Source organism: Methanothermobacter wolfeii (assembly GCF_025397995.1).
GTDB classification, from domain to species: Archaea; Methanobacteriota; Methanobacteria; order Methanobacteriales; family Methanothermobacteraceae; genus Methanothermobacter; species Methanothermobacter wolfei.
The window spans coordinates 1,483,263-1,591,983 of sequence record NZ_CP104550.1 but is presented as its reverse complement, the minus strand read 5'-3'; the positions used below and the strand labels follow the sequence as shown (position 1 = coordinate 1,591,983).

At 48.2% G+C, this 108,721-nt stretch carries 144 protein-coding genes, 10 tRNA genes and 1 other RNA gene (2 of these 155 only partly in view); 123 read left to right on the top strand and 32 right to left on the bottom strand.

Annotated elements, in window-relative coordinates:
- On the bottom strand, positions 1 to 911 hold the 5' portion of the coding sequence (locus N5910_RS08840) for a signal recognition particle protein Srp54 (RefSeq protein ID WP_261599576.1). It extends 418 nt beyond the left edge of the window; the window shows 911 of its 1,329 coding nt (coding positions 1-911); its start codon is at positions 909 to 911; its stop codon lies off the left edge, out of view.
- Between the two features lie 164 nt (positions 912 to 1,075).
- On the opposite strand from N5910_RS08840, the gene hpt reads away from it, so the two are divergent.
- The 16 genes from hpt to N5910_RS08760 all read left to right on the top strand — a co-directional run bounded on the left by hpt (position 1,076) and on the right by N5910_RS08760 (position 10,831).
- The gene (hpt, locus tag N5910_RS08835) at positions 1,076 to 1,642 is read left to right on the top strand and encodes a hypoxanthine/guanine phosphoribosyltransferase (RefSeq protein ID WP_261599575.1); all 567 of its coding nucleotides are present in this window, start codon (positions 1,076 to 1,078) and stop codon (positions 1,640 to 1,642) included.
- A gap of 25 nt (positions 1,643 to 1,667) precedes the next feature.
- Positions 1,668 to 2,657: a diphthamide biosynthesis enzyme Dph2 gene (gene dph2, locus N5910_RS08830; RefSeq protein WP_261599574.1), complete on the top strand. Its 990-nt coding sequence runs from the start codon at positions 1,668 to 1,670 to the stop codon at positions 2,655 to 2,657.
- A gap of 218 nt (positions 2,658 to 2,875) precedes the next feature.
- Entirely contained in the window at positions 2,876 to 3,445 is a 570-nt protein-coding gene (locus N5910_RS08825) for an exosome complex RNA-binding protein Csl4 (protein WP_074359557.1), read from the top strand.
- 12 nt (positions 3,446 to 3,457) lie between these two features.
- A complete protein-coding gene (locus N5910_RS08820) occupies positions 3,458 to 3,715 on the top strand; it encodes a DNA-directed RNA polymerase subunit L (RefSeq protein ID WP_074359556.1) in 258 nt (85 codons plus the stop codon).
- Positions 3,716 to 3,725: 10 nt separating this feature from the next.
- Entirely contained in the window at positions 3,726 to 4,325 is a 600-nt protein-coding gene (locus N5910_RS08815) for an endonuclease dU (RefSeq protein WP_261599573.1), read from the top strand.
- Positions 4,326 to 4,359: 34 nt separating this feature from the next.
- Complete coding sequence (locus N5910_RS08810) at positions 4,360 to 4,779, top strand: NUDIX domain-containing protein (protein ID WP_074359554.1); 420 nt, start codon at positions 4,360 to 4,362, stop codon at positions 4,777 to 4,779.
- Positions 4,780 to 4,905: 126 nt separating this feature from the next.
- A complete protein-coding gene (locus N5910_RS08805) occupies positions 4,906 to 5,220 on the top strand; it encodes a transcription factor S (RefSeq protein WP_074359553.1) in 315 nt (104 codons plus the stop codon).
- 68 nt (positions 5,221 to 5,288) lie between these two features.
- The gene (locus N5910_RS08800) at positions 5,289 to 5,783 is read left to right on the top strand and encodes a hypothetical protein (RefSeq protein ID WP_074359552.1); all 495 of its coding nucleotides are present in this window, start codon (positions 5,289 to 5,291) and stop codon (positions 5,781 to 5,783) included.
- A gap of 55 nt (positions 5,784 to 5,838) precedes the next feature.
- Positions 5,839 to 6,573: a proliferating cell nuclear antigen (pcna) gene (gene pcn / locus N5910_RS08795; RefSeq protein WP_074359551.1), complete on the top strand. Its 735-nt coding sequence runs from the start codon at positions 5,839 to 5,841 to the stop codon at positions 6,571 to 6,573.
- A gap of 20 nt (positions 6,574 to 6,593) precedes the next feature.
- Positions 6,594 to 7,304 carry a DNA replication complex subunit Gins51 gene (locus tag N5910_RS08790; protein ID WP_074359550.1) on the top strand — a complete coding sequence of 237 codons (711 nt, stop codon included), beginning with the start codon at positions 6,594 to 6,596 and terminating at the stop codon, positions 7,302 to 7,304.
- A gap of 118 nt (positions 7,305 to 7,422) precedes the next feature.
- Positions 7,423 to 7,701, top strand: a complete 279-nt coding sequence (locus tag N5910_RS08785) for a 50S ribosomal protein L44e (protein WP_191216238.1) — start codon at positions 7,423 to 7,425, stop codon at positions 7,699 to 7,701.
- A 14-nt stretch (positions 7,702 to 7,715) separates the two neighbouring features.
- Positions 7,716 to 7,895, top strand: a complete 180-nt coding sequence (locus tag N5910_RS08780) for a 30S ribosomal protein S27e (protein ID WP_074359548.1) — start codon at positions 7,716 to 7,718, stop codon at positions 7,893 to 7,895.
- A gap of 16 nt (positions 7,896 to 7,911) precedes the next feature.
- The gene (locus tag N5910_RS08775; RefSeq protein WP_074359547.1) at positions 7,912 to 8,691 is read left to right on the top strand and encodes a translation initiation factor IF-2 subunit alpha; all 780 of its coding nucleotides are present in this window, start codon (positions 7,912 to 7,914) and stop codon (positions 8,689 to 8,691) included.
- Positions 8,688 to 8,861, top strand: coding sequence for an RNA-protein complex protein Nop10 (locus tag N5910_RS08770; protein ID WP_074359546.1), 174 nt, complete (start codon positions 8,688 to 8,690; stop codon positions 8,859 to 8,861). The genes N5910_RS08775 and N5910_RS08770 overlap by 4 nt, the downstream gene beginning before the upstream one ends.
- 1 nt (position 8,862) lies before the next feature.
- A complete protein-coding gene (locus N5910_RS08765; protein ID WP_261599572.1) occupies positions 8,863 to 9,636 on the top strand; it encodes a proteasome assembly chaperone family protein in 774 nt (257 codons plus the stop codon).
- A gap of 31 nt (positions 9,637 to 9,667) precedes the next feature.
- On the top strand, positions 9,668 to 10,831 hold the full coding sequence (locus tag N5910_RS08760; RefSeq protein ID WP_261599571.1) for a TIGR00375 family protein: 1,164 nt from the start codon (positions 9,668 to 9,670) through the stop codon (positions 10,829 to 10,831).
- 315 nt (positions 10,832 to 11,146) lie between these two features.
- Here the strand turns inward: N5910_RS08760 and N5910_RS08755 are convergent.
- The 4 genes from N5910_RS08755 to N5910_RS08740 form a co-directional block, all read right to left on the bottom strand.
- Positions 11,147 to 11,221: transfer RNA gene (locus tag N5910_RS08755), tRNA-Arg, on the bottom strand.
- A gap of 22 nt (positions 11,222 to 11,243) precedes the next feature.
- Positions 11,244 to 11,318 (bottom strand) — tRNA-Arg (locus N5910_RS08750).
- 45 nt (positions 11,319 to 11,363) lie between these two features.
- Positions 11,364 to 12,074: a proteasome assembly chaperone family protein gene (locus tag N5910_RS08745; RefSeq protein WP_261599570.1), complete on the bottom strand. Its 711-nt coding sequence runs from the start codon at positions 12,072 to 12,074 to the stop codon at positions 11,364 to 11,366.
- Positions 12,074 to 12,514 carry a PepSY domain-containing protein gene (locus N5910_RS08740; RefSeq protein WP_074359542.1) on the bottom strand — a complete coding sequence of 147 codons (441 nt, stop codon included), beginning with the start codon at positions 12,512 to 12,514 and terminating at the stop codon, positions 12,074 to 12,076. Before N5910_RS08740 ends, N5910_RS08745 begins: the two co-directional genes overlap by 1 nt.
- Before the next feature lie 249 nt (positions 12,515 to 12,763).
- Between N5910_RS08740 and frhA the strand changes: the two genes are divergently transcribed.
- Genes frhA through frhB form a run of 4 tightly spaced genes read left to right on the top strand, consistent with a single transcriptional unit; the run spans position 12,764 to position 16,149 of the window.
- Positions 12,764 to 13,981, top strand: a complete 1,218-nt coding sequence (frhA, locus tag N5910_RS08735) for a coenzyme F420 hydrogenase subunit alpha (protein WP_074359541.1) — start codon at positions 12,764 to 12,766, stop codon at positions 13,979 to 13,981.
- Positions 13,982 to 13,990: 9 nt separating this feature from the next.
- A complete protein-coding gene (frhD, locus tag N5910_RS08730; protein ID WP_074359540.1) occupies positions 13,991 to 14,467 on the top strand; it encodes a coenzyme F420-reducing hydrogenase, FrhD protein in 477 nt (158 codons plus the stop codon).
- Positions 14,464 to 15,291, top strand: coding sequence for a coenzyme F420 hydrogenase subunit gamma (gene frhG, locus N5910_RS08725; RefSeq protein ID WP_074359539.1), 828 nt, complete (start codon positions 14,464 to 14,466; stop codon positions 15,289 to 15,291). Before frhD ends, frhG begins: the two co-directional genes overlap by 4 nt.
- A 12-nt stretch (positions 15,292 to 15,303) precedes the next feature.
- Positions 15,304 to 16,149, top strand: coding sequence for a coenzyme F420 hydrogenase subunit beta (gene frhB, locus N5910_RS08720; protein WP_191216235.1), 846 nt, complete (start codon positions 15,304 to 15,306; stop codon positions 16,147 to 16,149).
- A gap of 154 nt (positions 16,150 to 16,303) precedes the next feature.
- On the opposite strand, the gene map is transcribed toward frhB, so the two are convergent.
- On the bottom strand, positions 16,304 to 17,194 hold the full coding sequence (gene map, locus N5910_RS08715; protein ID WP_191216234.1) for a type II methionyl aminopeptidase: 891 nt from the start codon (positions 17,192 to 17,194) through the stop codon (positions 16,304 to 16,306).
- An 86-nt stretch (positions 17,195 to 17,280) separates the two neighbouring features.
- Here map and N5910_RS08710 point away from each other — a divergent pair, with 86 nt between their 5' ends.
- The 4 genes from N5910_RS08710 to rnpB all read left to right on the top strand — a co-directional run bounded on the left by N5910_RS08710 (position 17,281) and on the right by rnpB (position 18,621).
- On the top strand, positions 17,281 to 17,694 hold the full coding sequence (locus N5910_RS08710) for a hypothetical protein (RefSeq protein ID WP_191216233.1): 414 nt from the start codon (positions 17,281 to 17,283) through the stop codon (positions 17,692 to 17,694).
- 13 nt (positions 17,695 to 17,707) lie between these two features.
- Positions 17,708 to 18,175: a hypothetical protein gene (locus N5910_RS08705; RefSeq protein ID WP_074359535.1), complete on the top strand. Its 468-nt coding sequence runs from the start codon at positions 17,708 to 17,710 to the stop codon at positions 18,173 to 18,175.
- A 42-nt stretch (positions 18,176 to 18,217) separates the two neighbouring features.
- Positions 18,218 to 18,292, top strand: a tRNA-Met gene (locus N5910_RS08700).
- A gap of 32 nt (positions 18,293 to 18,324) precedes the next feature.
- An RNA gene (gene rnpB, locus N5910_RS08695) (RNase P RNA component) lies at positions 18,325 to 18,621 on the top strand.
- A gap of 144 nt (positions 18,622 to 18,765) precedes the next feature.
- On the opposite strand, the gene dnaJ is transcribed toward rnpB, so the two are convergent.
- The 3 genes from dnaJ to grpE all read right to left on the bottom strand — a co-directional run bounded on the left by dnaJ (position 18,766) and on the right by grpE (position 22,360).
- A complete protein-coding gene (gene dnaJ / locus N5910_RS08690) occupies positions 18,766 to 19,896 on the bottom strand; it encodes a molecular chaperone DnaJ (RefSeq protein WP_074359534.1) in 1,131 nt (376 codons plus the stop codon).
- 78 nt (positions 19,897 to 19,974) lie between these two features.
- The gene (gene dnaK, locus N5910_RS08685; RefSeq protein WP_261599569.1) at positions 19,975 to 21,828 is read right to left on the bottom strand and encodes a molecular chaperone DnaK; all 1,854 of its coding nucleotides are present in this window, start codon (positions 21,826 to 21,828) and stop codon (positions 19,975 to 19,977) included.
- Between the two features lie 13 nt (positions 21,829 to 21,841).
- Positions 21,842 to 22,360 carry a nucleotide exchange factor GrpE gene (gene grpE, locus N5910_RS08680; protein WP_074359532.1) on the bottom strand — a complete coding sequence of 173 codons (519 nt, stop codon included), beginning with the start codon at positions 22,358 to 22,360 and terminating at the stop codon, positions 21,842 to 21,844.
- A 113-nt stretch (positions 22,361 to 22,473) separates the two neighbouring features.
- Between grpE and N5910_RS08675 the strand changes: the two genes are divergently transcribed.
- On the top strand, positions 22,474 to 22,974 hold the full coding sequence (locus tag N5910_RS08675) for an ArsR/SmtB family transcription factor (protein WP_074359531.1): 501 nt from the start codon (positions 22,474 to 22,476) through the stop codon (positions 22,972 to 22,974).
- A gap of 110 nt (positions 22,975 to 23,084) precedes the next feature.
- Here the strand turns inward: N5910_RS08675 and hypF are convergent, their stop codons facing one another.
- Complete coding sequence (gene hypF, locus N5910_RS08670; RefSeq protein ID WP_261599568.1) at positions 23,085 to 25,385, bottom strand: carbamoyltransferase HypF; 2,301 nt, start codon at positions 25,383 to 25,385, stop codon at positions 23,085 to 23,087.
- Between the two features lie 63 nt (positions 25,386 to 25,448).
- Here hypF and larB point away from each other — a divergent pair, with 63 nt between their 5' ends.
- Complete coding sequence (gene larB, locus N5910_RS08665) at positions 25,449 to 26,204, top strand: nickel pincer cofactor biosynthesis protein LarB (protein ID WP_261599567.1); 756 nt, start codon at positions 25,449 to 25,451, stop codon at positions 26,202 to 26,204.
- A gap of 197 nt (positions 26,205 to 26,401) precedes the next feature.
- On the opposite strand, the gene N5910_RS08660 is transcribed toward larB, so the two are convergent.
- Complete coding sequence (locus N5910_RS08660; protein ID WP_074359528.1) at positions 26,402 to 26,734, bottom strand: winged helix-turn-helix transcriptional regulator; 333 nt, start codon at positions 26,732 to 26,734, stop codon at positions 26,402 to 26,404.
- Positions 26,735 to 27,116: 382 nt separating this feature from the next.
- On the opposite strand from N5910_RS08660, the gene N5910_RS08655 reads away from it, so the two are divergent.
- Positions 27,117 to 27,692 carry a GNAT family N-acetyltransferase gene (locus N5910_RS08655; protein ID WP_261599566.1) on the top strand — a complete coding sequence of 192 codons (576 nt, stop codon included), beginning with the start codon at positions 27,117 to 27,119 and terminating at the stop codon, positions 27,690 to 27,692.
- A gap of 120 nt (positions 27,693 to 27,812) precedes the next feature.
- Here the strand turns inward: N5910_RS08655 and hisE are convergent, their stop codons facing one another.
- From hisE to N5910_RS08630, 5 genes are all read right to left on the bottom strand, one after another.
- The gene (gene hisE / locus N5910_RS08650) at positions 27,813 to 28,103 is read right to left on the bottom strand and encodes a phosphoribosyl-ATP diphosphatase (RefSeq protein WP_074359526.1); all 291 of its coding nucleotides are present in this window, start codon (positions 28,101 to 28,103) and stop codon (positions 27,813 to 27,815) included.
- Positions 28,093 to 28,902 carry a CBS domain-containing ParB/RepB/Spo0J family partition protein gene (locus N5910_RS08645; RefSeq protein ID WP_074359525.1) on the bottom strand — a complete coding sequence of 270 codons (810 nt, stop codon included), beginning with the start codon at positions 28,900 to 28,902 and terminating at the stop codon, positions 28,093 to 28,095. The genes hisE and N5910_RS08645 overlap by 11 nt, the downstream gene beginning before the upstream one ends.
- A 1-nt stretch (position 28,903) precedes the next feature.
- Positions 28,904 to 29,143 carry a DUF504 domain-containing protein gene (locus N5910_RS08640; protein WP_074359524.1) on the bottom strand — a complete coding sequence of 80 codons (240 nt, stop codon included), beginning with the start codon at positions 29,141 to 29,143 and terminating at the stop codon, positions 28,904 to 28,906.
- A 5-nt stretch (positions 29,144 to 29,148) separates the two neighbouring features.
- The gene (gatB, locus tag N5910_RS08635; RefSeq protein ID WP_074359828.1) at positions 29,149 to 30,498 is read right to left on the bottom strand and encodes an Asp-tRNA(Asn)/Glu-tRNA(Gln) amidotransferase subunit GatB; all 1,350 of its coding nucleotides are present in this window, start codon (positions 30,496 to 30,498) and stop codon (positions 29,149 to 29,151) included.
- A 66-nt stretch (positions 30,499 to 30,564) separates the two neighbouring features.
- Complete coding sequence (locus N5910_RS08630) at positions 30,565 to 31,566, bottom strand: radical SAM protein (protein ID WP_261599565.1); 1,002 nt, start codon at positions 31,564 to 31,566, stop codon at positions 30,565 to 30,567.
- Between the two features lie 257 nt (positions 31,567 to 31,823).
- On the opposite strand from N5910_RS08630, the gene N5910_RS08625 reads away from it, so the two are divergent.
- From N5910_RS08625 to N5910_RS08575, 11 genes are all read left to right on the top strand, one after another.
- The gene (locus N5910_RS08625) at positions 31,824 to 32,222 is read left to right on the top strand and encodes a zinc ribbon domain-containing protein (protein ID WP_261599564.1); all 399 of its coding nucleotides are present in this window, start codon (positions 31,824 to 31,826) and stop codon (positions 32,220 to 32,222) included.
- 153 nt (positions 32,223 to 32,375) lie between these two features.
- Positions 32,376 to 32,448: transfer RNA gene (locus N5910_RS08620), tRNA-Asn, on the top strand.
- Between the two features lie 4 nt (positions 32,449 to 32,452).
- Positions 32,453 to 32,526: transfer RNA gene (locus tag N5910_RS08615), tRNA-Ile, on the top strand.
- Positions 32,527 to 32,544: 18 nt separating this feature from the next.
- Positions 32,545 to 32,619 (top strand) — tRNA-Glu (locus N5910_RS08610).
- 48 nt (positions 32,620 to 32,667) lie between these two features.
- Positions 32,668 to 32,751, top strand: a tRNA-Leu gene (locus tag N5910_RS08605).
- Positions 32,752 to 32,770: 19 nt separating this feature from the next.
- Positions 32,771 to 32,846, top strand: a tRNA-His gene (locus tag N5910_RS08600).
- Positions 32,847 to 32,994: 148 nt separating this feature from the next.
- Complete coding sequence (locus N5910_RS08595; protein WP_074359521.1) at positions 32,995 to 33,291, top strand: hypothetical protein; 297 nt, start codon at positions 32,995 to 32,997, stop codon at positions 33,289 to 33,291.
- A gap of 64 nt (positions 33,292 to 33,355) precedes the next feature.
- Positions 33,356 to 33,766 (top strand): Holliday junction resolvase Hjc, encoded by a 411-nt coding sequence (hjc, locus tag N5910_RS08590; protein ID WP_074359520.1) that lies wholly within the window; start codon positions 33,356 to 33,358, stop codon positions 33,764 to 33,766.
- A 45-nt stretch (positions 33,767 to 33,811) separates the two neighbouring features.
- Positions 33,812 to 33,883 (top strand) — tRNA-Cys (locus N5910_RS08585).
- Between the two features lie 20 nt (positions 33,884 to 33,903).
- A tRNA-Trp gene (locus tag N5910_RS08580) sits at positions 33,904 to 34,045 on the top strand.
- Between the two features lie 26 nt (positions 34,046 to 34,071).
- On the top strand, positions 34,072 to 34,689 hold the full coding sequence (locus N5910_RS08575) for an MBL fold metallo-hydrolase (protein ID WP_191216227.1): 618 nt from the start codon (positions 34,072 to 34,074) through the stop codon (positions 34,687 to 34,689).
- Positions 34,690 to 34,818: 129 nt separating this feature from the next.
- Here the strand turns inward: N5910_RS08575 and N5910_RS08570 are convergent, their stop codons facing one another.
- The 3 genes from N5910_RS08570 to N5910_RS08560 form a co-directional block, all read right to left on the bottom strand.
- Complete coding sequence (locus N5910_RS08570) at positions 34,819 to 35,469, bottom strand: potassium channel family protein (protein ID WP_191216226.1); 651 nt, start codon at positions 35,467 to 35,469, stop codon at positions 34,819 to 34,821.
- 118 nt (positions 35,470 to 35,587) lie between these two features.
- On the bottom strand, positions 35,588 to 37,018 hold the full coding sequence (locus N5910_RS08565; RefSeq protein WP_191216225.1) for a TrkH family potassium uptake protein: 1,431 nt from the start codon (positions 37,016 to 37,018) through the stop codon (positions 35,588 to 35,590).
- A 195-nt stretch (positions 37,019 to 37,213) separates the two neighbouring features.
- On the bottom strand, positions 37,214 to 37,435 hold the full coding sequence (locus tag N5910_RS08560) for a TRAM domain-containing protein (RefSeq protein WP_013296439.1): 222 nt from the start codon (positions 37,433 to 37,435) through the stop codon (positions 37,214 to 37,216).
- Positions 37,436 to 37,587: 152 nt separating this feature from the next.
- Here N5910_RS08560 and N5910_RS08555 point away from each other — a divergent pair, with 152 nt between their 5' ends.
- From N5910_RS08555 to fhcD, 4 genes are all read left to right on the top strand, one after another.
- On the top strand, positions 37,588 to 38,079 hold the full coding sequence (locus N5910_RS08555; RefSeq protein WP_084531290.1) for a metallophosphoesterase: 492 nt from the start codon (positions 37,588 to 37,590) through the stop codon (positions 38,077 to 38,079).
- Positions 38,080 to 38,199: 120 nt separating this feature from the next.
- Complete coding sequence (locus N5910_RS08550; protein ID WP_191216224.1) at positions 38,200 to 39,216, top strand: UPF0104 family protein; 1,017 nt, start codon at positions 38,200 to 38,202, stop codon at positions 39,214 to 39,216.
- A 169-nt stretch (positions 39,217 to 39,385) separates the two neighbouring features.
- Positions 39,386 to 40,462: a sensor histidine kinase gene (locus N5910_RS08545; RefSeq protein ID WP_191216223.1), complete on the top strand. Its 1,077-nt coding sequence runs from the start codon at positions 39,386 to 39,388 to the stop codon at positions 40,460 to 40,462.
- A 211-nt stretch (positions 40,463 to 40,673) separates the two neighbouring features.
- Complete coding sequence (fhcD, locus tag N5910_RS08540; RefSeq protein WP_191216222.1) at positions 40,674 to 41,567, top strand: formylmethanofuran--tetrahydromethanopterin N-formyltransferase; 894 nt, start codon at positions 40,674 to 40,676, stop codon at positions 41,565 to 41,567.
- Here fhcD and N5910_RS08535 read toward each other — a convergent pair whose 3' ends face one another.
- Both N5910_RS08535 and N5910_RS08530 read right to left on the bottom strand, forming a co-directional pair.
- Positions 41,568 to 43,331 (bottom strand): 3H domain-containing protein, encoded by a 1,764-nt coding sequence (locus N5910_RS08535; protein WP_255477805.1) that lies wholly within the window; start codon positions 43,329 to 43,331, stop codon positions 41,568 to 41,570.
- A 16-nt stretch (positions 43,332 to 43,347) separates the two neighbouring features.
- Complete coding sequence (locus N5910_RS08530; RefSeq protein ID WP_255477803.1) at positions 43,348 to 43,563, bottom strand: ion channel; 216 nt, start codon at positions 43,561 to 43,563, stop codon at positions 43,348 to 43,350.
- 105 nt (positions 43,564 to 43,668) lie between these two features.
- On the opposite strand from N5910_RS08530, the gene N5910_RS08525 reads away from it, so the two are divergent.
- Positions 43,669 to 45,171, top strand: a complete 1,503-nt coding sequence (locus N5910_RS08525; RefSeq protein ID WP_191216221.1) for an NAD(P)H-hydrate dehydratase — start codon at positions 43,669 to 43,671, stop codon at positions 45,169 to 45,171.
- Positions 45,172 to 45,347: 176 nt separating this feature from the next.
- Here the strand turns inward: N5910_RS08525 and N5910_RS08520 are convergent, their stop codons facing one another.
- The gene (locus N5910_RS08520) at positions 45,348 to 45,617 is read right to left on the bottom strand and encodes a pro-sigmaK processing inhibitor BofA family protein (protein ID WP_191216220.1); all 270 of its coding nucleotides are present in this window, start codon (positions 45,615 to 45,617) and stop codon (positions 45,348 to 45,350) included.
- Positions 45,618 to 46,802, bottom strand: a complete 1,185-nt coding sequence (locus N5910_RS08515; protein WP_074359512.1) for an argininosuccinate synthase — start codon at positions 46,800 to 46,802, stop codon at positions 45,618 to 45,620.
- A 119-nt stretch (positions 46,803 to 46,921) separates the two neighbouring features.
- Here N5910_RS08515 and N5910_RS08510 point away from each other — a divergent pair, with 119 nt between their 5' ends.
- The 19 genes from N5910_RS08510 to N5910_RS08420 all read left to right on the top strand — a co-directional run bounded on the left by N5910_RS08510 (position 46,922) and on the right by N5910_RS08420 (position 58,362).
- Positions 46,922 to 47,638: a succinylglutamate desuccinylase/aspartoacylase family protein gene (locus tag N5910_RS08510; protein WP_261599563.1), complete on the top strand. Its 717-nt coding sequence runs from the start codon at positions 46,922 to 46,924 to the stop codon at positions 47,636 to 47,638.
- Positions 47,639 to 47,642: 4 nt separating this feature from the next.
- On the top strand, positions 47,643 to 48,305 hold the full coding sequence (locus N5910_RS08505) for a metal-dependent hydrolase (RefSeq protein WP_074359510.1): 663 nt from the start codon (positions 47,643 to 47,645) through the stop codon (positions 48,303 to 48,305).
- A gap of 161 nt (positions 48,306 to 48,466) precedes the next feature.
- Entirely contained in the window at positions 48,467 to 48,778 is a 312-nt protein-coding gene (locus tag N5910_RS08500) for a monovalent cation/H+ antiporter subunit E (protein WP_074359509.1), read from the top strand.
- A 10-nt stretch (positions 48,779 to 48,788) separates the two neighbouring features.
- Positions 48,789 to 49,046, top strand: a complete 258-nt coding sequence (locus N5910_RS08495; protein ID WP_074359508.1) for a monovalent cation/H+ antiporter complex subunit F — start codon at positions 48,789 to 48,791, stop codon at positions 49,044 to 49,046.
- Between the two features lie 4 nt (positions 49,047 to 49,050).
- Positions 49,051 to 49,317, top strand: a complete 267-nt coding sequence (locus N5910_RS08490; RefSeq protein ID WP_191216218.1) for a cation:proton antiporter — start codon at positions 49,051 to 49,053, stop codon at positions 49,315 to 49,317.
- Complete coding sequence (locus tag N5910_RS08485) at positions 49,318 to 49,554, top strand: DUF4040 domain-containing protein (protein WP_084531284.1); 237 nt, start codon at positions 49,318 to 49,320, stop codon at positions 49,552 to 49,554.
- Complete coding sequence (locus tag N5910_RS08480) at positions 49,555 to 49,917, top strand: cation:proton antiporter subunit C (RefSeq protein ID WP_074359507.1); 363 nt, start codon at positions 49,555 to 49,557, stop codon at positions 49,915 to 49,917.
- Between the two features lie 60 nt (positions 49,918 to 49,977).
- Positions 49,978 to 51,474 (top strand): energy conserving hydrogenase EhbF, encoded by a 1,497-nt coding sequence (gene ehbF, locus N5910_RS08475; protein ID WP_074359506.1) that lies wholly within the window; start codon positions 49,978 to 49,980, stop codon positions 51,472 to 51,474.
- Positions 51,475 to 51,485: 11 nt separating this feature from the next.
- A complete protein-coding gene (locus tag N5910_RS08470; RefSeq protein WP_074359505.1) occupies positions 51,486 to 51,812 on the top strand; it encodes an energy-converting hydrogenase B subunit G, EhbG in 327 nt (108 codons plus the stop codon).
- Entirely contained in the window at positions 51,805 to 52,083 is a 279-nt protein-coding gene (locus N5910_RS08465; protein WP_074359504.1) for an EhbH, read from the top strand. Before N5910_RS08470 ends, N5910_RS08465 begins: the two co-directional genes overlap by 8 nt.
- A gap of 25 nt (positions 52,084 to 52,108) precedes the next feature.
- Positions 52,109 to 52,570 (top strand): MnhB domain-containing protein, encoded by a 462-nt coding sequence (locus N5910_RS08460; protein ID WP_074359503.1) that lies wholly within the window; start codon positions 52,109 to 52,111, stop codon positions 52,568 to 52,570.
- Between the two features lie 114 nt (positions 52,571 to 52,684).
- Entirely contained in the window at positions 52,685 to 52,912 is a 228-nt protein-coding gene (locus N5910_RS08455) for an energy-converting hydrogenase B subunit J (RefSeq protein WP_074359502.1), read from the top strand.
- A gap of 21 nt (positions 52,913 to 52,933) precedes the next feature.
- Positions 52,934 to 54,286, top strand: coding sequence for a 4Fe-4S binding protein (locus N5910_RS08450; protein WP_074359501.1), 1,353 nt, complete (start codon positions 52,934 to 52,936; stop codon positions 54,284 to 54,286).
- Positions 54,287 to 54,799, top strand: coding sequence for a 4Fe-4S dicluster domain-containing protein (locus tag N5910_RS08445; protein WP_074359500.1), 513 nt, complete (start codon positions 54,287 to 54,289; stop codon positions 54,797 to 54,799). It begins immediately after the preceding gene.
- Positions 54,800 to 54,804: 5 nt separating this feature from the next.
- The gene (locus N5910_RS08440) at positions 54,805 to 55,251 is read left to right on the top strand and encodes an NADH-quinone oxidoreductase subunit B family protein (RefSeq protein ID WP_261599562.1); all 447 of its coding nucleotides are present in this window, start codon (positions 54,805 to 54,807) and stop codon (positions 55,249 to 55,251) included.
- A gap of 64 nt (positions 55,252 to 55,315) precedes the next feature.
- Positions 55,316 to 56,434 (top strand): hydrogenase large subunit, encoded by a 1,119-nt coding sequence (locus N5910_RS08435; protein ID WP_074359498.1) that lies wholly within the window; start codon positions 55,316 to 55,318, stop codon positions 56,432 to 56,434.
- Between the two features lie 8 nt (positions 56,435 to 56,442).
- Positions 56,443 to 57,432 (top strand): respiratory chain complex I subunit 1 family protein, encoded by a 990-nt coding sequence (locus N5910_RS08430; RefSeq protein WP_261599561.1) that lies wholly within the window; start codon positions 56,443 to 56,445, stop codon positions 57,430 to 57,432.
- 13 nt (positions 57,433 to 57,445) lie between these two features.
- Positions 57,446 to 57,700 carry an energy-converting hydrogenase B subunit P gene (locus N5910_RS08425; RefSeq protein ID WP_074359496.1) on the top strand — a complete coding sequence of 85 codons (255 nt, stop codon included), beginning with the start codon at positions 57,446 to 57,448 and terminating at the stop codon, positions 57,698 to 57,700.
- Positions 57,701 to 57,705: 5 nt separating this feature from the next.
- Positions 57,706 to 58,362 carry a DUF5612 domain-containing protein gene (locus N5910_RS08420; RefSeq protein WP_191216613.1) on the top strand — a complete coding sequence of 219 codons (657 nt, stop codon included), beginning with the start codon at positions 57,706 to 57,708 and terminating at the stop codon, positions 58,360 to 58,362.
- 50 nt (positions 58,363 to 58,412) lie between these two features.
- Here N5910_RS08420 and N5910_RS08415 read toward each other — a convergent pair whose 3' ends face one another.
- The 4 genes from N5910_RS08415 to N5910_RS08400 all read right to left on the bottom strand — a co-directional run bounded on the left by N5910_RS08415 (position 58,413) and on the right by N5910_RS08400 (position 61,995).
- Positions 58,413 to 58,682 carry a hypothetical protein gene (locus N5910_RS08415; protein ID WP_074359495.1) on the bottom strand — a complete coding sequence of 90 codons (270 nt, stop codon included), beginning with the start codon at positions 58,680 to 58,682 and terminating at the stop codon, positions 58,413 to 58,415.
- Between the two features lie 159 nt (positions 58,683 to 58,841).
- Entirely contained in the window at positions 58,842 to 59,609 is a 768-nt protein-coding gene (locus tag N5910_RS08410; RefSeq protein WP_074359494.1) for a CRISPR-associated protein Cas4, read from the bottom strand.
- 48 nt (positions 59,610 to 59,657) lie between these two features.
- Positions 59,658 to 60,929 carry a homoserine dehydrogenase gene (locus N5910_RS08405; RefSeq protein ID WP_191216215.1) on the bottom strand — a complete coding sequence of 424 codons (1,272 nt, stop codon included), beginning with the start codon at positions 60,927 to 60,929 and terminating at the stop codon, positions 59,658 to 59,660.
- A 46-nt stretch (positions 60,930 to 60,975) separates the two neighbouring features.
- On the bottom strand, positions 60,976 to 61,995 hold the full coding sequence (locus N5910_RS08400) for a DNA polymerase subunit beta (protein ID WP_074359492.1): 1,020 nt from the start codon (positions 61,993 to 61,995) through the stop codon (positions 60,976 to 60,978).
- Between the two features lie 48 nt (positions 61,996 to 62,043).
- Between N5910_RS08400 and N5910_RS08395 the strand changes: the two genes are divergently transcribed.
- From N5910_RS08395 to N5910_RS08320, 16 genes are all read left to right on the top strand, one after another.
- The gene (locus N5910_RS08395; RefSeq protein ID WP_238337897.1) at positions 62,044 to 62,400 is read left to right on the top strand and encodes a PPC domain-containing DNA-binding protein; all 357 of its coding nucleotides are present in this window, start codon (positions 62,044 to 62,046) and stop codon (positions 62,398 to 62,400) included.
- 50 nt (positions 62,401 to 62,450) lie between these two features.
- The gene (locus N5910_RS08390) at positions 62,451 to 63,017 is read left to right on the top strand and encodes a DUF366 family protein (protein ID WP_191216214.1); all 567 of its coding nucleotides are present in this window, start codon (positions 62,451 to 62,453) and stop codon (positions 63,015 to 63,017) included.
- 53 nt (positions 63,018 to 63,070) lie between these two features.
- Positions 63,071 to 63,547 carry a 6-carboxytetrahydropterin synthase gene (locus N5910_RS08385; protein ID WP_074359824.1) on the top strand — a complete coding sequence of 159 codons (477 nt, stop codon included), beginning with the start codon at positions 63,071 to 63,073 and terminating at the stop codon, positions 63,545 to 63,547.
- Between the two features lie 8 nt (positions 63,548 to 63,555).
- Positions 63,556 to 64,290 (top strand): 7-carboxy-7-deazaguanine synthase QueE, encoded by a 735-nt coding sequence (locus N5910_RS08380; RefSeq protein WP_074359489.1) that lies wholly within the window; start codon positions 63,556 to 63,558, stop codon positions 64,288 to 64,290.
- Between the two features lie 12 nt (positions 64,291 to 64,302).
- Positions 64,303 to 64,866 carry a CBS domain-containing protein gene (locus tag N5910_RS08375; RefSeq protein WP_074359488.1) on the top strand — a complete coding sequence of 188 codons (564 nt, stop codon included), beginning with the start codon at positions 64,303 to 64,305 and terminating at the stop codon, positions 64,864 to 64,866.
- Entirely contained in the window at positions 64,859 to 65,677 is an 819-nt protein-coding gene (locus N5910_RS08370) for a CBS domain-containing protein (RefSeq protein WP_074359487.1), read from the top strand. Before N5910_RS08375 ends, N5910_RS08370 begins: the two co-directional genes overlap by 8 nt.
- 120 nt (positions 65,678 to 65,797) lie before the next feature.
- Positions 65,798 to 66,739 (top strand): CBS domain-containing protein, encoded by a 942-nt coding sequence (locus tag N5910_RS08365; protein ID WP_074359486.1) that lies wholly within the window; start codon positions 65,798 to 65,800, stop codon positions 66,737 to 66,739.
- A 13-nt stretch (positions 66,740 to 66,752) separates the two neighbouring features.
- The gene (locus N5910_RS08360; protein ID WP_074359485.1) at positions 66,753 to 67,589 is read left to right on the top strand and encodes a CBS domain-containing protein; all 837 of its coding nucleotides are present in this window, start codon (positions 66,753 to 66,755) and stop codon (positions 67,587 to 67,589) included.
- A gap of 10 nt (positions 67,590 to 67,599) precedes the next feature.
- The gene (locus N5910_RS08355; protein WP_074359484.1) at positions 67,600 to 68,421 is read left to right on the top strand and encodes a CBS domain-containing protein; all 822 of its coding nucleotides are present in this window, start codon (positions 67,600 to 67,602) and stop codon (positions 68,419 to 68,421) included.
- A gap of 36 nt (positions 68,422 to 68,457) precedes the next feature.
- Positions 68,458 to 69,588, top strand: a complete 1,131-nt coding sequence (locus N5910_RS08350; protein ID WP_261599560.1) for an RNA ligase — start codon at positions 68,458 to 68,460, stop codon at positions 69,586 to 69,588.
- On the top strand, positions 69,588 to 70,403 hold the full coding sequence (gene pheA / locus N5910_RS08345; RefSeq protein WP_074359482.1) for a prephenate dehydratase: 816 nt from the start codon (positions 69,588 to 69,590) through the stop codon (positions 70,401 to 70,403). The genes N5910_RS08350 and pheA overlap by 1 nt, the downstream gene beginning before the upstream one ends.
- A 136-nt stretch (positions 70,404 to 70,539) precedes the next feature.
- Entirely contained in the window at positions 70,540 to 71,124 is a 585-nt protein-coding gene (locus N5910_RS08340; protein WP_074359481.1) for a hypothetical protein, read from the top strand.
- 20 nt (positions 71,125 to 71,144) lie between these two features.
- Positions 71,145 to 71,672: a PsbP-related protein gene (locus tag N5910_RS08335; RefSeq protein WP_074359480.1), complete on the top strand. Its 528-nt coding sequence runs from the start codon at positions 71,145 to 71,147 to the stop codon at positions 71,670 to 71,672.
- 321 nt (positions 71,673 to 71,993) lie between these two features.
- A complete protein-coding gene (locus N5910_RS08330) occupies positions 71,994 to 72,491 on the top strand; it encodes a transcription elongation factor NusA (protein ID WP_074359479.1) in 498 nt (165 codons plus the stop codon).
- A gap of 11 nt (positions 72,492 to 72,502) precedes the next feature.
- Positions 72,503 to 73,651, top strand: a complete 1,149-nt coding sequence (gene coaBC, locus N5910_RS08325; protein WP_074359478.1) for a bifunctional phosphopantothenoylcysteine decarboxylase/phosphopantothenate--cysteine ligase CoaBC — start codon at positions 72,503 to 72,505, stop codon at positions 73,649 to 73,651.
- A gap of 312 nt (positions 73,652 to 73,963) precedes the next feature.
- Positions 73,964 to 75,172: a tyrosine-type recombinase/integrase gene (locus tag N5910_RS08320; RefSeq protein WP_015971171.1), complete on the top strand. Its 1,209-nt coding sequence runs from the start codon at positions 73,964 to 73,966 to the stop codon at positions 75,170 to 75,172.
- Positions 75,173 to 75,416: 244 nt separating this feature from the next.
- Here the strand turns inward: N5910_RS08320 and N5910_RS08315 are convergent, their stop codons facing one another.
- Positions 75,417 to 75,593 (bottom strand): hypothetical protein, encoded by a 177-nt coding sequence (locus N5910_RS08315; protein ID WP_191216210.1) that lies wholly within the window; start codon positions 75,591 to 75,593, stop codon positions 75,417 to 75,419.
- 131 nt (positions 75,594 to 75,724) lie between these two features.
- On the opposite strand from N5910_RS08315, the gene N5910_RS08310 reads away from it, so the two are divergent.
- From N5910_RS08310 to N5910_RS08160, 31 genes are all read left to right on the top strand, one after another.
- Entirely contained in the window at positions 75,725 to 76,177 is a 453-nt protein-coding gene (locus tag N5910_RS08310; RefSeq protein WP_015971173.1) for a hypothetical protein, read from the top strand.
- Positions 76,178 to 76,318 (top strand): hypothetical protein, encoded by a 141-nt coding sequence (locus tag N5910_RS08305; RefSeq protein ID WP_261599559.1) that lies wholly within the window; start codon positions 76,178 to 76,180, stop codon positions 76,316 to 76,318.
- Positions 76,312 to 76,434 carry a hypothetical protein gene (locus N5910_RS08300; protein WP_261599558.1) on the top strand — a complete coding sequence of 41 codons (123 nt, stop codon included), beginning with the start codon at positions 76,312 to 76,314 and terminating at the stop codon, positions 76,432 to 76,434. Before N5910_RS08305 ends, N5910_RS08300 begins: the two co-directional genes overlap by 7 nt.
- 42 nt (positions 76,435 to 76,476) lie before the next feature.
- Positions 76,477 to 77,001 carry a hypothetical protein gene (locus tag N5910_RS08295; RefSeq protein ID WP_015971174.1) on the top strand — a complete coding sequence of 175 codons (525 nt, stop codon included), beginning with the start codon at positions 76,477 to 76,479 and terminating at the stop codon, positions 76,999 to 77,001.
- Entirely contained in the window at positions 77,001 to 77,186 is a 186-nt protein-coding gene (locus tag N5910_RS08290; protein WP_261599557.1) for a hypothetical protein, read from the top strand. Before N5910_RS08295 ends, N5910_RS08290 begins: the two co-directional genes overlap by 1 nt.
- Positions 77,186 to 77,653 (top strand): SWIM zinc finger family protein, encoded by a 468-nt coding sequence (locus N5910_RS08285; protein WP_015971175.1) that lies wholly within the window; start codon positions 77,186 to 77,188, stop codon positions 77,651 to 77,653. The genes N5910_RS08290 and N5910_RS08285 overlap by 1 nt, the downstream gene beginning before the upstream one ends.
- Positions 77,654 to 77,741: 88 nt before the next feature.
- Positions 77,742 to 77,984, top strand: a complete 243-nt coding sequence (locus N5910_RS08280; RefSeq protein WP_261599556.1) for a hypothetical protein — start codon at positions 77,742 to 77,744, stop codon at positions 77,982 to 77,984.
- 2 nt (positions 77,985 to 77,986) lie between these two features.
- Positions 77,987 to 78,220 (top strand): hypothetical protein, encoded by a 234-nt coding sequence (locus tag N5910_RS08275; RefSeq protein WP_261599555.1) that lies wholly within the window; start codon positions 77,987 to 77,989, stop codon positions 78,218 to 78,220.
- Positions 78,221 to 78,222: 2 nt separating this feature from the next.
- Positions 78,223 to 78,507: a hypothetical protein gene (locus tag N5910_RS08270; RefSeq protein ID WP_015971177.1), complete on the top strand. Its 285-nt coding sequence runs from the start codon at positions 78,223 to 78,225 to the stop codon at positions 78,505 to 78,507.
- A complete protein-coding gene (locus N5910_RS08265; protein WP_015971178.1) occupies positions 78,504 to 78,968 on the top strand; it encodes a hypothetical protein in 465 nt (154 codons plus the stop codon). The genes N5910_RS08270 and N5910_RS08265 overlap by 4 nt, the downstream gene beginning before the upstream one ends.
- Positions 78,969 to 79,478: 510 nt before the next feature.
- Positions 79,479 to 80,234 carry an ATP-binding protein gene (locus N5910_RS08260; RefSeq protein ID WP_261599554.1) on the top strand — a complete coding sequence of 252 codons (756 nt, stop codon included), beginning with the start codon at positions 79,479 to 79,481 and terminating at the stop codon, positions 80,232 to 80,234.
- A gap of 49 nt (positions 80,235 to 80,283) precedes the next feature.
- Entirely contained in the window at positions 80,284 to 80,607 is a 324-nt protein-coding gene (locus N5910_RS08255) for an STAS-like domain-containing protein (RefSeq protein ID WP_015971180.1), read from the top strand.
- Between the two features lie 11 nt (positions 80,608 to 80,618).
- Entirely contained in the window at positions 80,619 to 82,097 is a 1,479-nt protein-coding gene (locus tag N5910_RS08250) for a PIN domain-containing protein (protein ID WP_015971181.1), read from the top strand.
- Entirely contained in the window at positions 82,075 to 82,464 is a 390-nt protein-coding gene (locus tag N5910_RS08245; protein WP_015971182.1) for an ASCH domain-containing protein, read from the top strand. Before N5910_RS08250 ends, N5910_RS08245 begins: the two co-directional genes overlap by 23 nt.
- 99 nt (positions 82,465 to 82,563) lie before the next feature.
- Positions 82,564 to 82,899, top strand: a complete 336-nt coding sequence (locus N5910_RS08240; RefSeq protein WP_015971183.1) for a hypothetical protein — start codon at positions 82,564 to 82,566, stop codon at positions 82,897 to 82,899.
- Positions 82,900 to 82,901: 2 nt separating this feature from the next.
- Entirely contained in the window at positions 82,902 to 83,114 is a 213-nt protein-coding gene (locus N5910_RS08235) for a hypothetical protein (RefSeq protein WP_261599553.1), read from the top strand.
- A gap of 87 nt (positions 83,115 to 83,201) precedes the next feature.
- Positions 83,202 to 83,339 (top strand): hypothetical protein, encoded by a 138-nt coding sequence (locus N5910_RS08230; protein WP_191216622.1) that lies wholly within the window; start codon positions 83,202 to 83,204, stop codon positions 83,337 to 83,339.
- A complete protein-coding gene (locus tag N5910_RS08225; RefSeq protein ID WP_261599552.1) occupies positions 83,336 to 83,560 on the top strand; it encodes a hypothetical protein in 225 nt (74 codons plus the stop codon). The genes N5910_RS08230 and N5910_RS08225 overlap by 4 nt, the downstream gene beginning before the upstream one ends.
- A gap of 40 nt (positions 83,561 to 83,600) precedes the next feature.
- Positions 83,601 to 84,122, top strand: coding sequence for a putative small terminase subunit (locus N5910_RS08220; protein WP_015971185.1), 522 nt, complete (start codon positions 83,601 to 83,603; stop codon positions 84,120 to 84,122).
- Positions 84,094 to 85,470 (top strand): phage terminase large subunit, encoded by a 1,377-nt coding sequence (terL, locus tag N5910_RS08215; RefSeq protein ID WP_261599551.1) that lies wholly within the window; start codon positions 84,094 to 84,096, stop codon positions 85,468 to 85,470. Before N5910_RS08220 ends, terL begins: the two co-directional genes overlap by 29 nt.
- Positions 85,463 to 87,085, top strand: coding sequence for a phage portal protein (locus N5910_RS08210; RefSeq protein WP_015971187.1), 1,623 nt, complete (start codon positions 85,463 to 85,465; stop codon positions 87,083 to 87,085). Before terL ends, N5910_RS08210 begins: the two co-directional genes overlap by 8 nt.
- A gap of 140 nt (positions 87,086 to 87,225) precedes the next feature.
- Complete coding sequence (locus N5910_RS08205; RefSeq protein WP_015971188.1) at positions 87,226 to 87,831, top strand: hypothetical protein; 606 nt, start codon at positions 87,226 to 87,228, stop codon at positions 87,829 to 87,831.
- 133 nt (positions 87,832 to 87,964) lie between these two features.
- Positions 87,965 to 89,122, top strand: a complete 1,158-nt coding sequence (locus N5910_RS08200; RefSeq protein WP_261599550.1) for an XkdF-like putative serine protease domain-containing protein — start codon at positions 87,965 to 87,967, stop codon at positions 89,120 to 89,122.
- A 14-nt stretch (positions 89,123 to 89,136) separates the two neighbouring features.
- Positions 89,137 to 90,081, top strand: coding sequence for a phage major capsid protein (locus N5910_RS08195; protein ID WP_015971190.1), 945 nt, complete (start codon positions 89,137 to 89,139; stop codon positions 90,079 to 90,081).
- Between the two features lie 71 nt (positions 90,082 to 90,152).
- Positions 90,153 to 90,473 carry a hypothetical protein gene (locus tag N5910_RS08190; protein ID WP_015971191.1) on the top strand — a complete coding sequence of 107 codons (321 nt, stop codon included), beginning with the start codon at positions 90,153 to 90,155 and terminating at the stop codon, positions 90,471 to 90,473.
- A gap of 16 nt (positions 90,474 to 90,489) precedes the next feature.
- On the top strand, positions 90,490 to 90,801 hold the full coding sequence (locus N5910_RS08185) for a phage head closure protein (protein ID WP_261599549.1): 312 nt from the start codon (positions 90,490 to 90,492) through the stop codon (positions 90,799 to 90,801).
- Positions 90,802 to 90,806: 5 nt separating this feature from the next.
- Positions 90,807 to 91,208: an HK97 gp10 family phage protein gene (locus N5910_RS08180; RefSeq protein ID WP_015971193.1), complete on the top strand. Its 402-nt coding sequence runs from the start codon at positions 90,807 to 90,809 to the stop codon at positions 91,206 to 91,208.
- Positions 91,193 to 91,609: a hypothetical protein gene (locus N5910_RS08175; protein WP_015971194.1), complete on the top strand. Its 417-nt coding sequence runs from the start codon at positions 91,193 to 91,195 to the stop codon at positions 91,607 to 91,609. The genes N5910_RS08180 and N5910_RS08175 overlap by 16 nt, the downstream gene beginning before the upstream one ends.
- A gap of 5 nt (positions 91,610 to 91,614) precedes the next feature.
- Positions 91,615 to 92,322: a hypothetical protein gene (locus N5910_RS08170; protein WP_261599548.1), complete on the top strand. Its 708-nt coding sequence runs from the start codon at positions 91,615 to 91,617 to the stop codon at positions 92,320 to 92,322.
- 77 nt (positions 92,323 to 92,399) lie between these two features.
- The gene (locus N5910_RS08165; RefSeq protein WP_202879469.1) at positions 92,400 to 92,885 is read left to right on the top strand and encodes a hypothetical protein; all 486 of its coding nucleotides are present in this window, start codon (positions 92,400 to 92,402) and stop codon (positions 92,883 to 92,885) included.
- Positions 92,886 to 92,914: 29 nt separating this feature from the next.
- The gene (locus tag N5910_RS08160; protein ID WP_261599547.1) at positions 92,915 to 93,070 is read left to right on the top strand and encodes a hypothetical protein; all 156 of its coding nucleotides are present in this window, start codon (positions 92,915 to 92,917) and stop codon (positions 93,068 to 93,070) included.
- A gap of 13 nt (positions 93,071 to 93,083) precedes the next feature.
- On the opposite strand, the gene N5910_RS08155 is transcribed toward N5910_RS08160, so the two are convergent.
- Positions 93,084 to 93,512, bottom strand: a complete 429-nt coding sequence (locus tag N5910_RS08155; RefSeq protein WP_015971197.1) for a hypothetical protein — start codon at positions 93,510 to 93,512, stop codon at positions 93,084 to 93,086.
- Positions 93,513 to 93,577: 65 nt separating this feature from the next.
- Between N5910_RS08155 and N5910_RS08150 the strand changes: the two genes are divergently transcribed.
- The 10 genes from N5910_RS08150 to N5910_RS08105 all read left to right on the top strand — a co-directional run bounded on the left by N5910_RS08150 (position 93,578) and on the right by N5910_RS08105 (position 102,532).
- Positions 93,578 to 93,832 carry a hypothetical protein gene (locus tag N5910_RS08150; RefSeq protein WP_261599546.1) on the top strand — a complete coding sequence of 85 codons (255 nt, stop codon included), beginning with the start codon at positions 93,578 to 93,580 and terminating at the stop codon, positions 93,830 to 93,832.
- Between the two features lie 149 nt (positions 93,833 to 93,981).
- Positions 93,982 to 97,050 (top strand): phage tail tape measure protein, encoded by a 3,069-nt coding sequence (locus N5910_RS08145; protein WP_261599545.1) that lies wholly within the window; start codon positions 93,982 to 93,984, stop codon positions 97,048 to 97,050.
- Positions 97,047 to 97,481 (top strand): hypothetical protein, encoded by a 435-nt coding sequence (locus N5910_RS08140; RefSeq protein WP_015971199.1) that lies wholly within the window; start codon positions 97,047 to 97,049, stop codon positions 97,479 to 97,481. The genes N5910_RS08145 and N5910_RS08140 overlap by 4 nt, the downstream gene beginning before the upstream one ends.
- A gap of 4 nt (positions 97,482 to 97,485) precedes the next feature.
- Entirely contained in the window at positions 97,486 to 98,271 is a 786-nt protein-coding gene (locus N5910_RS08135; protein WP_015971200.1) for a hypothetical protein, read from the top strand.
- Complete coding sequence (locus N5910_RS08130) at positions 98,172 to 98,966, top strand: hypothetical protein (protein WP_261599544.1); 795 nt, start codon at positions 98,172 to 98,174, stop codon at positions 98,964 to 98,966. The genes N5910_RS08135 and N5910_RS08130 overlap by 100 nt, the downstream gene beginning before the upstream one ends.
- A gap of 1 nt (position 98,967) precedes the next feature.
- Positions 98,968 to 99,999, top strand: a complete 1,032-nt coding sequence (locus tag N5910_RS08125) for a hypothetical protein (RefSeq protein ID WP_015971202.1) — start codon at positions 98,968 to 98,970, stop codon at positions 99,997 to 99,999.
- A gap of 39 nt (positions 100,000 to 100,038) precedes the next feature.
- Positions 100,039 to 100,191: a hypothetical protein gene (locus tag N5910_RS08120; RefSeq protein WP_191216189.1), complete on the top strand. Its 153-nt coding sequence runs from the start codon at positions 100,039 to 100,041 to the stop codon at positions 100,189 to 100,191.
- A 1-nt stretch (position 100,192) separates the two neighbouring features.
- Entirely contained in the window at positions 100,193 to 100,810 is a 618-nt protein-coding gene (locus N5910_RS08115; protein ID WP_261599543.1) for a hypothetical protein, read from the top strand.
- Positions 100,807 to 101,529, top strand: a complete 723-nt coding sequence (locus N5910_RS08110) for a hypothetical protein (protein ID WP_015971204.1) — start codon at positions 100,807 to 100,809, stop codon at positions 101,527 to 101,529. The genes N5910_RS08115 and N5910_RS08110 overlap by 4 nt, the downstream gene beginning before the upstream one ends.
- Positions 101,530 to 101,677: 148 nt before the next feature.
- Positions 101,678 to 102,532 carry a pseudomurein-binding repeat-containing protein gene (locus tag N5910_RS08105; protein WP_015971205.1) on the top strand — a complete coding sequence of 285 codons (855 nt, stop codon included), beginning with the start codon at positions 101,678 to 101,680 and terminating at the stop codon, positions 102,530 to 102,532.
- Between the two features lie 185 nt (positions 102,533 to 102,717).
- Here the strand turns inward: N5910_RS08105 and N5910_RS08100 are convergent, their stop codons facing one another.
- Positions 102,718 to 103,383: a fibrillarin-like rRNA/tRNA 2'-O-methyltransferase gene (locus tag N5910_RS08100; RefSeq protein WP_074359823.1), complete on the bottom strand. Its 666-nt coding sequence runs from the start codon at positions 103,381 to 103,383 to the stop codon at positions 102,718 to 102,720.
- A 35-nt stretch (positions 103,384 to 103,418) separates the two neighbouring features.
- Positions 103,419 to 104,543 carry an NOP5/NOP56 family protein gene (locus tag N5910_RS08095; protein ID WP_074359477.1) on the bottom strand — a complete coding sequence of 375 codons (1,125 nt, stop codon included), beginning with the start codon at positions 104,541 to 104,543 and terminating at the stop codon, positions 103,419 to 103,421.
- 55 nt (positions 104,544 to 104,598) lie between these two features.
- On the opposite strand from N5910_RS08095, the gene N5910_RS08090 reads away from it, so the two are divergent.
- The 3 genes from N5910_RS08090 to N5910_RS08080 all read left to right on the top strand — a co-directional run bounded on the left by N5910_RS08090 (position 104,599) and on the right by N5910_RS08080 (position 107,390).
- The gene (locus tag N5910_RS08090) at positions 104,599 to 105,501 is read left to right on the top strand and encodes a dihydroorotate dehydrogenase (protein ID WP_261599542.1); all 903 of its coding nucleotides are present in this window, start codon (positions 104,599 to 104,601) and stop codon (positions 105,499 to 105,501) included.
- 3 nt (positions 105,502 to 105,504) lie between these two features.
- Complete coding sequence (locus N5910_RS08085) at positions 105,505 to 106,305, top strand: dihydroorotate dehydrogenase electron transfer subunit (RefSeq protein WP_084531282.1); 801 nt, start codon at positions 105,505 to 105,507, stop codon at positions 106,303 to 106,305.
- 74 nt (positions 106,306 to 106,379) lie between these two features.
- Positions 106,380 to 107,390 (top strand): AI-2E family transporter, encoded by a 1,011-nt coding sequence (locus tag N5910_RS08080; protein WP_074359474.1) that lies wholly within the window; start codon positions 106,380 to 106,382, stop codon positions 107,388 to 107,390.
- Positions 107,391 to 107,676: 286 nt separating this feature from the next.
- Here the strand turns inward: N5910_RS08080 and N5910_RS08075 are convergent, their stop codons facing one another.
- A complete protein-coding gene (locus N5910_RS08075; RefSeq protein WP_191216185.1) occupies positions 107,677 to 107,883 on the bottom strand; it encodes a hypothetical protein in 207 nt (68 codons plus the stop codon).
- Between the two features lie 107 nt (positions 107,884 to 107,990).
- On the opposite strand from N5910_RS08075, the gene polB1 reads away from it, so the two are divergent.
- On the top strand, positions 107,991 to 108,721 hold the start of the coding sequence (polB1, locus tag N5910_RS08070; RefSeq protein WP_261599541.1) for a DNA polymerase PolB subunit 1. It continues 1,039 nt past the right edge of the window; 731 of the gene's 1,770 nt are visible here — the first part of the coding sequence; its start codon is at positions 107,991 to 107,993; the stop codon falls past the right edge of the window.

The window sequence follows — 108,721 nt, the reverse complement described above, 5'->3', positions numbered from 1 at the left end:
TCCACCTTTTCAAGGAGGCTCCTGAGGTCACCCATACCCAGCAGCCTTGATATGAACCTTTCAGGGTCAAAGACTTCAAGGTCCTCTATCCTTTCACCGGTACCTATGAATTTAATGGGGGCCCCGATCTCTGCAACAGCTGAGAGCGCACCACCACCCTTGGCGGAACCATCAAGCTTTGTCACTATTATTGAACCGATGTCGGTGGCCTCCCTGAATGCAAGGGCCTGTTCACGGGCCTGCTGGCCTATGGTACCGTCAATTACAAGGATGGCCTCATGGGGCCTGACAACGTCTGAGAGTTCCTCCATCTCATTGAGAAGGTCCTTCTCCTCCTTATGCCTCCCTGCAGTGTCGAATATGATAACATCCTTTTTCTGGAATTCTTCAAGCCCCTTCCTTGCAAGGTCCACGGCGTCCCTGTTCTGGGGGTCACCGTAGACGTCGATATCCTGGCCCTCGGTGTACTGTCTGAGCTGCTCAAAGGCGGCGGGCCTCCATGTGTCGGTACAGACAACACCCACCGTGAAGCCCCTCCTGCGCAGGTGCCTTGCAAGCTTACCGATGGTGGTTGTTTTACCGCTCCCCTGAAGTCCAAGGAACAGTATCCTGTAGGGTTTCTCATCTATGCTGAGTTCCTGGGCCTTCTCACCAACCAGCTTCACCATTTCCTCGTACACTATCCTTATGATATGTTCCTTTGGTGTTATCCCCCTGGGTGGCTCCTCATTAAGGGCCCTGTTCTCTATCGACTTTGATAATTTGAATACAAGTTTAACGTTAACATCGGACTGGATCAGGGCTCTCTGGATGTCCTTTATAACTTCCCGGACCACTTCCTCGTCAACTATGGTCATCCCTGCCAGTTTTTTCATTGTTTTACTGAGGCTTCTGCCCAGATTGCCAAGCATGATTTCACCCTCATTCTTCAACAGTCATTAACCATCTGGAGACGGCCACGTCCTTACCATAAACGGCTCTTCAACAATCATTAACTATTGTTGGAGTCAACTTATATATTAAGGAATTGAAAGATTCCCTAGTGAAGGATAAAACAGGGTGCTGTGTGATTGAAATGCTTGATAGACTTAAGGAGAGCCTCAGAAATTCACCTGTAATTAAAAAGGGCGATTACGATTACTTTGTAAATCCAGTAACCGATGGAATACCACTTACAGAGCCTGAGCTACTTGAAGAGGTGGCTGAGGAGATCATAAGAAGGTTCAGGCCTGATGCAGATAAGATCCTCTGCATAGAGGCCATGGGGATACACCATGCAACGGCCCTTTCACTTAAAACAGGGATATCCTTCGTGGTTGTCAGGAAAAGAAGGTACGGACTCCCCGGTGAGGTGGCGGTCCATCAGATGACTGGCTACAGTGAAGGTGAACTCTACATCAACGGTATCAGGGAGGGCGACAGGATACTTGTAATCGATGACGTTGTAAGTACCGGGGGCACGCTCCTGGCGGTCCTGGAGGCACTGAAGGGGATGAATGTTGAAATAGTGGATGTTATAACCGTCATAGACAAGGGCCGCGGATCTGAAGTCGTGAGGGAAAGGACAGGATTCAGTGTCAGAAGCCTTGTAAGGGTCGATGTCGTGGACGGCAAGGTAATCGTGGAGGAAATCCCTCCATAAAATATGAATTGGGGTATCTGAAGGAATGTCGCTTTACAGTTTGGAAACAGAAAGGGTCATCCAGGAGATAAAGAAGCTGGGGGCAGAGGTTGTGGGCCTCCAGTTTCCTGATGGACTCAGGATCAGGGCAACTGAAGTTGCAGAGAGGATAGAGAAGGAGACAGGGTCACTGGTTCTTGTATCTGGGGATCCATGCTTCGGGGCCTGTGATGTTTCAGACAGGAAGATGAGGGGCCTTGTTGATGTCATAGTACACTATGGACACACACCCTTCCCCCTGGACTATGAGGTTCCTGTTATCTTTGTTGAGGCCTACTCTGCCGCAGATGTCTCAGGGGTTCTCAGGAGGGCTGCTGAGATGCTCTCAGGTTACAGGAGGATAGGCCTCGCCACCACCACACAGCACCTCCATCTCCTGGATGATGCCAGGAGGTTCCTGGAGGAAAGGGGCTTCGAGGTTCTCATGAAACCAGGGAGGAACACGGAACCGGGCCAGGTGCTTGGATGCAATTTTTCAGGTATCAGGGGCCTTGATGCCGATGCATACCTCTTCATTGGGAGCGGAGACTTCCACCCCCTGGGCATAAAACTCTTCACAGGAAGGGATGTTCTAGTGGCAGACCCCTACCATGGGGAGGTAAGGAACATCGATGAATTTGCAGACAGGGTTCTCAGGGTGAGGTTTGCAAGGATAACACGGGCCATGGATGCAGAAAGGTGGGGTATAATCCTGTCATCAAAGGAGGGCCAGAGGAGGTTCCAGCTTGCAGAGAACCTCAAGGGGAAACTGGAGGAGGCAGGTAAGAGGGCCATCCTCATTATCATGGACAATATCTCCCCTGACCTCCTCCTCCCCTTCAGGGAACTTGAAGCCTTCGTGGTAACGGCATGCCCCCGTGTGGCCATAGATGACTCCCCAATGTATGATAGACCACTCCTCAACCCATCTGAACTTGAAATAGTCCTTGGTGAGAGGGACTGGGAGGACTACACCCTTGATGAGATCATAATCTGATGGGTGTCTGAATTCAGGTGTTTTTCTTTCCTTGTTTAAACCAATAGTCTGATAAGCATCAGATACCCTGAGTGCCGGGACGGCACAGCACACTGGAATCATCAGAAGCCAGCATATGAAACCACACACCTCTCCACAAAAAACATTATATACTCCATGAGAAATAACCATTATTCAGTATAAGTCAGGTATTGTTTTTATCCTGAAGAGGTGAATGGATGAAAGTTAAATCTGGGGACATGGTTTTTCCCGGAGATTTTTTAGCTGTAAGTGAAGAACTTCTACCATCAGAGGGAACCTATGATGATAACGGGAAGATAAAATCCCTTGTTGTTGGAGAGGTTGAAAGAGACGATAAGAACAAGAGTATAAAGGTGATATCCAGGTTCAGCACCCCCCCGGTCCTCAAGACAGGGACAAGGGTCGTAGGGGAGGTCATTGATGTGAGGGGCCAGCGCGCCCTTGTGAGGATACATGGCATAAAGGGCAGCAGGAGGGCCCTTGCAACCTACTTTGTGGGCGGTGTTCATGTATCACAGGCAAAGAAGGGCTACCTTTCAAAGCTAACAGAGGCCTTCCGCATAGGGGACATTGTGGAGGCGAAGGTCACAAGGGTCATGGGCCTCGATGGCATAGACCTCCAGACATCTGGCCGTGAATTGGGTGTTATAAAGGCCATGTGCACAAGGTGCAGACACTTCATGGAGTTAAACAGCAGGGACGAGGTAAAGTGTCCCAACTGTGAAAATAGAGAGAAAAGAAAGCTTTCAATAAACTATGAAGGTTAAGGAGTAATTATCATGGAAGTTATCCTCAACAAAAGATATGAAATGGAAATCGTATTTGAGGGTGAGACACACACCCTCTGCAATCTACTGAGAAGCATATTGATGGAAGATGATACCGTGAGGGCAGCCGCCTACTCAATCGACCACCCCATAGTGGGCGAACCCGAGCTCTACATAAGGGCAAGAAGCCCTAAGAAGTCACTCCTGGCTGCAGCGGAGACCCTAAGGGAAAGATGTGATGAATTCAGGGCTCTGGCAGAGTCAATTTAATTCTTTTATCATGGAGAACAATAATTTCAGCCAGATAAAATCTGAAATAAGGATTTTAGGTATAGACGACGCACCTTTCACCCCCCGAAGCAGCGAGGATGTTCTTCTGGTTGGAACGGTGTTTCGAGGAGGGCAGTGGCTCGACGGGGTCCTGACAACAAGGATTAAGGTCGATGGACTGGATGCAACAGAGAAGATAATTGAAATGGTTAACCGTTCAAGGCATATGGACCAGTTAAGGGTCATAATGCTTGACGGTCTGACCTTCGGGGGATTCAACGTTGCAGATATAACTGAGATATTCAGGGAAACGGGTCTGCCTGTAATAGTGGTTGTGAGGAGACACCCTGACCTTGAGAGGATAAAAAGGGCCCTTATGCACAGGTTCCCTGACTGGAGGTTGAGGTGGGCGATGATTAAAAGGGCTGGCCGGATCCACCCTGTTGAGGTGAGGGACACCCTTTACATTCAGACGGCAGGGGTGGACCTTGAGGATGCTGCAGAGATTGTCAGGATATCCACGACCAGAAGTTCATTACCTGAACCCCTCCGGGCTGCTCATCTGATTGCATCGGGTGTTGTCTTTGGAGAGTCAAGGGGCGGTGCATAGCTGTGCCCCTCAAAATCCTTCTGGAGGTTCATGATTGAAGACACCACTCCTGACCGTGGACATAATCATAAGGTTTCCTGAAGACAGGGTTGTCCTTATAAGGAGGGCCAACCCACCCTACAGGGGAGCGTGGGCAATTCCTGGAGGGTTCGTTGAGTACGGGGAGACTGTGGAGGAAGCTGCAAGGAGGGAGGCCCTTGAGGAGACCGGACTTGAAGTGGAACTTGAAGGAATCCTCGGAGTCTACTCTGACCCCTCCAGGGATCCCAGGGGACACACCGTCAGCATATGCTTCACTGCACGGCCGATTTCAGGCGAAGCAGCAGCCGACTCTGATGCGGAGGATCTGAAAATATTCAAACTGGATGAGGTCTCTGGCCTTGAACTTGCATTTGACCATGGAAAAATTCTCAGGGACTTCAGGAGGGCCCTGGAGGAGGGGCAGGGGATTTAGGGGGACTCCAATATCCCTGCACAAGGTTTCTCTCAGGGTCCATGAAATCAAAATAAATATAAATGGTCTTGAATAAAAATCTTAGAAATCAGAGAAATTTCAGTTTCTTTAGCCAGGAGGAAGAAAATGGAGTTCTGTCCTAAATGCGGAGCTGTAATGTTTCCATCCAATAGGAGATTCAAGTGCCAGTGCGGCTATGAAATGGAGATAACAGATAAACTTAAAGACAAATACAACGTTTCAGAGGAAGTTGAATCAAAGGATACCGTGATATTCACAGGCGATGATGTAGGGACACTCCCCACAACAAGGGCCGAGTGTCCTAAATGTGGCAACATGGAGGCCTTCTGGTGGCTTCAGCAGACCAGAAGGGCCGATGAATCCGAGACAAGGTTCTTCAGGTGCACCCGCTGCAAATACACCTGGAGGGAGTATGATTAGAGGCAGGGTTCTTCAGGTGCACCCGCTGCAACCCGGCTCATGATTGATATTCTGGGAATGGTGTGCTGATGGTGGATGAAGGCACTGATAATGGTAAAAAAAAGGAAACAAAATTTGATGAATTCAGGCTCCTTTTAAGCAGGTTCAGGGATGAAATAACCGACGCGGAGTCCGAGGAACACTTCCCGGTCAACCTCATAATCAGGTACCGTAAGGATATTATCAGATACTCATCCATGGTTCTGGGCGCCCTCCTCATCATGGCAGGGGTCATTTCAATCATCGGATCCTCTGATAGGGTTGTGGATAACGTTGTCTCAGGGGAGAACACGGTAATAGCAGCCTTTCTTATACTCACTGGTCTTCTACTTCTGGGCCTGTCCCTTGTCCACAGCCTCCTTAATGGGACATTCATCGACAGGTTCTATAGAGAGGTGAGGGATGCTGAAGCAGGGGATAATGATGATGGAAAAGAGGCGAGAAGTGATGATTCTGGAGACGGGACCGTACCCGGAGATGCAGGACAGGCAGGGAATGGTGAAGCAGGGGATAAGGATAAGTAAGAGTATATAAAAGATGTTCTATAATATCTAGCTATACAGAATAAGGAGGACAAAAATGTTCAAGGCAGAGTTGAATGACCCTAACATTTTAAGGACAAGTTTTGATGCCATATCATCCATTGTGGATGAAGTCCAGATACAGACCAGTGCAGAAGGCATGCGTCTTGACGCCCTTGACAGATCACACATCACATACGTTCATCTTGAACTGAAGGCGGACCTCTTTGATGAATACGTATGCGATGAACCCGAAAAGATCAATGTTGACACAGAGGAACTCATGAAGGTCCTTAAAAGGGCCAAGGCGAATGACAGGCTTCTCCTGTCACTTGATGAGGGGAACCTCATAGTTCAGTTCGAGGGTGAAGCCGTGAGGACCTTCAAGATAAGGCTGATAGACATTGAATACGAGACTCCAAGTCCTCCTGAAATTGAATATGAAAATGAATTTGAGGTCCCATTCCAGCTCCTGAAGGACTCAATAGCTGATATAGATATCTTCTCTGATAAGATAACCTTCCGGGTTGACGAGGACAGATTCATAGCATCTGCCGAGGGAGAGTTCGGGGATGCCCAGATAGAGTACCTCCACGGGGAAAAGATAAATAACCCTGCAAGAAGCGTTTACTCCCTGGACAAGATAAAGGAGATGTTAAAGGCGGATAAGTTCAGTGAGACGGCAATCATAAACCTCGGAAATGACATGCCCCTTAAATTAACCCTTAAGATGCCAAGCAATGAGGGAGAACTTAGTTTCCTCCTCGCTCCTCGAATAGAGGCAGAGGAATAACTGACTGGTGAGGAATGGGGTTGGACGAATTCTTTCAGAAGCTGAGGAGGATTCAGAAGAAGGAAAGATCTGAGAGCGGCCTTGCAAGGGTTGGAGACGACTTCTATCAGAGGGTCCACAGCTACATCGAGGACCTTCTTGAATCGGTGGGCAACGACCCCTTTGCAAAGGAACACTACCTTATAAGGGACACCCAGAGGATAGCAACCGAGATATGCGAGAGGCGTGAGCACAAGATAACAGACAGTGCAGTCATGAACGTTCAGAGATCCTACCAGCTTTTCAATGGCAGACCACAGTTTGACCTGCAGGATACCACACCCCTTAACATGACCCCCGAGGAAGAGGAACTCTATTTTTCCCTTATCGACACCCTGAAGGCTTTCAGGGAGAGGATAATCCCATCCATTGACATTGATACAGGTGAGAGTTCCGGGAGGGTGGATGAAAAAGCCATGAATCCGTCCCCGGGGGAGAAGGAACCTGAACCCTTAGATAAAATAGCTCAGTCACGGGAGGATAGGGGATCTGGACCCCTGGATAGGGACTGCAACGCGGGGCTTGATGATATTGAGACAGTCCTGATATTTGACGAGATACCCTCAAGGATCATCGGGGTGGATGAGAAGGTTTACGGTCCATTCAGGCCACAGGATATTGTCACCCTCCCATCTTTAAATGCAGAGGTCTTTATAAATGCAAAGAAGGGGCGTAGAATGAGGTACTCATGACATCATGACACCTTTTATTATACCATACAAAGGTATAAATAGAGATTTAAGAAATAGTAACCCAATATAAAAAAAGTTTATCTCAGGCTTACTTTTTCATTAGAAGAGGTGATTAGATATGAAGATTCCTAAAGAAAGAAGAACTTACTGTCCAAACTGCAGGAAACACACGGTTCACGAGGTACTTGAATCAAAGAGAAGAAAGGCAAGTGAGCTTAAGTGGGGACAGAGGCAGTTCAGAAGGGTCACCGCAGGTTACAGGGGTTACCCACGTCCGCTGCCATCAGGCAACAAACCGGTCAAGAAACTGGACCTCAGACTTAAATGCAAGGAATGCGGAAAGTCCCACATTAAAAAGAAATCATTCAGGGCCGGAAGAGTTGAATTTGTAGCCTAGGGGTGATTTTAGTGATGTTTTACAATACAAGAAGCAATTTTCTCCGTGTTAAATGCATGGACTGTGGCAATCAGCAGGTTGTCTTTGACAGGGCAGCGTCACAGGTACAGTGCATAATCTGTGGTAAAACACTGGTTGAACCAACAGGAGGAAAATCAAAGATTAAAGCCCAGATTCTAGAGGTCCTGGATTAAACCTAGGTGTTTTAAAATGGTAAGAAGAAAAAATGAATGGCCTGAGGAGGGCGAACTCGTAGTGGGAACCGTCCACAAGGTCCTTAACTACGGCGCCTTCGCAACCCTGGAGGAATACCCGGGGAAAGAGGCTTTCATTCATATCTCAGAGGTCTCCTCTGGATGGGTTAAAAACATAAGGGACTTTGTAAGGGAAAACCAGAAAATAGTTGCAAGGGTCCTGCGCGTCAATCCAAGGAAGGGACATGTTGATGTCTCAATGAAAAGGATACGTGAGGATCAGAGGACAAAGAAGATCCAGGCCTGGAAAATTGAGCAGAAGGCTGAAAAATTCCTTGAACTGGCAGCAAAGGATCTTGGAGTGGACCTTGACACGGCCTATGAAAAGGTTGGATATGAACTCATGGACATATTCGGCGACCTCTACGGCGCCTTCGAAACCGCTGCAGAGGAGGGTGAACAGGCCCTTATAGATGAGGGAATCCCTGAAGACTGGGCATCAGCGATAACAGAGATCGCCAGACGCAACATAACACCCCCTGAGGTTCAGATAACTGGTTACGTCGATATCAAGTCATACGCACCCAACGGTGTCGAGATCATCAGGAAGGCCCTTAAATCAGCCCAGGATGAGGGCATAATCGTCCAGGCTGTTGGGGCTCCAAGGTACAGGCTAATCGTGAAATCCACGGATTATCTTGATGCAGAGAAACAGCTCAAGGAAGCTGCCCAGAAGTGCATAGAGATAGTGGAGAAGGAGGGTGGAGAGGGAGAATTCCACCGTGAGCTGACATGAAGATGAAGAGATGCAGTTCATGCGGGGAATACACCCTCAGGGATGTCTGCCCTCACTGCGGGGGAGCCACGGGAGTAGTATACCCTCCGAAATTTTCCCCTGAGGACAGGTACGGTAAGTACAGGAGAAAGCTGAAAAGAGAGCTTCTCATGAAGAATAACGGTGAATAAAATGAGGGAAACAACCATAAATGTCCTGGAAGATGTTGAGCTTTCCAGCCCTGTTTTTATCGAGGCCCTCCCTGGAATCGGTCATGTTGGAAAACTCGCAGCCGACCATATAATAGATGAGCTTGATGCTGTGAAGTTCGCGGAGCTTTACTCCCCATCATTCCCGCCACAGGTCTTGGTCGATGAGGATGGAATAATCGAGCCAATGAAAAATGAGTTCTATTACCTCAAGGATGCAGGTGAAGATGGCAGGGATTACATAGTACTTGTCGGGAACACCCAGGGACTTTCACCTGAGGGTCAGTATGAGATATGCGGCCTCATACTTGACTTTGTTGAAGGGTACGGTGTTAAGGAGATATTCACCCTCGGGGGCCTTGCAACAGGACAGCCCGTTGAGAAGGCAGGGGTTTATGGTGCAGCCACCAGCATGGAGCTTGCAGAGAAGCTCAGGGAGCATGATGTTATACTGAGATCCGCAGATGGGGGCATCATAGGTGCTTCAGGCCTGCTTCTGGGCATGGGATCACTTAGGGGCATGAATGGTGTATGTCTCATGGGTGAAACACCCGGCTACTTCATCGATGCGGAGGCTGCAAGGGCACTCCTCAAGGTCCTTCTTGAAATGACCAAACTTGATGTAAGCCTTGAAAAGCTGGAGGAGAGGGCTGAAGAGACCAGAAAGATGATAATGAAGGCCCAGCAGATGGAGCAGGAGATGATTGACAGGATGAACCTTAAACCCGGTGAAGAAGACCTCCGGTACATAGGTTAATTCTTTTTTTTAAGCTTTCATGGATGATCTGATGATTGTCAATGCCGACCTCCATATTCACAGCTGTTTTTCAAGGGCAACGTCCCGTAATATGGTTGTAGAGAACATAGCCCCCCAGGCACGGTTCAAGGGTCTTCAGGTGGTGGGGACGGGTGACGCCCTTCACCCTGGATGGAGGAAGATGATAGCTGAGGGCACCCGTTACCTTGGGGATGGTGTTTACCAGAGGGGGGACTGCAGTTTCATAATAACAGCTGAGGTTGAGGATTCAAGGAGGGTCCATCACATGCTTATCCTCCCATCCCTTGAGGCTGCAGAGGAAATCGCTGAGAGGATGATCCAGGGAACCCCCTCGGATGGGAGGCCAAGGGTAAGGCTGGACGGCGCCGGTATAATTGACCTTGTACATGAATATGATGGCCTTGCAGGACCTTCACATGCCTTCACACCATGGACGAGCATGTACAAGTCCTATGATAGCTATATGGACTGTTACGGTGTGAAGCCGGACTTCCTTGAACTTGGACTTTCTGCTGATACAGATATGGCTGATAAGATAGCAGAACTTGAGGATATACCCTTCCTTACAAATTCAGATGCACATTCACCGTGGCCTCACCGCCTTGGAAGGGAGTTCAATCAGCTTGAAATGGATGATGTGTCATTCACTTCACTCAAAAGGTGCATACTGAAGAAGAGGATCACAGCAAATTATGGCCTGGACCCGCGCCTCGGCAAGTATCATATGACTGCCTGCACAAGGTGCCACAGGATCTATGAGCCAGAAGAGGCACTTGGTATGAACATGAAGTGTCCCTGCGGCGGTAAAATCAAGAAGGGTGTTGATTACCGCATCTATGAACTTTCCTCATGGGATGAACCCCGCCATCCTCCCCACAGACCACCCTATGTGCATCTCATGCCCCTTGCTGAGATAATAGCCATGAAACATGGTAAGGGGGTTAAAACAAAATTTGTCCAGGGCATATGGCAGGGGCTGGTGGATGAGTTCGGCACGGAGATAGACGTACTCCTTAATGCCCCCCTTGATGGCATCGCCTCTATTGATGGGGAGGTTGCTGCTGCAGTGAGGGCCTTCCGTGATGGATCCCTTATTGTGATCCCTGGCGGCGGCGGAAGGTATGGTGAGATAAGGTTCCCTGCTGAAACCCTCGATGCCTACTTCAGCAGGTAGTTAATTCATTTCAGAAGTTCAAGCCATTCCTGAAAGCTTCTGATTATCTGGTTTTTTGTCCTTAAAGATATTTACTGGTGGTTATTAGACCTAACCTTAATATTGGTATCAGGGGATCCGGGGACCCCCATGAAATATGGACCCTACTATAATCTAATAGAAGAAGTATGTCAAATTTTATTTATTCTGCTCAGTGATACTTGAATAGTTTATGGTGTGCATCCTTTTCGATCCCTGCTACTTGAATGATTTTTTTCTGATTAAGTGTGCATCATCAGTAGAGATTCTTGAAAGGATCTATAAAAATAGTTGAAGCGGACCCGCCGGGATTTGAACCCGGGACCTTCAGATTAGGAGTCTGATGCCCTATCCTGGCTAGGCTACGGGCCCCTTCTCACTCACCTATTTTTAGCGGACCCGCCGGGATTTGAACCCGGGACCTTCGGATTAGAAGTCCGACGCCCTATCCTGGCTAGGCTACGGGCCCTTACAAAAGAGTAAAAGAATATTGAATTTTTTCATATATAAACTTTTACATGTATATGGGTGTTTCCACCTCTCCCTGGACGGTCTCTGCAAGCTTTTTAAGTCTGGATTCTATTGCCTGGGCCTCCTGAAGGAGTGGTTCAGGGTCAATACTGGTACCGAGCATGCTGTTGAGGACATCAACAACAGCTGCAGCTGCCCTTGGATCAGGGTAGGGGTTGAGTATTTCTGCAAAGAGACAGGATGCAGGTATATCCCTGACCGCACACCTTGTAAGGAGCGTGCCTGAGATTCCGTTAAGGTTGCCGAAGGGCACTATTGGAATGCCAAGATCAGCGAGCCTCTGAATGACATCCTGGCTGTTACCTGCACCTGCAACAGGCTGGGACTTTTCCCTGACAACCATGCTGTTGAATGTTATCAGTTCGTGGCTCCTGTTCCTCTCCATCCACTCCACGATGGCATTTGTCATATCATAGACCACTGTAGGGGGGAGTATGAAGTCTGAAAGGAATAGAACTATCCCCTCACCCTCATATATCCTGAAGGGGTGTATTGCAACCCCCCTGTAGAGAACGGCCAGCGGCGGGAAGTACTTTGAATCAATGTAGCCTATTTCCCTCATTTTAAGATCCTCAACAAGGAGCCAGCCCACTATGTTGCCTATAAGGCCGACGCCAGGGGAACCTTCAAGTACAACGGCATCCTCCACATCCTCTGAATAGATTGTACAACACTCTGTTTTTGTTTCAATCATCATGGAGCACCACCAGCCCCTCCAAGGTTCTTACCTGTTATAGGGTCGATGTAGATTTCACCTACAGTTTTACCATTCATTTCGATGGGGACAAGATAAACTGTTTTTCCATTCATCTTAACAAGTCTGGGGGCCCCTGCCACCGCACCCTCCTGTTTGATGTAACTCTGAGCAATTTTCTTTGCTTCAGAGGAGGACACCTTCACATTCATACCTGAATCACCACCTGCATCACCTGAACCTTCTCCGGTCATCTCTGATGAAGTGGAGGGTGATTCGCTGTGAACACTGGACTCTTCTGATGGGTTCGGGTTTGAGCTACCCTGGGGGTTCGTGAATTTCCAGAGCGACTCGGAATTCTGACTCACCTGATAACCTGCAGCAACGGCTCCAATTATCAGGACTATTGCCACTGATGCTAGAATTTTTGAGTTTATCATCAACTCACCTTCTTGGATTATGTGTTCCACAAACCTAGAGGTTTGTGGTTTCAGATATAAATAAATATCCGGCATCAGTATTACAAACTAAAAAATTCATATTAAACATTAGTGTTTCTACCAATTATAATTACTCTCCATCATTCTATAAATACTTTTCACCTTTTTCATAATTGAAAAACTTATAACATTTAAAAACAGCTATAATATTGAAGGTTTTTCGAACTTTAAAAACAAGAGGTGATACATTTGAGCGAAAGGATTGTTATATCGCCGACATCACGACAAGAAGGACATGCAGAACTTGTCATGGAAGTCGATGATGAGGGAATAGTGACAAAGGGGCGATACTTCAGTATTACTCCTGTCAGGGGCCTGGAGAAGATAGTAACAGGAAAAGCACCTGAAACAGCACCTGTTATTGTCCAGAGGATATGTGGAGTATGCCCGATACCACACACACTTGCTTCAGTTGAGGCAATCGACGACTCCCTTGACATTGAAGTTCCAAAGGCAGGAAGACTTCTGAGGGAACTTACACTGGCAGCACACCATGTAAACAGCCATGCCATACATCAATTCCTTATAGCACCAGACTTCGTACCTGAAAACCTCATGGCAGATGCAATAAATTCAGTTTCAGAAATAAGGAAGAACGCCCAGTACGTAGTTGACATGGTTGCAGGTGAAGGTATACACCCCTCTGATGTCAGGATAGGGGGAATGGCCGATAACATAACCGAACTTGCAAGGAAAAGACTCTACGCAAGGCTCAAGCAGCTCAAACCAAAACTTGACGAGCACGTTGAACTCATGATAGGACTCATAGAGGATAAGGGCCTTCCAAAGGGTCTTGGAGTCCACAACCAGCCAACCCTTGCAAGCCATCAGATATACGGTGACAGGACAAAATTCGACCTGGACAGATTCACAGAGGTAATGCCTGAAAGCTGGTACGATGACCCTGAAATAGCCAAAAGGGCATGCTCAACAATACCACTATATGATGGAAGGAACGTTGAGGTAGGTCCAAGGGCAAGGATGGTGGAATTCCAGGGGTTCAAGGAAAGAGGTGTTGTTGCACAGCACGTTGCAAGGGCACTTGAAATGAAAACAGCACTTGCAAGGGCCATCGAGATACTTGATGAACTTGACACATCAGCCCCGGTCAGGGCAGAGTTTGATGAGAGGGGAACAGGAAAACTTGGTGTGGGTGCAATTGAAGGTCCAAGGGGACTTGACGTCCACATGGCAAAGGTTGAAAACGGTAAGATCCAGTTCTACAGTGCACTTGTCCCAACAACCTGGAACATACCAACCATGGGACCAGCAACAGAGGGCTTCCACCATGAATATGGACCACACGTTATCCGCGCATACGACCCCTGTCTATCATGCGCCACCCACGTGATGGTTGTTGATGATGAGGACAGATCAGTAATCAAGGATGAAATGGTCAGACTCTAAGGGAATAACATGCCATACGACGCTGAGATTCTAGTGGTGGGCTGTGGAAACATCCTTTTCAAGGACGATGGATTCGGCCCGGAAGTTATCAAAGGCCTTGAAGAATACTTCAAGGATAGGGAAAAACCAGATAATGTAATGTTCATTGATGCTGGGACTGGCGGTCCGCACTTCGTCTTCTCACTTCCACATGAGCAGTGGAAGAAGATGATAGTGGTGGATGTTGTTGAATTCAATGCGGAACCAGGGACCCTCAGAAAATTCGATGTAACCGAGATTCCGAAGGGATCCTATGAAAACATGCATACATGGCCAGTGAGCCAGCCCCTCCATGAACTCAGTGAAAGGATTGATGTTGTGGTAATAGGATGTAAACCAGGGGAAGTATCAGCACCCAATGTTGAGATGGGCCTCACACCCCCGGTTAAAGAGGCTGTTCCCAGGGCCATTCAGATGATTTTAAAGGAGATCGGGGTTTCTAAATGAGTTTAATCGCCCGAATCAAAAGATTTTTAGGATTGGAGGCTGAAGCTAAAGGGGAAAAACCTGAAAAGGAAGAATCTGAACCTGTTGGAGCTTCAAAAGAGGAGGTTGAGAAAGTGGCTGAAGAAAATGCAAAACCAAGAATAGGATACATCCACCTGAGCGGATGTACCGGAGATGCTATGTCGTTAACTGAAAACTACGACATTCTCGCGGAATTACTCACCAATATGGTAGATATCGTTTATGGACAGACCCTCGTGGATCTCTGGGAGATGCCAGAGATGGACCTTGCACTGGTTGAGGGTTCTGTCTGTCTGCAGGACGAGCACAGCCTGCACGAACTCAAGGAACTCAGGGAGAAGGCTAAACTTGTCTGTGCCTTCGGGTCATGTGCAGCTACAGGCTGTTTCACAAGGTACTCAAGGGGTGGACAGCAGGCACAGCCATCACACGAGTCCTTTGTGCCAATAGCTGATCTCATAGACGTGGACCTTGCACTGCCAGGCTGCCCGCCATCACCTGAGATCATAGCAAAGACGGTTGTGGCACTGCTTAACAATGATATGGACTACCTGCAGCCAATGCTGGACCTTGCAGGATACACAGAGGCATGCGGATGCGACCTGCAGACAAAGGTTGTTAACCAGGGCCTCTGTATCGGGTGTGGAACATGTGCAATGGCCTGCCAGACAAGGGCCCTTGACATGACCAACGGAAGGCCGGAACTTAACAGTGACCGCTGCATAAAATGTGGAATCTGCTATGTGCAGTGCCCAAGGAGCTGGTGGCCTGAAGAACAGATTAAAAAGGAGTTAGGGCTATAGGAGGCTGTGAAGATGGTTTTAGGTACTTACAAGGAGATAGTTTCCGCCAGGTCAACAGATAGGGAGATTCAGAAACTTGCCCAGGACGGAGGGATAGTTACAGGTCTTCTTGCATACGCTCTGGATGAAAGGATAATTGAAGGAGCAGTCGTTGCAGGGCCAGGTGAAGAGTTCTGGAAACCACAGCCAATGGTTGCAATGACATCAGATGAACTCAAGGCCGCTGCAGGCACCAAGTACACATTCTCACCAAACGTGATGATGCTCAAGAAGGCCGTGAGACAGTACGGTATAGAGAAGCTTGGTACAGTAGCCATACCATGCCAGACAATGGGTATAAGGAAAACCCAGACCTACCCATTCGGTGTAAGGTTCCTTGCAGATAAGATAAAACTCCTGGTTGGTATCTACTGTATGGAGAACTTCCCCTACACATCACTCCAGACCTTTATCTGTGAAAAACTTGGAATCAGCATGGAACTGGTTGAGAAGATGGACATAGGTAAAGGAAAGTTCTGGGTCTACACCCAGGATGATGTCCTGACCCTCCCTCTCAAGGAGACCCATGGATACGAACAGGCCGGGTGTAAGATCTGTAAGGACTACGTCGCTGAACTGGCAGATGTATCAACAGGTTCCGTTGGATCACCGGATGGATGGTCCACAGTGATAACAAGGACCGATGCAGGGGATTCAATATTCAAACAGGCAGTTGAGGCAGGACTCTTTGAAACAAAACCAATAGAGGAAGTTAAACCAGGGCTTGGACTTCTTGAGAAACTCGCTGCCCAGAAGAAGGAGAAAGCAGAAAAGAACATCGCCGCAAGAAAGGAGATGGGATTACCAACACCCTTCTGATCCCATCAATTACTTTTTATTTTTAAAGATTCTTCAGAACTTCTGATCTTCGGGATTTTTAGTTAAGGTTGCTTATTGGTAATTGATGAGCATCCCTGGATTTAGTTTATGCTTATCTTGATTGGTAATTGATGTATGCACATCTTTTGATGGTTTATTCTGTGATCACGGTACAGCCATCCTTTTCAACGATAACGGTGTGCTCCCACTGGGCGACCAGGGCACCGCTTTTCTCCCTCAGGACATGGTAGGGGTAGATTGCCCTTGACTGAATTAACATCCTCATGGATGCATTGAGCCTTTTTGGTTCAAAGTATTCCTCAAGCCACCTCTGGGCAAAGGGAAGGGCATGATACTCCTCCTTGATCCTGCCAAGCACCCTCCTTGCATGGACAAGCCTCAGCGGACGGTCCCTCAGGAAACGGAAGATATGTGTCTCGGGCATGTCCGTTACAAGACCAACACCATCCGTTGCAAAGGGTTCGATTGCAAGGACATCACCCTCCTCAAGGAGATGCGGATTTCTTTCCGTTATATTCGGAATTGAAAGGCCTGAATGAAGTATCCACCGGTCCATGCTGTGCCCTGTGAGGTTTGCAACGGGTTTCATTCCATGGGAGTGTATTTTCTCCTCAATAACCCTCCCTATTTCACCAACCTCAACCCCAGCCCTTATAGTGGCCAAGGCATCCTCGAGGGCCTCCCTGGCAGCATCCATCATGACGTAGCACCTTTCATCTGCATCACCAACAGCAACCGTGATTGCAGTATCGGCTATGAATCCATCAACATGGGCACCAAGGTCCAGCTTAACAAGGTCACCTTCCTTTATCAGGGTTTTATCTCCCGGTGGTGATGTATAGTGGGCGGTCACATCGTTAATTGAGACGTTACAGGGGAATGCCGGTTCGGAACCCTCACTTCTTATAGAACCCTCAACATGGTTCACCAGCTCCAGTACCGGCATACCATCCTTTATGAGCTTTGAGGCATCGTCACGGACCTTTGAAACTATTTTACCTGCCTTCAGATATGAACTGATCATATTCATCACTAAAATTCACTGATTAAAATTACTTAAGGGTGGAAGTATATATTCTTACCATTAAATAATATATTATGGTGAGGTATATGGTGTCGGGCACGGTGATTTCACAGCAGAATATTATATGGCTTATAATAGCCATCCTGGGTTTTATAACGGTTATAATAGTCTCTATACAGTGGAGGAGGGTCAGGGAATCCCAGAATGATATAGTCATTCTTGAGAAGCAGATTGAACTTAAAAAGATATCACTGGTGGAGAACGACCTTAAGGCCAAACGTTTAATGGAGACAACGATACCGCTTCCCAAGGAAAAACAGGAAAGGCTTTCTGCAATAAGGAAGGATACAATGAGTCTCATGCATGAGCTGGGATACCTCCAGAGTGAGATAAGTGAGCGCCTGGCACTCCTTGAAGCCCAGACAGAATTCAAAAAACTCAAGAAAATGCTCAGGGATATTGAGAAGAAGGAAGCGGAACTGGGCATTAAACTGAAATGATAGGGGTGATCCTATGGGTCCTGTGGAGCTACTTGCAATCCTGATACTTGCAGGTGCGGTTATTGTCCTGATATACTATTATCTGATGGAGTCAGGTAACGGTAGAGGCGTCAGGACACAGATATATGGTATAGGTGAAAGGATAGGTGCTGAGGAGGGAGAAGGCTACATGAGTGGTGTTGGAGAGAAGGTCTCTGGAATGGGTGACAGGATTATGGGAAAGGTCAGGGATGTTCCCATAAGTACCGATGTGATTTCAAACAAGATTGATGCATTCCTCAACGAAAAGAGTGATGAGCTAATTGAGGACTGGGAACTCGCAACAAAGAATGATATCAATGACCTTCAGAAGAGGCTGAACCTCATATCAAGGAACATCGATGAGCTTGAGCGGAGGTTCAATGAGTACAGGGGCTACACCAATAAGAAACTTGAATCCCTGGATGAACGCCTGAAGAGGCTGGAAGAGGAGAGGGAATAAACACCGCAACCTTTATATACTGAAATAACAAATCTAATGTTTAGCGGGGTGGGGTAGTCTGGTGATCCCGCGGGGCTCATAACCCCGAGATCCCTAGTTCAAATCTAGGCCCCGCTATCAGTTCTTATTTCTCATGTTTACTTACCGGGGCAAGCCGGAGGGCAGCTGACGGTCCTTAAAGGGCTGAGGAAACTCCACCCATCATACAGAACCGTGGTGCTGTGAGGCATCAGCTGAGAGGCTGGACCCTGGAACAGAAACGACACGTCTCCTGGTGGATGATAATGATGCTTCAGCTGAAGAAGCAGACTGACATCAGGAGGATCGGTGAAACGGCCATTCCACGGGATGCAAGGACAAATACTGCCTGTGACTACTGTAGGAGGCAGAGGTAGTCCGCCAAGATGAATGCTGCCAAAACAGAAGGTGGGTTACTCCCGGCATGCCCCACTCAATTATAAACTTCAGAGAAGGAGCGTTTCTCAATTTTAAGTAAAAAATAAGTGGCTTCAATGGATTCAGATTCAGTTAAAAAATTGATTTTGATGGTATCATCCTTCATTCCGGTGGCTGTCCGCTGTGGTGCAATGTTAGTGGATTATGGCGTCCTTCACCTTATCAAAGAAGCCCTTATCGTCATGGATCTCATCACCGCTTATACTTGCAAATTCCTTCAGCAGCTCCTTCTGTCTGGAGCTTAGTTTTCTTGGGGTCACAACCTTCACCTTCACATACAGGTTGCCGTAGCCGTTCCATTTAAGGTGTGGCATCCCGTGCCCCTTAACACGGAAGGTTGTGCCGCTCTGGGTGCCTGCAGGTATCCTGAGCTTCACGGGCCTGTCAAGGGTCGGAACCTTAACGGTGTCCCCGAGGGCCGCCTGCACGAAGCTTATAGGCTTTTCAGTGTAGAGGTTCGCACCATCCCTTTCAAATATCCTGTGGGGTTTGACCTTTATCACAACGTACAGGTCTCCTGGCTGGCCTCCGCGAAGACCCATCTCACCCTCACAGGGTATCCTGAGCCTTGAACCTGTTTCAACACCAGGGGGGATCTTCACGTGTATCGTACTGGTCTTCTTCACGATCCCCCTGCCGTTGCAGTTACTGCAGGGTTTTTCAACGACTGTTCCCTCACCCTGACAGTCCGGGCAGGTGCTTATGTTCATCATCTGACCCAGTATTGTGTTCCTTACCTGCCTTACCTGCCCGCTACCGCCACATGTTGAGCAGGTCCTTGTACCTGTACCCGGTTCTGCACGTGTACCTTTACAGACAGGGCACTTCTTTGTATGGGGCACCCTTATGTCTGTTTCAAGTCCCCTGTATGCGTCTTCAAGGCTTATTTCAAGGGTGTACTCCAGATCAGCGCCTCTCTGGGGTCCACGTCTTCTTCCCCGTCCAAATCCGAACATATCGAAGATGTTACCCACGTCAAATCCAAGGCCGCTGAATATGTCCTCAAAGTTGATGTTGCTGAATATATCCTCCTGGCTGAAGCCATCCATACCGGCATGGCCGAACTGGTCATATCTTCTTCTTTTCTCATCATCGGATAACACTGCGTAGGCTTCACTTATCTCCTTGAACTTTTCAGCTGCAGCGGGGTCATCACTGACATCAGGGTGGTACTTTTTTGCAAGCCTACGGTAGGCCCTTTTTATTTCCTTCTTATCAGCACCCCGATCAACACCGAGGACCTCATAGTAGTCACGCTTCGCCATCGAATTTCACCTGTACTCTAAAAGTAGTCCTGAAAATCAGTATGAGTTCATGGTATAAAAAAAGTTTGGGATGGGAGGTTAATTTTTAACCTCAAAGTCGGCGTCTATTGTGTCATCACCCCCGGCCTGGCCCCGGGATGCCTGGTCTTCGGAGGTGTTAGCTGCCTGCTGCTGGGCTGCCTGCTGGTATATGACCGCACCTATTTCCTGAACGGTCTTTGTGAGCTCCTCTGTCTTTGCCTTTATGGCCTGGATGTCATCACCGGCGATGAGTTCACGGAGTTCGCTGACCTGTTTTTCAACCGCCTCCTTCCTGTCTGATGGCACCTTATCACCGAGTTCCTGGAGGGTCTTTTCAGCCGTGTAGATCATTGAGTCAGCGTTGTTCCTTATTTCGATTTCCTCCTGCTTCCGCTTGTCTTCTTCGGCGTGTTTCTTGGCCTCCTCGATCTTCTGTTTTATTTCTTCCTCTGATAACTTGTTTGGTGCTGTTATGGTTATAGCTTGCTCCTTTCCGGTTCCAAGGTCCTTTGCTGAGACGTTCAGTATACCGTTGGCGTCAATGTCAAAGGTGACCTCTATCTGGGGCACTCCACGGGGTGCGGGGGGTATCCCGACAAGCTGGAACCTTCCAAGGCTTGTGTTGTCCGCTGCCATGGGCCTTTCGCCCTGAAGCACATGTATGTCAACGGATGTCTGGTTGTCTGCCGCGGTTGAGAATATCTGACTCTTCTTTGTGGGGATCGTTGTGTTCCTCTCGATCAGTTTGGTGAAGACCCCTCCAAGGGTCTCTATACCCAGGGATAATGGGGTTACATCAAGGAGCACAAGGTCCTTTATTTCACCTGCAAGGACCCCTCCCTGTATGGCCGCACCCATCGCAACACATTCCATGGGGTCTATTCCCCTTTCAACGGGTTTTCCTATGAAGTCCTCAACGAATTTCTGGACTATGGGCATCCTTGTAGGTCCACCCACAAGGATTATCTTATCAACGTCCTCCCTGCTCATGCTGGCATCCTTGAGGGCCTGTTCCATTGGACCTGCACATCTCTGGACGATGGGGTCAACAAGTTCTTCCAGTTTGGCCCTTGTGATGGTCTTTATGAGGTGTTTTGGACCGTCCTGTGCAACGGTTATGTATGGGAGGTTTACCTCGGTTGTGAGGGTTGTTGAGAGCTCTATCTTTGCCTTTTCGGCAGCTTCCCTCAGCCTCTGAACCGCCTGGTCATCCTCCATGAGGTCTATTCCTGTCTCTTTCCTGAATTCCTCGGCAAGATAATTCATTATGGCGTTGTCCATGTCCGTACCGCCGAGCTGGGTGTCACCGCTTGTGGATCTTACCTCAAAGACTCCTCCACCGAATTCCATTATTGTAACGTCCAGTGTTCCACCACCAAGGTCAAAGACCATTATGACAAGGTCCTCGTCTTCCTTGTCAAGGCCGTAGGCGAGGCTTGCTGCTGTTGGCTCGTTGACCAGTCTGACAACTTCCAGTCCTGCGATGGTACCGGCATCCTTTGTTGCTGTCCTCTGGTTGTCGTCAAAGTATGCGGGTACCGTTATAACTGCCTTCTTTAGCTCCTCGCCAAGGAAGGCTTCGGCGTCCTTTTTAATCTTCTGGAGTATGAATGCAGAGATCTCCTGTGGTGTGTACTCCTTCCCCTGGACCTTGACCTTGCGATCGGTACCCATACTCCTCTTTATGGCCGTGATGGTGTTTTCAGGATTGGTGACCGCCTGTCTTCTTGCCGGTTCACCCACCAGCATCTGGCCGTCCTCTGTAAATGCCACGCAGCTAGGGAATGACTTACCATACTGGGAGGCACCCTCTGCACTGGGTATGATGGTTGGCTTACCACCTATAAGGACTGCGGCTGCAGAGTTACTTGTTCCAAGGTCAATACCGATGATTTTTTCTTTCTTCGCCATATGATCACCTCAATCAGCTTTTCTTACATACCTTAACAATTGAATGCTTTATTATTCGATCATTGAGCCTGTAACCCTTTGATAACTCCTCTATGATCATACCATCCTCGTATTCATCATGGTTTTCAACCATAACGGCTTCATGCTGGAATGGATCGAATTTCTCACCCTCTGCAGGGATTTCACTGAGGCCCTCCTTTCTGAGGGTGTCCCTGAACTTTTTATAGATCATCTCAAGGCCGTCATCCTCGGCCCGGTTTTCAAGGGCCCTTTCAAGGTCCTCGTACACATCAAGGAGTTTAAGTATCAGCCTTTCATTTGCGTTTTTTATGAGTTCTCTTTCCTGTTTCTGCACCTGTTTCTTGTAGTTCTCAAAGTCTGCCTGGAGTCTCTGGAGGTGTGAGGTGTACTCCTCTATTTTCTCATCCTTTTCACTCACTTCATCTTCAAGTTCACTTAAGCGTCTTTTAAGTTCGTTTAATTTTTCTTCACAGTCACTGTCTGGTTTAGAATCAGTTTTTTCCTTGCACATCACTTCACCTTTTTCTTCTTTTAAAAATTATTAAAGTTACCGTAGGTTACATATAGTCTATAGCTATTATACTAACAAAACGTTATATAAACCTTTCGACATAACATTATCCGATGACCGGAAATTCTACTGACGACGGAAACATGGAAGCAATCCTTGATGTTATGGGATGTAAAACAAGGAGGGAAATAATAAACCTCCTCCGTGAGGAGCCCAGGTTTGTCAGTCAGATATCAAGGGAACTAGATATCGGACAGAAGGCCATAATAGAACACCTCAGGGCCATGGAGGAGGCAGGGATTTTAAGTTCATTCTTCAGGAAGATAGAGAGGGGAAGGCCAAGGAAATACTATGACATCTCAAGGGACATACATGTCAGCATAACAATAAACAGGAACACATTCAGGGTCGATGTTGCCGACGAGGTCCTCAGGAGGAAACAGTTACCCCCCGGTGACGACTGGGCCAGGCTCATCAATATTGAGAGAAGAATAAAGAAGGGTGAATGGGAAGCCCTTGAGGAGCTTAAGAACCTCATAAGACTCTACGACCACCTTAAAAGAAAGGCCGAGGACATTTTATCAGAGGCAGAGGGCCTCAGAAGGACCGAGTAGGCGGCATCTTCTGAGGGTTCAGGATCACCATCTTTAGAAGGACTAAATAGTGGACTTATGTTGAGTATTCTGCATACCCTCGGCATGTCTGGAAGCACTGAAGGGTGAACTCAACCGTATTTGAGGGATGCAAGCACCGCCTGGCCAAGGGACACGGAACCGTCCCCGGCACATGAGTTCCTGTGCTGGATGAAACCGTAGCCCTCCCTGTTTATGTAGTCCCTCACGGCAAGGCTTATGGCTTCATTATAGAACACCCCACCTGTTCCACCTATACACTCAACACCCGTATCTACTGCTGCAAGGACAGCCATCTCTGCAAGACCCTCTGCAACAGCCCTCTGGCCTGCATATGCTATTTCATTCACATCTTCACCCCTCTCCAGGAGGTCCATCACCTGGAGGAGTATCCCTGACGTATTGAGGATGTACCTGCCCTTACTCCTTTTAACCTCAAAGGGGATTTTGAGGTGTCCCCTGGCAGCGAATGCTGCTGATTCAAGTTTCATTGTGCATTCCCCCTCATAGGTCCTCCTTCCGCAGATGTTAAGTGCGGCAGATATTGCATCAAGCACACGACCCGTACTGGTGCTTAAACTCACATTAAGACCTGATTCAAGCTGCTTTATCACTGTATCGATTTCCCTTTCACCATGGGGGAAGTAGTGGATGTAACGCCTGGTGAAGATTTCCCTCAGTTCTTCAGCGTCATGGTACTCTCCAAGTATTGAAAGGAGCATCCTTGCAGGATACCTTGTTGCAAGGTCTCCGCCAGGCATCTTCTGGGGCATGAGGCTTCCAAGTCTCCTGTACTCGGGGCCAGTGCAGTGGAGGATTTCACCACCCCATGAGGTCCCGTCATCCCCGTACCCAACACCATCTGCAGCTATACATATGCACTCGTCCACCATGTTGTCGAACATGAGGGCAAGGGAGTGGGCGTGGTGGTGCTGGACCCTGAGGATTTCTGCAGATAATTCCTCAGCCACCTCCTCGGCGTACCCTGTGGTAAGGAAGCGGGGGTGGAGGTCGCATGCCACAACGTCCAGTTCATCTGTCCCTGTTATGTTCATGAGGTGCTCCACGGCTTCCTTCAGGAACAGAAAGGTGTCGTATCTGGACGTGTTCCCTATGTGCTGGGACACATAGCACTGCCCCTTCCTCAGCACCGAGAAGGTAACATCAAGTTCGGGTCCAAGGCAGAGTGCAGATACGTCCCCCGATATACCTGTAAGGTCATAGGGTTCAGGCGCGTAACCCCTGGACCTCCTTATGAACGCCATCTCACCACCCCTGAAACGGACAACAGAGTCATCGCAGCGGTTCACTATCCTCCTGTTGTGGAGGAGGAAGTAGTCTGCAATACCATCCAGGCCTTCAATTATGTCCCTGTTCCTTACGAGCATGGGATCCCCTGGCCTGTTTGCTGATGTCATGACATATGCAGGTGCATCAGTGTACCTGAAGAGGACGTGGTGGAGGCCGGAGTAGGGCAGCATGACCCCTATGTTGTGGAGTCCCGGTGCAACAGAGGGGGCGAGGCAGTAGTCACTGCTTTTATTGAGGACAACGATGGGCCTTCTCCTTGATTTAAGGACCTTCTCCTCCCTTTCTGATACCACAGCGTATCTGCGTATGGATTCAAGGTCCGGGGACATGCAGGCAAAGGGCTGGCCGGGTCTTCCAAGTCTTGATCGAAGCTCCATGACAGCATCATCATCATCGGCCCTGCATACAAGGTGAGTCCCCCCTATACCCTTGAATGCAATTATTTTACCCATATCAAGAAGTTCAGCAGCCCTCATGATGGGGTCATCAGTTTCCATAACCTTTTTCCTGTAGAGGAAGAGCTCAGGTCCGCATTCAGGGCAGCATGTTGCCTCTGCATGGTACCTCCTGTCCAGGGGGTTGAGGTATTCCTCCATGCAGGATTCGCAGAGGGGGAATTCACGCATACTCGTCCTTTCACGGTCATAGGGCACCGATTCAATGACGGTGAATCTGGGACCGCAGTCTGTACAGGCCGTGAAGGGGTAGAGGTGGCGCCTGTTATCTTCATCCATTATCTCCCCAAGGCAGAGGTCACAGGTTGCAACATCTGCGGGTATGACGGATGTGCCTGAAAATTCAGATGAACTCTCCTTTATACTGAAATCATGGAAGCTAAGCTTTCCAATCCTTTCAAAATCCACTTTAACATTGCTGATTCTTGATATTGGGGGTTTTTCGGTTTTTAACCGAGCTATGAATTCATCCAGCCGGGAACGTTCACCTTCAACGACTATTTCAACGGCGTTTCCAATGTTTCTAACGTATCCTGTGAGTCTGGTTTCATCTGCAAGTCTGTAAACGGAGGGTCTGAAACCAACACCTTGCACTATTCCCTCAACTATGATATGGGCCCGGTACATTTTATGCTCCTTAAGGGTTTTTATGCTAAGATTATATTCATGGACTTATAAAATTAGGTAGTGATGTCGGTCAGATCAATTCTGAGGAAACTTATTGAGGGAGAGATTTCACTGGAAGAGGCTGAAAGGGCAATTGAATCAGGCTCCATGGTCATCGGTGACGGTATAAGGTTTGATGTGTCACGCAAGATGAGGACGGGATTTCCTGAGGCGGTTCTGGCGTCTGGGAAGAGTGATGATGATCTTGTTGACATCATACTGGATGTCAGGGATGTTATTGTAACAAGACTGCCCGGGGAGAGGTTTGAGGCCATAAGGGACAGGGTGGAGCATCTCAGGGAGGATGGATACCGGGTGGATTATCATGAAAGGGCCCGTGTACTGGTTGTTAAATCAGGAAAGCCAGCAACAATTGGGAGGGTGGGTGTACTCGCTGCAGGAACATCTGACATACCCGTTGCCGAGGAGGCCAGGGTGGTTGCCGAGGAGGCAGGATGCGAGGTCATGACTGCCTATGATGTGGGGGTTGCAGGTATACACCGCCTCATCGAGCCCCTCAGGGAGATGCTTGAAGCTGATGTGAGGGTCCTCATTGTGGTGGCGGGCATGGAGGGGGCGCTTCCATCGGTTGTTGCGGGACTAGTCCATGTCCCTGTTATAGGGGTCCCGACATCGGTCGGTTATGGTGTGGGGGAGGGCGGCTTCACAGCCCTGAACTCCATGCTACAGTCATGTTCACCTGGCATAGGTGTTGTTAACATAGATAATGGCTTTGGAGCTGCTGTGCTGGCCGTTAAAATCCTCAGGGCCATGGAGTAATCTGTTAGGGGGTTTTTTGAAGGTCTGCACCTCCACCTTCCATAGAATCTTTTTCAGGGGTTAATCTGGAATTATGGACTCCTGTAGGGCCTAAACCGCCTCTTCATGGTCATCAGGGTCCGGATCGGTTAATCTGGAATTATGAATTCCTGTAGGGCCCCGGGTCACAGCGGTTGCAGGTGAGATGACCATAGTCTTTAATCTGAGTCCGAATTCCTGTAGGACCCGTAACGTTTGCCCCATTCACAAAGCTCGTCGAGTATGGGTATAACCGATTTTCCCTTCTCTGTGAGGCTGTACTCGACCCTTGGAGGCACCTCAGGGTAAACGGTCCTGCTGATGAGGCCGTGAGCTTCAAGCTCCCTCAGGGTCTTGGTGAGCATCCTCTGGGTTATCTTGGGTATTTTACGGTTTATTTCACTGAAACGCAGCTTACCGTCCTTGAGAGCGCACAGGACAAGGGATTTCCATTTTCCACCTATCTCATTCACCGCAACCTCAACTGAGCATATGTAGTCATCCTCATCCATAACAGACACCAGTTACTTCTATGTGTGTAAGTATACTTTATGTATGTATATAGTTTCGCTGTAAGTACTAACTTTAAATACTTTAAGTTACTTTATTATATTAAAAAGGGTTGAGAGGTGAAAAATATGATGGTAAGCTTTGACTTACAGCACTTCTGCTGCGGTCCAAAGGGCTGTCAGATAGAAATAGAGTACGGCGAAATGCTTGATGCCGAGCAGTAACATTCCTATTTTTATTTTCTCATAGGAAACTATTTTTATTTTATCCGCTGATCTGCACTATGATGTTTTTTAAGATGGCTATGCCAGGTACTCATGTCCATGTTCCACTGCTGGATGTAGCATGGAGCTGACTTGACACTGGAGCCATTGATGTGATAGTATGGATATAGTAAAGTTTGAACCATCTTACCACAGCCCAAGGAGGGTAAGCGAACTCATATACCTGACAGACAGGGAACTATTTGACAGGTTCCTCAGGGACCCGGTTGATGTCATTGAAAAACTTCTCATTGCAGGCGATAACCCCTACGGACATGAAGGAGTGATGGTAGCATCTGAGGAACAGGAAGTCCTTGGCGCCATGCTTCATGGAACTGCAGATGCCACCGGCAGCATTCACAGGGTTTGCAGGAATCTGGGGTTCTCTGACTTCATAAGGTTCACCATAATGGAACTTGTGGACTCGACCGTCACATTCCCCCTTGAGGAGGATGACCTCTACATCGCTGCACTGGCAGTTTCTCCTGAATCAAGGGGCAGGGGTATTGCAACAGCCCTCCTGGAAACTGCGGTTGAAATGGGTGTTGAAGGTGGATTCAGAAGGCTTGCACTTGATGTAGACCCTGGAAATGAAGCTGCAATCAACCTCTACATAAAATTCGGCTTCAGATTCAGGGGTAAAAGGGAGATGAAACTATTCAGAAGGGGATTCCATCAGATGGAACTCCTTCTTTAACCATGGCCTGATGATTCTTTTGGGCCAGTAATAACGGGCCTCATAGGTAGGACCATGATTATTATCCCTTGCTTGAATGCATTCCTGGTATCTGGTAGCTGTACCCGGTCCAGTTCCTGATTATTTTCTCCTTGATGAGAACTCATCAAGAAGTCTTTCAAGGGGGACCCTCTTGTAAACCAGTAGAAGCAGTGTGTGGAATATGAGGTCAGCGGCCTCCTCAACAAGGTTCTCATCGTTCTTTGAGGCTATTATAACTTCAGCTGCCTCTTCACCGATCTTCTCAAGTATCTTATCCTCGGCCCTCTTTTCATCGTCGGTCATGAGCCCTGAAGTATATGAGTCTACAGGATTGTCCCTCCGGTCCTCAAGGACCCTGTAAACCTCCCTTATTATACCCTCATCTGTCATGTTTTCTACCTGCCATAGCCTTCCGCATACTTGTTGTTATTGCTATCAGGGGGTGCTGGGCATCATCAATGACCTCAATGTCATCAAGGGTATGGATGCCATGGAGGTCTGCTGTTTTCTCCATGCCCAGCTTCATATCCTTTTTTATATCAATCACATAGGAGTCGATCTCATCATAGCCAAGCCTATATGATGCAAGGGTCCTGTGGTGTCCGTCCACAAGGACGTACCGGTCCCCGGTCTTGACAACGATTGTTGGTTCTGCAAGGCCCCTCTTGATCTCGTAGGTCCTGCCCTGGAGCTCATCGGCATAGACCTTGCTCTGGGTCGGCCTCAACTTTTCAATGGGGACCTTCATCCTTTTAACCTCAGGTTTAACACCGTATAACTGTTCAAGGGTTTTCTTGAAATAGTTCACCTTCATTGGAGTGGATCTCTCAATGTGGGACCTCACTATATCTGTATTTGTTATTATACCGACCAGTTTTCCCTCCTTGTTTATCACAGGGAGCCTGGATATCCCCATCCTGAACATAACCCTCGCAGCATCGTTGAGGGACATATCCTGGTCCGCCACCACAACGTCCCTTGACATTATCTCGGAGACCGATTTGACCCATGGTTTTATAAGGAGGTCAAAGGCGGTCACCATACCGATGACGGTACCGTTGTCCTTAACAGGAAAACCATCATGGCCTGTTTCCTTCATGAGCTGGATTATCTCTGCTGTTGATGTATCCGAGGATACAGTAATAACGTCCCGGGTCATATAGTCCTTCACAAGCGCCTTGTTACTCATCCTATCCCTTCTCCTGTTTTTTCCAGATGAAACTGTCGCCGCAGACAATCTTCACCACCCTGTGGTAGGGTATTGACCGCCCATCCTTAAGTATTATAAAACCCCTCTCAAGCCTGCTGATCTCTGAACCATTTATAGTTTTAAGGTTCCTCTGAGCTCCACGGTGAACATAGCTTATCACGCATTCTTCAATATCCCATTTCGGGTGCCACATCAGCAGATCCAGGACGTTCTTGGCCATGCACCTCAGATCCTTTCCTTGATAAGCTCAACTGTACGTTCTGGCTCGGCCTTTCCACGGGTTATGCGCATAACCTGCCCTACAAGGAAGTTTATGGCAGCCTCCTTACCATCATGATAATCCTTAACGGCCTGGGGGTTTTCCTTTATGGCCTGCTCAACGGCACTTACAACCTCTGATTCATCAACGATCCCTATAAGGCCCAGGTCCTCAGCTATTTCCCTGGGGCTCCTATCGCTTACAGGCATCTCCTCCATGATCTTCTTCCCGGCCTTGCTGGTTATCTCCTTATTCTTCATCATGTTCAGGAGTTCAAGAATGTCTGATGCAGTTATACCGCTCTCTGCAAAGGTCATCCTGTTGTAGTAAAGGACCCTCTTGAGTTCATCCCTCATCCAGAGGGCTGCAGCTTCAGGGTCAAAGGACTCAGCCACCTCCTCAAAGGCATCTGCAAGTTCAAGTTCTGATGTGATGACCCGGGCATCCTCCTCCCTGAGGCCGTACTCCTCCATGAAACGTTTAACCTTGAGGTGAGGAGCTTCAGGTATGTTCTCCTTTATTTCATCAACCATTTCACCTTCAAACTTCATGGGGGGAAGGTCAGGGTCCGGTATGTACCTGTAATCCTCTGCCTCCTCCTTCATCCTCATGGACACGGTTATCATCTGTGACTCAAGGAAGGCCCTTGTCTCCTGTTTGACCTCAACACCCCTCTTCAGGAGGTTCTTCTGCCTCACCATCTCAAATTTCAGGGCCCTGTACGCCCCCTTTATGGAGTTTATGTTCTTTATTTCAACCCTGCGCCCTCCCTCGAGGGATATGTTAACATCAGCCCTCATGGTACCCTCTCCACGGGCACAGCCACTGTACTCAAGCACCCTTATAAGTTCACGGAGGAAGCTCCTTGCCTCCTCAGGGGATCTCATATCAGGTTCTGTTACGATTTCAATGAGGGGTATGCCTGAACGGTTGAAATCAACGGTTCCATGGTCCGGCCTGTACTGTCCAGGGTCCTCCTCTATGTGGACCTCCCTTATCCTCACACCGTTCAGTTCACCGTCAAGACCGAGGGGTATTGATGTCCTCTGGTAACCTGAGGGGAGGTCAGGGTAGTTGTAGTGTTTACGCATGAAGTAGCTGATCTCAGGGTTTATACTGCAGTCAAGCATAAGGGCTATCCTCAGGGCACCTTCAAGGGCCCTTCTGTTTGGGGGGTGGGGCTTTGCCCCTGGCTGGTTGAGGCAGACTGGGCAGATGTTGGTGTTGGGCGGTGCGTCCTGGTAGTTGGTTGGACAGTTGCAGAAGAGCTTTGACTTGGTATCAAGCTGCACATGAATTTCAAGGCCACACTTCATCCTAATGGTCATTCCTCCTTATGGTATGATGATTTAATGCACATTAAATTGGTCAGGTATCAGATTTTAAACTACTTTAATATTTTTCAGACACCCCTTAACATATCTTTCTATGAAGGGGTCGAGTTCAGGGTAGGACCTTCCAGTCATGAGCCTTTCTGTGTCGGTGAAGGTGCCCCTGAGCTTCCTACCTGCCCAGCGGACCTCCTCCTCAACCCTTTTACCGTAGCGGGTTCCGAACATGCGGAAAAGGGGGAACTTGGTTATCCCGTTTGCTCCGCTAAGGATCAGGGGTCCGATATTTGCAAGGTTGTCTATCCAGGTGCCTGTTATGATTTCAAGGTGAGGGAATTCTATCCGCGTCGCAGCCACCGTGCCTGCATAGTAAAGGGATGCTGGCTGGGGCTGGTCATCAAATACGGTCCCCTCATGGGGGTTAAGTGAGTAAAAGGTCACCCTGTCTATCCTGAGGTCCCTTATGAATTCAAAGAGGTATTCAAGGTCTTCAGGGGTTTCCCCGAGGCCAAGGATTAATGTTATCCCCTTTTTGAATCCGAGGTCCCCTGCGGTTTCAAGCATATCTATGATATCCTTTCGGGGTTTGCTGGGGCAGAGCTTCCTCTGAAGATCAGGGTTTGCAACCTCAAGGGCTCCTGTTATGCCGGCGACTTCAGGGCCGTAAATATCCAGTTCTGAGGTTATACCTGTGTTGAGCCATACAGGGGCCCCTGTTATATCCTTTATCCTCTCTGCTATCTTCTTTATTTCCTCTCCTGAAAATGAGCCGTAACCACCTGATAGGAACTCTATGTTCCAGCCTATCCGCCGGCATATTTCAGCCTCTGCAAGTATGGCGTTTATGTTCCTCCTGGCCTTTGAAGGTTCCTTTATCCTTGGTTTCTGGGTGCTCATGTAACAGAAGGCACAGTCACCCCTTTCACACCACCAGGAAAGAAAAACAGCCCTCTCGAGGGTTATGGTGTCACCGTGATTTTTAAGGGTGATCTTGCCGGCCCTTTCAATCATTTTCAGTACGTCCCTGTTTTTCAGTGATTCTATGACATCCATATCTAAACACTCTTTGAATGGTTGAGTATTTCCAGCAAGCCAGATCTAACTTTAATATTCGGCACTCTTTGAGAATGCCCTTATAAATTCTGTATATTTATCATCCTGCACTCTTTGAGAATACCTTTATAAAGTTTCAGATGATACCGGTACAGGTGAATGCAACAGCACCATCACTCTTTGAGAATACCTTTATAAAGTTCCAGTGAAATAAACCTTGATGTTAATATCTTCTTTATATAAGAGGACTGGTACTCATGGTTTTCTGTCCGGAATGTGGTGAGCGCAATCGTGAGGGCTCAAAGTTCTGCAGGAACTGCGGAGCGCTCATTGAGGAAAAACCACTCAAATCACGGTTCATATCAGGGGATAAATTTTCAGATACCCGCGGGGCTCTGGAGAAGAAGGAATATCATCGTGCACCTCATGAGGGAAAGGAAGGCTTTGACTGGGGGACAGTGGTCTCCGGCGCCCTTTTACTTGTTATTCTCATGCTGATCCTTGGGAGGATAATGGGTTTTACGGGTGTCCTTATAGCCACAAGCATATCAATAATTTATGTTATTTCCTCAGCCAGGAGGAAGGCCTCGGTACCTGCACTAATCATCATGACCCTCATGAGCGCTGCAGCCATATCAGCCTACTTCAGCGTATGATTTCATATCCTTGTTCATCATACCCTGTGCAATGTCAGCAGGGAGAAGGACCGAAAACTTTATATACTATGGGTGTAAATCTAATTGTACGCCTTGGGATGTGCACCGCAAACCACTGGTTTGTTATCCCTTAAGGACTTGTACTTGGCAGGTGCCGCCGTAGCTCAGTAGGTAGAGCGTTCGGCTGTTAACCGATTGGTCACAGGTTCGAGCCCTGTCGGCGGCGTCATGGGCCCATAGCTTAGCCAGGTAGAGCGCCCGGCTCATAACCGGGCGGCCATGGGTTCGAATCCCATTGGGCCCACTTAATCGGTAATCAGAGGCTCCGGTAGTGTAGTCCGGCCAATCATTTCGGCCTTTCGAGCCGAAGACTCGGGTTCAAATCCCGGCCGGAGCATTCTTACCTTTTATGATTTTACTTCATTCATCTTACATGATCATCGCTGCGGGGGTGCCCGAGCTGGCCAAAGGGGACAGGCTTAGGACCTGTTGGCGTAGGCCTACCAGGGTTCGAATCCCTGCCCCCGCACTGTGATAGAAATTCAATTGCCGGGGTGGGGTAGGTGGTTATCCTTCGGGACTGTGGATCCCGCGACTCGGGTTCAAATCTCGGCCCCGGCCCCATTCTCATCTTATCAGCCATAAAGTGGGAGCGGGGGATTCAACCCCTGATAACCCTTCTTTCTGTTGATTTTAACCTTGAGAAATGTAGGGAAAATTATTTATTCTAAACATGACCTAAGAGTATGTTAATAGTTCCTGGTTGATCATAATGATACGTATTGAAAGGACATGCGCCTGCCTGAAGGCGTCTGTGCTTCTGAACGGTGAAGAGATAGGGGTCATGGAGGGCATCTACCTTACCCAGTGGTTCCTGAAAAACAGGTACCACTTCACAGGGACCTTCATACGATTCACACCCCTTGATGAAGAGTTCAATCGCTCGGGTATAAAGGTTGACATATATCTCCCGGATCAGAACATCATCCTTAAGGAGGCCCTCATAGACTGGCTGAGTGATACAGGGAGGGGCACATTCCGGGCCCGGAGGATTGAAAGCAGTATCTAGTGCCTGGGATCATATAGGTTCAAAATAGCGTTGCCTGATGATTGAAGGCATTCAGGGTGTAATGATGGTTAAGAAGGGATCAAGGGAGGAGAGGGATCTGGTTAAACTCCTCTGGGACAATGGCTTCGCTGCAATGAGGGCGCCCGCCTCTGGGGGCGCAACAAAGAAACCACTCCCTGATGTAATTGCAGGTAATGGGAGGATATACCTTGCAATTGAGGTTAAAACCACATCAAGGGACAGGATATATATTGATTCCCGGAAGATGAATGGTTTAAAGGAGTTTTCAGACACCTTCGGGGCCAGGCCCTACATAGGAATAAAGTTCAAGTACAGGGACTGGATATTCCTCTCACCCGAGGACCTTGAAGTCACACGGGCAGAGAACTACCGCCTTGACCTGGACATAGCACTTGAGAGGGGCAGGGATATACATGAGATACTGGGGAGGGAGAGGCAGACCCGCCTCGGATGACTGACCGCAAACTTTAAATACTAATTCTAATATTAGTTACTTTATGCCAAGGTAGCTTAGTGGCGAAGCGGTGGACTGCAGATCCATTACACGTGAGTTCAAATCTCACCCTTGGCTTCAAAATATTTCCTTTGTATGGGGTCATGGTGTAACCAGGCTATCATCTGGGACTCCAGTTGTCTTTGAAGAAAATGCGCGCTCTGACTACAGTATGATGACCAATTGGAGTACTGAGACAAGAGAAATCCTAGGATCTGGGTTCAAATCCCAGTGACCCCATCACCCCCTTTTTCTGAGGCATAATAATGATCCAGAGATTAGGAGATATCACAGCGATAGAAGGAGCACTTTTTGATTCTAACGTCTACATAATCGCTGATACAGCAGTTGATACAGGTACAGGGATGGATCCACGGAGCCTTCTGGGGAGGATGAAGGAGGCGGGGATAGAACCCTCCAGCATAAAGCATATCGTGAACACCCACTGCCACTTTGATCATACCGGAGGCAACCACCTCTTCGATGCAGACATTGCAGTGCACCGCCTGGATGCAGAGGCCCTGCGGACGGGTGATGATAAAAGGACGGTGGCCTACATGTTCTCAGCGTCAAGTGAACCCATGGAGGTGGCGGTTGAACTGGATGACGGCGACTTTATCGGCGACTTTGAAGTCATACACACGCCAGGCCACACCCCTGGAAGCATCTGCCTCTACGATGGAAAATCGCTCATCTCAGGGGACACGGTGTTTGCCAACGGGGGCTTTGGACGTGTTGATGTTGGAGGAGACATCAACGACCTTTCAGAGTCCATTAAAAAACTCAGAAGACTCGATGTTGATAACCTCCTTCCCGGCCATGGGCCCTGGGTTGATAATGGTTCATGGCACATAGAACTCGCAGCGAGATTTCTGGGCCTTTAGAACGGGTTTTTATTTAACCGGAGTTTGCAGGGGACAGTGCTAAACTGGATGTTACATTGAGGAGGATGAAACTCCCTGCTCCCATGACATGCTCCCCTATGAAAAATTAATAATGCTTTGTGAAAGGTATTAACCCGTGAACCTTTTTGTGGCTTCATTCACGGCATCAGATTTAACCAGGACAGATATCTTGGCCCCCCTCTCAAGGACCATGTCTGGCTGGGGTATCATGAGGTCACCGTTACTGTAGATGGCAACGATTATATAGTTCTCTGTTGGTGAAACATCCTTAACCTTCTTGCCAACGATTTTGCTGTTCTTGATTTCCATGTCAAGGATCTCAGCATCACCATGCCCCAGAACTATGAGGTCGGCCACCTTGGGCCGTGTTATCAGTTTTTCAAGGTACCCTGCGGCTGTACGCTCAGGGCTTATAACATAATCAATACCTACCTTGTGGAAGGCATCCTCATGGTCAGGGTTGCTTACCCTAGCGATTATCTTCGGGATATTATACTCCCTGACAAGTATGCAGCTTAAAAGGTTCGCCTCATCATTCCCGGTTGCAGCGACAAAGACATCGGCGTTTTTAATGTTTGCCTCCTCAAGGGTCTTTATGTCGGTCCCATTGCCGCAGATCACAAGGGCGTCCAGTTCAACCGCTGCATTGGCACAGAGGGTCTCATCATTCTCTATGAGGGTAACATCGTTTCCATCTGATATAAGGAGGTTTGCCAGTGTTAATCCAACTCTTCCTCCACCCATTATAACAACATACATATCCACACCTTTAAAATTTCAGGAAGAAACAAGATAAAATTCACTAGTTCTTCTGTCTCAATCATCCTTAATAAGCTTTTCACAGGCACACTTTTATATGTAGGGGTGTATATGGGATTCACTGGAATTTGAAGATCTCAAGGAAGCTGCGTATAAGGACAAGAACAGGGATTATTTCAAGTCTTCCAAGCCACATGCTGGTTATAAGTGCCATTTTAGGTACAGGGGGGAGTTTGAAGCTTGTTATACCCATACTGAGGCCGACGTTTCCCTGTGCGGATGCGGCCTCAAAGAGGGAGTTAAGGGGATCATAACCATAGATGATGAGGACTGACCATGTGAAGATTAAAAGAACAAGATAGAGGCTTATATATGAACCAGCCTCCTTTATCTCAGTGTCACTCACACTCCTACCCGATATCTTTTTCGGTATAACCGAGCCCTCAGGGGTGATTATACGTATTATGTCCCAGTAGACCCCCCTGAGTACCGTGATAACCCTTATGATCTTCACTGCCCCGGTGGTTGAACCGGCAGCCATCCCTATGATCATACAGGTTATAAGGATTACCTTGAAATAGGCAGGCCAGGCAATAATCCGTGCAGCTGAATCTATACTTGAACCCGTGCAGCTCAGGGCGGATACAACGTGATAAATTGACTCCAGGGGTGCGATGCCCCCAACGTACACCGCGAGGATGGTGAAGAGGCCTATGAACACGAAGGTGGTCTGTAACTGTATATCATGCAGGACATCCATGAAACGCCCCTTAATGGCCTGGTAGTGGACCAGGAAGCTTGTACCACCGATTAGCATGAGAAGGATTGTTATCATGTACACAGCAGGGTTCTGATAGTATCCGATGTTCTGGTTCTTAATGGACATCCCGCCGGTGGATAGATTGGTGAGGGTGTTGTTCACGGCGTCAAAGAGGGGCATGCCCGTCAGGCCGTAGAGTACTATGCCAAGGAGGGTGTATGTGAGGTATATCCACCATATAGTTTTAACGGTGTTTGCTATGCTGGGCTTTATCCTCTCTTCACGGGCTTCTGATTTGTATAAACGTGAAGCAGCGGTCCCGGGCCTTATCAGTATACCTATAACCACGATTACAACACCAAGACCACCTATCCACTGCTCCAGACTTCTCAGAAACAGTATTGATGCAGGGAGGGATTCCACATCACTGAAGATTGTAAGGCCGCTACCCGTCCAGGCAGACATGTTCTCGAAGAATGCGTTGAGGAAGTCTATCTCCAGTACAAGGATCATTATAAGGCTCCCTATGAGGGCCGCCCATAACCATGCCAGGCATGCAACCATCATACCATGCTTCAGTCTTATGTTGCATGCTTCAGGTGAGTACCTTTTCAGGAGGGTCCCGAGGGATAACGATATAAAGGAGGGTATAAGGAAACCCGTGAAGTTACCCTCACCGTAAATAAGGGCGACTATCATCGGCAGCGCAACAACAAATCCCACGCCCTGCATTATTGTCCCAAGATACTTGCCAACAGTGAACAGATCCCTCTTCCCAAAGTACCTCATGTTACCATATAAGAAATGGGGCTATCGGAATATAAATTTTTGGAAGGGATAATCGACTATTAAAAACAGGATTCAGTATCAGGTGCATGTATAATCAGTAGAGGGATTCCATAGCTCAATGTATGGGTCCAGTTAAAAAATAAATTTCGGTCAGTAGAATGGATTCTACTGCAATTCAGAACTTAATAATTTAATTTATTCCACAACTTCAGCGAAAGCGAATTTACGCCTGGTTGCACTTATCCTTATTTTAACTTCGTCCCCGACGCCTGCACCGGGCACAAAAACAACGAAACCTTCAACACGGGCTATTCCATCGCCATCTCTGCCGAGGTCTTCAATTTTAACTTCGTACTCCTCACCAACATTTACGGGTGTGGAGTATGTTTCCTTCCTGTAGTAACTATCTCCAAACAATTCATCACATCCTTATGCAGGGACCGCATAAAAACCATAAATTAATTCAAACCAGAAACAGTAAGAAATAATAAATGACCTCAATGCAATCCCATACATTAACCTTAAACCTCATGCTATATAAAGGTATGTGAACTCATCTCATATCACAGGTGATTTCTTTGCTGGGCATAATATCAGATTCACATGACAACCTTGAAGCAATAAGGAAGGCGGTTGAATTCCTTAACACAGAATCTGTGGATCTTGTTATCCATGCAGGGGACCTTATATCTCCCTTCACAGCCCCTGAGTTCCGGAAGCTTGAGATGAAGTTTGAGGCCATATTCGGAAACAATGATGGTGAGAGGGATGGCCTCAGGGAGGCCTACAGCGACATCACAGACCTATCTGACTTCAAATCCCTGCAATTCGATGGCCTCAGGATAGCTGTTATCCATGGCCACAGCAGGGACGTCCTTGAATGTGTGGTGGACTGCGGGAGATACGACCTTGTTGTGTGCGGCCACACCCACCGGCCGGAAATATCAGACTCAGGGGCCTTAACCGTGAACCCGGGTGAACTCTGCGGCTACCTCTCCGGGAAGCGGACACTGGCCCTCCTTGACACTGACAGGCTTTCATGTGAAATCATTGAGCTCTAAGGGGTGCTGATTTCTGATGGTGGATGGGAGATGGTAGGCTGAAGTTTAAGATTTCATTTGCTGATCCGTGATACGGGTGGGGATATTTTAATTGAACTTTAAGATCTGGTTGTTGATCCGATGAAACATAAAGGAATAATCCTCATAATAATAGGTGTAGCTGCCCTTGCAGGGATGATAATCTTCATAGGGCCCGGTGAAATTGAGGGAGCCCTGCAGAGGGCCGATCTCCTCTATGTAATCATGGCAGTTATCCTTGAATTCCTGATACTCTGGCTTCTTACGTTGAGGTGGTCCATAACCACCAGGGCTGTTTCCATAGACGTAAGAAAGAGGCACCTTTTTCCGATGTTACTTGTTGGAATGGCCATTAACAATCTGACACCGAGTGCAAGGGGTGGTGGCGAGCCTGTAAGGGCATACATGCTTGGTAAGTATTCAAGGGCATCCATGGAGTCATCCTTTGCAACCGTGATAGCGGACAGGGGCCTTGACACCTTCCCCTTCATCTTCCTGGCAATACTCACAATCGTGGGCATAGTACTCTACTTCAACCTGGCCCTGTGGATGGTGGCATTACTGATAGTATCGGTTGTTATAGTTGTGGCAGCATTCTTTCTGGCCCTCTATGTGTCGGTTGACAGGGAGTCAGGGGAGAGGATTGTGAACTGGGCCCTGGGTATTGTGAAGAGGTTCTACAGGAGGAACTATGCGAAGATTGAGGCGAGGGTGAGGGGTGCGCTCAGGGAGTTCCAGAGCACCATGAGGATCATGCTGGCCGACAGGAACGTCCTGATTTATGGCATTCCCCTCTCATTCATCCTATGGTTCCTTGAGATTCTGAGGGTTTACCTTATCTTCGCCGCCTTCGGGGCCCCTGTCTCAATTCTTGTAATAGCAGAGGTATTCATACTGGCAACCCTCATAGGGATGATACCCCTGCTTCCAGGGGGGGTGGGTGCTGTTGATGGGATAATGATAGTCTTCTATTCAGCTGCAGGTGTTTCACCATCGGTAAGCGCGGCGGTAACGGTTGTTGAAAGACTGATCTCATTCTGGATGGTCTCTGCAATGGGAATCGCCGTCCTCCCGTACTTCGGATCATCTGTTGCAGAAAAACTCATGGATAAACTCTAACCCGGCGTAGATTTATAGGAATGCCTGTATAAACGGTGAGAACCTGCCATTAAATGCACTTTGTGCCCAGATTCACACAAATACAAAAGGATTTATCTGGTGAGGACATAAGTACATACAGATAGGGGACACCGAGAAAGGAATATGATTCCATGGTTAGGGGGATACCATGATTGAAAAAATTTTCTTAACTGAGAAACTGCAGGATGAAAACCCGTATGAAAAACTGGTGAATGAAATACGTTCATCACCAGATTACCTTAATCTGATCCTTGAAGCATCTGATCCCTGGATCCTACAGGATATGAATGGGTTCATACTGGACCTGAGCGCTTCATTTGCAGATAAAATTGGCTATGATCCCGATAAACTCAGGGGCAGGTATCTGCAGGCCCTCAGGGCGGTTCCACTCATACAGAGGTCAAGGCTGAGGATAGTCCTGGACAGGATAGGGGAGGGAGTACTCCCTGAACCCACTGTTTTTGAATTCATGGATCCTGAAGGCCAGCCAGTTCCCCTGGAACTCAATTTCAGACCCCTCGAGATTTCAGGACAGATTTTTGTACTTGTGACTGCGAGGGATGCTTCGGGAAGGCTGGATGAGGCTGAAAAACTTGGAAGAAAGGTTGAGGAACTTGAGAACATCATAGGCAACCTTTACAGACAGATCGACAGGAACCTGCAGATCATAACGAGTATTGTGAACCTCCAGTTCCCCTACATAAAGGATGATGCCGACTTCGAACTTCTCAGGGATACCCAGAACCGGCTTAAATCCATAAGAAAGGCATATGAGAAACTCATCCAGGAGAATTCCTTTGACAGTATAAACTTCTCAGGATACGCAAGGAGTATTGTATCGGGGATTTTAAGCACCTACTCCCCTGAACCCGGTAACATAAAGCTTGAACTTTACTTTGAGGATGCTGACATGCCCCTGGATCTGGCGGTGCCAATGGGGATGATACTCTCAGAACTCCTTTCAAACAGTTTCAGGCACGCCTTCACAGATGGACGTGATGGAAGGATAAGGGCGGTTTTCAGGAATAAGGAAGACCATTACATGCTTGAAGTCAGGGATAACGGGATGGGGTTCCCGGATGGTGTTGGCTTTGAAAACTCGGATACCCTGGGACTCCAGCTCGTTAGGAACCTCATCAATCAGATTGAGGCAAAGCTGGATTACACGCTCTCACCAGGCACATGTTTCAGGATAAAGGTTCTAAAGCCGGGGATCAATGATTGATTTTCTCCTGAGGATTATCTAAAGGAGGGAGCTGTTCCTGATTTCACAGTAAGGTTAACGGTATTCTGAGTTCGTGCTGATGAAACCGTACTATTTTTCCCTATAGGATCCTGTATTCTGGATGGGCCGGGCACTTCATTCTATTTTTGGCGGGGATTAAAGTAGAAAGATATATTAGACATTCCTTTATTAATTCAATCTGGTGATAATCATGGAGATAAACGGTGTTGAAATAGAAGACACATTTGCAGAGGCCTTTGGGATTAAGGTTTCAAGGGTCCTTGTAACTGCTGCAACAAAAAAACTTGCCAGAATAGCTGCAACAGAGGCAACGGGTTACGGAACATCTGTCATAGGCTGCCCTGCAGAGGCTGGCATAGACAGCTACATCCCACCGGAGGAAACACCCGATGGAAGACCAGGATACACCATAATGATCTGCAACCCATCCAAGAAGAACCTTGACCATGAACTCCTTGAAAGGGTGGGTATGGGTATACTCACAGCACCCACCACAGCAGTCTTCGATGCCCTTGAAGATGAGGATGAGAAGCTGAACATAGGTTTCAAGCTCAAGTTCTTCGGAGACGGGTATGAGAAGGAACTTGAAATCGAAGGCAGGAAGATCCACTCAATACCAATAATGTCAGGCGACTTCCTCATCGAGAGCGAACTCGGAATAAAGGATGGAGTTGCCGGTGGAAACTTCTTCATAATGGGTGACAGTCAGGCATCAGCCCTCCTGGCGGCACAGGCAGCAGTGGATGCAATAGAAGCTGTTGAAGGCACAATCACACCCTTCCCGGGTGGTGTGGTGGCTTCAGGTTCCAAGGTGGGTTCAAACAAGTACAAATTCCTGAATGCATCCACCAATGAGAAGATGTGCGTCACCCTCAAGGACGAGGTTGAGGGCAGTGAAATCCCTGAGAACGTCAACGGTGTCTATGAGATAGTCATCGACGGTGTAAATGAGGAAGCAGTCAGGGAGGCCATGAAGGAGGGTATAAAGGCTGCCTGCACGGTTCCGGGCATAATCAAGATAAGCGCCGGGAACTATGGAGGTAACCTTGGAGCGTACAAGATAAAACTCCACGAACTCTTCTGATCATTCTATACAGAATTTTTCCATCATTTCATTTTCAACGATCTCCCATATCTCCTCCTCGGTGAGGTTCACACCAAGAAGGATGTTCCTCTTTCTGAGTTCGGCTTCAATCTTCTTTATAGCCCGGACACTATCCGCTGCAACGGTATGGGAGTGGATGTTCCTTGATATGCTGTAGAGGGCTGTGAGGGATCTCCTGGCATCGGGTTTCTTCAGTTCCTCCTGACACCTCTCAAGGTCCTCCCTGTTCCTGATGTTAAGGTTCCTGGTGACGACCTGGCGGACCCCCGGGAGGTAGTGCTTGGCATCAAGTATGCGGCCCCCATGTCTGATTATGATCTCCTTGTCATCGGTCTCCTCCACACCATGCTTTATCAGCATCTCAGCAACCCTCCCGGATTTCTGGATCAGGGACTTGATCTCCTGGAGGTTAAGGTTAACGCCCAGGAGGAAACCGGCATCCCTGAGTTCCTTCTCAACCCTTTCAAGACTCTTTGTGTCAGGGCCTGAGATCCTGTGGCTGTGTATACCCCCACCTGAGAGGGTGTAGAGGCGGTCAAGGGATTCAAGCTTACGTGAATCGCTCCTCAGTGTTTGGATGAAGCGGTCAACATCCTCCATTGAATCCACACCGACATTACGCCTCAGGGGCTCTGAAAAGCCAGGGAGATAGTACTCTATGTCCTCTATGGTGCATCCATGGTTTATTATGATCTCAGCCTCCCTCCGGATATCCTCCACCCCATGGTTTTCAACGACACTCATCTCGGGCCTGATTATTATCTCAACGATACGCCCGTATTTCCTTGCAACCTCCTTTATCTCATCCTCATCCAGGTTCACACCCAGGAGGATGCCTTCCCTTTTCAGTTCATCAAGCGCCCTGTTCAGGCTTTCCCTGTCAGGCCCGGATATCCAGTGGGAGTGTATCCCGCTTACAGATTCATATATTCTGGTAAGGGAGGCCTTCCTGTTCCTGTCCTCTTCAAGACTCCTGAGGAACCTTTCAACCTCCTCCCTGCTGGAAACGCCTATCTTCCTGATGAGGGGTTCCCTGAACTCTGGAAGATGATACTCTATGTCCTCCAGGGTGCAGCCATACTTAACTATTATCTCGGCCTCCCTCCCGATATCATCAACATCATGCTTCACGGTGATCCTGACCATTGTGGGTTCCATGGCCGCGAAGTATATGTCCTCACCGCCGCTGATCTCTGGTGAAACCACACGGTCAGCTCCTGCACGGTAGAGCCTCCTTACGTTCTCCTTTTTACTGGCCCTCGTAACTATCCATATATCCGGGTTCAGCTCCCTGCAGGTGAGGGTTATGAAGAGGTTGTCGACGTCGTCGCCGGTGGCTATTATCACGCCCCTGGCCCTTTTTATACCGGCCGACATCAGGGTTTCCTCATCGGTGGCGCTTTCTGGTATGGCCAGGACCTCTGGATCATCCCAGAGTTCCTTTTCAACTATTTCACGATCCTTTTCAATTATTATAGCCTTCTGATTCCTCTTCTTGAGTTCATTAAAAACCGAAGATCCCACACGGCCAAAACCACATAGAATAAAATGGTTGTTCATCGATCTCATTAACCTGCGTATCCTTGCACCTGAAATGGTTTCCTGGAGGGTCATTGCCACCACCGAGACGGTTAAACTGAAGACGTATGCAATTAGCCCCACACCACCAAGGGCAAGGGTGACCGAGAATATCTTCTGGGTCACGGTAAGGGGGGTTATATCACCGTAACTTTCTTCCTTCATCAGGGGTGATGCTGTGTCAGGGGGTCACGGTAAGGGGGGTTATATCACCGTAACCCACCGTTGCAATGGTTATAACCGTGAAGTAGATTGCATTGTAGAAGTCAAGGCCCATTATATAGATTGATCCAATAACACCGTAGATCATGAGTGCCAGGAGTGCTGCCAGGGCATAGTAGATTACCGAGAGAGGAACATAGTATGCGTTCTCCATGAAGCTCTTCTGTGGTGGCATGGGACACCTCAGTTTTTATCAATGTTAAATAATCTGTTGAACAATAATATAAATTAGGACCATCTGGTTCGCAGCGAATCTTGAATTACTGGACTGGGGATAGTCATGAAGCCGGTTGATATGAATGCAGCTGATAGGAATGCGGAGTACCTGGGGATACCCGGACTCTCCCTCATGGAAAATGCAGGAAGGGTCATTGCAGAGGAGGTCAGGGGGGTAACCTCCGGGGGCAGGGTCGCGGTGTTCTGCGGTCCGGGGGGTAACGGCGGAGATGGCTTTGTTGCCGCACGCCACCTTCTTAACATGGGCTTTGATGTTGATGTCTATCTCCTTGCACACCCATCACGGATAAGGTCAGGGGACGCCCTTCAGAACCTGAGGGTTCTTGAGGCCATGCAGCCGCACCCCGGTGGCTTTAACATCATCATGATAAATGACTCCTCTGATATCCCTGAGGTTGATGCGGATGTCATTGTGGATGCCATCCTCGGGACAGGGGTCCATGGAAGGATAAGGGAGCCATACAGGTCAGCTATTAAGGTTATAAACCGTGCAGATTCATTCAGGGTTTCGGTTGATGTTCCAAGCGGACTCAACCCTGCTGATGGAACCGTTGAGGACGTGGCTGTCAGCGCCGACCTTACCGTGACCTTCCACAGGATGAAGGACGGTCTAAGGGAGGCGGACCCGGCGGTTACCGGTGAGGTGGTGGTGGCCGATATAGGGATACCGGGGGCCGCCGAGGTATTCCTTGGACCGGGAGACCTCCTCAGGCTGCCCTCAAGGGATCCCGGCAGCCATAAGGGAGAAAACGGCAGGGTCCTTGTGGTGGGTGGCAGCAGGTACTATTCAGGGGCACCCGCCCTTGCAGGGCTGTCGGCCCTCAGGGTCGGCGCGGATCTTGTAACGGTGGCCTGCCCCACCAGGGCCGCTGCAGCCCTCAGGTCCACCTCACCCGACCTGATAGTCAGGGAACTTGAGGGGGACCATATATCATTGGGGGCGGTTGATGAGATAATGGAACTTGCAGAGGCCTCAGATTCGGTGCTCATGGGCTGCGGTGCAGGCACCGACCCTGAAACCGGTGAAGCCTTCCTCAGGATTATAGGGGAGCTGGAGGGAACCGGAAAGCCCCTTGTACTTGATGCGGACGCCCTTAAACTGGTCCATGCATCTGATGTTGCCGGTTACAGGGAACTTGTGGTAACACCCCACATGGGTGAGTTCAGGAAGTTCTTCTCATTAAAATCAGAGATTTACGGGGACATGAATGAAAGGATAACAGCATTCCAGTCAGTATCCTCCAGGATAAGGGGCACGGTGCTCCTTAAGGGGAGAACCGACATCATACTCCAGGAGGGGAGGGTCCGTCTTAACAGGACAGGGTGCCCTGCAATGACGGTTGGAGGCACAGGGGACTGCCTTGCAGGTGTCACCGTGGGGCTCATGGCCATGGGATTATCCCCCTTTGACTCGGCGGCCCTGGCATCATTCATAAACGGATCCGCGGGTGAAATGGCTGCTGATCGTTACGGGGATGGCTTGAAGGCGTCAGATATACTTGAATTCATACCCAGGGCCATGAAGATGGAGAGTTACGGTTTATAATCAGATTGGAGCTTAGGTTTTTCCTTTGCTGACCTTTAGGGACTGGGGTGGAGAATGGTGTAAGCTGGAGGTCCAGTTTATCCCAGGCTCTAAAAAATCTTCCATGGTATATCTGCAGGGGCACCGACCTCCCTGGATCCAGTTTATCCCATCCTCTAAAAAAATAAAATCATGGTTTAAATGAAACCCGCAATATTTCCTATTATCAGTATCCCCACCCCTGCGATTCCTCCAAAACCGGCCACGAGGATGGTGAGGAGGTTAAGGGGTAGGTTGATGAAGGGCAGCATGTTAACACAGATGAGGATAAGGAGGCCCGTTAACATGTTAGCTGCAACCGTGATGAGGGTCCTTCCCACGCTGAGGAGGACCCTGAGGAGGGCCAGGCCCCCTGCTATGAGGAAGGTCCCGAGGACCACAAGGATAAGGAGCGACATGGTCTCCATTCAGTTTTCCTTCCTGCAGACTTTTCTGTATATGGCTGCCTGGAGCGCGTAATTTTTAACCATTCCAGCCATTTCACGCTGGTCAAGGGTCTTATCTTCAAAGGAAACTATTTCTTCACTGTAGAGGCTGTAGGGTGATGATCTTCCTGTGATGCGCATGTTGCCCCTGTGGAGTTTAACCTTCACCGTCCCGGTCACACGCCTCTGCATGTGGTTTATTGCCATGTCAAGGTCCTCACGCAGGGGGTCGTGCCACAGTCCATTGTAGACGAGTTCAGCGTAGGTGCTGCTGATGATCTCTGCGAACCTGAGTTCGCTCCTTGTCAGTGTGAGCTGTTCAAGTCCGCGGTGGGCTTCAATCAGCAGGCAGGCTCCGGGTGTCTCGTAGACCTCACGGCTCTTCATACCGATTATACGGTCCTCCATGATATCAACCCTTCCGATACCATGAGTGCCTGCAATCTCATTTGCCCTTTCAACAATCTCAACCGGTTTGAGCTCCTCCCTGTTTATGGCCACCGGAACCCCGCCACTGAACTGGATCTCCACGGTCTCGGGTTCTTCAGGGGTTTCATCCACAGGTTTTGTCCATTCAAAGGCATCCTCAGGTGGTTCAACAGCAGGGTCCTCGAGGACGTCCCCCTCTATTGCGCGTCCCCAGAGGTTTTCATCTATACTGTAGAGTTTGTCTGATGGGAGGGGTATGCCGCAGGACCTTGCATACTCCATCTCCTCGGTCCTTGTGAGGTTCAGATCCCTTATTGGGGCTATCACATCAAGGTCGGTTGTGGACCTTATAACAGCCTCGAATCGGAACTGGTCGTTACCCTTACCTGTGCAGCCATGGGCTATTGCAGAGGCACCCTCCTTCTCAGCCACTTCAACTATCTTCTTTGCAATGAGTGGCCTTGCAAGGGCGGTGCTCAGGGGGTAACCCTCGTAGACGGCATTTGCCTTTATGGCGGGGAATATGTAGTCTGATGCAAACTCTTCCCTGGCGTCTATTGTGTGATGTCTGTAATTACCCAGTTCCCTGGCCACCCTGGCCGGTCTTTCAATCTCATGTCGCGGCTGACCCACATCAACGCATGCAGTTATCACTTCCATATCATACTTTTCCTCGAGGAGCTTTATGCACACGGATGTGTCCAGGCCTCCGCTAAAGGCAAGAACCACTTTATCCATAATCAATCACCTTCATTCAGCAAAGCTTATGATCATCTTATTTATTAACAGCATTATAGATTATAGTGAGTATGAGTTATAAGTCTATGGTGGCCCCCATGTTTGCTCGGGAAGGTTCATTGAGGATCTCGTTGATATATGATGGATCGGGCGGTGATGTTGCCTGCAACCCGGCTTTAAGACCCTATATAGTGGGTGCTGATTGCAGGTTGATAGCGGAGCAGTCCCTCAGGGGAACCGTGATGCTTGAATTCGGGGGTTCAGGCCCCTCTGTCATGGTCACGGCAGGGGTTCATGGTAACGAGATACCACCCCAGGCCGCGGCCCTGAGGCTTGTGGAGTTTCTTGGATCTTCCAGGGTCAGGGGAAAGGTCTATCTGGTGCCCTTCGCTGCGCCATGGTCAACAATGAGGAACAGCCGTTGGTTCCATGGGATGGACCTTAACAGGTCTGCAGATGTTGATGGGTCAGTTACAAACATGCTGTTCCGGATCGCCAGGAAGCTGGGGGTTGATGCCGTAGGGGACTTCCATTCAACGGCACCAGGCAGCAGGCCGGGAGTGGAGGGAGTGTTCTGTTCAGATGAACCGGAACCACGGAGCCGGGACATTGCAGAGTATATAACATCCAGGACATCATCAAGGCTCCTGTGTTATGAAAGGGCATCATCACATTACAGGGGGGCCCTTGAGGATGAATGCAACCTTGCAGGAATCCCCGCGGTGACATGTGAGGTTCTATCTGAGAACGGAGCCATAAGGGAGGGTAGCGTGGAGAGGTCACTGCTCCAGATGAAGCTCTTCCTGGAGTGCATGGGTATCGGGATCATGAGGTGAGCTAATGTCTTCCTACAGGCAGCACGGACTTCTATCTATACTGATGGCCATACCCTTCTTTCAGGCTGTTTTTCCCCTGGCCCTTGCACTCATAGGGGCCATGGTGCCTGATATGGATCATGAGGTTAAATCAGGTAATGTTTCAACGGCATTCCTCATCGGCCTTGTGATTTTCATGGTGTTTTACATTCTGGGGCTTCCCTATATTGCAGGAATAGCCCTCATGGACCTTGCACTCATATTCTATCTCTCAAGGCACAGGGGCTTCACCCATTCCATCCTGGGTGCATTCATACTTTCAGCATGCCTCACCGTATTTGTCTTATCCATTTTCTTCCTTCTCAGATCCTTCGGTGTTGATGAGAGGGGTTCAGTTGCGGTTATATTGATTTCTCTGGGCTTCATAATTCTTAACAGGGCTCTGATTCTTCCCTTCATCCTTTTAACGGTAATCGGTGTCTTCCTAACACCATTCCCTGTCATGAACCTTTACACCATTATGGGGCCCTTTCTTCTGGGGTTTCTGAGTCATGCTGTACTTGATTCCTTCACACCATCTGGGGTCAGGTTCATGAGGCCCTTTTCAGGGAGGACCTTCAGGAAGGGGTTCGGTGTTTCGGTCCTTTTACTCTGGGGGGCTGCGGCCGTTTATTACATTATCTTCTAGTCCATTTCCCTGGGCACTGGCAGCCCCCATCACATGAATGGACCCGGATATCCCGTAGTCATGATTTTAAACTTTTTATTACGATTTATATAGAAAACTTTATATTATCATAAATAATCATGTTAATTGTTGGTAATTAAAAGGGAAGGGAGCTAATATAAATGTTTATCACAAGGATTCTGTATGGTATCGCCTACTTCATCGTCCTGATATTTGAAATACTCAAAGCAACCATCGACGTGGCGGCAAGGACACTCACAGGGAACGTGAAGCCGGTTATCGTTGAAATAGAGACGGTACTGGAAAGACCGGTCTCTCAGACAGTACTTGCAAACAGCATAACCCTCACACCAGGAACACTGTCCGTTGACCTTGACTCTGAAGGCAGGGTGCTGAGGGTTGCAGCAATCTATCCACGGGAGAAGGAGGATATAATACCATTCGAACCTTACATTAAGGGCATGCTTGAATAGGGGGTTTTTAATGGGTTTACTGATAGTCTCAGAGTATGTTCTCATGGCATCGCTTGCAGTATTCAGCATAGCAGCCGTCAGGATAGCCACAAGGAAAAGTATAGGCATGGGTCTCGTGGGTATCTCAGGACTCAGCATCGCCATTGCAACACTCCTTATACTCATAAACAGGGTCTACGGAATCGGGTTCTGTCGTGATATTGCATATGCACTGGTCCTTCTCGGACCCGTGGGTACAATAGCCTTTGCAAGGGTTCTCAGGGGTTGATATTATGGATTTAATCATTATTATACGGCCGGTGATTCTCCTAGCATCCTCAATACTGATCATACTGGCTGCCGTGGGGATACTCAGATTTAAGGATGATATTGAAAGGGTGCTCTATGCAAGGATACACATACTCGGCATCGCGGATGTTGCATGCATACTGGCTCTCCTTGTCCTGGGGGAACCACTACTTGCACTGACATACTTTGTCCTTGTCCCCTTTGTTTCACATGCCATAGCAAATGCCCATTACCATGGAGAGGGTGATTGAATGATTGAGTACGTAATAATGATCATAGCGGTACTGGGAGCGGTCCTTGCCCTGCTTCAGAGGGACCTGCTCAAGGCAGCCATACTCACAGGTGTACCGGGGGCTGCAATAGCGGCCCTCTACCAGATCCTCCTGGCACCTGATGTTGCCCTTACACAGGCAATTGTGGGATCAGCCATCATACCGGTATTCTTTGCCCTGGCGGTTTACAGAACAATGAGAATGGAGGAAGAATAAATGTTGCTCTCTCTACAGCTTGCATCATTTTTCACTGCAGCCAGCCTCATGGTCCTCGGCGCGGTTGCGGTGATATTCATAGACAACCTCATAAAGAAGGTCATAGCCCTTTCCTTCATAGCCGACGGTGTTAACCTCTTCCTGGTCACCCTGGGCTACAGGGAGGGGGGAATAGTCTACATTTATCTACCTGGAATGTCATCTGCATGGTTTGCCCAGCATGCATCATATCCCCTGCCCTTCGCACTTGTACTCACAAGCATAGTCATCGGGGCAAGCACGCTGGCGGTCATGCTCGGCATAATAATAATACTCTACCAGAAGCATGGCACCATAAGCGCATCAAGGGTGCTTGAAGACTGATAATCATGAAGAAGGTGCTTGAGGAATGTTTAAAATCATAAAGATAAAGGGTGAGGAGTTATGAATCCACTTATACCTGTCATGGTAGTTTTACCGATTCTATGCGCGCTTCTCCTGAACCTGCTCCACGGGAAGGATAGAAGCGTTAAGGCACTTGCAATCATAACAGCACTTCTCCTGCCGATCATACCATTAATTGCAGGTTACGGCGTCCATTATTTCGGAGGCTACGCCCCCCTGTCCGAGAACCCATCGATAGCTTCGGGCCTCCCATCATCACTGGCATCATCATACCTTTATTCATTCCACCCTGCAATAACATACGTCTTTGGAAGCCCCCAGAAGATATTCCTCCTTGTATTATCCATAGTGGCCTTCCTGGCGGTCCTGACATCAATGAACGAGGTTAAACGACCATCAGGAGTCTACGCCTTCCTCATGTTCATGGGGACGGCGGCCGTAACAGCAGTTGTCCTCACTGACGACATATTCAACCTCTACGTCTTCTTTGAGATAGCTGCCCTTGCACAGGTGGGGGTGATACTCTGCTCCGGTGTGGAGAGGAACTATGAAACAGCCCTCAAATACATGCTAATAGGGGGGGTTGCGGCCCCAATGCTTCTACTGGGCGTAGCCATACTCCTGGGTATAACAGGAAATGTTAACATATCAGACATAGTTTTCTCACTGAGGAACGGAATCGTGGACCCTGCAAATCCACTATTCCTCCTGGCATCGTCACTCCTAATCTTCGGATGGCTCTACGGTACAGGTCTACCACCGTTTCACACCATCAAATCAGCGGTGTACAGCAGGGCCCTCCCCCATGGAGCCTCACTCCTCCAGGCCTTCTCGGTGTTCACATTCACGGCCCTTGCCATCGTGATACTCAGGATGTTCTACTACCTCCCCATCGTAAGGTGGGCCATGGTCTTCTTCTCCCTGGCAGGCATGGTCCTTGGGATAACCATGGCCCTCATGCAGACAGACCTCAAGAGGATGATAGGTTTCCTTGCCGTCGGTGAACTAGGATACATAGGCATAGGCATCGGCCTCGGTACGGCAATGAGTATAACCGCTGGACTCTTCCAGGCCATCAACGAGGCCCTTATAACAGCATGCATCTTCCTGGGCTTCGGCACCATACTCTACATGACCGGAAAATCAGATACAGAGGAGCTGGGTGGACTGATGAAATACAGGCCGGGACTCGCTGGCCTTGTGATGCTATCAGGGTTCATAATGGCCGGTGTGCCGCCCTTCAACGTATTCCAGAGCAAACTCCTCCTGATACAGTCCGCCATAAAGGCTGGAGTCCCTGAACTTGGAGTTATAATGATACTCCTCAGCATAGTCACTTTCATGACCTTCATGAGGGCCTTTTATTCGGTCTACCTCAAGCCGGAACCGCGGGGGATGAAGGTCGAGTCAGATTCGGTGCCATGGACAACGGTCCTTTCAATCACCGTGCTTATTATCATATGCACGGTCCTGGGGCTACTGCCATGGATAGCAACCTCACAGTTCACTGGAATTGCACAGGGTCTTATAATATGAGAGGGGATTCTATGAGCTTCTACAACGAGATTATTGAAAGGATAAGGAAGGTTACAGAGAAGGATAGGGTGACCAACATTTCAGCTTCAACAGCACTGACTGCTGAGATAACGGTCATAGCCAGCGTCCTGATTGCGGTGATAATGCTGAGAAAGATAAACTTCATCCTGATGGTGGTGGCGGTCCTGATACTCGCCCCGGTCCTCCTGACATCGGTTCCATTATCAGCAAGGCTCAGGGAGGAACAGGGGGACGGTTTCAGCAGGATGATATTCTACGTCCTCATGACCCTCGGGATAATGGTCTCAATATTCTACTGGGGTGGTTCAGGTGTCTGATTCCCTGAGGAACCTAATGGCCACGGTGGCCCTTGGACTCTTTGGAGTGACGCTCTTTGACGCCATCATAGACTTCAGCAGGATAATAAACCCTGGGATCAGCCAGATATACAATTACCTGGGCACCAGCATAGCCCCGAACATGGTCACGGTGGTTGTGTTTGACTGGAGAGCCTACGATACACTTGGAGAAGCACTTATACTCGTAACCGCAGTGCTTGTAACCCTGCTGGTCTTCGGGAGAGGCAGGGTTCAGCTGGGGGAAAAATAATGGTATGCGCATGGAGGGAAAATGAATGAGCACAATACTTAAGATATTCGCATTCCCGGCAGCAATGCTTATAATGTGCCTCGGGATTCTCACAATACTCGGAGGTCATATAACACCTGGAGGAGGCTTCCAGGGAGGTGCAATGATAGCAGCAGGATTCATATTCTGCGCGGTTGTATACGGGATTGAGAAGAGCCCCTTCCAGTTCTCCCATGAGTTCATGTCTGCAATGGAGAGCATAGGAGCACTGGGATACGTTGGCCTCGGACTCTGCGGGCTGCTCTTCTCAGGTTTCTTCCTGTATAACCTTGGAGTTGACCTCTACGGCATCACACCCGCTGTCAGCAGATTCTTCAACTATCCAGATCCTGTAAATGCCGGAATAATACCCTACCTGAACATAGTTGTTGGACTCAAGGTCCTGGTGGGGCTCAGTGCAATAGTGATCACATTCATGGAGTTCAGGGGTGAAGGGTCCGGTGAATAGGGGAGTTCAGGCCTCTCCCGGAATAGGATTTAATGGTTTTGATGAGGGATTATAATGTTCAGGGATATTTATAAACACAGTACACGTAAAGGGGAGCAGGGAGGGATGATTTAAATGTTTCCAGGTCCGGTGATCTTCGGATTCCTACTCGGCCTGATACTTGGAAGCAGAATAAGGGAAGACATGTTCCCTGCATCATCATACCTGGTGGTGCTGGTGGTCCTTGTCCTTGTGGCATGGAATCTGGGGCCCTTCCCATACTACACGGATCTGCCCATCGCCACGGGATTCGTAGCTGCAGTACTGGGTATAATGACTGGTAAAATCTTATTCAGACGCTAATCAGGTTATGAGGTCATCATCATGTTTATATCAACGGGAAAATGCGAGGGACTCGGGGAATGTGTTAAGGCATGCCCGACAAAGGCCATAAGGATGATTGATGGGAAGGCCTTCAGCTGCATAACCTGCGGTGCATGCATGGAGGCATGTCCCAACAAGGCCATACGGAGGAACAGGTACGGAGGATACTTTGTAGACAGGGCAAAATGCAATGCCTGCGGTATATGTGAAAGGACATGCCCAGTGAACAGCATAAAAATAGAGGATGGAGTAGTATGGGGGATATGCGCCAGGTGCGGGCTATGCGTTGACTCATGCCCCCTGGGGGCACGCGTGGACGCATTCGATCTTATAGAGGACAGGCAGCTCCAGTTCCTGGAATCACTCAACCTTGCAGTCAGGCCACCGGTTAAGAGAAGGCCGGTGAAGCATGAAGCATCAAGGGTGAACGTGGTCACAGACACCGACAGGTGCACCCTCTGCAGGAGATGCCAGTACTACTGCCCAACAGGCGCCATAATCGTGGAAACCGATACTGAGAGTGTATGTACAGAGTGCCGTGTCTGCCAGGACGTCTGCCCTGTCGGCGCAATAGAGGACCTTGAAATAGACCCTGAAAAATGCACACTCTGCCTCAAATGTCTCAGGGAATGTCCTAGCAGGGCAATCTACCTTGATGACTTCGCGGTTAAGATCAGGAAGTCCCCTGAAGGGGCAGCTGGCAGCATAGTCTCCTGCCTGAACTGCGGCCTCTGCGCAGAGAGGTGTGAGAGGGGAGCCCTCAGGATGGTTGATGGTAAACTCCGCCATGACCCAACACTCTGCAGGGACTGTGAGGATGAACCATGCCTGGACGTCTGCCCTGTAGGAACACTCCGGATGGTTGATGGTGAGCTCAGGGGTTACTGTGTCTCATGCGGGCGCTGTGTGCAGGCCTGTGACGTCAGTGAAGCCCGAAGCTTCAGAACGGTTAAATGGGATGGTTCGGTGTCAGAAGACTGCATATCCTGCGGTATATGTGCCGAGATATGCCCTGAGGATGCCATAACCCTCAGGAGGGGTTCAATAGAGGTTGACACTGACCACTGCATACTCTGTGAGAAATGCGGAATCCACTGCCCTGCGGATGCCATACCACGAACAACCATGAGGAAGAGGAGGATTAAGGAAGGATTCACCCTTATAGATCCAGGGCTCTGCATAGGATGCGGGCTCTGCATGGAGCTATGCCCCGAGGATGCCATATCCCGGGATGAGGATGGAAGGATGATTGTTGATGATGATAAATGCATATACTGCGGTGCATGTTCAAATATATGCCCTGCAAGGGCCGTGATCTTTGAAAGGGAGTTCGATGAGAGAAAGGTGAGCTAGATGAAGAATATTCTAAGGATAATGCTGGAGGGTTCATACACGAACCTCAAGAGGATCCTCTTCGCCGCCGACAGGGTAACCGACATGGAGTTGAGGAGGAGAATCCTTGAGGGGAAGGTGCAACCGGAACCAAAGGTTGCGGAGGTTCCATGTATAGGATGCGCAGGATGCTCCAACGCATGCCCGACAGGTGCTGTTGAAATGAAGGACCTTGATGAACCCGTTGAGATAGCCGAGGGACTGGTGAAGACACAGATACCCGTAATCAACAGTGAAAAATGTGTCCACTGCTACTACTGCCACGACTTCTGCCCCCTCTACGCCCTCTTCGGCCAACCAGGGACCATACACCCCAATGATGTAGGTGAGGTGGAATTCGATGCAGGGGAAGTCATCCAGAAACCCGTTAAGATATCCGAGGATAAAATCAAATTCATAGCACAGTTCCTGGCTGATAGGAGCATCATAGAGAGGAAAAACTCACTCCTGGAGGCAGGTAAAGGATTCAGGTGATTCTTATGGGTCTCAAATCATATTCAAGGGCAAGGGCGGTACATGCAATGCTGGTATACACCGGGGGCTGCAATGGCTGCGACATAGAAATTGTGAACGCGGTCCTATCCCCCAAATATGATGCTGAACAGTACAAGATATTCCTCACCTGGAACCCCAGAGAGGCCGATGTCCTGATAGTCACGGGTCCGGTGACAAAACAGAACGAGGAACCACTCAAGGAGATATACAATGCAATACCAGAACCGAAGGCCGTTATAGCAGCAGGAGCCTGCGCCCTTATGGGCGGAGTATACAGGAACATCCACGGGGACATACTATCAGAGGAGATAGCAGGACCCGTTGACAGGGTCATCCCTGTGGATGCCAGGGTGCCGGGCTGTGCTGTCAGACCCGAGGACGTCCTTGCAGGGGCGGTGGCGGCACTCCCAAAACTTCTGGAAGCAAAATAAGATTCTGTAGATTTCCGGGATAAAAACAGGGAGATGATCTGATAAAGCTTATCAAGGTGCTTTTATGGATAGAAAACAGGAGATAATAGAAACCGAAATAACGATGGGGACGGTGCACTCAGCTGCAATAGAACCCTACCGTGTGAGGCTCTTCGTCGAGGATGAAATCGTCAGGGACGCGGAGATCACGGTTGGAGTCAACCACAGGGGCATCGAACGGATAATGGAAGGACTGCCGGTTGAGAAGGCCAACAGCCTCACGGAGAAGGTCTGCGGCATCTGTTCAGGGGTGCACCTCTGGAATTCAGTCCTCGTGGCTGAGAAGGGACTTGAAATAGACATACCTGAAAGGGCATCCTACATAAGGATCATCGTGGGGGAACTTGAGAGGATCCACAGCCACCTCCTCTACCTGGCCCATGGAAACGAGGTCCTAGGCCATGAAACATTCTCAATGAGACTCTTCTATATAAGGGAGACCGTAATGGAGCTTTTAAGGCTCATAGGGGGCAACAGGGTCCAGTACGGCGTCCCGATAATCGGTGGTGTGAGGCCAAGGGCGGACCTCACCGAGATGAAGATAAAGGGGATACTTGAGGGCCTTGATGAGATCGAGGAGAATCTAGCTGCATTCGCAGAGAGGTTCACAGCCGACCCCATGATAATGTCCCGTATAACAGGGGTCTGCCCCATAAGCAGGAAGGACGCCCTGAGGTTACATGTAACAGGCCCGACCCTGAGGGCAACAGGGGTTGAATTTGATCTCAGACGTGAAATGGAGTGCTACGACCCCTTCGAATTCGATATCATAACACAGGATGATGGTGATGTTAAGGCGAACCTCCTGATGCGCGTCCTTGAAATCTTCGAGTCAATAAAGATCCTGAGGCAGGCTGTAAGGGACCTGCCAGATGGAAGGGTTGCTGACAGGAGCTGGGAGATGCAGGATACAGGTGTTGTGAAGAGCTATGTGGAGGCTCCCAGGGGAAAACTCTACCACTCCTATGCAATTGAGGATGGCCGCGTCAGGAGTTCCATAATCAGAACACCCTCAATGTCAAATATAGGGGCCATGCAGTACGCCTGCATAGGACACCACATCACAGATGCCCAGCTGGGAATAGTGCAGTGCGACCCCTGCTTCACATGCACTGACAGGGCAATTGAGATAATAAGGCTTTAGGTGATGGAATGGAACCGTTATACTCTCTTTCAGCTGTTTTAGGCACGATCATCCTGGGCCTCATAGTCAGTCTATGGTTCCCGGGTATTGAAAGGAAATTCGTACATGCAAGGATACAGCAGAGGATAGGGCCGCCGGTCTCAAGCCCGGGACTGATGGCAGCCCTTAAATTCTTCTACAAGAAGACCATAGAACCATGCTCACCACTCCCAAGGCTCTACAACTCCCTCCCCCTCATAGGATTCATATCAGCCCTCCTGATACTCCTGTTCCTCATACCCCCAATGTACAGCCTGGCGGGACTTGCAAGCCTCGTTGCATTTGTGGGTTTCCTCAAGATAGAGGAGGTCATATACGTCTTCATGGGGTCACTGTCAAGGTCCGTCATGTCACTGAGGATGCCCTTCCCTGACCTTGCAAGGGGGGCCAAGCACCCGGATGTCCAGAGGTACTTCCTTGAGGACCTGAGTTCCATGAGGGCATTCCGTCTGATAGCCTTCGGATCATTCCCCATCTACATAGCAATCTTCGTACCCGCAGTCATGGCAGGGAGCATATACCTCAGGGACATTGTGGCCTACCAGGCAACCCACGGACCGGTTCTTTTCTCAGTGGCGGGCGTCATCGGTGCGGTGGTGTTCTTCATAGGTTACATGATACTCCTCAACGAGTACCCCTTCGCAATCCTCAAGACCAAGGCGGATGTTATAGAGGGACCCTACATGGAGTACGCGGCAAAGTACAGGGCCTTTGTCTATATAACCAGGGGTTTCCTCATGTTCACCCTGGGGTGCCTCTTCTCAGCACTCTTCCTTGGAGTGCCACCCAACATAATGGACTGGGATATACTAATCAACATAGCGGTCGCGGTACTTTTCCCGGTGTTGATGGCCATATTCAGCGCCTTTGCACCAGTATTCACATATAAACAGTTCTATCCGGTGACAGCCGCAGCATCGGTTCTGGGTGTACTGGCACTGCTCGTAGCGTTTGTCTAGGAAGGTGATACTGATGAAAATAGTTATAAGACCCCACCACATGATAAGCCTTGGAGGATACATAGTTGAACTTGAATTCCCCTACCGGAACCTTATAGTCGTAAACCCCACCGATGAACATATAAAGATAGAGGTGCCTGTCTTTAATGAGGAATGGATAGAGGAGCACAGGAGCCTTGGACTTAAAATAGTCCCTGTGGGTGAAGATGATAACTACCTGCGCCTCTGGAGGAGGGAGAAGGCCCTCCTGGAGTCCGGTAACAAGTGATCATGATGAGTTCGGTCGCCATAAGCATAAGGACCCTTGAACGGCCAGGCGTCCTCAGTGAAATAACGGGTATGCTGGCAGCCAGGGGGATAAACATCACATACGCCCACCTTTACGTTGAGAGGGATGGTTACGGGTCCATATACATGGAACTTGAGGATATAGATGATGTTGATGGGCTGGTTGAGGAGATAAGGTCCTCCAGGACCGTTGTTGATGTGAGGATTCACAGGTCCCTTGAAAAGATATACGGTAAGAGGATAATCATAATAGGGGGAGGGGCGCAGGTATCCCAGGTTGCCATGGGAGCCATCAGTGAGGCGGACCGCCATAACATAAGGGGTGAGAGGATAAGCATCGACACCATCCCCCTCGTGGGTGAGAAGGAGCTTGCAGAGGCCGTAAGTGCGGTGGGGAGGCTCCCCAGGGTGGCTGCACTGGTCCTTGCAGGTTCACTCATGGGTGGCGCCATCACGGAAGCCGTTGAAAGGGTTAAGAGGGAGCATGACATCATCGTCATAAGCCTCAACATGCCAGGAAGCGTCACCGGCGCCGCCGACATTGTTGTAACCGACCCTATACAGGCAGGGGTTATGAGTGTTATGGCGGTGGCCGATACCGCTGTCTTTGACATTGAGAAGGTGAGGGGTAAAAGGTTTTAATGAAAAAGGCATCCCGGCCTTAGGGGATAATAAAAATTAAAAATAGGGTTCTAGCTCATCTCAATGGCCCTTATAAGTTTACTTGCAGCGTTTTTGAGTTCGGTGTCCTTTATATCCCCGCTTTCCCTTATCTTGAGGGCAAGCTCAAGGACCTTTGAGACGTCTGATGGCTTGAGGTTCTCTGCCATTTCAAGGTATGTCTGATCCTCCTTATCGAGCTCCTCCTTCTTCTGGGCGGCCAGTTCAAGGAGAACACGGCAGCTGCTCATAACATCCGGGCTGTCAAGGTTCTCACATTTTTTAAGAAGTTCCTCCTTCATCATATCACCATTCTAATTTATGTTCCAATCATTATTTATATTTATATTTTCATTTTTTCATCAGATGATGATGTTTTTATTCCTTCATTGGCCTTAAGGCACGTGATTGTGTTCTTCCATGATTTTTCCCGGAGGAGGTGCAGTGCTTCACTATCCCATTCAGGACTGATCCTCCCCGAGGCATTCATCTGAGAGACCGCATTTTTCACACCTGGACGGCTTTACATCCACGGAGGGAACCTCACCATCCTCGATTATCTTCCTTATCTCATCAAGGACATCGAAGAGGCACTCCCTTCTCCGGTAATCCGTTACAACCGTGCGTCTTTCTGCCAGGGGTATGTAGTCTATGAAGGATACCAGGCTCTCGGTTTCGAATTCCCTTTCAACCAGGAGGGCCTGGGCCGTGAGCTCGAGGCTGTCAGATGGCCAGGCACCACCTGCAGGGGGCAGCACACCCTTAATCTTCACAGGGTAATGGTGGCCGTCGATTATCTCCATGTTCACACGACCATAGAGCTCCAGGGAGGGATCATGGATGGTGTAGTCCCTTATGAATGGCGGGAATATCCTCCTGGCAACCCTCTCCCCAGGGGCCCCCATCAACTCCATGGCACCTGTTATCCTGAGGGCCGCTGATCTCACCTGAAACTTCATGGTATCCATCACCTTCTCCCTGACCCCTCCCTCAAGGCCATTAAGTATCCTTTCAAGGTCCCCCATAAGGAGGCCCTCAACCTCCCCTGGATCCGTCCCTGGCTGGAGCTTCCTTGCACGGGACTCTGCAGCCAGTCTGAAGTCAAGGTAGGCGTCCCTTATGGCCATGGCTTCATGGTTGAAGGGGCTCCTTATGCCAAGGAACTCGGTGAGGTACAGCTTCATCGGACAGAACATGAATTCAGAGATGCATGAGACGGATACAGCCATCTTTTCACCACAATAATTATTAATTTATTACACACGCCTAAAAAAAAATTAGAGTATCCTGAGGCTCAGAGGTTCACCCATCACCCATTCCATCTCCATGATTTCGGAGAGGGCCCTCTGGAGGTCCCCCTCCATGGTACTGTGGGTTACAATGTATATGGGGACCGTTTCACCCTCAACGGCACCCCTCTGGGTCACCGATTCAATGCTTATACCATGCCTGCTGAAGGCACCTGCCATTTCATGGAGGACCCCTGGCCTGTCAACCGCTTCAAGCCGGATGTAGTATCTTGAAGTGGTTCTTGAGAACTCCCTCACTGATTTAACGGCTTCAAACCCAGGACCCATGGGTATCCTCTTCTCAGGGTTTATCACTATGTCCATGCAGTCAGCAACAACGGCACTTGCAGTGGCCCTCCTCCCGGCGCCCTTACCATAGAACATCACGGGTCCTGTGAAGTCCCCCTCAATGTATATTCCATTATAAACTCCTGTAACGGATGAGAGGAGGTGGTCTGCAGGTACAAGGGCGGGCATAACCCAGAGTTCCAGTTCCCCATCCTCAAGCCGGGCGGCTGCAAGCAGCCTGACGGTATGGTTGAGTTCTTCAAGGGCGTATTCAATGTCATGCCTCTTTATATTGCTTATACCCATGACATGGAGTTTCTCTTCAGGTACGTAGACTCCAAAGCCCAGGAGGGTCAGTATTATCAGTTTCTGTGCCGTGTCATGACCCTCAATATCAAATGTGGGGTCCCTTTCAGCGTACCCCAGCCGCTGGGCTTCCCTCAGAACCTCCTCAAATTCACATCCCTCAGAGGCCATCCCTGTGAGGATGTAGTTGGCTGTACCGTTGATTATCCCGTAAATCGACTGTATCCTGTTGGCTGCAAGGGATTCGTTGAGTGCCTTGAGGACGGGTATGCCTCCACCCACACTGGCCTCAAATGCAACCCTCACCCCCTTCTCACTGGCCGCTGACATTATCTCATCCCAGTGCCTGGCAAGGAGGGCCTTGTTGGCGGTTACCACATGCTTACCATTCTCGATGGCCCTCAGGATGAAGCTGCGGGCAGGCTCGTATCCGCCTATGAGTTCTATGACGATGTCTATATCAGGATCCTCGAGTATATCATCAGCATCGGTTGAGAGTTTTTCAGGGTCTATCTCCACCCCCCGGGGTGTTTCAATGTCAAGGTCAACTACCCTTTTGAGTTCAACCTTTCTCCCGGTCTTCCTGTTGATGAGTTCCTGGTTCCTGTTAAATATCTCCACCACACCGGCGCCTATGGTTCCAAATCCTATAAGTCCCACCTTCACACTAAAACCTCCATATTACATAATCACATCATAAGTATTAATATTTTTATATTTTGAGTTCCTTCAGTTTTATGAACTCATCCTCAGCCTCACGGCTGGTGCCGACAACCACCCGGTAGCCATCATTCCTTCCTGTGAACCTTTCAAGTTTGCCCCTGGCCAGGATCCTCTCACCCTCCCTTGCCTGGCCAGCGTAGGTGTGTGTGAATGAGACAACCTCAGTGATTTCAACTCCGGGTCCCTCAAGGACCCTCACGTCTTCCACAAGGTACCTTGCAGGGTTATCAAAGGCTTCAAGGGCGTCACTGACCGTGCATTCAACCGTGATCCTACCGCAGGGTTCATATTTTGTATCTGCCCATGAACCACCTATCTCATCCCACTCCCTTGCTGCAAGTATGTCAAAGAGGGTGCCGTCAACGGTCCCCCTGTTGTTCTTCCGCATCTCATACCAGCAGAATTCCCTGAAGCTGAGGGTTTCATCAACTATCCGCTTCCTGTAGACCCTCATCCAGAATGATTCATCAAGGCCCTTCAATGGCCCCTCCTGACTCTCCCTGAGTTCTCCGAAGGCATCAAGGGCCCGTCTGTGGTTCTTAAGCCCGTAAACCACAAAGTCGATGTCAGAGTTTTCAGGGTCGTGGAGTCCGGGGAGGATGGACCCTGAAACACCCATACTCCTGTAGGGGATCCCTGCATGGTCATGGAGGGCGTCTGCGATCTTAATGACCTTTAAAAGCAGAGGATCGGAGGCATCTTCCATTATCTCACGTAGCCGGGCGTCCGGTCGGAGTATCCTTTCCACAAGGTCCCGGGGCACGCCCATCATGAGAACACCGAGTTCATGGTAGTGGTGCAGGTACCCTGGGTGGTGCTCCCCAAGGAACCTGTAGGCTCCCTCAGAGTTCACCTTTGAGTATCTTGATGAGTCCAGTGATCTTTCACCCTCTTCATCGGGTATGTACCGTAAAAATGAGATGATCCTGTCATCTGGATGGAGGTAGGATGTCACCGCAAAGAAAAGATCATCCATGGTATGTATGAAGTCACGGATTCGGGATCTCATAGATAAATAAATGTTGGGTGGAATTATAAATCTTTTCATATGATTCTGATGAGAATTGAACCAGGAAAGGATCTGATGGAGGAACTGGTGGCGCTCCCCCATGAGGGCGCCATCGTATCAGGCATTGGAAGCCTCCATGGAGCCAGGATAAGGACGGCGGATGAGAGTAAAGTGATGGTCAGGGGCCCCCTTGAGATGGTCTCACTCCAGGGGACGGTAACAGGCTACGGCGTCCACCTACACATCGCAGTTGCAGACTCCCGGGGGAGGATGACAGGAGGCCACCTCATGGGGGACTGCAGGGTGAGGACAACAGCTGAGGTGGCCATGATACCATATCAGGGTAAGATGCTCAGGGTAAGGGACCGGAGGACAGGATACAGGGAGCTTATGGTACTTGACTGAAATGGTAGATCTATATATGATCATAATCAGAGATAGGAAATGGTGATTTGATGATATATGAACACCTTGAGGAGCCACTCCTCTATGATGGGAGTCAGATAGAGCCTGTCTGGGCACTGAGTGAACTGGGTATAAAGGGCTCGAGTATAATAACATGGATCGGTCCGATGGATGTGAGGGATATAGTTGACTATGAGGACCTTGACCTTGAAATAAAGGCCGGGGAGGCCCTGCACTTCATCGTCGAGCACTTCGATGAGCAGCCATCAAGCCTGAGGCTTGCATACCACAGGCAGAGGATACTCGTGATGCTCCTGAAGGAGGAACTCTCAAGGGAGGGCTTTGATACAAGGAGGGATGGCGACGACCTCTACATAGGATCATCAAAGCTCACGGTCTCAATTGCCACGGCATCCATATCCAGCATGAAGATACACCTTGGCGTTAACCTCCACCGTGAGGGGACGCCCGATGATGTTGAAACCGTGGGACTCCTTGATGAGAAACCTGAGCTTGGAATGGACGGCGTTGTAAGGATAGCTGAGAACGTTGCAATGGCATACATCCATGAGCTTGATTCCATTGAGGAGGACATCTGCAAGACAAGGGTTTTCTGATTAGGGTGAACTGATCTCATGAGGATCGTTATGGATTAATCTGATGTGATATGATGAAGATCGTTATAAACGGTATACACGCCAATTTAAGGTTTTCGGCAGCCCACATGATACCCGAACATGAGTCATGTGGCTGCATACACGGCCATTCCTACATAGTTGATGTGAAGGTTGAGGGAAAGAGGTCAGGGAAGCACGGCTTCGTGGCTGACTTCAAGGATGTTAAGGGTATAGTGAGGGAGATGTGTAAGAAACTCGACCATAAATTACTGATACCCCTTAAAAGTCCACTTATAAACTTTGCATCAACCGACAGGGACGTTAAATTTGAAATTGCAGGTAAGAGGTACAGCATACCCTCCGAGGACTGCTGCCTCCTTGAACTTGAATCCACATCTGCAGAGGAGCTCTCAAGGTACTTTGCATCAGCCCTCTTCAGGAGGCTCAGTGAAAAATATGAAATATCCTCCGTGGAGGTCTGTGTGAATGAGGGTATAGGCCAGGGAGCCCTTTACACTATTTCAAGGTGAGGGTATAGATGAAGGCACCCATCATGGAGGTATTCAGCAGCATACAGGGTGAGGGCCTGCTCATGGGAAGGAGGCAGATATTCGTAAGGTTCGCCGGCTGCAACCTCAGCTGCAACTACTGCGACACGCCCGAGAGCAGGGACGCCTCCAGCGGAGAAAGGGTTTCAGTTGAAGAACTCCACGAGACCGTGAAAGGCCTTATAACTCCTGACTTTCACTCATTAAGCATCACCGGAGGCGAACCACTGCTTTACCCGGAATTTATAGAGGAATTTCTTGACGGATCCCCCTACAGTGCTCTGCTTGAGACGAACGGTTCTCTGCCAGAGAATGCCCGGAGGATAGCACACCTCTTTGACCACGCCTCGGTGGATATAAAAACACCTGAACATTTTTCAGAAGATACCCGTGGAGATAGTACTAAATCCGATATATCCTGGTCCCGTGACATCATTGACCGGGAGATTCAAGTCGTAAACATATTAATATCAAAAGGTGCAAATACATACTGTAAGGTGGTTGTGATGCCCACCACCAGGGCGGATTACATAGGGAATCTGGCTAAAAGGCTCCGTGAAGACGTTGATGAACCAGAAAAACTTTCAATGGTCATACAGCCATGCAGTTCCCCTGGAGGATGGGCAGGAAACACTCCTCGCCTGCTGGAAATGTCTCAGGAAGCCGGAAAGTATATGGATGTGTATGTGATACCCCAGATGCACAGGGCCCTGGGCCTTAGATAGGAGGTTTTACATATGGAGATGGAAACAAAGGTTACAGTCCATGATGCCATGACATCGAATGTCATAACAGCCGACCCTGGCATCAGCGTTGCAGAAGCAGCAGCAATAATGACAGAGAGAAAGGTCGGGAGCATCATCGTGAAGAGCAACTCAGAACCTGAAGGACTCATAACAGAGAGCGACATCATAAGGAAGGTGGTTTCCAAGGATTTAAGGGCCAGTGAAGTTAAAATCGGCGAGGTAATGAGCAGGAACCTGATAAGCATAGAACCTGAAAGGGAACTCAGCGAAGCAGCAAGGCTGATGGCCAAGAACAGCATAAGGAGACTCCCTGTTGTGAAGGACGGTGCCCTTGTAGGTATACTGACATCCTCTGATGTGATGATAGTGGCGCCGGAACTCACGGATATCCTTGTGGAAAACGCGAGGATGGAGGAGAACAGGGCTCAGATATCTGAGGACGGCCCTTCGGTTCCTGGTGTGTGTGAGGTCTGCGGCAACTATGAGGAGTACCTTGAGGAGTATGATGGTAAATACGTATGTGAGGAGTGTAAAGAGGACTTAGAGGGTGAATAATTTGTTTGTAAAAGACGTGATGACGTTAAATCCCGTCTCAGTCTCACTTGAAACTGCTGCCACCAGAGTAAGATCTATTTTAAGGGACGAAGACTTCAGATGCGTCCCTGTAGTTGAGGGAGATAAACTCAGGGGTCTTATAACAAGGGGTGATGTCCTGAACATCACCGCAACCAAGTCCAATATTGAGGCACGGGGGATAATGGAGAAACCAAGGGTTATCCTGACGCCTGAAATGGATATAATGAAGGCTGGAGAGGATATCCTCAGGGCGGGTGAGATACAGGCACCTGTGGTTGAGTCCACCGATAACATGAAACTTGTGGGGATAGTGAGTGTCATAGACATAATCTCAGGGTTCCTTGATAATGGCTATGAACCAAAGAGGAACCCTGTTGAGAATATAATGACCACCAGAACCGTAACCTGCGAACACAGCGATCCACTATCAGCGGTCTGGGACAGGATGGATGAATCCGGATTCTCAGGGCTTCCTGTAATGAAGGATGGTAAACTGATAGGCATCATAACAAGGAAGGACCTCATAAGGTATGGTCATGCAAGGATAGGCAGGGAATCCGGTGATGTGAAGTCTGTGGCCGTTGAGAAGATAATGAAGACACCCACGGTTGCCATAACACCCGACGAGTCCACTGAAAGGGCTGCTTTTCTAATGGTGGAGAGGGACATAGGCAGGATTCCGGTTGTGGAGGACCCTGTTTTTGTCAAGTCCGACCCTGACATGGTTAAGGAAGGCCGCCTTGCAGGGATAGTTTCCAGGGAGGACGTCCTGCAGGCATACATCAAGTGAACCGGTGCCTTCATGAGACCTGAAAGCCCCATCATCCAGAAATTAATTTTTATGATGAATAGAATGATATGTAATAACGATACTTACTCATGTAAGTATATCTCCCAGAGAGGTGTGTGAATGAGAAAAAAAGACACCATAAACCTGGTAAAGTCTAGGGACCGTGGTCCCGTTGAATTCGAAAGCAGAAACTTCGACCACGAAGGCGATGTCATGGCAATCGCCAGAAAGGAAGTGGTCTCAGTACCCCAGACAGCCACCATTAAGGAAGCAGCAGAGATAATGGTTAAGAACAAATTCAGGAGGCTTCCCATAACCAACCCAGGGACAGGGAAGCTCCAGGGAATCGTAACGGCCATGGATATCCTGGACTTTTTAGGTGGGGGAGATAAGTTCAGAATCCTTGAGGACAAGTATGATGATAACTTCCTGGCGGCGGTCAACGAACCCGTTAAGAGCATCATGACAAGGGAAGTCCTCTACGTAACCAGCAAGGACTCAATATCAGATGCGGTGAGCCTCATGCTTGAAAACAGCGTAGGGGCCCTGCCTGTTGTTGACCATGATGAGAAAATCACAGGTATAGTATCTGAGAGGGACTTCGTACTCCTCATGGCAGGAGTTTTCAACGACGAACTCACAGAGGACCACATGACATCAAGGGTTATCAAAACAACCCCAGGAACACCAATAGAGGGCGCCTCAAAGATAATGGTGAGGAACAGGCTCAGGAGGATCCCGGTTATAGGTGAGGAAAGGAAAACACCACACCCAGAGGAGGATAAACTTGTGGGCATGGTGACATCAACTGACATCCTGGAATTCCTGGGTGAAAACAGGGCCTTCAACAGCATGAAGACCAACAGTGCAAATGAGGTCCTCGCAACACCCGTAAATGAAATAATGGAGACAGAGGTCTGCACGGTCACATCCACCACACCCCTGGGAAGGGTCTGCGAGATCATGGAGAAGCATGGCATCGGGGGACTCCCCGTCGTTGACTACGGAAACCTGACAGGAATGATAACAGAAAGCGATTTACTGAGGGCAATAGCAGGATGATGGAGGTGGAAACATGGACATCAGGAGTATAATGAGCGAGGACCCGGTGGTCATGGAGGACACACAGCAGGTTGCATATGCAAGGAACCTGATGCTCAGGAACGGGATAAGCAGGGTTGTGGTGGTGGACCCTGACGGGAAACCCGTGGGCATCGTGACGGAAACAGACATAACAAGGAAACTGAAGGTCAGGGGACCGGCATGGAGGAGAAGGCCGATAGATAAAATATCAATAAGGAGGGTCATGAACGAGAACCCCATCAGCATTGATGTAAATGACACGCCCCGTGACGCCGCAGACCTCATGCTGAAAAACAGGGTGGGTTCACTCCTGGTAATGGACGGGGATGAACTTGCAGGCATAATAACCAAGAAGGACCTTCTAAGGTTCTTCAAGGACAGATGCGCCGGCAGATGGAAGGTCAGGGACCTCATGACAGGTGATGTTAAAACGGTAACAGAGAACCACACCATCTCCCATGTCATAGGCATCATGGAGGAAAACGACATCTCAAGGGTTGTTGTAACCAGGGATGGTGGTGTTGCAGGGATAATAACCTCTGAGAACCTTTCATTTGCAACATTCGAGGATCCTGAGAAGGGAATACCCGTTGAGAAGGTTTACTTCATAAGAAAAACCTCAGAGGATAAAAGGAAGGTCAGAACGATATCCATGCTGACCGCAGGTGACATAATGACAGAGGATGTTATAACGGTGGACCCCTCTGCCGACGCCTCAGAGGCGGCCTCAATCATGCTTGAGAACAATATAAGCGGGCTGCCTGTGGTTGAGGACGATGAACTGGTGGGGATAATCACCAAGACGGATATAATAAGCGGAATCCAGTAGGGGTGGTAGAATGATAATTAAAAACCTCATGTCCACGGATCCTGTCTGCATCGACAAGGACCAGAACGTATGCGACGCCCTTCGCCTCATGGGTAAAAGGGATGTTTCAAGGCTCATAGTCATAAACACCAACAGTGACCATGAAAAGGAAATGGTGGGCATAGTTACAGAGAAGGACATAGCAATGAAACTCGGCTCATCAAGGTACGGTAACATGGCACCCTCCCACTTCCATGTCTCAACGGTCATGACCCCCGATCTTTTAACTGCAGATCCAGACATGGACGCGGGAAGCGCGGCAAGCATCATGCTTGAAAATAACATTGGAAGCCTCCCGGTTGTGGATGATGATGAACTCCTGGGAATCGTCACCAAGTCAGACCTCCTCGATGTATGCCGGGGGAAGGCCTACGATAAATACACTGCAGGGGATGTTATGAGCACGGAGATGATCACGGTAACCCCTGATGAGAGGCTCGTCCATGCAAGGAGGATGATGATCGACGCGGGCATTGGAAGACTGCCGGTGATGGATAACCAGGAACTTGCAGGTATACTGACAGCCAGTGACATGACCCGGGCGGTGATAAACTTCAGGAAGCTTGTCCCGGACAGACACAAACCCTCAAGGATAAGGAACCTCCTTGTTGGGGATGTGATGAAGCAGAACGTGGAGACGGTAGACGCCGAAACCCCTGTCACAGACATAGCCTCAATGATCCTGGAAAAGGGGTACGGGGGATTCCCTGTAACAGCTGAAGGTGAACTGGCAGGCATAATAACAAAGACGGACCTCCTGGATCTCATAGTTGAGATAGAGGGCGTCTTCTAACCCCCATTCTATTTTTTAATAACTTGAGTGAAGCTAATGAAGGACATACCATTCGAGAGGATCTCAGAGAAGACAGGGGTCCCGGCCGAAAGACTTGAAACATCATTTAAGAAGGGCAGCAGCCGGCTCCTTGAATCAGGGGGCTTAAGGGCCCTCTTCTTTAAGAAGCAAGTAATGGACCTTGAAGCGGGAACCGTAGCCTACCTCACGGGGGAACCAGAGGTTATACGGGGCTTTCCAAAGATAAGGAGGACGCTGCTCCTTTCACCGGCCATCGAGAAACACTTCACTGAAAGCGTTGCCGTGGAGGAGAAGATGAACGGCTACAATGTGCGGATAGCCTCTGTTTCAGGGAGGATCCTTGCACTTACAAGGGGAGGCCATGTGTGCCCATTCACCACAGAGAAGGCCAAGGAGCTCATGGACCTCCAGGAATTCTTCAGGGATCATGGGGACCTTGTAATATGCGGGGAGATGATCGGCAGGGACAACCCCTACGTCTCACATGACTACCCTGAGGTGGGCCCCCTGGGATTCAGGGTCTTTGACATCCGGGAGAAAAACACCAACACACCCCTACCGGTAATGGATAAGAGAAGGATCCTTGAATCCTATGAACTCCCGGCGGTCAGACTCTTCGGCATTTTCCCGGTGGAGGAGGCCCCAGGGAGGGTGGCGGAGATAATAAGGATGCTGGGTGCCGATGGAAGGGAGGGGGTTGTCATGAAGGACCCTGAAATGAAGCTACCCCCACTGAAGTACACATCATCCCAGGCCCATGCACGGGAGATAGCATACGCCTTCAACTACCCCTTCGACTTTGGAAGGCCATTCTTCTTCAGCAGGGTTATACGTGAAGGGTTCCAGGCATATGAACTGGACGAATCCGACGAGGAGACCCTTGAAAGGGCCCACCGCCTCGGAGAGGCCATAATATACCCCATGCTGAAGAGGATAAAGAGCATAGCTGAGGGCGAACCAGCCTGTGAGGACACGGTTATAGACGTTGAGGACAGGGAAAGGGCCGAGGAATTCCTCAGGCACCTATCACGCCTTGGTGTCTCAGCAACCATTGCAGACTACAGGGACGGTAAGGCAACCATAAGGAGGTTCTACCAGTCAACAACCGACAGGATAACCAATTACCTTGAGGGGGGCCTGTACTGATGCCGGGGGAAACCATAGCCTACCTCGGACCCAGGGGGACATTCACCGAGGAGGCCGCCCTGGAGGTCGGGGACAGGCTCGTGGCCTGCGACTCCATCCTGGAGGTCCTGAGGGCTGTTGACTCCGGCAGGGTGGATATGGGAGTGGTCCCCATTGAAAACTCAATCGAAGGCCCTGTTGGGGTTACACTCGATCTCCTTGCAGGTGAATACGACCTCTGCATAAAGGGGGAGATCATAATAAGGGTCAGGCACAACCTCCTGGTTAACAGGGGCGCCAGGATGGAGGATATCAGGGAGGTCTACTCACACCCCCAGTCCCTGGCACAGTGCCGGAGATTCATTGAGGAGGCAGGGCTCATCACCCACTCAACACCCAGCACCGCCGCTGCCGCCATGATGATCAGGGGCAGGCAGGAACTTGCAGCCATAGGAACCAGGAGGGCCGCGGAACTCTATGGCCTCGAGGTCCTTGCAGTGAACATACAGGACCATGACCCAAACTTCACAAGGTTCATAGTACTTGCAGCTGAGGACCATGAACCCACGGGACAGGATAAGACATCAATAGTATTCTCCCTTGCAGAGGACAGGCCGGGGGGCCTCTACGAGGTCCTTGGGTTCTTTGCAGAGGCCGGAATCAACCTCACAAAGATAGAGTCAAGGCCATCCAAGCTGGGCCTTGGAAGGTACATATTCTTCATAGACTTTGAGGGTCACAGGAAGGATGAAACAGTGGCAGGGATACTCTCAAAGATAAGCCAGAAGACCCCTTTCATGAAAATACTCGGCTCTTATCCTGAATACAAAATCTGAGCCCTGATAAACTGATTTTTCACTCCATAAAGACTGCCGGGGTTCAGGGGGATCGCAGGTTAAAAGATATATATACCTCCACGGCGAATATTAGAACACCGATTAATTGTTCATCAAACATGTTCAGGAGATGGTAATGATTAACCCAGATAAGAGGATGCTCCTGAGACAACTTAAAAGGATTGAAAGGGACCTTGAAGAGGGCAGAATTTCAAGGGAGGAATACAGTTCCCTCAAGGAGAGGTACACGGAGGAACTTGAAACCCTGGAGGCGGTGGAGAATATAAGGAAACTTCAGGGCCAGAAATCCCCTGAAAAACCACTCGACCACTGGGTGGAGGAGTCCAGAAGAAAGAAGGACGAGACCGAGAAGAGGGAGCTCATGAAAAAGTATATCAGCTCAGGGGAGACCCGAAAAAAGCCAGGGATAAACCTCTCACTCATAGGCACCATAATACTTGTCCTGGCCTTCTTCTTCGGCACAGGCTTCGGCCTTTACTTCATGAATCCTAAAACAGAAACCCCTGCAACAGGGACGGTAACCGTGAATGAAAGCGCATTCCCATCCTTTAACAATACACTGAAGAACACCACAAGGATCGTGAACCAGACATCTGCACCCACCATCAACGAGACCCCATCAACGCCGGCACAGCCATCAAGGCCACCGGAAAACCAGCAGGGACCAGGGGATCAGAACACGCCGGGTAATTCAACATAATGGTCATGTGAGGCTTTAACATGAAGAAGTACATCACAGTTCTTTTCATGGTACTTGCTGTTGCTGTATCCGGATGCACATCAACAACCACCGATACCGGGAACAGTACAAAAACCTTTTCACAGAATAACATATCATTTGAATACCCCTTAAACTGGGTAGCTGCCAATTCACTGGCCAATGACACAGTAGCAGCCGTTGCAGATCCCTCCTCGGTTGATGACAGGGGCCTTGCACAGGTATCGGTTGTCATACAGGTCAGGGAACTTAAGGGGAACCTCTATGATATGTACAGGGAGAACTATGATACCCTCTTCAGCAACTCAAGCTACCGGAGGGTGTCGGAGAGCAACACAACCATCAACGGATACGGGGCAGTTGAAAACATCTACCTGGAAACCGGGAACGGCACCTATAAGAAGAGAAGGGCCATATGGATACAGAGGGACAGGAACGTCTATGTCATACTCTGCACGGCACCTGCAGATAGGTTTGACTCTGAAAAGAAGAACTTTGACCTCATCATCAGCACTTTAAGGTTCCTCTGATCAGACAACTCCATTATTTTTTATATTGAAGACAGGGCCCCGACAAAAGGGTGTAATATCCACATCCCATCCCAGTAACATTCGCGGTATCCTGCTAGCCCCATGGGATGGTACCTGGATCCGCACCGTTAAAGCAAAACTATAAATTTATATCTGTCAAAGATATTATTAAATTATAGGGGTCACTGTACTGATAACTGAACAGGCTCTTTTTATTTTATCTCCAGAGGTTTAGAGGCTTTTCTGGGTTTTAAACCTGGTAGAATGTGACCTTATTCATGATAATTAGGGTTAACCAGTAAAGAAAAGGAGGAATAAATAATGGTACTGCCAATATGCGATGTCTGTCTTAAAAGCGGAATTTTATGTCAGGGCTGTGAAAATAAACTTAAAACAGGGGAGGTAACCCAGACCGAAGTGGACATTGCAAAGGTTCTATACAGGATCGGAGAGGGAAAGCTCGGATTCAAGAAGGCCATAGACCTTGACGGAATTGTTATAATCATCACAGAACCCGGAGAGGTTGGTAAACTCATAGGAAAAGGCGGTAAGATAGTTAGGGCAATATCAAGGGAGATAGGAAAGAAGGTGAGGGTGGTCGGTGAAAACGCTGACCTCAAATCAGTGGCAGAGGACGTCCTTGCACCCGCCAGGATCTCAGGCATAAACATAGTTTTCGGCAAGGACGGTGTGGAGCGCTTCAAGATAAGGGTCATGAAGGAGGACGCCCGCCGCGTGCCAGGAAACCTTGAAACCCTCAATGAGATAATTGAAATGCTCACCGGCGAGAAGACCGTGGTTGTTATTGATGATAGATAGGGAATGGTAAAATGCGTGTTGTGCTCTGCGTTACCGGCAGCGTGGCTGCAGTTGAAGCCGTTAAACTCGCCCGTGAACTCAGGAGGAAGGGGGCTGAGGTCAAATGCTTCATGAGCGAGGACGCCTGCAGGATAATACACCCATATGCCATGGAATTTGCAACAGGAAGCCCCCCGGTACTGGAACTCACAGGGGAAATAGAGCACGTTAAATACTCCGATGCGGACCTGATCCTGGTGGCGCCTGCAACAGCAAACATAATAGGTAAACTGGCATATAAACTTGCAGACAACCCCATATCATCACTCCTTCTAACAGCAGCCGGCAGGGGCACAGCCATTCTCATGGTGCCCTCAATGCATGAGGCCATGTACGAGGCCGCCGCTGAGAACATAAGGAAACTTAAGGAGGAGGGAGTCGCCTTCCTCGAGCCCCGAATGGATGAGGGGAAGGCTAAATTCCCTGATATTGACACCATAACCCTTGAGGCACTGAGACAGGCCTCTGAAGGTAAAATGCGGGGTTTAAGGGTCCTTGTAAGCCTTGGCGGCACCTTGGAACCCATAGACCCTGTGAGGGTCATAACAAACAGGAGCTCCGGGAGGATGGGCCTTGCGGTTGCAAGGGAGGCCTACATACAGGGTGCTGACGTCACCCTGGTGGCAGGCACGGTCTCGGTTGATATACCGTCACAGCTCCGCACCGTCAGGGCTGAAACAGCCCATGAAATGGCCGAGGCAGTGGCTGAACTCATAGGAGAACATGATGTATTCGTCTCAGCAGCAGCGGTCTCTGACTTCAGACCGGTTTACAGTGAAGAGAAGATCTCATCGGACTCGGAGATTACACTGAGGCTCAAACCAAACCCCAAGATAATCAGGATGGCCCGTGAAACCAATCCTGAAGCGTTTATAGTTGGCTTCAAGGCAGAACACGGCGTTTCTGAGGAGGAACTTATAGCGGCTGCAAGGAAGCAGATTGAGGATTCTGTTGCTGACATGGTTGTTGCAAATGATGTCTCGGTGGAGGGCTTTGGCTCCGAGAACAACAGGGCAATCATAGTCTCTGAAGGGGTAACTGAACTCCCCACCATGAAGAAGGAGGAGCTTGCAGGGTTAATCATCGGGGAGATAATGAAGAGACTCGGCCTGGAGGTTTAGGCGGTTCTGGCACAGATGGTATGGGCTTTATTCATTTTCCCTGAGTCCAGGGTCGCTGCTGGAGAATTACTTTTTTTTACTTAATGAATAATAGGGCTGCTCTATGCAGAAGGAGACTCACTTTTTTTAAATCATAAATGAAAAATAGGTTTTCATCCAGGTTATCGCCCATTTATAAGCAATAACCTGGAGGTGAAATTATGGCCTTCAGCTGGGGTTATAATTATGTAACTAATCCAATATATACCTTTATTATTAAAAATTTTCTATTATTGTATATTTTTATTTGCAATGCGAGTATACATACCATCCATGCCCACCAAGAAAACACACCCAACAAAAGAAGAACTTCTCCAAGACCCTCTCCTACAAGAATTCATATTTTCCAGGAACATAAAAGAAAAAACTATAGAGACATACATTGCAGCAATACAACACTACTCACAAGTCACAGGAAAAACAATCACAGAATTAATAGAAGAAGCGGAAAAAGAGGAAGATTCAGGGGTTAAAAGAAGAAAACGCAAGATCAGACAATATTTCCTAAAATACATTCAACACCTACAAGACCAGGGGGTCAAAGGATCAACTATCAGATTATACATCTCCAAAATCAAAGCACTATACAATGAATATGAGATTGACCCCCCAAAGATCACATACAAAATTCGACCTGAAAATAAATCCATGGATGATCTTATAAATCTCCATGAGATCAAAAATGTCCTGGACAACACCCATCCACGGGAAAAAGCCATGATCCTCCTGCACCTCACCAGTGGGATGGGATCCGCGGAACTTCGAAGACTCAATGTTGTTGATTATAATAAGGCCATAGGTTTCAATGTCCTCGGAGAGGATTATGAGGATGCCAGAAAACGCATACAAGATGAAGAGATTGTTGGAGTTTGGAAGGTAAATAGAGTAAAGACAGGAATGCCATATGTTACTTTCAGCACTCCTGAGGCTAATATAAAAATCCTTGACTATCTAAGGTACCGTCGATTAAATGGAGGACCTTTAAAAGAGACTCAGCCTCTATTTTCAACTCAAAATGGAGATAGACTCAAACCGATCACTTATGCTAACATTTTCAATCGTCTTAATGACAGATTCTATCTTGGAAGGGATGCAGCGGGTAATCGTCGTTTAACTTCCCACAAACTTAGGAAGCTTTTCACGACCATCCTTTATAAGGAGGGAATGGATAAGCTGGCAATTGATTGGCTGCTTGGTCATAAAGTGAATCCAGTCACAGAGGCGTATTTCAAAGTGAATATAGATCACCTTGAAAGAGAATACAGAAAAAGGATGCGATCTTTGACTTTTGAGAAGACTGTTACAAGACGAGTAATGGCCCCTGAGGTTCGTGAGATTGTGAAAGAACTGGAAGAGAAGGAGAATGAGATTAAAGAATTGCGTGAGTCTCAGGAGAAGTTAAGAGAGTGGGTGAGGAAGACTGAGAAGTTGTATAATCTTATATCGTCTCATCCGGAGATACTGGAAAAACTTGAAAGATAATGCTTTAGTTTTCTGATGCTCTCCTTCACTATTCTTATTAATTTTATATTTATTATCATTAGTTAAGCCTCAGGATGGGGGGTATATTCTTGACGCCCACCAAGAAAATACAAGACCCCCTCCTGAGGCGGTGCATCCCAGGGGGATACAATGTATAGTAGAATTCATGCTGTATATATAGGTGCCCCCCTAACTGTTTTGGAGTTGATCAGACATTGAGTTGTGGGGGGCTTTTGATCATGGATTACATTTCAAGGTGTTCTAAGTATTCTTTGTTGTGTTTTATGAAAAGATCGATGGCTTCCTCCCAGGCGGAGGTCATTGGGCTTTTCTCATATTTGAGCATCGCTATTACTTTGAAGAGTTTGAACTTTCTTGAGTTTATGTATATGCTTGTATGTATTTTTTCATTTTCTTTCATGTTTTATTCTCGGTGTGCATATCTTATATATTTATCCTCTCAAATAACAACATACCAAAATAACAATATACCAAAAAAAATATATACTAAGAGATAGAATATACTACTAAAGGAAAAGGAGTTGATCAGACATGAAACCAATCCTCTCAAAAAAAGAGAAAGCCTGGAGAAAATACCAGGCACTAAAAAAAGAAGGACGAGAAGAAGAAGCAAGAAAGGCCTGGGAAGAATACGATGAACTCAACAGAGTCATCGTGAAAATCATGAACAGAAAACCCCCACTCGAGGAGATGGTCCACGACCAGATCCTCGGCATCCGCAACAAGAGAAACGCGAGAATCACTCCCGAGGCCATCCGCGCCCTCGAAAGATACCTCTCCAGTCTGGCCTGGAACATCCTTGAAAGCGCCGGGCAGACAGCACACATACAAGACTTCACAAGGGACCTCGGGGAAACACAGAATGACATCACCATAGACGAAGAACACATTTACCTCGGCTATCTTGACATTCTCTCATACACGGATGAGGAATCAGTGGAAGAGTACAACAGAATCCGGGAAATACTCATGGAGGGGGAGTAAATGATGCCATTAACCAAAAAGGAACTTTACAACAGACTCCTTCTAGCAAGAGACATTGACGATATACACAAGTACCGGAAGACTGTGGATGATGTGCTGAAATGGCTAAAACTAGACCTTGAGAAGGGGGATGAATGGTGATGTCCGATCTGAACATGAGGGCTGTGATCCTCATCCTCCTAATACTCCTCTTTTTTATTTTCATGGGACTTATGAAGACACTTGAAGTTGCACCATACCACACACTTGGATGTTAGGGGTTGATGATATGGAAAAAACTCTTAAAGGGGGTGTGAATATTGAATGACCTGCTACTGGAATTAGAGAATGATAAAGGATGGGAAGACCTGAACGAATCAGCAATGTTCTGGAACCCCATGGAGGGAGAAAGTATACGTGGCATCTGCAAAGGCATCAAGGAGATACACACAAAACTCGGCAGCCTAAAAGTCATGACCCTCCAAACAGCAGACGGGGAATACTACGTGAAAGGCCACAAGGCCCTGGAGAAATACTTTGACAGGATACAGGAAGGATGGGGTGTCTGGATCACATACAATGGAAAGGCAAAGTCACAGAATGGTACGGAATACCACAGTTACACAGTGAAGGTGAAAAGACTCAATCAAACCACACAGTTAGGAGTTCTCCATGAGAATGACTTCCAGGACAAAAGCATCCAGGCACTTATCATGTTAACCCGCGCCGACAAAGGGACGACAACACTAAAGAATGTGCTGGAAAAGCTTGATGAAGTCTATGGTGAGGGTGGTGTCACAGAATCAGAGTACCTCAAAATCAAGGAAGAACTAGGGGTGAACTAATGGATAGAGTCAGGACCAGCATAATGCTCCCTGAAGGAGTGTACACTTACCTGAAAGACATTGTGATAACAGCACAGAACGAAGGAGTGAAACTATCCATGAATGAAATCATCAATGACGCCATCCTCTATTACTTGGACTATGTGAACATCGAGAGAGAATACCTTGAGAGGAGGATGCGCTGATGGCAGGAGAACACCTACGGAGGCTGCGGAAGGCGCAGAACATCCAAGTCGAACCTCTACCTGGGGATGATGCATTACTACCATTCATCACCCGGTCAGAGAATGGGGAATACCTTGTCACAGTACTGGATAACATGATACGATGCGAATGCCCTGATTACCAGTACCGTCATGGCGATGAGGGTTCATATATCTGCAAACATTGCTGGGCAGTCCTGCAGCACATACTCAACGAATCATATGAAGAATACGGTGACCATGAATGCATGCGCACATTCAAAGTGCCTGCTTGGCTTGCTGAAGAAAAAGGACTCAGCAGAGAAAGAGTGACAGGAACAATAGAACATGAAACACCCAAGGCCATACTGCTAAGAACACCCAAAGGGGAGTCTTACTGGCTCCCCAAAAGCCAGATCCATGAAGAAAGGATCCCCGCTGATCAAACCACCCTGGGGGTGAAAGGATGAGAGGAAACGTTGATGAGGAAGAACTCCAGAGTGCTATGGAAGCATGGAGTAAACTCATCAGATGGGCCCATAGATGGGGGGAAGAAGGATGCAGAGGAGGATCTGCGGAAGGCGAGATCTCCAGAAGGCCATAAAAGAATTACTCAGAGAATATGGGGAGTTGAGTGTGGAGGAGTTGCACAGGCTACTCCTTCACAACTATGAATTCGGAAGGAATTATGATGTAACCCGGCAGGCTGTCACAATCTACACGCGTAGGGTGGCGGCAACTACGGGTATAACAGTGAATAAGTATGGGAAACCAGTTAGGGTGTACACATTGGAGGCGTAGTAATGGATGACAAGTTTATATTGACCGAGGAAGCCTTTGAGGAAAGTAAAGAATTAGCTCTTAAGACTGTGAGGTTATTCCGTGATGAGGGGGCGCATCCATTAATTGGGTTGGAAGCGCTTCTAATCGCCTTAGAGGCCACAATTAAAGGTACAAGTATAAGGGAGTCAGAGACATTGGTGGCTGTTACAATAATGTCACTAAAGAAATTATTAGATGACGAGGGGGGCCAATAGTCTTGGAGGTTAAAGTGACTTTAAGAGTAGACGATGAACTATACAAGTTCTTCATGGAGAATGATGTTGACTTGGATAGGGTCATGCAGTTATTCATGAACCAGATGAACTACTACTTCAGGGAGACAATGAGCATCTATTCACTGATGCGACAGATTCCTGTGGGAGAAGTCCTCAGAAGGATGGCGTCAGAGTACGATGAGGATGAAAGGAAGAGTAAGGAGAAATTAAGGGAATATCATGAGAAAAATAGGCTAAAAGGGGTCTTAAACAGTGAAGCACCATGAAAACCGCGCGAATAAATGTCAGGGTTTCAAGGGTTGATAAGGAGACTATTAAGAAAAGCAGGTACACCTATGCTGATGCCATCGAATATTTTGCAAGGTTACTCAGGAAGAATAAGGGTATAATCCCAGAGTTATATCTGAAAGCACTCAGGGAAGAGTTAGATGAGATATCTGAGAGGAAGATTGAATTAGAGAAAGAATTGGAAAGATTGAATATGGAAGAGGATCGATTGAAAAGAGAGTTAGAGAGGTTTTCTGAGCCTGTTGATGAACCCATGAGGGAGGTGAGGGAAGCTGCAAGGTTTGTTATGGAGAGACTTGAGGAGAGAGAGGGTATGGTTTCCCCCAGTGAGGTTGTTAATGATCGTGGTGAGGATCTGATAGAGGTTGCTAGTAGGATCTATGGGGCTCCTGAAGAGGAGATTTTAAGGTTACTTTTAGATATGGGAGTCTCCTTATAAATTTATCTATTTGTACATACATCTTTTTCTCTTTGTACATACATTGACGAGAGTACCCCCAGCACATCATGTACATACAGCTGTACAGGGCATGTACAGTCGACTGTACAAAGCTCCCCAGGGATACCTTCGCCGATGTACATACATCTTTTTCTCTTTGTACATACATTGACGAGAGTACCCCCAGCACATCATGTACATACAGCTGTACAGGGCATGTACAGTCGACTGTACAAAGCTCCCCAGGGATACCTTCGCCGATGTACATACATCTTTTTCTCTTTGTACATACATTGACGAGAGTACCCCCAGCACATCATGTACATACAGCTGTACAGGGCATGTACAGTCGACTGTACAAAGCTCCCCAGGGATACCTTCGCCGATGTACATACATCTTTTTTTCTTTGTATATGCAATAAAAGGAGTTAGTGTGTTAAACATCAATATTAAAAGTGATGTAGTAATAGATAAAAATTAGTATATGTAATCTTCATAATATACACTATGATGAGAGACCCTACCTTAGTTGAAAATTATGTTAAATATTGTGAAATAGCTTCCCAAACTTTTAAAAACGGGGAACTAAATTTAATGCAGTTGTCATGGGTTTATCCAACAACCCTTCTCCCGGTTTTCCATTTAAAACAAGAATTCTCATTTAAATGTAGAGCGAGTCCTGAAATAAGTAAGTATTTAAAAATTATGGAGAAAGGGAAAGTTATCAAAGGAAGTACTTATCTCCCCTTTGTCCAATTAACAAATGATAAGTCTGAAGAGATTTTAGATTATTTGCATGATATGTTAGATGAAGATTATGGGGGGAAAAATGCTCTGTCATACTTACTTTGTGAATTAACTGATAACATTTATCAGCACTCTAAGTTCAATTCAAGTTATATACTAGCTCAAAAGTATCCTAAAAAAGGTTTTATGGAAATATGTTTCCTTGATGATGGTATAAGTATCCCTGGGAATTTTGAGAAACATGACTACCCATTTGAGGATGATTCAGATGCTATAACTAAAGCTATGAATGGAGTATCTACTAAAGATATTCATGAGAGAGGTTATGGTCTTAATAGTATACTTCACATTTTTAAAGATAATGGTGGGGAAATGTTAGTGGTATCCCGAAGGGGAGTTTTTTATAACTCTCAAGAGACATCCGAAAACTACCTTCTCAGGAAGCCCAATGAATTCCAAGGAACCCTAGTCAGTCTCCGAGTATATAAAACTACAATCAATATATATGATTATATATAATATATTTAGGAGAGGTTATATCATGAGATAAGTTAGGGAGGTTGGAAGTATGGAAAATAAAACTGAGAGAATAATAATAAAGAATTTTATTAATAAGACTCTAGGTTTTAGGGATTCTGCAGTTTATCTCTTTAAGGAAATAAATAAATTAGAAGTGGAAAATGTGGAATTAGATTTCAAAGGCGTGGAATTTATGAGCAGATCATTTGCTCATGAATATCTCACACAGAAATCAAGATCAACAAAAAATATCATCGAAAAGAACCAGAAGCCTTCAATAGAGAGAATGTTAGATGCTGTTGAGAATTCTTTTAATAGACCCAATAAAATTAAGGTACACCCCGTTAAGGAATCACCCCTCATTCTAATTTAAGGGGTGAAATTATGAAAATCCTTGTGGACACTAATATTTTGATTTACAGGGAAGATCAGAAAGTTCTTGGGAGGGATCTGCAAAGACTTTTAAAGCTTATAAATAAAAGGAAAGGCTTCGAAATCGTCGTTCACCCTCTTTCTATAAAGGAGCTCCACAAAGATAAGAATGAAAAACGTCGAAAAATTGTTCTCTCCAAAATTGAAACCTATACAATCATTAGAGATCCGCCAAGATTTGAAGAAGATGAAGAGTTTTGTGAGAAGTTAGGTAAAGATCTTAATAAACTTAAAGATAATGACTATGTTGATATTTCATTACTTTATTTGCTGTCAAAGGATCATGTTGACCTTTTAATAACTGAAGATCAACGCCTTTTGGGAAAAGCCGCTCTTTTCAACCTAGAAGATAGGCTCTTGAGTGTTAAAAAGGCGTTAGACATCCTAGACTTTAAACCCCCAAAAACCCCTCCTCTTATTAAGCAGACTAAAGCGAACATGTTAAATTTTGAAGATAAAATTTTTGATGGCCTGCGAAAAGAGTATCCAGATTTTGATGACTGGCTTAAGAAAATAAAGAGAGAAGGTAGGGATGTTCTATTCTATGAAAAAGACGATGGATCTTATGGGGCTTTACTAATTTATAAAGAAGAGGAGGAACCAATACCTCTAGATAATGACCAGTTACCACTAAAAAGAAGATTGAAGCTCTCAACTTTAATTGTAACAGAAACAGGGTATAAAGTAGGGGAATTCTTTATTCGTTGGTCATTGCATTATGCCTTGAAAAACAATTTCGAAGAAGTTTATTTGACTCACTACACTAAAGAAGATGACTATCTTGTTAAGTTGATATCCGAATATGGATTCGAGAAAGTAGGATCTAAAAAAAGGTATGGTAATCCCCAACCTGAGGATGTTTTTCTTAAGTCATTGATCACTGAGGGTAAACCAGTATCTACAGCAGAAATTAAAAAATGTTATCCAAAATTTTATGATGGTCCAGATGTTAAAAAATTTTTGGTCCCGATAAAAGGGGAGTACCACGATAAATTATTTATTGAGACTTATAATAGACAAACTTCATTATTAGAAACATACAGTTTTCTTGTTGAAGGCAATTCCATAAAAAAAATATATCTTTCTAACTCTAAGATAAAAAAATTGGCCCCAGGGGATATATTAATTTTTTACAAATCGAGGAAAAAAACGATTTCATGTGTCGGGGTTGTTGTGGATGTTAAGCGAGATTTTGATAATTTAGAAAATCTAAGGAATTATGTATGGAAAAGAGCAGTATTCTATGAAGAAGAAGACCTTAAAAATTTTGTGCAAGGTCAGGCAATTTCATTTATATTCATTGGCTGTTTTAACGAATTTCCGTTATCAAAAGTCGGGGAACCATACCCTCAATCAATCAAACAGATAAGCCATAAGACCTATTTAAGAATTAAGGAGGAGTGGGAAAATGAAAGTTTTACTTTCAGTTAAACCTAAATATGTAGAAAAAATAATGAGTGGCGATAAAAGATATGAGTTCCGAAAAACTATTTGGAAAAAAAAGATTAATGAAGTTTATATTTATTCAACGACCCCGGAAAAAAAAATTGTGGCTTCCTTTACTTATAATAAAGTGATAAAAGAAGACCCCCAGACTCTATGGGAATTTTATCACGAGGAATCCGGTTTGACGCAGGGGGAGTTTTTTGATTATTTTCGCGGTATTAAAAAAGGTTATGCAATACCCATCAAGGAGTTAAAACCTTTTGATCCTCCACTGGAGTTATCCTTAAACAATATAAGGCCCCCTCAAAGCTTTAGATATATATCAGAGGAACAAGTATCACATCTAATTTAATAGTCCCCATAAAAATTCATTCTACCTCTAATTTTTATAGTCTATGCTTTTTTATTTTTGTATATGGGAGTAAGTGAATCCTTAAACCGAAGATATGATATGCATAATTCTTCTAATGGTGAATGGAGACATACTCAACACTACTTCTTCCTGGAGACAATATCTGCAGACCTCAACCTCAACAGGACTGACATACAAAGAATACTCTACATAACACGGAGGGTGGGGATCAAACAATTACATAAGCGCGCATCAATGGAACAGGTCCTATTGGCCCTTGCAGTATTCATCAAGGAGGAATCAACGGGCCATCCCCTAAGGATAGACAGGTACACTATCCTTAAGGAATACAATGTTAACTATAAATTGTACACTACTGTCCTCAGGAATCTTCTCCAATATTATCGTAGCAGATCCCCTGTTGTGAGGGGATGAATTTGCAGGATTACAGGATATTCCAGGTCAAAGTATATGATAATTATAATTTGTTTTTGAGTGAGGAGGAGAAATGCCCTGAATGTGAAGGTATCCATTTTGAGTTGGATGCCGAGTATAATATTTGCTGCAGGTCATGTGGTTTGGTCCTGTCAAGTGTTTGTTGTTATGTTGGTGGAGTGAAGTTGGACTTACCCTGGGGCCTCCTACTTTAACCACCAGTTTTGCAGTATTCTCTAATAACTCTGTTGATGTTCCGACTACGTTACATACTATTATAGGAGAGAACTGAGGTGACAAAATTGGATCGTGAAGCACTAGGACTCACAGGCCTTATCATATTGGGGATGATATCCTTGTACTTCAAACAATACGAATTAGGCTCTGCATGTATTGGGGCCATCGCAGGATACATAGCCCGCCCAGGAGAAACAACATGACAAAAGAGGGACATGGATGCATACAAAAAGAGAGGATAACAAGCCTAGAGGAGAGACTGAAAAACGTTGAATACGACATCATCGACATCAAGGAGACCAATAAAATGCTAATAGACCTCCAAGCAGAAATAGCAACCCTCAAAGCCTACCACAAAATCACCATGATACTCCTAACAGCCCTGATCATTCCAATAATCATCACACTCATACGCACAATATAACCCCACCCACAAAATCACACAAACAAACACATGATCACACATGAAAGAAACACCAACCCAAAGGAAAGCATTCGAATACTACTACTCCCTTGGCGACAAAAGAAACCTGAAAAAAGTCGCTGAAAAATTCGGATACTCATATGACACAATCAGAGGATGGTCATCCAAACTCAGGTGGCGGGAGAGGATATACCAGTACGAGAAGAAACAACTCCAGGAGATAAGAAGAGCGCGTGAAGAATTATCAGAGGAGTCAAAGGAGTATTATGCTGACCTCTGGAGCAAATACCTTAAGGCTTGCAGCCTCACACTGGAGGGTTACATTGAATCCATCGAGAATGGAGGGGAAGGCCTCACTTTACAGACATCTAAGGACCTCCATAACCTTGGATTAGCAATAGCATTAGGCCTGGGGGATCCTACTGAGATACATGAACACCGTGAAAGTGGTGGTGAACTGGAGGATTTGCTGGAGGATCTTGTGTCGGCCACGAAGAACCTGAAGGATGAGGGTATGGATGAAGGCCTGGATGATGAAGAGGCTGAAGGTGAAGGTGGCTGACTGGAAAAAGAAACTGAAAGAATCAGAGAATATTCGAAGCATCCTCCAGGGCCTCTCTGACAGGGAATTGAAGCTGTTCTATTCAACGATAATATTGAACCCATATATCCCTGTGAACCCCTTCCATAAACAGATTAAGTTTTTATTGTCAGATGAACGTGAAGTCCTGTATGGTGGTGCTGCAGGTGGCGGTAAATCAGTGGCTTTACTTATGGGGGCTCTGCAGTATGTGCATTACTCTGATTACGCCGCCCTAATCCTGCGCCGAACCTATCCTGAGCTCAGCCAGGAAGGAGGCCTTATAGACATGGCAAATGACTGGCTTGGGGGGACGGATGCAGAGTGGAATGAACAGAAAAAACGGTGGACATTCCCCTCCGGCGCTGCATTGCAGTTTGGGCATATGGAACATGAAAAGGACCGCTACAGATACCAGGGGTCATCATATCATTATATCGCATTCGATGAGCTCACAGAGTTCCTGGAGTCTCAGTACAGGTTCATGTTCAGGTCATTAAGAAAAGAAGCGGATGACCCTATACCCCTACGCTTCAGAGCCACCAGTAACCCTGGAGGTATTGGGCATGAATGGGTTAAAACCCGGTTCATTACAGGTGAAAAGACATTCATCCCCTCCACTTGGAGGGAAAACCCTTATCTTAACCGGGATGAATATGAAGAGGCCCTGAATATGCTTGACCATGTCACACGTCGGCAACTAAAAGAGGGTGACTGGGATGTTAGCATCCAGGGCGGGGTTTTCAGGCGGGAATGGTTTGAGATCATAGACACACCACCCCATGACTTGGTGATGAAACTCAGGTACTGGGACCTTGCAGCAACCCCCCATGATGGTTCGAATGATCCTGATTACACGGTGGGCCTATTGATGGGTGTTGATCAGGATGACTACTACTATGTCCTTGATATTCAACGATTCAGAGGATCCCCTGGTGAGGTGAAGGCCAGGGTCTTGAGGACCGCTGAGGAGGATGGCCGGGAAGTCATCATAGCCAAGGAGGAGGAACCAGGGTCCTCTGGGAAGATTGTCACCGATTACCTGCGGAGTCTACTGCAGGGTTACACGCTCCGGGCGGACAGGGTAACTGGTGATAAGACGACACGGGCCCTGCCAGTATCCAGTTATGCTGAATCCTTTCGCATTAAGGTTTTAAGGGCCTCATGGACACAGGCATTCCTTGATGAACTTGAAGCATTCCCTTCTGAGGGCGTGCATGACGACCAGGTCGATGCCTTCAGCGGAGCATTCAATACATTGGCCATGGAGATGAGGAAGAAGAGGAAGATCTATATCTCCGGACCTCTCAGGAGGATGAGTCATGTTTAATTATCACTTATCAATCAAATCATTAGAGAAATACCGGGCAATCAAGGGGGATACGGATTCACAGGCCCTTAAGGAGGATAGATTTGAGGAGTACGTTGAACCCAAGGTCCACCCACTAGTCCTACTCTCACTATTACAGGTGAATCCTTATCATGCCAGCGCCTGCAGTATTAAGGCTAATGATATCCTCCGTACAGGCTACCTGATAGATGGTGATGATGGTGGGGTTGAGGAGTTATTGAGGGCATGTAGGCCCTCATTTGAGTTCATCCTCCTTCAGGCCCTTGAGGATTTGCAGGTCTTCAATTATTGTACATTGGAGGTTGTCAGGGATGATCAGGGTGAGCCTGTCCGGTTGGATTATATCCCCGCCCATACGGTCCGGGTGCACAGGGATGGTTCAAGGTACATGCAAACATGGGATGGGATCCATGTAACCTACTTTAAGGATTACCGGTATGAGGGGGAGGTTAACCCGGATAATGGTGAGGATCAGGATGGTGTGGGGGCTAATGAGATTATCTTTATCCATCTGCCTTCACCAATCTGCAGCTACTATGGAGTCCCCAGGTACCTCTCAGCAGCCCCCTCTATACTGGCCATGCAAAAGATTGATGAGTATAATTACGCCTTTTTTGATAATTACACGATCCCCAGCTATGTTATCACTGTGACTGGGGAGTTTGAGGATGAAATGGAATTAGGATCGGATGGTGAACCCACAGGCCGAACAGTGCTTCAGGGCCTCATTGAGGACAACTTTAAGTACTTGAAGGAGGCCCCCCATACCCCCCTTGTCTTCTCAATCCCCGGGGGAGACACGGTTGAAGTTACGTTCACCCCCCTCAACACTTCACAGAAGGAACTGAGTTTCAGGGAATATGCGGCTGAAAAGAAACATGATATCGCCGCCGCCCATATGATCGACCCTTACAGGTTGGGGATAACAGACGTGGGGCCATTGGGTGGTAATTTTGCTGAGGTGGCAAGGCGCACCTACTATGAATCTGTTGTGCGCCCCCAACAGGAGATCGTATCATCAGTCTTAACGGATTTCATACAACTCAAACTGGACCCTGGCGCCCGGTTCGTCTTCAATGAGGAGATTCTCATGGAATCAGAGTTTGTGCATAATTATGCTCTCCTGGTGCAGTGTGGTGTTCTCACCCCCTCTGAGGTTAGGGAGAAACTCTTTGGTTTGGATGGGGGCCCTGACATGTTCATGGTCCCATCTAGCATAGGCAAGTCTGCTATGAAGCGGCAGAAGAGGAACTATGAAAAGAACCAGATCAATGAGATCAAGAGGACCTATGCCAAGTACAAGCCCCGCATCCAGGAGATCATATCCTCAGAGTCCCCACTAGAGGATAAAAAGAAAAAAATCGATGAAGTTTTATCGGACTTTAGGGCGGAGGCATATGAAAACGGTAAGAAGATGCTCAGCATAGCAGGGGATATGGGGACCATGTCAGCCATCAACAGGGGCGTCTCCATGATCCCCCCCAAACCATCAAACCTAGAGGCCTATGAGGATCTCCTGGCAGCCTCTGTGGATGATATAGTGGAGCGGATACGACATTACCTTTACAAAGTCATAGGATGGAGGGAACTGTAATATTTTGTCGGCCAACCAACCCCCACAACACTTGTTTTTTCTTCAGCCAATAGAATACCCCCTGTCCGCTGCAAATCCCTCCTAACATGGCTTTTATGGGTGGTTGGCCGGCTCCCTACTAACAATCTCATGGTGAGATGATGGCACGTCCCGGAGGAATAGATTACAACCCAGAGAAGCTGAACTCCATGATAGATGATTTCATGGACTCCACAGAGCATATCATGAACCGGGTGAGGGTCTCCAGTGTAGAGGCGTTCATAGATGACTTGCAGGCCCTCACAAGGGAGGAGTTCATCAGAAAATATGGTGTGACCCGTAGGGAATATGATGAGCTCATAGCCGCCCTTGAGGACATGAAGGATGAGGATATGGATGAGGCCCCATCAGAGGATGAGACTGATATGAGGGGGCTTATCTATTTCCTGGGCCTTGCAGTAATCTACCTGACCCGGGATGCTGAGAGAGATGCTGAGATAGAGGCGTACAGGCGGCACGCGGAGGATTATGGCCGGGACTTATACTTGAATTGGGTGACTATGGGGGATGATCATGTCTGCGATACCTGCCAAGAATATGAGGACGCTTCACCCTACAGGGTTGAAGGGTTCCCCCACATACCTCACCCCTTTTGTAGGTGCCATCCGGAGCCCTGTGATGAAGAGGGGAACCCAATAGATGACCTTTCAGAGTACAGCGGCCCTGACCTTGAGTACTTTGATGAGATCATGGAGGATTTTCAGTGATATCGGCATTGATTTTGAGGTTGTACCCCCACCACCATTCCCATTATAGAGTATAGGAGTGTGATATGTTGTGACATGGAAACTGAATAGGAAAGGATATGATCATGCCAAGGGACTGATACAAGCCGGGAAGGTGAATGATGGCAAGTGGGAGAAACCCAACCTTGAGGATTTCAAGGATATCGAGGAATATGCACTATTCCACCTCGGGAAGGACCCTGAGGCCGACCCCAACACCGCTGAGGCCTATGCCTACCCTTATGGCCGTGGAGGTGAAGTGTACATCCAGGCGCTCAGGGCCATCAAGTCCTACACTGCGGGGGCCAGAGGCGCGCCCAGGAACCAGGAGATATATGATGCTGCAAGCGAACTCCTCGAGATGGCCAAGGAGGAGGCATCGGAGAAAACATACACCCTCCAGTATGGGAACCATGCCGTGAAGATAAACAAGGATAAACGCCTGGTCACAGGACCTGTTCTCGTCCCGGATGAACCTGACCTAGATGGGGATGTGGTGACGGCGGAACAGGTTGAAGAGGTTGCCTACAAGTTCATGGAGGACTACCAGAACATTGACATTATGCATAGGTTCAGGAACGTCGCCAGACCAGTGGAGTCCTACATCCTCCGTGCTGATGAGGAAATCAATGGCGTCCACTTACCCCGGGGGACGTGGATGATCACAGCGAGGATCTACGATGACGGCATATGGGAGGGGGTGAAGACGGGGAAATATACTGGATTCAGCATCACAGCCGTGCCCGCACAGAAAGCACAGAAATCTTACCCGAAGACAACCCTCCGTGAACTGGGATGGCCATGGGAAGTTGTCACTATCTCAATAGTTGACAAGCCTGCCGTCCCTAAGGCCAAATACTTGAGCATCAAACGAGATGGAGGTGATGATGTGGATGAGAAATCTCTCCTGAAGCAGATCTTCACAACCCTCAAATCCTACTTCGATGATGATGAGGGGGGAGAGGCTGTGAAGGATGAAAAACAAGAACCAGAACCGGAAGAGGAAATAACCACAAATACCATCCTAGAAGCAATCCAGGAATTGAAAAAAGAGATATCCAAGATACATGAACGCCTCAATGAAATGATGGAAGAAGAGGATGATGATGAGGACGAAGATAAAGTAAACCCCGAACAAGTAGTCGATGAAGCCGCCACGTCCAAAGTAGAACCACAATCCCTGAAGGGGCAGGTGGCTGAGAAGAAGCATAACGATGCAAGTGACTTAAAAATCATGGGTGTTGACCGTTTCGGCAGGCCCATAAAAAGATGATATGAGGTGGTAATATGGATTTTCTGAACAAACCATTCCAAATAACCCCTAAGATAGACGTCCCTGACCTTGGAAAAGGGATACTCGCGGTTCAGAGGTTCGGGGAGTTCGTCAGGGAAGTCCGTGAAAACTCCGCGATAATAAAGGATGCAAGGGTCCTGAATGCCCTCAAGTCCTATGAGGTGGACATTTCAAGGATAAGCCTCGGTGTTGAACTGGAACCTGGCAGGAACACATCAGGGACAAAGGTTGCCCCGACTGCTGATGAAGTGACCGTGAGCACCAATACACTGGAGATGAAAGAACTCGTAACCAAGGTCGTCCTTGAGGATGAGGCCCTGGAGGACAACATAGAACAGTCAGCATTCGAACAGACAATCACATCACTCCTTGCAAGTGGAGTCACCTATGACCTGGAGTGCTTCTTCCTACATGCTGACTCCAGCCTCACCACTGGCAGGGAACTCTACAGGATCAATGATGGATGGATGAAGCTTGCAGGGAACCAGTATACTGATGCAGAACCTGAAGATGAGAACTGGCCCCTCAACCTCTTTGACGGCATGATGGATGAACTGGACACGAGGTACTTGCAGCTCAAGCCAAGGATGAAGTTCTACGTCTCCAATGAGATATACAACGGATACAGGAAGCAGCTACTCGTCAGGGAAACAGGACTCGGTGACTCGGCCCTCATAGGTGCCACGGGACTGCAGTATGATGGTATACCAATACAGTATGTCCCTGCCCTGGATGCCCTCGGCGACGATAAAGCAAGGGCCCTCCTCACGGTCCCCACGAACCTCGTATACGGGTTCTGGAGGAATATCAGGATAGAACCCAAACGTGACGCTGCGATGAGGAGGACTGAGTACATTGCCAGCCTCAGAGCAGATTGCAACTATGAGGATGAGAATGCGGCAGTCGCTGCGGTCATAGACATGTCCTCAGGTGGATGAGAATGGCAGTAGTAGATCCCTCCTAATAATCACAGTACACTATCTTGCCATGGTGATAGAAGGAATGCAAAATGAACCCTAAGCATGACATCTACATCCATCTTGGCCTGGACGAAGCGGATGAATCCCTACAGGCATTCATAGATAGGAAAATAGAAGAGTACAGGGCAAGAGCTGAGAGGATCAACCCCCATGCACCTGAGGACATCGTGGACGAGTATGTGGTTGCAATGATACTCAATGACCTCACAAAGGACATGAACTTCACCGATGGACGGTTCAGCATCACAGAACAGGCTGAGGATGTGAGGAGGAGACTATCCCATGCTCTTCTAAGACTACAGGGTATGAGGATCTGGAGACCAAGGGATGATGGTGATGAAGAGGATTAAAGGAGGGTTCCAACGGTTGCTACGGAGGTATGGACAGGAGGTTACACTTGTGCACCACAGCCTGAAGGAGAGGGATCAGCGAGGACAACCAGTCTACGAGGATGATACCAGGCCTCTGAAGGCATTTTTCCATGTGAACCGTGGAGGGGAACGCATCATCAATGGGCAGAGGATCAGTGATTATGACGCATACGTACTCATACCACTCGGTGTGTCCATCATGAGAGGGGACCACATCCTCATCGGCGAGGACAAGTACACCGTTACTAGTATCATCAAGAACAGGACACATATCGAGGCAACCCTACAGAGGATAGCGGACACGTGAATGCCATGATAGAGATCAGGATAGACAAGCCAGATGCTCTCATGGAGAAACCCCATGAGGTCCAAGGGAAAATCGAGGAGACCCTTGAAAAGATATTGAATCAACTCCAGGGGATCGCTGAGAACACAGCCCCAGTAAAGACAGGGAATCTCCGCGACAGCCACATCATCAGCATCGAAGGAAGCACTGGTGAACTAAGTAACCTCGCATACTACCTCCCATTCGTACTCCATGGACGTGGATGGGTGTTCCCGGTCCGGAGGAAAGCTCTCTGGTGGCCTGAACTACCCCATCCAGTCGCCTATGCGAGACCCGCGCCACCAAATGACTACTTCAGCGCCGTTGTGGCGTACAGTGCACCTGAGGGTGTGGTGGAGGAAACACTCATAGAGTGGTTGAGAGAATGATCTCTGAGATAGAATTACTATTCAAGGAGAAACTGGAGGAACTTGGAGTCGGCACTGTCGTCCTCGACTTCAATGAGAGGATTGAGGGTGAATCAGTCATAATACTGAACATCTCAAAGCTCAAACGCCTCGAACCAGTTTTGAATGGTTCTGCCTACGAGGGGGAATTCGAGGCCCACATCACAGGGATCTGGAAGGTGGCTGAGGGTATCACAGATGCTATCGAGAAACGGAACACTGTCCTTGAAAAGCTGACCTCTGAGTTCATGTACACGAATCTCGGCACTGCAAGGGTGATGGTACAGGCCTGGGATAAGGCCATATGGCAGGATGTGATGGATGATACGCGATACTACGTCGCATTTGACATCACACTCACTGTGAAAAACATGATGAGGTGATATATATGCTGGTGGATAAACTGGCAGAAACTATACTTACAGGTGAAAATGTTGGGTTTTTCCTTGGGATACCCATTACTGGTGAAAATATAACTGGGACTTCAGGGGAATTCATGGTAAAGAATCCCCCGATCTTCCCCCGGTCATGTAATTCGCTTAGCGTGAAACCTGAGGATGTGACGGTTACTAGTGACAGTGACGGGTCAACCGTTACCGTGACTGGCATAATTGAGGATGATGAAGGACGAGCGGTTGGTTTTGAAACAGATGGATCAGAGACCACCGTGACGGCTAGTTATGTGGAGGAACTGGAACCCTTCCTGGCGCAGGGGGTCACCGTTGATATTAAGCAGGATACTAAGGAAGTCAGTATACTGAACAATGCTGCGAAGCTCACAGCATACGCCGGTATGACAATAACGATAAAGTCAGATCAGATACTCAGTGCGAATGGGCTTGAACAGTTCAAGAAGCTCATGTTCTATGAGGAATCATCAGGAACATCAGAGTCAGTGTACAGGCTCATGGACAAGCCACTGAATCTCTACGGTTACATGACGTTTCACGTTGCGGATGAAACACTTGGAAGGATATACTTTGAGAACGTGAAAATGTCCCCCAGCCTCCCTGCCGCGAAGGCAGGTGATAACTTGACATTCGACCTGGAGATGACCGTCGCCGAAACACCAAAACTGATTCTTCCTAAAGAATAGTGTGGGGGTGACTGATTATCACAACCCCAAGGTTTTCATTTTTTAAGAAGGAAGTCATCGATCTGAATGGTGTGGAAGTGGAACTGGAAGGGTACAGGGTGGTGGACAGTGAGTACGTCATCCCCCTCATGGAGAAACGCAATGAAGCGCTTGAGATTTCTGTGAAGTATAATAACTTGATGAAGAAGATTGAGGGAAAGACTGAGGAGGAGATCACAGAGGAGGATGCTAGGAAGGTTAAGGAGATGAAGGATCGTGTGGACCGGCTCCTGGTTGAGACCAGTGAACTGGGTTACAGGTTAGCACAGAGAGGTCTCAAGAGGAGTCTGTACAGGGATGAGGAGGATTATAAGGAGGCTGAGAGGGATGGTCGCTTAACGGAGTACATTGATAGTCTTCCAGACGTGGAGATACCCCCTATGATGGTCAGGACAGTTGTAGACACCATGCTGAAACTTAGTAATCCTGAGTTGATAGGGGAGCCCTCTGACAGTGGGGGTGTTAAGGGGAAGAAAAAGAAGGGTTCAAGGCGGAAGAAGAGTGGATCCACCTCAAAAGGATGATTCTGAATTTAAGTTTAAAAGGGGGATGGATGGTTAATAGGATCCTGGAGTTCCCATACTCCCTCCTCGTGGAATATTATCTGGCACAGATGGACCCCCCATCATCTGTTGAGGGGTGGTTTTCTGTGGATGTGGAGGAGAAAATTGAGGAACTGAAAAGGTTGAATTATCAGAGAAAAAAATAGGGGGGGTGACTGGTTAAGGCTGGTTTCTGATGGCTTTATAGGTGGTTTCCACAGCCATGAATATTATGGTTAATCCTATTATCCCCATCAGATAGTTCCCTGCCCCTGTGAAGATATTGTACCATGCCGCTCCTATGAATATTGATGGGAGGGGATTCACAGTCCTCAGGAACCGGGGATGTTTCTTGTATAGGATGTTCAATATGATGAGGAGGGGGAGGCTTAGGAGGCCAATACTTAGGAGCATGCACTGGTCTGTTGTAACCTGTGGGTTCCAGATGAGTGTTATTGCATCGAGGATTATGAGGCCTATGAGTCCTGGGGCAGGGTCATGTTGAGGGCTCTCCTTCAGGGGGCCTCCGCATTCACAGACGTACCCCTCCACCTTTTCTCCTTCGGGGATTGTGTATTCAAGTCCACATTTTTCACATTTCACCTCCATCATGATCACCTCTTGATTTATTATATTAGTATATTGGTATATGTTCTTTTCGGTCGGTGGGATAGATGAGTGACCATAGCATAGCCATTGAAGTCCAGATGGACGCTGAAAGCGTCGTGACTGGACTGCAAGAGATGAACGAAACCCTACAGAATCTCCCCGGGGATGTTCAGATCAACCTGGAGGGGGGGGGGACAACCTCACCCCCATACTTGACTCGATCAACAGCAGCCTCGATGAACTACCTGAGGAATTACAAGTACACCTCTCCGCTGAGAATGAACTCACAGACGTCCTCACAGACATACTCATCCAATTAGACCACATCCCTGACGATATAAACATTCACCTCACTGCAGAGGAAGATGGAGTCATAGATGTCCTGGAGAAGATCAACCAGAAACTTGACGAAGTTGAAGAAGCGCACCTGAAGATCACAACAGATGATGACGCTACCAAAACCCTTGACATGGTCCTTGAAAAGTTGAATGAACTCCCAGATGAAGTCACCATAAAAGTGGGGGTGGATGATAACGCCACAACCATCATAGAATCCATCATCAAATCAATCCATGAAATCCCCAATGACATCACCACCACAGTGCACGCTGAAGTGGAGGGCATGGATGACATCAAAGACCTTAACCATGTAATGGATGATCTGGAGAGAGAATACTCCACAACCGTGGAGGTTTCAGTTGAAGGGGCTGAAGGGGTAGATGAACTGAAACATAGTATCAAGGAAGCAGACGGCCAGGAAGTGAACGTTGAGGTTAACACGGAGGGTATTGAGGAAGCGGAGGACAGGCTATCCAGCATCACATCCGCAGTCTCAGACATGAAATCCCAGGTCATTGGATTGTTAGGGGCATACATGAGCTACCAAGGTATAACGTCAGCCCTGAACTATGGGAAGCTCATAGATCAGACAGCCGTCCTTACAAACGCCACGAGGGGGCAGAGGAAAGAACTGGAGAAAACGATCGAGGCGAACTATAACTACACCCTCGGGATGAAGGGTGGGGCTGAGATAATGTACACCCTCGCATCATACACACGTGACTACACACTCACCATCGGATACTATAAGGCGGCACTCACAGCAGTCGCAAGGAGTGGGGAGGATGCATCCACAGTAACACTCACCCTTGCAAGGGTTTTCAGGGACTTTAACATCACGGTCGCGGAGAGTGAGGGCCTCACCCATAAACTCTTAGAACTCTGGAGACGGTCAGGGTTCTCCAGCTTCACCGAGTTTCTCGGAATGGTTGACCGTACAGGGTACTACCTGGACCAAGCGGGGGTGTCAGCTGACACCACAGCGAAGATCATCGCCAGCCTAGGGCCACGGGGGACAAGGGTTATCAGGCAGCTGGGCAGAGAACTCGGAAACATCGGACGTGAATGGAAGGAAGGCTCCGATGTGGTGGAGGAGTATGGTAAGAAACTGGAGAAACTCGGGATAAGTGTTAGAGACTCATCAGGGAACCTGAAGAGCTTCAATGAGGTGCTGGAGGAATTCCTCACATACTTGAGCACCATACCTGATGATGCGGAGAGAGCCCGAGTGGCTACTGAAATCTTCGGTGAGAAGGCCGGCCCGGCTCTTGCAGAGGTTGCTGATAAATGGGATGAATTGGGGGATGTGAGTGAAGAGAATGCTAAGAAGACAAACAAGGCGCTGGGTGAGTCAGCCGCTGCGCACCGTGATATCCTCACAGAGATAAAAGGGAATCTTGACAAGTTTATTGATGATATTAATACTTTCCTGGAGGGAACTGGGTATGTAGGGCAAATGGTAGCATCTATCCTATTCTTTTCCATCGTTAAGGATATCTACGACTTAGTTAAAAAAGCCCTGAAGATAGTGATTAAAAAGATATGGGACGTCCTGAAGGATTCACTTAAGAATGTTAGCAGGGAGAGACTAACAGGATTCGCTGAATCCGTGAAAGACGCATTGAAAAATGCCTTGGATGATGCTATCACCCGTCTCAAGACGGATGATTTTGTTCAGAAATTTTTGAATAAGATGGAGGACTCTCTGAGGGAGGTGGCCCGGAAACTCTGGGATCGATTAAAGAACCTGCTCAGGGATGAAGGTGGTAGAGCCTTTGATAGGCTAGATGTTGACGGGGTAATCACTCGTCTCGGCACGAACCTTGATGATGCTGCCAGCAGTATTCTTCCTAGGTTCGGTACCAGTATAGGGAGAACTCTCGTGAAGGCTGTGGGGGAAGGCGTCGGGGTGGCGCTGCAAACAGCAGACATACTCTACAACTTTAAAGAGTACTTGAGGGACATCCTCGAGGATCCATTCAAATTCGTCAGTCCTGTTGCAGAGTACAGTTACCCTGAATGGTTAAGGAGGATCTTCTCCCCAGAAACAATATTCAAGGCCATCATGGGACCTGAAGAGTGGGAAAAAGCGAAGAACATACTCCTCGAGAATGCCAGAGTGTACATCCAGGAACCGTTCAGGCGTGAAGTTGAGAACTTCTTCAAGGACCCTGCAAGATACCTTAAAGAAGGGTTCAGTCAGATGTGGAGTGATTTCAAGGCGTGGGTGTACAGTCACATCCCTTCCTTTGAATGGCCGAGCTTACCCCCTATTAAGGTCCCTGATATAGTGGGGGTCATGAGGAGCAAGTGGGAGGAATTTAAGGTGTGGGTGTACAGTCATATCCCCTCCTTTGAATGGCCGAGCTTACCCTCTATTAAGGTCCCTGATATAGTGGGAGGCATACGGAGTAAATGGGAGCAGTTCAAGGCGTGGGTGTACAGTCGCATCCCCTCCTTTAAATGGCCGAGCTTACCCTCTATTAAGGTCCCTGATATAGTGGGAGGCATACGGAGTAAATGGGAGCAGTTCAAGGCGTGGGTCCGCTCAGCCTTCAAATCATTCAGATGGCCAAACCTTCCCAACATCAAACTACCAGACTTCGCAGGGCTTATGAAATCAGCATGGTCCAAATTTAAGAGTGCCGTGTCATCCTCGTTCAAGTCATTCAAATGGCCAAGCCTACCTCTCCCTAATTTCAGTGGCATAGCCTCCAAGTTCAGGGAGTGGGGGTCAAGTTTCATATCTAACCTTGCAGCAGGAATCCGTTCAGCGATTCCTAACCTAAACCGTGTTCTTAGCATCATAAGAAGGTTGTTACCATCATCACCACCAAAAGAGGGGCCATTATCCACCCTAACCTATGAGATTATGCATGAATATGGTTACCTCCTCGGGACACACTTCAATAGGGGATTGAGTGCTACAATCCCCGGTACCGTTGAGAGCCTCGGGAAACCGAGTCTCGTAATACCATCCGATGTGACTGCTGGTCGGGGGTCATCCATGTTGATGGGTGGTTTGAATCTGCAGATAAATACGAATGTCTCCGTGGATAAGATTGAATCTGAGGTGGATGTGGATGATATGGCTCGGAGGATAACGGATAAGGTGAAGGAGAATATGTGTGATGAATTGAACAGGCAAGGTATCCTCCCCTACCTGTATGGCCGCGGATATGTGAGGGGGGTGAGATGATCATAGTCTATGGTGATTGGAGCATACAGGGACATAAACCATCAGGGATAGTATCCGTGCAGGTGAACCTCCCAAAGGTCACCCTGCAATGCGTGGCCCTCCCCAAGCCCGGGAAGACCCCCCTGGATGAGGTTAAACTATTCATGGGATTGGCGAAGTACCAGGTCAGCAATGATTTCCTCCTAAATAAGGGGACCTATGTGCAGGGGGATAGGAGCCGTGACCTCCTAACCATCACAGACGGTGTGAATGTATTCAAGGGGATGATCGAACCCCCCTCCTACCAGTTGGACAGGTTCAGTGATGAGATCATAGAATACACCCTAACCATCCACCTGGAGCTACCCTCTGATATAAGCAGGGTCTTCAAGGCAGGGGACTTCTCCCCCACATATTTCAACTCTTTCTATTTCCATGTTGGCGTGGAGTGATCCCATGGTGATGGATTTCAGGTTCATAGAGTTCGGCGGCCGCGGGTGGGTTGACCTGGAGGAGGAGTTCATAGTAGCCCGGCGTGGTGACACAATCAAGGGCTACGCTATCCTAAAAAACACAGGGGATGAGGTCATTGAGGACCTCCTAATCATGCCGGCCCATGATCCCTTCGCCTCCTTCAGTGAGAAACAGTCATGGATGAATGAGCTAATGATATCCTCCCTAACCTTTAAGGAGCCCCGCCTCCCTGACAAGATCATACCCGGGGATGAGGTGATGGTAGAGTACACGCTGCAGCCACCATGCACCGGCCCCTTCCAGTTCATAATCCTGGCCACCGCCACTAACAAGTCAGGAACAGCCTTCCCCGGATACCCCGTGAATTACCGTGCGGAGATACCCGTGCCAGCACGCGTCAGTCATGAGGAGTGGATCATCGATTTCAACCTCCCCAACCCCCCACGGAAGAGCAGGTTTGACTATGAGGATATCCTCATAGAACCACTAACAGAGAGTGGGGGTATAGCAGGGGATAAGCGATTCATCCCATGGATCTGGCTGAATAAGGGGGGGGATGACAGGTGGAAAATACGGGCCTACTTGAGGAACCCCGGGGATAATTGGATGGGCTTCATCTACACAGGCTTCAGTGTCCCTGTGGATCCTGGGAGGATGATGAATTATAGTTGGTTGAAGTCACAGTCACCACATTTTACTGTGGATGTGTCCTGGGAGGAGGCCACGATAGTCACGGATTACTTCATCTTGAAGGGGGTGATCCGGTGAAGATCCTGGTGAACAACCGGGAAGTCCCGGTGACAGGGTTAAGCGTGAATCACATGATCAACTCTGTTGCGAAGGCCACATTCTCCACCCATGAGGAGGTGCGTGTGGGGTACTCTGTAAGTGTAATCTCCGATGATGATAAGAAAATCTTTGAGGGGTATGTGAATCATGTCACCCTCGATTATGGTAGTATGACATCTAATTGCTGGGCGATCTCCTCACCAATACATAATCGCCTCATGCAATACTCTTACACCTTTAAGGAGCAGGAGTTTCACTCATGGGGGGTTGTCCTCCTCCGGTTCCTGCAGTCCTGTGGGATCACATTACACCCCCACTCCTGCATCCCTGCACAGTCACGGGTTAATGCAGGGGCGAGTTACCTCTATGGAACCATGGTTCAACCAGGGAAATCCTCCCTGGAAACCTTCATGAAGTTGCACCCATTTCATGGGATGGTGGAGACAAAAGATGATGTGAAGGTAATCACGGTGACATGGAATGACCTGATCCAAAACATTATGGAGGAAACCGGTCGTGACATTTTCTGGATCCTGCATGGGAAAATGATGTATATCGGATGCAAGGGTAATGCGGGTTTCGAGGTCAACCCTAACCTCCTAAAATCATTAAAAATCACAGAGGATGCAACAGAGGTTGTCGAGTCTCTTGAGAATCTGAGGGTGGTGTACTGAATTGGTCTCGGATAAGTGGCTGCAAGAGAACCGTGGCTGGTACCGCGTCCCCATTAAGGATCCAACTCTAGAATACCTTGAAAGTGATGATTGGAACGTCGACGTGGGTTGGGCTTTAGGGTGGACAAGGAAGAAGACAGTCGCGTACTCCCCATTTACGAATCCAGGGGCCTCCGCTGCAAGATTCTGCTTCACTCATAAACCGGTGGAGGACTGGCGTTACATGGTGATTGAGGTCCCTGACTTCAGTACACCAATCGGGGTTTCGAGTAAGGGTGCGGCTGTGATGGCGCAGGGGGGCAGGCCATCCGCCACTGCCGGGATATGGACCGTAGCATGGGAATATACAGTCGGACTCAGGATTTATCCTTACTGGGATGAGGAGATTAAGGCCCTCGTGATTGACCCGGGGTACTATGTGAATAAGGAGTGGGTTATTCAGATGAAGTACTGGTCCTCCGCAAGGTCAGGGCCTGTGTTCAGTGTCTCAACTGTGAAATTGTATAAGGTTGGGCCGCCTGGTGGTGAGGGTGTCCCCTTCCCATTATTTGATGAGTCGGAGTATGAGACTCCCGAGTGGGGTAACAGGAACCCCACACCACTCCCATCAGCGGGGCCGAAGTATACGGATTACGGGCCAAGTCATAGTGGGGGGCCCGTCGCGGGCCGCAACCCCCCACTAAAAGAGGAGAAAGTCTCTGATGGCTCCCCTACTGACACGGGTCTCTTTGATAAAGTTAAAAATGATGATAAAGATCCACTCCGTGAGAACCAGAGAGTATCAGAGAAGGCCAAGAGGCCCAACAGTGAAGTTGAATGCGTAGTGGAGGGATACTTCGATTGTAAGGTAGGGGATCATATAATCATCCCCGAAGACCCCCTGCGGAGAAGGTTCATCGTGACAGAAGTGGAGTACGAGTTCATGGGTGGAGCTCTCAGGACACATATACGGGGGTCTATAGATGGGGATATAAGATACACCACCGCAACAATCATCACAGGAGTTGTGAATTACTTGTTTGGTAGGAGATAGAAATCCTGTTTGGTAGGAGATAGAAATGGGGAGTGTGAAGTGATGGTGTTTAGAGTATATCATAAGAAGGTTGCATCACAGGAGCACCAGGTGACTGGTGATGACTGGAATGATGAACATGCCATTGAAGATATGGATGTCTTCATGTCCCAGTATTGGGATAGTGTGAAGAAGGTGAGTGTGGGGTGTTAGTTTGGTTTTCAGAGTGTATCATAAGGCTGTTGCTTCTCAGGAGCATCAGGTGACTGGTGATGACTGGAATGATGAACATGCCATTGAAGATATGGATGTCTTCATGTCCCAGTATTGTCTGCAGATCCCCCGGACGGGGGCGGGGTCTGAGACGGCGATAAGTGGTGAGTACACTGTCAATATGAATTATACTCATACGAGTCTCCCCTCAGAGTTCCTCATTGAGTTCAAATGTCAGGGAAAGAGGACGGATTCGAATGATGCTCCTGTTTATCTGCGGGTGGATAGTGATAGTACTGAGTCGAGGTATTCTGGGTCATATTTCCTTCTTTCTGCCTCGGGGCCAAGTTATGGTGCTACGAGTGGCCCCGGCCTCCCCCTCTTCACTCTTCCAAGTCCATTGACGGAGGGGAATGCATTGTTAGGTGGCAGGTTGGAGGGATATCTGCAAGGGTCATCTTTGACTATGGCGTGTACTGTTTTTAGTGCTAATGAGTTGCGAGTGATGACTGGGAAGTATGTGAAGGCATCTGATTTTGTGAATAAGCCTGCGTTGTCTCTGATCATCCCGGGGAATGGATATGTGGATCAACTGGTTTGGAGGGTGCATAGTCTATGATCTGGCATAATCGGAAGATTAATGGCCCGGTGACGGCGGGGGATTGGAATGATGATCAGCACATGGTTGATAGGGAGGCCCTCTTGGAGTTTCTGGGTAGGGAGGCCCTCTTGGAGTTTCTTGGTAGGGAGGCCCTCTTGGAGTTTCTTGGTAGGGAGGCCCTCTTGGAGTTTCTGGGAATAAGCTCGGGTGGGGGTGGTGGAGATGGAGGTGGAGGTGGCAGTGGACAATGGGTTTTACTTGATGATTTGGAGTTTCAGAGTCCCGTTCAGTCATTCACTCTTGCCACGGACGGTTATGATTTCTTGAGGATTGAATATGCTGTTATCGTGACTGACCCTTCTAATATAGCAGACCAACATTTTGCTATATACCCGAATGGGGACACCGATAGGGAGAACTACTCTAGTTTCATGCATTATACGACTTCGGGTGGTACACATAACCATTTGTCCAATTGGCCGTCCCCTTACCCCTTATTCGCAATGGAGATATCATCGAATGTCCAATGTGTGAATATTGGGAATATATTGATTTCACTTAAAAATGGGATTAGGAGGCTGTTTGTCAATGAAAACAGTAGAATAGACAACAAGAACTACGTTTCGAGGGGAGAGCATATTGCTCGATGGACGAATACATCATCTGATGTTACTTCATTAAATATTTCAAGCCAGAACTGTGTCCTGACCGGCAAGGTGGCTGTTTATGGGTGGTGATGTTTTACCTGTACATTGACTGTATTTTATCAGTATCATGATATGTGAGGGTGATTCATGATGAAAAGCGATATTAATATGTATTGGATGTTATTAACAATTATCTGTATGTTACTCATTCTGAAGATACTTGAAAAAAGGTGATTCAATGGAAGTGGGGCTAAATGAGTTTCTTGATATGAAGAAGAGGTATGAGGACTTCAAAATGAAGAACAAGAGGGAACCACGCTATGTAACAACAAAGAATGGATATAAGGTGATGTTACCAGTATTCAAGGACATGCTAAGGCGCTACGAGGATTTTGTGAGGATTAATGGCCGTGAGCCTAATTATATCAGCATTCAACCTCAGCCAAATGGTAAGATTGAGATAAAGAAGTTTAGGGATATGCTAAGGCGCTACGAGGATTTTGTGAGGATTAATGGCCGTGAACCCAATATAATATACCTTGAACAAGGTAAAAGTGACCATGTTTCTTTAGGAACATTCAAGGATATGTTAAGGCGTTACAAGGATTTTGTGAGGATTAATGGCCGTGAGCCTAATTATATCAGCATTCAACCTCAGCCATCTTTAAAAGGGCATTGGACAACTAAAGTCATCGAAAAGATAGGTACTTTTCATGATGCAACAAGCCTCTATGAAAGGGTGAAAAAGACCTGCAAGTATAAATATTATTATAATGATCAGGTCCCTAATCATGTTGCAGTCATGAGAATGACAACAAGTGGGATTAACTGTACTGACGCCTGCCAACTCTTCAGCAAGGTCCTCGAAGAGATGGGCTACGAGGTGAAAATCGAACATGTTCGGGTGAAGTGTAACGACGGGAAATGGTACGGCCACTACCTCCTGAGAGTTGGCGGGTTTGAGCTCAAGGATGGGACGATATGGGATTATGTCTCCGCTACGAAGACGGGCCGGCCCCTGGGGGTGCCATGTTGCACAGCAGGGTTCCAACATCTTGGTTGGGGGATAGTGGGTCCTGTTTATGACAAGTGATGATTGATATTACATAAAAAAATAAATAAGAAGAGATATTGTTTGTGGCAGAGACATGCATGTGTTGTTGTGATTGCATTGAATATATTACTTCCTATAAGTATCAGTACGAAAATTTGAAGGGAAAATTAAACTTTCTTGTTTAATTTTATTATTAAAAATTTCTCAGGAAATATCATAATTTCCTAAACACTTCTCTGGACCAGAATAGCCATATGGTCCTTTTCATAGGGCTTTAGACCCACCTGGTCTATTATCCTGAACCCTGAATCCCGGAGTTTCCCGGCCTCCTCACGGAAGATCTTCCTAGGGCTCCTTGTAACATCTATGCTCCTGGCCTTTACCATGATCAAACCATAACCATCATCCTTCAGGAAACAGTCCATGTTCCTGATGAAGAGGCCTGTCTGGTCCGGCTGTGCAACGTCACAGTAGACAAGGTCGGCATTCTCAACCATCCTCATATAATCTAGGGGCCTTGAGGCATCCTCAAGGAGGGGGACCATATTCCCCCTCACCCTGCAGACCTCAATGAGTTCCCTCATCATCCTGGGTGAGAACTCAACACAGTAGACCCTCCCCATGGTAACAATATCGGATATATGGGAGGCTGTTGTACCTGCAGATGCACCCAGGTAGAGGACCCTTGACTCCGGGTTCAGCTGAAAGCCCCTGAGTCCATTGAGCACCGCGGCGGCCATCTTTGATCTCCGGGGATCCCAGACCCTGTACTCGGAGCCACCCCACTCAATGAGCTTCTCACCGTAAACCCTGACTCCCGGGGTCAGGTTAACCGTCACAAGGGAATCCCTCATGATGAAAACTCCATCCATACCCTTCACATGCTTCATCATATCAACCTGTCCTGAGTTCATCCAGGAATTTTTCAACCCCGCCTGGCACGGGACCTTCCCTGCCTCCCCTTCCTTTTAACCGGAGGCATGGGGTGCTGTTTTTTTATCATCTCAAACCTTTCATTGAATTCTTGGACCAGGGATTCATCGAACTCCTGACTGAAAACATCCTTCCTCACTGCAAGGGCTATCTTACCCGCCAGGAGCCTTGCAACCTTCCCGCGTATCCACCATGGAGATGAACGTATTGAGGGGTGCTGGAAGATCACACCATGCTTCGGGGGATTTGCACGGGACTTAAGGTGCCTGAAGAGTGCCTTCTCAGCCCCCAGGATCTGTATAGTTGATGAGGGGAGCATTGCAAGTTCCCTGAGACCCCCTGCATGGGCGATCAGCCGGGCGCCCACATTGGACCCTGCAAGGGCCCTGAGGTTAGGGGCCATCTTCTCCATTTTAAGGTCAATGTAGGCTTCGGTCTCATCCCTCAGCTTCTGGAGGTTTATTATGTTCTCTGCCAGTCCCCTGAATACATGGAGGTCCTCCCGGCTCACATCAGACCCTATGCTCCCGTCAACATCCATCCTGAAGTTCTCAAGTATGCTGTCCCTGTCACCGTACTCAGCGATGAGCTGGACATACTGTTCATGGCTCTTCACAGTGTCAAGTTCAGGGAAATGAAGGGAGTACCACTCCCTCAGGCGGTCAATGAGCTTCCCTATCTCCTCGTCAAGCTCATCAAGGGCACTTATCGCTTGGATGATGAACTTATCAGATTCACTCAGGGACTCCCTCACTTTTTCAAGGGTCAGGGATAGCAGGGAAGCGTGTATGAGCTTGGAGGGGTCCCTTCCGGTTATCTCCCTGAGGACCGTGTCAAGGTGCTCCCTCAGGTAGGCACCGGCCCTGCTGGGTGCACTGAAGCTCACACCCTGGAATTCCCTGGGGCCAGGGGATTCGGGGGCCTCAACCACCACCTCATCGTATTCCCTGCTCAGCCTTTCAAGGATCTTCTTCTCTTCAGGGAGGAGAGAGCCCCTCTGAGACTCCATGAGCCTCCCGGGTATCTCATCCTCCGGGAAAAGTTCATAATCTATAATCTTCAGATCTTCACTGAAGGCAATGAAACCGGCAACACAGGCTGTAAGGTAACACTTCATGGGGGTTACATCTATAGGTAATGAGTATAAATAATTTTACTGAGGGTGTTTTTTCATGCTGAAGACAAGGATATGTAATATTGAACTTCGAAATCCAGCCATACTGGCTGCTGGAGTCATGGGGAGCATGGCCTCATCCCTTAACAGGGTTTACTGTTCAGGTGCAGGCGCGGTTGTCACCAAATCCTTCTCACTGGAACCCAACACAGGATATAAAAACCCGACAACCGTTGAGGTTACAGGAGGCATCATAAACGCCATAGGACTCTCAAACCCTGGAGTCGATAATTTCCTGGATGAACTCAGGGCAGTTGAGGATGACGTCCCCCTTATAGCATCCATATACGGGGCGTCCCCTGAGGAGTTCCAGGAGGTCTCATCAAGGATAGAGGAATACGTGGACATGATTGAACTCAATGTATCCTGCCCCCATGCCATGTCCGGTTGCGGGGCCTCAATAGGCCAGGACCCTGAACTGACCTTCAGGGTTGTCTCTGCAGTTAAGGACGCCATTGATGTCCCTGTGTCAACCAAACTCACACCCAACGTCACGGACATAGTGGAGGTGGCTTTGAGGGCCCAGGAGGCAGGTTCAGATGCCCTGACCCTGATAAACTCCCTGGGACCCGGCATGAGGATAGATATAAAGACAGCAAGACCAGTCCTCTCCAACGCCGTCGGGGGAATGTCCGGTCCGGCGATAAAACCCGTGGCGGTAAGGTGCGTCTATGATGTCTACAGGGCGGTTGATATTCCCATCATGGGCGTGGGGGGTATCAGGGATTACAGGGACGCCGTGGAATTCCTGTTTGCAGGCGCATCGGCCTTCCAGGTCGGCACAGCCATAATGTACTCCGGACCAGTGATATTCAGGAACATCTGCAGGGGACTTAAAAGGTTCATGCATGAGGAGGGATTCTCCTCCATAGATGAGATGGTTGGACTGGCACATGACTAGGGAGTGGGTAGTGTGAACGTTCCAGAGGTTCTTGAGATTAAAAGGATAATAGATGAGTCTGATTCGGTGAAGACATTCATATTCGACTGGGACTTCCGGTCGGATTTGAGGCCCGGCCAGTTCATGATGGTGTGGAACTTCAGTGATGAGAAGCCAATGTCGGTCTCACTCATCGATGAGGTGAGGGGTGAGATAGGCATCTCGGTGAGGAGGGTCGGTGAGTTCACAGGGGAAGTCCATGGCCTGAGCGAGGGGGACCTCCTGGGACTGAGGGGCCCCTATGGGAGGGGATTCGAACTCACAGGTAGCAGTATCCTCCTGGTAGGCGGGGGGATAGGTATGGCGCCCCTATCAGCCCTTGCAGATGAGGCTACAGATAACGGGATGAAGGTCTCAGCCCTTGTCGCTGCAAGGACAGCCGATGAGCTCCTATTCACAGGGAGACTTAAGGATGCAGGGGTCAGGGTCTACACATGCACGGATGACGGGTCATGCGGATTCAAGGGCTTTGCACATGAAAGGCTCAGGGACATGGGGGGGTCGTATGACATGGCGGCGGTCTGCGGACCCGAACCCATGATGTACCATGTGAAGGGGGTCCTTGATGAGATGGGGGTCCCGGCCCAGTTCTCCCTCGAGAGGTACATGAAGTGCGCCGTGGGTATCTGCGGCCAGTGCTGCCTTGATGATACAGGCTGGAGGGTCTGCGCCGAGGGACCGGTCTTCTGGGGGCATGAACTTTCAATGTTAAGGGAGTTTGGAAGCTACAGGAGGGATTCTGCTGGTAGGAGGATACCACTTTAGGTGGAGAATACCTATGGTAGATGCCCTTCCATGCATCAGTTTAGAAGAAGGATCTTCAGCTGAAGGGTGAAATGATGATAGAGAAAATCAGGGGAACGGTGACATCGGCATCCTTCCTGGTCCTTGTCCTGATCCTCCTCTCAGCAGTAATCATATACCCCATCTGGACCATGCTATTCCTTGGAGCCGTCTTTGCATACATTGTAAGGCCTGTGGCCCTGAGGATTAACAGGAGGATACCCTACCTTTCGGTGTCCATAATCCTTGCCATGATGGTGGTTATGATGCCACTCATCGGCATCATCGTCTTCACGGTTGACTCCATAATAAACTCGGCACCGGCCCTGGCTTCACTCGCAGGGAACATTGACGTTACAGGGATCCTCTCAGGGGTTCCCAGGGAGTTCCAGCCATCTGCAGGGAGCACTCTGGGGGCCCTGAAGGGTTTCCTAACGGACATCCTCAGGGGTTCGGTCAACTATGCGGTTGATATCATACAGTCACTCCCCATGATAGCCCTCCAGCTCTTCATATTCTTCTCATCGACCTTCTACTTTGCAAGGGATGGTGAGAGGCTCACAGGATACCTGAGGTCGGTCCTCCCGGAGAAGAGCAGGCCCTTCATGAAGAGGATGGCGGCTGAAACCGAGAGGGTCCTCATGAGCATCTTCTACGGCCACTTCTTAACAGCCCTCCTGATAGGTTTAATGGCCGCCGCCGGGTTCTACATCCTTGGTTACCCATATGCGATACTCCTGGGTATAATAACCGGGCTTTTCCAGCTAATACCTGTTATAGGGCCATGGGCGGCCTACACTCCCCTGGCAGCCTATGATATCATCACAGGGAACATCCTGAGGGCGGTCCTCGTCCTTATATTCGGGTTTTTCCTGAGCACCGTTGACATCTACCTTAGGCCTAAACTTTCAGGTAAGTATGCGGATATACACCCCATGATATTCCTTGTGGGATTCCTTGGAGGCCCCCTGGTCTGGGGGGTTGCAGGGTTCATTGTGGGGCCACTGGTCCTGGGACTCGCCTACGCCGCCCTTGAGGCCTACCGGACGGACTCAGGGAAAGAATAAAATAATTTTTAGGAATGCCTGGGGGGCTGATTTTTAATTGATGCATTTAATTTTTTGTTTGGAATCCTATATGCGTATCCTTTAAACTATTAATCCCTGATGTTCCCTGCCGGTCCAAAGTTATGAATCATGGGTCCGGCCTTATTTCAGAATCATCCTAAAGAATTCCATTTATATTCGTTATAGGCCCGAATAACGAAGTTCAATGGGTGCTGGTGTTAGAACTGCATCGGAACTGTACTAAAGGGACTGATACCCTAACAGTAAAAACAATTCTTTCTTTTTATTACTCTTTTTGCTCTTTTTTCCTTAGAGTTTCATTTAGTTTTCTAAGTTCTCGAAGTAATAATTCATTTTGTCTTATGATGAGTTTATTTTGGTCTATAAGTGCTTTAAAACCAGCTCCAATTATCTGTTCCGTGGGGTTGAAAGTTAGTAAGGTCCCTATTCTCATCCATTTAGTTCCTGCTTCCTGATTCGCTAAATTTTCCATGTCAGTATAAATTTCATCTATTGGTTAAATAAAGATCCCCAGATGTCACGTGATCATGAATCATCTGAAGGAACAGTTATTAGGCCTCCAAAACAAGATTAATGAACATGGAAACTTACAGGATGGTGCTTCTTGACATCGACTACGTAACATGTGATGAGAAGCCCGTTATAAGACTCTTTGGAAAGGACAAATCAGGTGACAATGAGCCCATGATAGCATTTGACACTTCCTTCAGACCCTACATCTACGTATTACCACATGATACCGACTCATGCATCAGGGAACTTGAGGAGCTAGGGATAGGGAAGATGGAGGTCCTGGAGATGAGGGACCTTGGAAGGATGACCCCTGTAATCAGGGCTGAATTCAGCCACCCCTCAGAGGTGCCTAAACTCAGGGACAGGATAAGGAACCTGGACTCTGTCAGGGACATAAGGGAACATGACATACCCTTCTACAGGAGATACCTCATCGACAAATCCATCTTCCCAATGTCCGAGCTGGAATTCCAGGGGGAAGTGAGGGAATCGGCACCATTGGTTGAGGCAGACGACGTTAAACTGGTTGAGATAACCGGGGAGGTCTCATCAACGGGCCAGGGGACCCATGAACTTGACATCCTGAGCTTTGACATCGAGGCCAGGAACCCCCACGGGATGCCCAGTCCCGAGGAGGATGAGATAATAATGATCGGAGTGGCTGGAAGGGACTTCAGCAGGGTAATATCAACCAGGGGGGATCACCTCGACTATGTTGAGGTGGTTGATGATGAGGCGGAGATAATCAGGAGATTCGCAGAGATCATAAGGGAGGAGAAGCCCGACATCCTAGTGGG

Excerpts from the sequence above, each read along its gene's own strand:
- hpt (WP_261599575.1), top strand. The coding sequence starts at position 1,076 with ATGCTTGATAGACTTAAGGAGAGCCTCAGAAATTCACCTGTAATTAAA.
- dph2 (WP_261599574.1), top strand. The coding sequence starts at position 1,668 with ATGTCGCTTTACAGTTTGGAAACAGAAAGGGTCATCCAGGAGATAAAG.
- N5910_RS08825 (WP_074359557.1), top strand. The coding sequence starts at position 2,876 with ATGAAAGTTAAATCTGGGGACATGGTTTTTCCCGGAGATTTTTTAGCT.
- N5910_RS08820 (WP_074359556.1), top strand. The coding sequence starts at position 3,458 with ATGGAAGTTATCCTCAACAAAAGATATGAAATGGAAATCGTATTTGAG.
- N5910_RS08815 (WP_261599573.1), top strand. The coding sequence starts at position 3,726 with ATGGAGAACAATAATTTCAGCCAGATAAAATCTGAAATAAGGATTTTA.
- N5910_RS08805 (WP_074359553.1), top strand. The coding sequence starts at position 4,906 with ATGGAGTTCTGTCCTAAATGCGGAGCTGTAATGTTTCCATCCAATAGG.
- N5910_RS08800 (WP_074359552.1), top strand. The coding sequence starts at position 5,289 with ATGGTGGATGAAGGCACTGATAATGGTAAAAAAAAGGAAACAAAATTT.
- pcn (WP_074359551.1), top strand. The coding sequence starts at position 5,839 with ATGTTCAAGGCAGAGTTGAATGACCCTAACATTTTAAGGACAAGTTTT.
- N5910_RS08785 (WP_191216238.1), top strand. The coding sequence starts at position 7,423 with ATGAAGATTCCTAAAGAAAGAAGAACTTACTGTCCAAACTGCAGGAAA.
- N5910_RS08780 (WP_074359548.1), top strand. The coding sequence starts at position 7,716 with ATGTTTTACAATACAAGAAGCAATTTTCTCCGTGTTAAATGCATGGAC.
- N5910_RS08775 (WP_074359547.1), top strand. The coding sequence starts at position 7,912 with ATGGTAAGAAGAAAAAATGAATGGCCTGAGGAGGGCGAACTCGTAGTG.
- N5910_RS08770 (WP_074359546.1), top strand. The coding sequence starts at position 8,688 with ATGAAGATGAAGAGATGCAGTTCATGCGGGGAATACACCCTCAGGGAT.
- N5910_RS08765 (WP_261599572.1), top strand. The coding sequence starts at position 8,863 with ATGAGGGAAACAACCATAAATGTCCTGGAAGATGTTGAGCTTTCCAGC.
- N5910_RS08760 (WP_261599571.1), top strand. The coding sequence starts at position 9,668 with ATGATTGTCAATGCCGACCTCCATATTCACAGCTGTTTTTCAAGGGCA.
- N5910_RS08745 (WP_261599570.1), bottom strand. The coding sequence starts at position 12,074 with ATGATTGAAACAAAAACAGAGTGTTGTACAATCTATTCAGAGGATGTG.
- N5910_RS08740 (WP_074359542.1), bottom strand. The coding sequence starts at position 12,514 with ATGATAAACTCAAAAATTCTAGCATCAGTGGCAATAGTCCTGATAATT.
- frhD (WP_074359540.1), top strand. The coding sequence starts at position 13,991 with ATGCCATACGACGCTGAGATTCTAGTGGTGGGCTGTGGAAACATCCTT.
- frhG (WP_074359539.1), top strand. The coding sequence starts at position 14,464 with ATGAGTTTAATCGCCCGAATCAAAAGATTTTTAGGATTGGAGGCTGAA.
- frhB (WP_191216235.1), top strand. The coding sequence starts at position 15,304 with ATGGTTTTAGGTACTTACAAGGAGATAGTTTCCGCCAGGTCAACAGAT.
- map (WP_191216234.1), bottom strand. The coding sequence starts at position 17,194 with ATGATCAGTTCATATCTGAAGGCAGGTAAAATAGTTTCAAAGGTCCGT.
- N5910_RS08710 (WP_191216233.1), top strand. The coding sequence starts at position 17,281 with ATGGTGTCGGGCACGGTGATTTCACAGCAGAATATTATATGGCTTATA.
- N5910_RS08705 (WP_074359535.1), top strand. The coding sequence starts at position 17,708 with ATGGGTCCTGTGGAGCTACTTGCAATCCTGATACTTGCAGGTGCGGTT.
- dnaJ (WP_074359534.1), bottom strand. The coding sequence starts at position 19,896 with ATGGCGAAGCGTGACTACTATGAGGTCCTCGGTGTTGATCGGGGTGCT.
- dnaK (WP_261599569.1), bottom strand. The coding sequence starts at position 21,828 with ATGGCGAAGAAAGAAAAAATCATCGGTATTGACCTTGGAACAAGTAAC.
- grpE (WP_074359532.1), bottom strand. The coding sequence starts at position 22,360 with ATGTGCAAGGAAAAAACTGATTCTAAACCAGACAGTGACTGTGAAGAA.
- N5910_RS08675 (WP_074359531.1), top strand. The coding sequence starts at position 22,474 with ATGACCGGAAATTCTACTGACGACGGAAACATGGAAGCAATCCTTGAT.
- hypF (WP_261599568.1), bottom strand. The coding sequence starts at position 25,385 with ATGTACCGGGCCCATATCATAGTTGAGGGAATAGTGCAAGGTGTTGGT.
- larB (WP_261599567.1), top strand. The coding sequence starts at position 25,449 with ATGTCGGTCAGATCAATTCTGAGGAAACTTATTGAGGGAGAGATTTCA.
- N5910_RS08660 (WP_074359528.1), bottom strand. The coding sequence starts at position 26,734 with ATGGATGAGGATGACTACATATGCTCAGTTGAGGTTGCGGTGAATGAG.
- N5910_RS08655 (WP_261599566.1), top strand. The coding sequence starts at position 27,117 with ATGGATATAGTAAAGTTTGAACCATCTTACCACAGCCCAAGGAGGGTA.
- hisE (WP_074359526.1), bottom strand. The coding sequence starts at position 28,103 with ATGACAGATGAGGGTATAATAAGGGAGGTTTACAGGGTCCTTGAGGAC.
- N5910_RS08645 (WP_074359525.1), bottom strand. The coding sequence starts at position 28,902 with ATGAGTAACAAGGCGCTTGTGAAGGACTATATGACCCGGGACGTTATT.
- N5910_RS08640 (WP_074359524.1), bottom strand. The coding sequence starts at position 29,143 with ATGGCCAAGAACGTCCTGGATCTGCTGATGTGGCACCCGAAATGGGAT.
- gatB (WP_074359828.1), bottom strand. The coding sequence starts at position 30,498 with ATGAAGTGTGGCCTTGAAATTCATGTGCAGCTTGATACCAAGTCAAAG.
- N5910_RS08630 (WP_261599565.1), bottom strand. The coding sequence starts at position 31,566 with ATGGATGTCATAGAATCACTGAAAAACAGGGACGTACTGAAAATGATT.
- N5910_RS08625 (WP_261599564.1), top strand. The coding sequence starts at position 31,824 with ATGGTTTTCTGTCCGGAATGTGGTGAGCGCAATCGTGAGGGCTCAAAG.
- N5910_RS08595 (WP_074359521.1), top strand. The coding sequence starts at position 32,995 with ATGATACGTATTGAAAGGACATGCGCCTGCCTGAAGGCGTCTGTGCTT.
- hjc (WP_074359520.1), top strand. The coding sequence starts at position 33,356 with ATGGTTAAGAAGGGATCAAGGGAGGAGAGGGATCTGGTTAAACTCCTC.
- N5910_RS08575 (WP_191216227.1), top strand. The coding sequence starts at position 34,072 with ATGATCCAGAGATTAGGAGATATCACAGCGATAGAAGGAGCACTTTTT.
- N5910_RS08570 (WP_191216226.1), bottom strand. The coding sequence starts at position 35,469 with ATGTATGTTGTTATAATGGGTGGAGGAAGAGTTGGATTAACACTGGCA.
- N5910_RS08565 (WP_191216225.1), bottom strand. The coding sequence starts at position 37,018 with ATGAGGTACTTTGGGAAGAGGGATCTGTTCACTGTTGGCAAGTATCTT.
- N5910_RS08550 (WP_191216224.1), top strand. The coding sequence starts at position 38,200 with ATGAAACATAAAGGAATAATCCTCATAATAATAGGTGTAGCTGCCCTT.
- N5910_RS08545 (WP_191216223.1), top strand. The coding sequence starts at position 39,386 with ATGATTGAAAAAATTTTCTTAACTGAGAAACTGCAGGATGAAAACCCG.
- fhcD (WP_191216222.1), top strand. The coding sequence starts at position 40,674 with ATGGAGATAAACGGTGTTGAAATAGAAGACACATTTGCAGAGGCCTTT.
- N5910_RS08535 (WP_255477805.1), bottom strand. The coding sequence starts at position 43,331 with ATGAAGGAAGAAAGTTACGGTGATATAACCCCCCTTACCGTGACCCAG.
- N5910_RS08530 (WP_255477803.1), bottom strand. The coding sequence starts at position 43,563 with ATGCCACCACAGAAGAGCTTCATGGAGAACGCATACTATGTTCCTCTC.
- N5910_RS08525 (WP_191216221.1), top strand. The coding sequence starts at position 43,669 with ATGAAGCCGGTTGATATGAATGCAGCTGATAGGAATGCGGAGTACCTG.
- N5910_RS08520 (WP_191216220.1), bottom strand. The coding sequence starts at position 45,617 with ATGGAGACCATGTCGCTCCTTATCCTTGTGGTCCTCGGGACCTTCCTC.
- N5910_RS08515 (WP_074359512.1), bottom strand. The coding sequence starts at position 46,802 with ATGGATAAAGTGGTTCTTGCCTTTAGCGGAGGCCTGGACACATCCGTG.
- N5910_RS08505 (WP_074359510.1), top strand. The coding sequence starts at position 47,643 with ATGTCTTCCTACAGGCAGCACGGACTTCTATCTATACTGATGGCCATA.
- N5910_RS08500 (WP_074359509.1), top strand. The coding sequence starts at position 48,467 with ATGTTTATCACAAGGATTCTGTATGGTATCGCCTACTTCATCGTCCTG.
- N5910_RS08495 (WP_074359508.1), top strand. The coding sequence starts at position 48,789 with ATGGGTTTACTGATAGTCTCAGAGTATGTTCTCATGGCATCGCTTGCA.
- N5910_RS08490 (WP_191216218.1), top strand. The coding sequence starts at position 49,051 with ATGGATTTAATCATTATTATACGGCCGGTGATTCTCCTAGCATCCTCA.
- N5910_RS08485 (WP_084531284.1), top strand. The coding sequence starts at position 49,318 with ATGATTGAGTACGTAATAATGATCATAGCGGTACTGGGAGCGGTCCTT.
- N5910_RS08480 (WP_074359507.1), top strand. The coding sequence starts at position 49,555 with ATGTTGCTCTCTCTACAGCTTGCATCATTTTTCACTGCAGCCAGCCTC.
- ehbF (WP_074359506.1), top strand. The coding sequence starts at position 49,978 with ATGAATCCACTTATACCTGTCATGGTAGTTTTACCGATTCTATGCGCG.
- N5910_RS08470 (WP_074359505.1), top strand. The coding sequence starts at position 51,486 with ATGAGCTTCTACAACGAGATTATTGAAAGGATAAGGAAGGTTACAGAG.
- N5910_RS08460 (WP_074359503.1), top strand. The coding sequence starts at position 52,109 with ATGAGCACAATACTTAAGATATTCGCATTCCCGGCAGCAATGCTTATA.
- N5910_RS08455 (WP_074359502.1), top strand. The coding sequence starts at position 52,685 with ATGTTTCCAGGTCCGGTGATCTTCGGATTCCTACTCGGCCTGATACTT.
- N5910_RS08450 (WP_074359501.1), top strand. The coding sequence starts at position 52,934 with ATGTTTATATCAACGGGAAAATGCGAGGGACTCGGGGAATGTGTTAAG.
- N5910_RS08445 (WP_074359500.1), top strand. The coding sequence starts at position 54,287 with ATGAAGAATATTCTAAGGATAATGCTGGAGGGTTCATACACGAACCTC.
- N5910_RS08440 (WP_261599562.1), top strand. The coding sequence starts at position 54,805 with ATGGGTCTCAAATCATATTCAAGGGCAAGGGCGGTACATGCAATGCTG.
- N5910_RS08435 (WP_074359498.1), top strand. The coding sequence starts at position 55,316 with ATGGATAGAAAACAGGAGATAATAGAAACCGAAATAACGATGGGGACG.
- N5910_RS08430 (WP_261599561.1), top strand. The coding sequence starts at position 56,443 with ATGGAACCGTTATACTCTCTTTCAGCTGTTTTAGGCACGATCATCCTG.
- N5910_RS08425 (WP_074359496.1), top strand. The coding sequence starts at position 57,446 with ATGAAAATAGTTATAAGACCCCACCACATGATAAGCCTTGGAGGATAC.
- N5910_RS08420 (WP_191216613.1), top strand. The coding sequence starts at position 57,706 with ATGAGTTCGGTCGCCATAAGCATAAGGACCCTTGAACGGCCAGGCGTC.
- N5910_RS08415 (WP_074359495.1), bottom strand. The coding sequence starts at position 58,682 with ATGAAGGAGGAACTTCTTAAAAAATGTGAGAACCTTGACAGCCCGGAT.
- N5910_RS08410 (WP_074359494.1), bottom strand. The coding sequence starts at position 59,609 with ATGGCTGTATCCGTCTCATGCATCTCTGAATTCATGTTCTGTCCGATG.
- N5910_RS08400 (WP_074359492.1), bottom strand. The coding sequence starts at position 61,995 with ATGAGATCCCGAATCCGTGACTTCATACATACCATGGATGATCTTTTC.
- N5910_RS08395 (WP_238337897.1), top strand. The coding sequence starts at position 62,044 with ATGAGAATTGAACCAGGAAAGGATCTGATGGAGGAACTGGTGGCGCTC.
- N5910_RS08390 (WP_191216214.1), top strand. The coding sequence starts at position 62,451 with ATGATATATGAACACCTTGAGGAGCCACTCCTCTATGATGGGAGTCAG.
- N5910_RS08385 (WP_074359824.1), top strand. The coding sequence starts at position 63,071 with ATGAAGATCGTTATAAACGGTATACACGCCAATTTAAGGTTTTCGGCA.
- N5910_RS08380 (WP_074359489.1), top strand. The coding sequence starts at position 63,556 with ATGAAGGCACCCATCATGGAGGTATTCAGCAGCATACAGGGTGAGGGC.
- N5910_RS08375 (WP_074359488.1), top strand. The coding sequence starts at position 64,303 with ATGGAGATGGAAACAAAGGTTACAGTCCATGATGCCATGACATCGAAT.
- N5910_RS08365 (WP_074359486.1), top strand. The coding sequence starts at position 65,798 with ATGAGAAAAAAAGACACCATAAACCTGGTAAAGTCTAGGGACCGTGGT.
- N5910_RS08360 (WP_074359485.1), top strand. The coding sequence starts at position 66,753 with ATGGACATCAGGAGTATAATGAGCGAGGACCCGGTGGTCATGGAGGAC.
- N5910_RS08355 (WP_074359484.1), top strand. The coding sequence starts at position 67,600 with ATGATAATTAAAAACCTCATGTCCACGGATCCTGTCTGCATCGACAAG.
- N5910_RS08350 (WP_261599560.1), top strand. The coding sequence starts at position 68,458 with ATGAAGGACATACCATTCGAGAGGATCTCAGAGAAGACAGGGGTCCCG.
- pheA (WP_074359482.1), top strand. The coding sequence starts at position 69,588 with ATGCCGGGGGAAACCATAGCCTACCTCGGACCCAGGGGGACATTCACC.
- N5910_RS08340 (WP_074359481.1), top strand. The coding sequence starts at position 70,540 with ATGATTAACCCAGATAAGAGGATGCTCCTGAGACAACTTAAAAGGATT.
- N5910_RS08335 (WP_074359480.1), top strand. The coding sequence starts at position 71,145 with ATGAAGAAGTACATCACAGTTCTTTTCATGGTACTTGCTGTTGCTGTA.
- N5910_RS08330 (WP_074359479.1), top strand. The coding sequence starts at position 71,994 with ATGGTACTGCCAATATGCGATGTCTGTCTTAAAAGCGGAATTTTATGT.
- coaBC (WP_074359478.1), top strand. The coding sequence starts at position 72,503 with ATGCGTGTTGTGCTCTGCGTTACCGGCAGCGTGGCTGCAGTTGAAGCC.
- N5910_RS08320 (WP_015971171.1), top strand. The coding sequence starts at position 73,964 with ATGCCCACCAAGAAAACACACCCAACAAAAGAAGAACTTCTCCAAGAC.
- N5910_RS08315 (WP_191216210.1), bottom strand. The coding sequence starts at position 75,593 with ATGAAAGAAAATGAAAAAATACATACAAGCATATACATAAACTCAAGA.
- N5910_RS08310 (WP_015971173.1), top strand. The coding sequence starts at position 75,725 with ATGAAACCAATCCTCTCAAAAAAAGAGAAAGCCTGGAGAAAATACCAG.
- N5910_RS08305 (WP_261599559.1), top strand. The coding sequence starts at position 76,178 with ATGATGCCATTAACCAAAAAGGAACTTTACAACAGACTCCTTCTAGCA.
- N5910_RS08300 (WP_261599558.1), top strand. The coding sequence starts at position 76,312 with ATGGTGATGTCCGATCTGAACATGAGGGCTGTGATCCTCATCCTCCTA.
- N5910_RS08290 (WP_261599557.1), top strand. The coding sequence starts at position 77,001 with ATGGATAGAGTCAGGACCAGCATAATGCTCCCTGAAGGAGTGTACACT.
- N5910_RS08285 (WP_015971175.1), top strand. The coding sequence starts at position 77,186 with ATGGCAGGAGAACACCTACGGAGGCTGCGGAAGGCGCAGAACATCCAA.
- N5910_RS08280 (WP_261599556.1), top strand. The coding sequence starts at position 77,742 with ATGCAGAGGAGGATCTGCGGAAGGCGAGATCTCCAGAAGGCCATAAAA.
- N5910_RS08275 (WP_261599555.1), top strand. The coding sequence starts at position 77,987 with ATGGATGACAAGTTTATATTGACCGAGGAAGCCTTTGAGGAAAGTAAA.
- N5910_RS08265 (WP_015971178.1), top strand. The coding sequence starts at position 78,504 with ATGAAAACCGCGCGAATAAATGTCAGGGTTTCAAGGGTTGATAAGGAG.
- N5910_RS08260 (WP_261599554.1), top strand. The coding sequence starts at position 79,479 with ATGAGAGACCCTACCTTAGTTGAAAATTATGTTAAATATTGTGAAATA.
- N5910_RS08255 (WP_015971180.1), top strand. The coding sequence starts at position 80,284 with ATGGAAAATAAAACTGAGAGAATAATAATAAAGAATTTTATTAATAAG.
- N5910_RS08250 (WP_015971181.1), top strand. The coding sequence starts at position 80,619 with ATGAAAATCCTTGTGGACACTAATATTTTGATTTACAGGGAAGATCAG.
- N5910_RS08245 (WP_015971182.1), top strand. The coding sequence starts at position 82,075 with ATGAAAGTTTTACTTTCAGTTAAACCTAAATATGTAGAAAAAATAATG.
- N5910_RS08240 (WP_015971183.1), top strand. The coding sequence starts at position 82,564 with ATGCATAATTCTTCTAATGGTGAATGGAGACATACTCAACACTACTTC.
- N5910_RS08225 (WP_261599552.1), top strand. The coding sequence starts at position 83,336 with ATGACAAAAGAGGGACATGGATGCATACAAAAAGAGAGGATAACAAGC.
- N5910_RS08220 (WP_015971185.1), top strand. The coding sequence starts at position 83,601 with ATGAAAGAAACACCAACCCAAAGGAAAGCATTCGAATACTACTACTCC.
- terL (WP_261599551.1), top strand. The coding sequence starts at position 84,094 with ATGAAGAGGCTGAAGGTGAAGGTGGCTGACTGGAAAAAGAAACTGAAA.
- N5910_RS08210 (WP_015971187.1), top strand. The coding sequence starts at position 85,463 with ATGTTTAATTATCACTTATCAATCAAATCATTAGAGAAATACCGGGCA.
- N5910_RS08205 (WP_015971188.1), top strand. The coding sequence starts at position 87,226 with ATGGCACGTCCCGGAGGAATAGATTACAACCCAGAGAAGCTGAACTCC.
- N5910_RS08195 (WP_015971190.1), top strand. The coding sequence starts at position 89,137 with ATGGATTTTCTGAACAAACCATTCCAAATAACCCCTAAGATAGACGTC.
- N5910_RS08190 (WP_015971191.1), top strand. The coding sequence starts at position 90,153 with ATGAACCCTAAGCATGACATCTACATCCATCTTGGCCTGGACGAAGCG.
- N5910_RS08180 (WP_015971193.1), top strand. The coding sequence starts at position 90,807 with ATGATAGAGATCAGGATAGACAAGCCAGATGCTCTCATGGAGAAACCC.
- N5910_RS08170 (WP_261599548.1), top strand. The coding sequence starts at position 91,615 with ATGCTGGTGGATAAACTGGCAGAAACTATACTTACAGGTGAAAATGTT.
- N5910_RS08160 (WP_261599547.1), top strand. The coding sequence starts at position 92,915 with ATGGTTAATAGGATCCTGGAGTTCCCATACTCCCTCCTCGTGGAATAT.
- N5910_RS08155 (WP_015971197.1), bottom strand. The coding sequence starts at position 93,512 with ATGGAGGTGAAATGTGAAAAATGTGGACTTGAATACACAATCCCCGAA.
- N5910_RS08150 (WP_261599546.1), top strand. The coding sequence starts at position 93,578 with ATGAGTGACCATAGCATAGCCATTGAAGTCCAGATGGACGCTGAAAGC.
- N5910_RS08145 (WP_261599545.1), top strand. The coding sequence starts at position 93,982 with ATGGTCCTTGAAAAGTTGAATGAACTCCCAGATGAAGTCACCATAAAA.
- N5910_RS08140 (WP_015971199.1), top strand. The coding sequence starts at position 97,047 with ATGATCATAGTCTATGGTGATTGGAGCATACAGGGACATAAACCATCA.
- N5910_RS08135 (WP_015971200.1), top strand. The coding sequence starts at position 97,486 with ATGGTGATGGATTTCAGGTTCATAGAGTTCGGCGGCCGCGGGTGGGTT.
- N5910_RS08110 (WP_015971204.1), top strand. The coding sequence starts at position 100,807 with ATGATCTGGCATAATCGGAAGATTAATGGCCCGGTGACGGCGGGGGAT.
- N5910_RS08105 (WP_015971205.1), top strand. The coding sequence starts at position 101,678 with ATGGAAGTGGGGCTAAATGAGTTTCTTGATATGAAGAAGAGGTATGAG.
- N5910_RS08100 (WP_074359823.1), bottom strand. The coding sequence starts at position 103,383 with ATGAAGCATGTGAAGGGTATGGATGGAGTTTTCATCATGAGGGATTCC.
- N5910_RS08095 (WP_074359477.1), bottom strand. The coding sequence starts at position 104,543 with ATGAAGTGTTACCTTACAGCCTGTGTTGCCGGTTTCATTGCCTTCAGT.
- N5910_RS08090 (WP_261599542.1), top strand. The coding sequence starts at position 104,599 with ATGCTGAAGACAAGGATATGTAATATTGAACTTCGAAATCCAGCCATA.
- N5910_RS08080 (WP_074359474.1), top strand. The coding sequence starts at position 106,380 with ATGATAGAGAAAATCAGGGGAACGGTGACATCGGCATCCTTCCTGGTC.
- N5910_RS08075 (WP_191216185.1), bottom strand. The coding sequence starts at position 107,883 with ATGGAAAATTTAGCGAATCAGGAAGCAGGAACTAAATGGATGAGAATA.